We start from the raw sequence: 113,172 nt of genomic DNA, 5'->3' as shown, positions 1-113,172 counted from the left end.
GCCGAGGACGACACCCAGACCATCCCCCGGCTCGACTCACTGGAGCGCAAACTGAAGGATCTGGAGCAGCAGTTCGGCTGACCGGCACGACGGGCCGGACCGGCCGGACCCACCCCGGCGGGGCAGCCTTCGGGCGGCCCCGCCGTCGTGCGCGCGGGACCGCGCGCGGCTATCCGGCGTCCTCCAGCTCGAACCAGACCACCTTCCCCGGCCCCAGGGCCAGCGGGTCCACGCCCCAGCTGTCGGCGAGCGCCTCCACCAGGACCAGGCCCCGTCCGTGCGTACCGTCGTCGGCGGACGGTACGAACGGCCGGGGCCTGCGGGCGGCGGCGTCGCGGACCTCGACCCTCAGCCGGGCGTCCTTGAGGCGCGCGGACACCTCGGCGCCGCCCTCCGTGTGGACGAGGGCGTTGGTGACGAGTTCGGTGATCAGCAGTTCGGCCACGTGGGCCGTGTCGGCCCCGCAGCGCTGGCGGAGCAACTCCCGCAGTTCCCTGCGGACCCGGCCCACCGCCTTCAGGTCGGCCCGCCGCACGCTGCGCGTCATCTCCGCCTGGTCCTGTGACGGTTCACGCGGCACCGGCCGCCCCCTCCGCCACGGCTTCCCGGTCTTCGCCCCCACGCGCACGGTGACATACCTCCCCGTATTCCGGTGCCTGGATCTCGAACAGGCCTACGGAATGCATGCCCTCGGGGCGGGTTCACACTCCTTCCCCCTCAAGTGCCGGGCGGACCGCACCAGCTGATTCCGGCCAGCCGCAGACATCGGGCCACTCCCCCGCCCGACACGGTCCGGCTGTCCGATGGTGCGAATCCGGTCACCCCTCGGACACCGTCCCTCGGTGGATCCGACAGCCCTCCGGCCTCCCGCACCCCCTCCACCGGAGCGGCACCCGCCGCCGCCGGGCGGGGCGCGGCGGGCGGTTCCGTACGGACGGAGGCCGGAAACCGGCAGATCCCGCCCGGTCGGTACGGAGCTCCGCCGCCGAAGAGGGGCCGTTTGACGGGCGGGGCGTACTGCACGAGGGGGAGGAAAACTCCCACCGGCGGCGAGATTCCGCCATCGCCCCCGGCCGGTACGTCTTGACGGGCTCCGGTCAGGCCTCCCAGACCGCGGCGGCCGTCCGGTCGTCGGCGTAGCCCTTGAGGCGGAGCTGGGTGTCGGCGAGGAAGGCGGCCAGTCCCGGGGGCTCCCCCTGCGACCAGCGGGCGGCGAGTTCGGCCGGGAGCAGGCCCTCCTCGCGCATGGGGTCGGCGAGGCCGCCCGAGCAGAGCAGCAGGGTGTCACCCGGCCGGGCCGCGGAGGCGCGGAACCGGAAGGCACCGGCGGGGGCGTCCTCCTCCAGGTCCCGCCAGCGGCCCCCGCGCAGCCGGAAGACCCCGCCCGCGCCGGCGCCGAAGCAGACGCGGTGCGGACACTGCGGGTCCAGCGGCAGCAGCAGCCCGCGCAGTCCGGCCGTGTACGACTCCTCGTCGAGCCCGAGTTCGGCGGCCCGGGCCCGCAGCCGTCCGTAACCCCGGTCGGTGAGCCGCTGGAGCCCCGAGAGCAGGGCCTCGCGGCGGCCCGCCCGGATGTCCTCGGCGAGCCGTTCCCGGCTGCGCCCGACGGCCGCCGCGACGGAGTGCCCGAGTTCGGCGGCGGCCTCGCGGGCGCCGGGGGCGGCCCGGTCGCCGCCGGCCAGGACCACGAGGACGAGGGCGTCGTCCCCGCTGCCGAAGCGGGCGGTGAGCAGGAAGTCCCGGCGGGCGTCGCCCCGGTAGCGGGCGGAGTCCCCGCGCAGGGAGGCGGCGCGCAGGGTGTAGGTGCCGTAGCGGGCGCCCTCCAGGACGGTGTCGGGGGTGAGGAGGTCCAGCGCGGCCGGATCGGCGGCGGGGAGGGCCCCCGGCTCGGCGGCGTAGGTGGGGGCGCGGTCCCCGAGGTGGCTGACGGCCGGCCGTCCGGCCGGCTCGGGTACGGGCTCCGGCCGCGGCTCGGCCCGCGCCTCCGGCGGCGCGGGCGGCACGGCGACGTCCCCCTCCGCGTAGGCGGTGGCCCCGGTCACCCGGGGGTCATGCCGGGGCGGCGGGAGGGGCGCGGCGGTCTTGTCCAGCCGCAGCGGCCCGGCGGGCCCGGGGGGCGGCTCGGGCGCCACCGGGGGCCCGGCGGGCGTCCGGGGCGGCGCGGCGGGCGCCACCGGCGTGGCGGGCGGCCCGGACGGCGGCGCGGCGGGGCCCGCCGGCGCGGCGTCCGAGGCGCGGGGGCCGGGGAGCAGCGGGGGCGCCTGCCCGTCACCGGGCGGCGCCGGCCCGTCGTCGCCGACCAGGACCGACGCCGAGCGGAAGCGCTGCTCCAGCGTGTCCCCCGGGTCGGGTCCGGGCCCCGCTTCCGGGTCCCCGTACAGCTTCTGCCACCAGTCCTCCGCGCCCTGCTGACTCATGCCCTCATTGTCGGCCCCACCGGGCGGCGGAAAACGCGGAATGCACGAAAAGGTCCCCCGGTCCGGGGGCGCCACCTTGGCAAACGGACGGGTGGAGCGGCGAAGATGGCCCGGAACGGCTGTGAGAGTGGGGTGGACGGGTTGCTGGGGGCAATAGGCCTGGACGAGGGGCAGGAGTCGGCGTACCGCGCCCTGGTCGCACTGGGATCGGCGGAGGCGGCCGACCTCGCCCACCGGCTGGCCCTGCCGGTGCCGCAGACGGAACGGACGCTGCGGCGGCTGGAGCGCCGGGGCCTGGCGGCACGCTCCTCGGCCCGCCCCGGCCGGTGGGTCGCGGCCCCGCCGGCGGTGGCCCTGGGCGCCCTGCTCACCCAGCAGCGCCAGGAGCTGGAGCAGGCCGAGCTGGCCGCCGAGCTGCTGGCCCGCGAGTACCGGGCGGAGGCGGCGGACGGAGCGGGGCCCGACGTGGTGGAGGTGGTCACCGGGGCCAGCGCGGTCGCGCACCGCTTCCACCAGATCCAGCTCGGCGCGGTGCGGGAGGTGTGCTCGCTGTCCAGCGCGCGCCCGCTGGTCGTGTCGGGGATGGAGAACGAGCCGACCGAGGAGGAGGCCGCCGTACGGGGGGTCGCCTACCGGGTGGTCGTCGAACGGGACGTCCTGGCCCTGCCCACCGGGATCCGGGAGGCCTCGACGGCGCTGGTGCGGGGAGCGGGGGTCCGGGTGACGGGCCGGGTCCCGACGAGCCTGGTGATCGCGGACGGCACCCTGGCCATGGTCCCGCTCACGGCGCACGGCGCGGAGCCGGCGGCGCTCGTCGTCCACGCCTCGGGGCTGCTGGAGTCCCTGCTGGGGCTGTTCGAGGCGGTCTGGCGGGAGGCCGTGCCGCTGCGGCTCGGGGCCACCGGGGCGCCGGAGGAGTCGGGGGGCGTCCCGGACACCACGGACCTGGAGATCCTGACCCTGCTGCTGGCGGGGATGACGGACTCGTCCGTCGCCAAGCACCTGGAGCTGGGCCTGCGCACGGTCCAGCGCCGGGTGAAGGGGCTGATGGAGCTGGCCGGGGTGACGACCCGGCTCCAGCTGGGCTGGTACGCGTACGAGCGGGGCTGGGTGGCCCGATAGCACCGCCTCGGGCACCCTGAGCCCATGGGTCTGCCTCAGCTGTTCCTGGTGGGGCTGGTGATGCTGTTCGGGGTGCTGGGGGTGCTGGTGCCCGGTGTTCCGGGGACCTGGCTGGTCTGGGCGGGGGTGCTGTGGTGGGCGCTGCACGAGCAGACCTCCGCGGCCTGGACGCTGCTCGCGGCCTCGACGGCGCTGCTGCTGGTGGTGCAGGTGGTCAAGTGGCGGCTGCCGCCGCGCCGGCTGCGCGGGGTGGGGGTCACCCGCCGGATGGTGGCGTACGCCGGGGCCGGGGCGCTGGTCGGCTTCGTGGTGGTCCCGGTGGTGGGGGCGGTTCCGGGGTTCGTGGGCGGCGTCTACCTGTGCGAGCGGCGCCGGCTGGGGGCGCACGAGGAGGCGGTGGCCTCGGTGCGGGCGGTGATGCGGGCGGTGGGGACGAGCGTGCTGGTGGAGCTGCTGGCCTGCCTGATCGTGGTCGCGGCCTGGGCGGGTACGGTCCTGGCCGGGTGACCCCCCGCCCCGGACCCCGCGCCTCGATCACCGGCGGGGCTGGAATCAGCCCCGCCGGCGATCGGGGCGGAACCCCGGGTCAGGCCCGGCCGCCCCGCTTCGCGGCGTAGTTCGCGCGGCCCTGCGCCGACTTGAGGCGCCAGTCGCGGTGCAGCTCCGCCCTCAGACGGGCGTCCGTCTTCGCCACGATGCGCCGGTTCTCCCGCAGCAGCTTGCGGTAGCTCTCCAGCCGGCGCTCCGGGAGCGTGCCGTCGGCCAGCGCCGCCAGGACCGCGCAGCCCGGCTCCGCCTCGTGCGCGCAGTCGTGGAAGCGGCAGTCGGCGGCGAGGTCCTCGATCTCCGAGAACGCCTGGCCGACCCCGGCCTCCGCGTCGAAGAGGCCGACGCCCCGCAGCCCCGGGGTGTCGATCAGGACGCCCCCGCCCGGCAGGGCGAGCAGGTTGCGGGTGGTGGTGGTGTGGCGGCCCTTGCCGTCGACGTCCCGCGTCGCCCCGACGTCCATGACGTCCTCGCCGAGCAGGGCGTTGGCCAGCGTGGACTTGCCCGCGCCGGAGATCCCGAGCAGGACGCTCGTCCCGCCGGACACGATCGCCGCGAGGACGTCCGTGCCCTCCCCCGTGAGGGAGGAGGCGGTCAGGACCTGGACGCCGGGCGCGGCGGTCTCCACGTCCCGGACGAGGTAGGCGAGGGTGTCCGGGTCGGGGACCAGGTCCGCCTTGGTCAGGACGACCAGCGGCTGGGCGCCCGACTCCCACGCCAGCGCGAGGAAGCGTTCGATCCGGCCGAGGTCGAGCTCGACGGCCAGCGAGACCGCGATGACCGCGTGGTCGACGTTGGCGGCGAGGATCTGCCCCTCGGAGCGCTGCGAGGAGGTGGAGCGCACGAAGGCGGTGCGGCGCGGCAGGTACGCCTTCACGTAGCGCGGGTTGCCGGTCGTCTCGACGGCGGCCCAGTCGCCCGTGCAGATGACCCGGAGGGGGTCGTGCGGGGTCACGAAGGCGGTGTCGGCGCGGATGACGCCGTCCTCGGTCATGACGTCGCACTGCCCGCGGTCGACGCGGACGACCCGGCCGGGGAGGAGTCCCCCGGCCGCGTACGGGGCGAACTCGGCGGCCCAGTACTCGTCCCAGCCGTAGGCGGCGAGGGCGTGCGGGCGTACGGAAAGGGAGGAAGAGGAAGTCAAGGGGAACCCTTCACAGGGTGGCCCCGGCAGTGCGCGCACGGCGGCGCGCGGAGAGGTGTGAGGTCAGCCGGAGACCACGGGGGCGGAAACGAAGACGAACTCCTGAACGCGGGCAGCACCCGTCACCGTGACAGTCATCAACGTTCTCACCTCCTGCTGGGTCCTCGACGAGCCGACGCGGCTCTCCCGGAAGGCGGTCGGGTCCCGCGCCTCCGTACCCGGGAACCATAGCCCGGCCCCGGCCGGCCGCACCACCGAATTAATCGCGGGAAGTCCTCACCCCGGTCCGGGCGTCGCCATCCCGTGGCGGTAGGCGTAGCGGACGGCCTGGGCGCGGTCGCGGACCCCGGTCTTGGCGAAGAGGTTGTTGATGTGCGTCTTGACGGTGGACTCGCCGATGGTGAGCCGGCGGGCGATCTCCGTGTTGGAGTGCCCCTCGGCGATCAGGGCGAGCACCTCCCCCTCACGGGCCGTCAGGCCGTCGGGCAGACCTTCCCCTTGGCGCCGGGGCGGCGGTTCGGCGGCGACGGCCGCCGCGACCAGGCGTTCGCGTGCCGCGCGGCCGAGGCTGGTGGCGCCGTCGCGCACCTCGGCCAGGGCGCGGGCGATCTCCTGCGCGTCGGCGTCCTTGGTGAGGTAGCCGCGGGCACCGGCCTTGAGGGCGTCCAGGACGGAGGCGTCGTCGCTGTAGGTGGTGAGGACGACGACCCCGGTCCCGGGGTGGTTCTGGGTGATCAGCCGGGTGGCCTCCACCCCGTCCACGCGGGGCATGCGCAGGTCCATCAGGACCACGTCGGGGGCGTGTTCGGCGACGAGCCGGACGGCCTCGGCGCCGTCGGCGGCGGAGGCGACCACCTCGGTGCCGGGCAGCAGGCCGAGCAGCAGGACGAGCCCTTCCCGTACGACGGTCTGGTCGTCGACGACGATCACGCGGATCGGGGCGCCGGTGTCGGTCACGGTGCGAGGGGTCCTTCCAGGAGTACGCGGAAGCCGGTGCCGTGCGGCCCGGCGTCGAGCCGGGCGCCGATGAGTTCAGCGCGTTCGGCCATCCCGACGAGGCCGTAGCCGCCGCCGGTGGCGGCGTGCGGGGCGGGCCCGGTGCCGCCGGAGTCGGTGACGCACAGCGCGTAGCGGTCGCCCGGCCAGGAGAGGGTGATCTCCACGTCGGCCCCGGCGGCGTGCTTGCGGGCGTTGGTCAGGGCCTCCTGCGCGGTGCGGATCACGGCGAGGGCCGCGTCGGGGGGCAGCGGCCGGGGCCCGGCGTCGACGGTGAGGGCGCAGGCGGCGCCCGTGGTGCGGCGGTACTCCTCGGCGAGGGCGTCGAGGGCCTCCGCCGGGGCGGGGACGTCGCCGCGCAGGACGGCGACGGCCCGGCGGGTCTCCTCCAGTCCGCCCTTGGCGAGGGTGCGGGCCCGCTCGACCAGGACGCCGGCCTCCTCGTACCGGCCGGCCGCCAGGGTCAGCCGGGCGCTCTCCAGGTGGATGAGCTGGGCGGAGAGGGAGTGGGCGAGGATGTCGTGGACCTCCCGGGCCACGTGTGCCCGCTCGGCCAGCAGGGCGCGCTGGCGTTCGGACTCGGCCGCGGCGCGCCGGGACCGGCCGGCGCGGACGTACGCGAACAGCCCGCAGAGGCCGACGACGTTCCACAGTTCGACGGGGTCGCGGTCGCGCAGCAGGGTGACGGCGGCCACCGCGGCCGCGCCGGCGCCGAGCAGGAGGCCGGCGGCGAGCGCCCCGAGGCGGGCGGCGGCGAAGCCGCACACGGCGAAGACGAGGACCACCCAGGGGGTGGTGGGCGCCAGCAGGCCGGTCGCGCAGGCGGCGGCCAGGGCCGCGCCGAGGACGCCTGCCCCGGTGCGGGGGCGGCCGTCGAGGAGGGTGACGCCGAGGAGGGTCGCGCCGAGTCCGGCCAGTGCGCAGGCGAGGGCGGCGGCCCCGGGCGGGGGCGTCAGCAGGCCGTGGACGAACCAGACGAGCAGCGCCACCTGGACGGCGACCCTGACGTGGGTGTTCGTGAGCGTGGGCAGGGTGCGTGAAGCCATCCCGGCCCACTGTAGCCAGCCCGGCCGGCGGGGGAGGGAGCGCATCGGAACGGGCCTTCAGACCGTGGCGGGGACCCGCCGGGAGCGGGCGGCCAGGGCCAGGCCCTGGGCCAGGATCCAGCTCGCGAGGGTCACCAGCAGGGCCCCGTTGCGGACGGGGACGCCGACGGCGTACCCGAGGAGGGCGAGGGCCGCCCGGGTGGCGAGGGAGAGCCCGAAGAAGGCGAGGACCGTCCGGTTGCCCTTGGCCCAGAGGGTGCCGTCGGGCTCGCGCCACAGGGTCATGGCGCGGCCCATGAGGAGGCCGGTGGCGCAGGCGGCGGCGATCCCGGCGGCGAGGAGGACCACGCTCAGCACGGGGTGGGCGGGGGCGATCAGTCCGCCCTCGCCGACGCCGACGGCGACGAGGATCGCGGGCAGCACCCAGAGGCGGTCCTGGTCCTTGACGGGCCGGCCGCCGAACCTGCGTACGAGGACGAAGACGACGACCAGCGCGATGACGAGAACACGTGCGATATCCATGCCCTTCACGCTAGGAACGGGCCGCGTCCCTGTGATCGGCGCCGGGGTGGATCCCGGGTGGAGGTCGCGTCTCCACCCACGGGTGGAGACGGGCCGCCGGGGCCGGGCCGGTCAGTGTTTGCGCAGGCGGGAGGTGTAGTCGTCCGGGGGCAGGAAGTTCGACCAGCGCTCGGGGAACTCCGAGGGCATCCCCGCGTCCTCGTCGTCCTCGGACTCCCCCTCGGCCAGGGCCCGCCAGGCGGCGGCCCGGGCGACGAGCTGGGCGGCCTCGGCCTCGCGGAGGCGGTCGTTCGCCTCGCGCGCGGCGGCGGTGGCCACCGAGGGCCAGACCCGGTCGATGGCGGCGTTGACGGCCGCGCCGACGAGCACGGCGAAGGCGGAGATGCCGATCCACAGCAGGACCGCGACGGGGGCGGCCAGCGAGCCGTAGATGGTCGGGCCCTCCACGGTGTTGGTGAGGTAGATCCGCAGCAGGAACGAGCCGAGCACCCACATCGCGAGGGCGACCAGCGCGCCGGGCACGTCCTCGATCCAGGGCGAGCGGACGGGCACGGAGACGTGGTAGAGCGTGGTCAGGAAGGCGATGGAGAGCAGGGTGACCACCGGCCAGTAGAGGACGGCGATCACCTCCGTGCTCCAGGGCACCAGGCGGACGACGGCGTCGGGGCCGACCACCATCAGCGGCAGCACGATCGCGCCGATCACCAGGGCGACCACGTAGAGGAGGAAGGCCAGCAGCCGGGTCTTGACGATGCCGCGCTGCCCGTCGAGCCCGTACATGACGGTGATGGTGTCGATGAAGACGTTGACGGCGCGGGAGCCGGACCACAGGGCGAAGGCGAAGCCGAGGGAGATCAGGTCGGGACGGCCCTCGCGGGTGACGTCGTCGAGCATGGGTCTGGCGATGTCGTTGACGCCCCGGTCGGACAGGACGGTGCCGACCGCGCGCAGGATGTTCTCCTCGATGCTGGCCACGGACTCGGTGTTCGTCCAGCCGTCCACGTAGCCGAGCAGGCCCAGCAGGCCGAGGAAGAGCGGGGGCAGGGAGAGCAGGGTGAAGAAGGCGGCTTCGGCGGCGAGGCCGAGGATCCGGTACTCGACGCACGAGTTGACGGTGTCCTTGAGGAGCAGCCAGCCCATCTTGCGCTTGGAGACGTTGCGGTAGAGGACGCGGGCCCGGTGGAGCCGGCCCGGGCGTGCCGGGGTCCCCTCGGGTGTTTCTTTCGCTGGCTGCACGTCCTTACGGTAGCCGCATGGCAGCCACCACCCACACAGTCAGCAACCAGGCCCCGCCGCTCGTCGGGTACGAGGTCTACCTCGGCGACCGGGCCCTCACGGAGGGGGTGGAGCGGCACCTCGCCGGGGCCGCCGCGGACGTCGCGGACGAGGTGCGGCGGGAACTCGCGGACCTCGGGCGCGCCGCCGGTTCGGCGCAGGCCCTGGAGTGGGGGCGGCTGGCCAACGAGAACCCGCCGGTGCTGCGGACGCACGACCGCTACGGGAACCGGATCGACGAGGTGGAGTTCCACCCGGCGTGGCACCGGCTGCTGGGGCACGCGGTGGGGGCGGGGCTCACCGACGCCTGGGGGCGGCCGTCGGGGCACCTGCGGCGTGCGGCGGGGTTCTTCGTGTGGTCGCAGGCGGAGGCGGGGCACGGCTGCCCGGTCTCGATGACGCACGCGGCGGTGCCGGCGCTGCGGACGGATCCGGAGCTGGCCGCCGTGTGGGAGCCGCTGCTGACCTCGCACGTGTACGAGGAGGGGCTGCGGCCGCCGGCGGACAAGGCGGGGGTGCTGTTCGGGATGGCGATGACGGAGAAGCAGGGCGGCAGCGACGTGCGGGCGAGCACGACGGCGGCGGTGGCGCTGGACGCGCCCGGGGAGTACCTGCTGACGGGGCACAAGTGGTTCTGCTCGGCGCCGATGTCGGACGGCTTCCTGGTGCTGGCGCAGGCTCCCGGGGGGCTGACCTGCTTCCTGGTGCCGCGGGTGCTGCCGGACGGGACGCGCAACGCGTTCGCGGTGCAGCGGCTGAAGGACAAGCTGGGGAACCGGTCGAACGCGTCGGGTGAGATCGAGTTCGACGGGACCTGGGGGCGTCGGGTGGGCGAGGAGGGCCGGGGGGTGCGGACCATCATCGGCATGGTGGCGGCGACCCGGCTGGACTGCGTGACCGGCTCGGCCGCGCTGATGCGGCAGGCGCTGACGCAGGCCGTTCACCACGCGGAGCACCGCTCCGCCTTCGGAGCGGTGCTCAGCGAGCAGCCGCTGATGCGCAACGTCCTCGCCGACCTCGCCCTGGAGTCGGAGGCGGCGACCACCCTGGCCCTGCGCCTGGCGGCCGCCTGCGACGCGGGGACGGACCGGGAGCGGGCCTTCCTGCGGCTCGCGGTGCCCGCCGCGAAGTACTGGGTGACCAAGCGCTGTACGCCGATGGTGGCGGAGGCACTGGAGTGTCTGGGGGGCAACGGCTACGTAGAGGAGTCCGGGCTGCCGAGACTGCTGCGCGAATCCCCGGTGAACTCCGTCTGGGAGGGTGCGGGCAACGTCCAGGCGCTGGACGCGCTGCGCGCCCTGCGCAGGGAGCCGGACGCGCTGAACGCCTTCCTCCAGGAGGTGGGCCTGGCCCGGGGCGCCGACCACCGGCTGGACGCCGCGATCAGGGACCTGCTGACGGACCTCGCCGACCTGGAGGGGATCGAGGCCCGGGCCCGGCGGGTGGCGGAGCGGATCGCGCTGGTGCTCCAGGGTTCGCTGCTGGTGCGGTGGGCCCCGCCGGAGGTGGCGGACGCGTTCTGCGCGTCCCGGTTCGGCGGCGACCGGGGCTCCGCCTTCGGAACGCTGCCGCACACCCTGGACCTGGGCGGGATCGTGGCACGGGCGCGGATCGCGGGCTGAGCGCGGTCCCCTGACCGCTGCGGTGCGCGCGGTTCGCGGGTGGTCCCCAAACCACCCGGGACCGCGGGGCCGCGGCGGTCCCCAAACCACCGCGACCTCGAACCGTTCAGCGCCGGATCCGAACCCGTCCAGGTGGGACCGGGGGTGGCGCCGCGCCGACTCGGCACCACCCCTGGTCCCAAGAGCCCCGAGGAAGGAGCTGTCACGCCGCTCGGCGGCGTGCCGATAGTTTCGGTCGCGCGACCGGGGGTTGGCGAGAGTTGCATACCGTTGCAACCCTTCGGTCCACAGGTGGTCGCAGGTGCCCGCCGCACGTGCCCGGGGAAGGGTCGTGTACACCGGCCTCGGCGGCTTCCGCAGTACGTCCTGTTCAGCACGGGGAGGTTCCGGTGGCCCACACCGCAGGCAGCACGGCCGACGTGGCGCGCATCTCGGCCATGGACGCGCGGGAGGCCGCGCGTCTGCTCAAGGGGGTACGGGCGGCGGCGCTGGCCGGGGACCGCCCGCCGGCCGCCCCGCGCCCGGAGATCGCCGAGTCCTGGCGGCGGATGATGGCCGGCGGGGTGCACCCCGACCGGGACGCGCGCTCGCGGGTGCTGTCGGCCGCCGAGACGGAGGAGCGGCGGCAGGTGTCGCCGCTGCGGGAGATCCTCCCGGTGCTGCGGGAGGGGCTGCTGCCCGCGCTGGACGAGACCCTGCACATCATGGTCGTCGCCGACGCCGACGGGCGGCTGCTGTGGCGGGAGGGGCACAGCGGGATCCTGCGCAAGGCGGACCGGCTGGGTTTCGCGGTGGGGGCCGACTGGGACGAGTCCGTGGTCGGCACGAACGGGGTGGGCACCTCGCTGGTGACCCGGCGGCCGGTGCAGGTGTTCTCGGCGGAGCACTTCGTCTCCAGCCACCACGACTGGACCTGCGCCGGGGCCCCCGTGCACGACCCCCGGGACGGGCAGCTGATCGGCGTGGTCGACGTGAGCGGGCCGCTGGCCACCATGCACCCGGCGACCCTGGCCTGGGTCAGCTCGGTGGCCCGGCTCGCCGAGCGGGAGCTGCGGGTGCGCCACCTGGAGTCCCTGGAGCGGCTGCGCGCGGTGGCGGCGCCGCTGCTGGCGCGGCTGCCCGGCCGGGCCGTGGCCGTCGACCCGCACGGCTGGACGGCGGCCGTGACGGGGCTGGCCCCCGCCGACCGGGTGGCGCTGCCGAAGGCGCTCGGCCCGGGCCGGCTGTGGATCCCGCAGCTGGGCGACTGCGTGGCGGAGCCGCTGCCCGGCGGCTGGCTCCTGCGCCTGGCGGAGCCCTCGGCGGCCGCGGCGGTGAGCCGGGTGGTGCTGGACCTGAGCCGGCCCCGGTCCTGGTCGGCGACGGTGTACGGGGCCGCGGGCAGCTGGTCCCGGGAGCTGAGCCCGCGCCACGCGGAGCTGCTGTTCCTGCTGGCGCAGACCCCGCGCGGGCGGACGGCGGCGGAGCTGGCGGAGGAGCTGTTCGGGGACGCCACCCGTACGGTGACCGTCCGCGCCGAGCTGTCCCGGGTGCGCCGCCACCTGGCGGGGGTACTGAGCCACCGCCCGTACCGGTTCGCGGAGGACGTGGAGGTGGAGCTGATCCGCCCCGGGGACCCGGCCGGGCTGCTCCCCCACTCCACGGCCCCGGGGGTGGTCCGGGCCCGGCTGGGGCTCGGCCGCCCCGGCGACGGGCGTGTGGTTCCCTGAAGCGCATGAGCACCGTCACACTGACCACCTGGTCCCTCGAAATGACCTCCCCCGCCGACCTGGTCCCGGCGGCCGTACCCGGCCCGGAGATCACGATCAGCCGGGCCGAGGTGCCCTCGCCCGAGTTCAGCCGCTTCCTGTACGCCTCGGTGGGCGGGGACATCCACTGGACGGACCGGCTGTCGCTGACCCGGGCCGAGTGGGTGGCGCACCTGGACCGGCCGGGCGTGGAGACCTGGGTGGCGTACGACCGGGGCACCCCGGCGGGGTACATCGAGCTGGACCCCCAGCCGGACGGTGTGGTGGAGATCATGTACTTCGGGCTGCTGCCGGACTTCCGGGGCCGGCGCATAGGCGGGCACCTGCTGACCCTGGGCACGGCCCGCGCCTGGGACCTCGCCGAGCGCTGGCCGGGCCTGGAGCCCACCCGCCGGGTGTGGGTCCACACGTGCAGCCAGGACGGCCCCACGGCGATGGACAACTACCGGCGGCGCGGCTTCAAGGTCTTCAGGACGGAAACGGAAGAGAAGCAGGACACCCCCACCCCCGGCCCCTGGCCGGGCGCGTAAGCCCCCTCCCTTCATTTCACGAGGCCCCGCCCGCTCGTCCCGGCCCCCGCGCGGCGCGGGCGGGGCGGGAGCGGAAGACCCGTGTGACGTGACTCCCGTCACGCGGTCTCATGATCCGGGACGAGTTCGTCCGGATAGTGGACAGTAGTGGACTCCTCCAATCGGCCCGTGACACGCTTCGGCCATGAATGGAGCTGGAATCGCCTTGGTGAGTCGACGTCACGTCGACCTCGGCCGCATGTCCAGCGCCATGTGTCCGGCGAGCTGACGGAACCAGCCACCGCCGCACGTCGCCGCCGTCCCCGCCGCCGCGGACGCGTCGACCACCTGCAAGCCCCCTGAAGGCCGAACACCGCCCCCGCACGCCGGAAACCCCGGCATAAGGGCGGAAATCGACCACACCTGCTCGGAGATTCCAGCGTGACAGGGGCGCGCCGCCGCTCCCCTGCCCCGCCCGAGCCGTTGAAGAAGGACGTACCCGCCATGGCCGCCACCCCCGAAACGCCCGCAGCCGCCCCCGCAGCCGCCGCGCGCCGCAAGACCGGCCGTCACCGCGGTGAGGGCCAGTGGGCCGTCGGACACCACACGCCCCTCAACGGCAACGAGCAGTTCAAGAAGGACGACGACGGTCTCAACGTGCGGACACGCATTGAGACGATCTACTCCAAGACGGGCTTCGACTCGATCGACCCCAACGACCTGCGCGGCCGTATGCGCTGGTGGGGCCTCTACACCCAGCGCAAGCCCGGGATCGACGGCGGCAAGACCGCGATCCTGGAGCCGGAGGAGCTGGACGACAAGTACTTCATGCTGCGCGTCCGCATCGACGGCGGCCGGCTGACCACCGAGCAGCTCCGCGTCATCGGCGAGATCTCCGAGGAGTTCGCGCGCGGCACCGCCGACCTCACCGACCGCCAGAACGTGCAGTACCACTGGATCCGGATCGAGGACGTCCCGGAGATCTGGCGCCGCCTGGAGGCCGTCGGCCTGTCCACCACCGAGGCCTGCGGTGACACGCCCCGCGTCATCCTCGGCTCACCCGTCGCCGGCATCGCCGAGGACGAGATCATCGACGGCACCCCCGCCATCGAGGAGATCTACCGCCGCATCGTCGGCAACAAGGACTTCTCGAACCTGCCCCGCAAATTCAAGTCCGCGGTCTCCGGCTCGCCGCTGCTCGACGTGGCGCACGAGATCAACGACATCGCCTTCGTGGGCGTCAACCACCCCGAGCACGGCCCCGGCTTCGACGTCTGGGTCGGCGGCGGCCTCTCCACCAACCCCAAGCTGGGCGTGCGCCTGGGCACCTGGGTCTCGCTCGACGAGGTCCCGGACGTCTACGAGGGCGTCATCTCGATCTTCCGCGACTACGGCTACCGGCGCCTGCGCACCCGCGCCCGCCTGAAGTTCCTCGTCGCCGACTGGGGCCCGGCCAAGTTCCGCCAGGTCCTGGAGGACGAGTACCTGAAGCGCAAGCTGACCGACGGCCCCGCGCCCGAGCAGCCCAGCGGCCAGTGGCGCGACCACGTCGGCGTGCACCGGCAGCGGGACGGGAAGTTCTACGTCGGCTTCGCGCCCCGCGTCGGCCGTGTCGACGGCGCCACCCTGACCAAGATCGCGGACATCGCCGAGCAGCACGGCTCCGGGCGCCTGCGCACCACCGCCGAGCAGAAGATGATCGTCCTCGACGTCGAGGCCGACCGGGTCGACTCGGTCGTCGCGGCCCTGGAGGCGCTGGACCTGCGGGTCAAGCCGTCCCCGTTCCGCCGCGGCACGATGGCCTGCACCGGCATCGAGTTCTGCAAGCTGGCCATCGTCGAGACCAAGGGCCGCGGCGCCTCCCTCATCGACGAGCTGGAGCGCCGCCTGCCGGACTTCGCCGAGCCGCTCACCATCAACATCAACGGCTGCCCGAACGCCTGCGCCCGTATCCAGGTGGCGGACATCGGTCTCAAGGGCCAGCTCGTCCTGGACGACGAGGGCAACCAGGTCGAGGGCTACCAGGTCCACCTGGGCGGCGCCCTGGGCCTGGAGGCCGGCTTCGGCCGCAAGGTCCGCGGCCTGAAGGTCACTTCGGCCGGGCTCCCCGACTACGTCGAGCGGGTCGTCACGCGCTTCTCGGAGCAGCGCGAGGAAGGCGAGCGCTTCGCCGCCTGGGTCGGCCGCGCCAAGGACGAGGACCTCTCGTGAGCGAGCGCGCCGCACCGTTCTACTGCCCGTACTGCGGCGACGAGGACCTGTTTCCCCACGAGACGGGCCACGGCGCCTGGGAATGCCGGGCCTGCAACCGGGCCTTCCAGCTGAAGTACCTCGGCCTGCTGTCCCGGGGTGTTCGGTCCAACGCCGTGGGAGGGGACGAGATATGACCACCACTCAAGACGTGAATCTCAGAGAACTGGCCGAGCGGGCGGGCCGCGACCTGGAGGACGCCCCCGCGCTGGACATCCTGCGCTGGGCGGCCGACACCTTCGGGAAGAAGTTCTGCGTCACCTCCTCCATGGAGGACGCGGTCGTCGCCCACCTGGCCTCCCGCGTGGCTCCGGGTGTGGACGTGGTCTTCCTCGACACCGGCTACCACTTCGAGGAGACCATCGGCACCCGCGACGCGGTCGAGGCCGTGATGAACGTCAACGTCATCACCCTCACCCCGCGCCGGACGGTGGCCGAACAGGACGCCGAGTACGGCCCGAAGCTGCACGACCGCGACCCGGACCTGTGCTGCGCGCTGCGCAAGGTCAAGCCGCTCGAAGAGGGCCTGACCGCGTACGACGCGTGGGCGACGGGCCTGCGCCGCGACGAGTCCCCCACCCGGGCGGGCACGCCGGTGGTCGGCTGGGACGAGAAGCGGCGGAAGGTCAAGATCTCGCCGATCGCCCGCTGGACCCAGGACGACGTGGACGCGTACGTCGCCGAGCACGGCGTCCTCACCAACCCGCTGCTGATGGACGGCTACACCTCCGTCGGCTGCGCCCCCTGCACCCGCCGGGTCGCCGAGGGCGAGGACGTACGGGCCGGCCGCTGGGCCGGACGCGGCAAGACCGAGTGCGGACTGCACGGCTGATGACCACCCCCTCACCCCCACAGACCAGGCACACCAAGGAACTTACGGAGAAGCGGATGAGCGTGACCGGCCAGGGAGCCACCGTGTGGCTGACCGGTCTGCCCAGCGCGGGCAAGACCACCATCGCCTACGCGCTGGCGGAGCGGCTGCGCGCCGAGGGCCACCGGGTGGAGGTCCTCGACGGCGACGAGATCCGCGAGTTCCTCTCCGCCGGCCTGGGCTTCAGCCGCGAGGACCGGCACACCAACGTGCAGCGGATCGGCTTCGTCGCCGAACTCCTCGCGAGCCACGGCGTGAAGGCCCTCGTCCCGGTGATCGCCCCCTTCGCCGACAGCCGCGAGGCCGTCGCGAAGCGGCACGCCGCGGCCGGTACCCGCTACCTCGAAGTGCACGTCGCGACCCCGGTCGAGGTCTGCTCCGAGCGCGACGTGAAGGGCCTGTACGCCAAGCAGGCCGCGGGCGAGATCTCCGGTCTGACCGGGGTCGACGACCCGTACGAGGCCCCGCAGGCCCCCGACCTGCGCATCGAGTCGCACACGCAGACCGTGCGGGAGTCGGCCTCCGCCCTGCACGCACTGCTCACCGAGAGGGGTCTGGCATGACCACCGCCGCGCACCTGCACACCGAGTCCGGTTCGGACGCGCCCTACGCGCTGTCGCACCTCGACGCCCTCGAATCCGAGGCGGTGCACATCTTCCGCGAGGTGGCGGGCGAGTTCGAGAAGCCGGTGATCCTCTTCTCCGGCGGCAAGGACTCCATCGTCATGCTGCACCTGGCGCTCAAGGCCTTCGCCCCCGCGCCGGTGCCCTTCTCGCTGCTGCACGTGGACACCGGCCACAACTTCCCCGAGGTGCTGGCCTACCGCGACCGCGCCGTCGAGAAGCACGGCCTGCGCCTGCACGTGGCCTCCGTCCAGGAGTACATCGACGCCGGCAAGCTCCGCGAGCGCCCGGACGGCGTCCGCAACCCGCTGCAGACCGTCCCGCTGACCGAGGCGATCCAGCGGCTGAGGTTCGACGCCGTGTTCGGCGGCGGCCGCCGCGACGAGGAGAAGGCCCGCGCCAAGGAGCGCGTCTTCTCCCTGCGCGACGAGTTCTCCCAGTGGGACCCCCGCCGCCAGCGCCCCGAGCTGTGGCAGCTGTACAACGGCCGCCACGCCCCCGGCGAACACGTCCGCGTCTTCCCGCTCTCCAACTGGACCGAGCTGGACGTGTGGCAGTACATCGCCCGCGAGAACATCGAACTCCCCGAGATCTACTTCGCGCACGAGCGCGACGTCTTCCAGCGCAACGGCATGTGGCTGACCGCCGGCGAGTGGGGCGGCCCCAAGGACACCGAGCCGGTGGAGAGGCGCCTCGTGCGCTACCGCACCGTCGGTGACATGTCCTGCACCGGCGCCGTCGACTCCGACGCCGACTCGCTGGACGCCGTGATCGCCGAGATCGCCGTGTCCCGCCTCACCGAGCGGGGCGCGACCCGCGCCGACGACAAGCTGTCCGAGGCCGCGATGGAAGACCGCAAGCGCGAAGGGTACTTCTAGCCATGACCACCACCACCGAGCAGCTCAGCGCCACCACGCTGCTGCGCTTCGCCACCGCGGGTTCCGTCGACGACGGCAAGTCCACCCTGGTGGGCCGCCTGCTGCACGACTCCAAGTCGGTCCTGGAGGACCAGCTGGAGGCCGTGGAGCGGGTCTCCGCCGACCGCGGGCAGGACGCCCCCGACCTGGCGCTGCTGACCGACGGCCTGCGGGCCGAGCGCGAGCAGGGCATCACCATCGACGTGGCCTACCGCTACTTCGCCACCACCCGGCGCCGGTTCATCCTGGCCGACACCCCCGGTCACGTGCAGTACACCCGGAACATGGTCACCGGTGCCTCCACCGCCGACCTCGCCGTGGTCCTCGTCGACGCCCGCAACGGGGTCATCGAGCAGACCCGCCGGCACGCGGCCGTCGCCGCCCTGCTGCGCGTCCCGCACGTGGTCCTCGCCGTCAACAAGATGGACCTCGTCGACTACCGGGAGCCGGTCTTCGCGAAGATCGCCGAGGAGTTCACCGCCTACGCCTCGGAGCTGGGCGTCCCGGAGATCACCGCGATCCCGATCTCGGCCCTCGCCGGGGACAACGTGGTCGAGCCCTCCGCGAACATGGACTGGTACGGCGGCCCGACGGTGCTGGAGCACCTGGAGACCGTCCCGGTCAGCCACGACCTCACCGCCTGCCCGGCGCGTTTCCCGGTGCAGTACGTGATCCGCCCGCAGACCGCCGAGCACCCCGACTACCGCGGGTACGCGGGCCAGATCGCCTCCGGCGTCCTGCGCGTCGGCGAGGCCGTCACCGTCCTGCCGTCGGGGAGGACCTCGGTGATCGAGGGCATCGACGCGCTCGGCGAGTCCGTGGACATCGCCTGGTCCCCGCAGTCGGTGACCCTGCGGCTGAAGGACGACATCGACATCTCGCGCGGCGACCTGATCGCGCCGGCCGCGAGCGCCCCGGCCACCACGCAGGACGTCGTCGCGACGGTCTGCCACGTGGCCGACCAGCCGCTGGCCGTGGGCGCGCGGGTGCTGCTCAAGCACACGACGCGCACGGTCAAGGCGATCGTCAAGGAGATCCCCTCGCGGCTGACCCTCGACGACCTGTCCCAGCACCCGGCCCCCGGGCAGCTGGTGGCCAACGACATCGGCCGCGTCGTCGTCCGCACCGCCGAGCCGCTCGCGCTCGACGCGTACGCCGACTCGCGCCGCACCGGGTCCTTCCTGCTGATCGACCCGGCCGACGGCACCACCCTCGCGGCGGGCATGGCGGGCGAGTCCTTCGCCTCCAAGGCCGAGACCGTGCGGGCCGACGAGGAAGGGTGGGACTTCTAGGTCATGCGGACCGACATGTACACCACCTTCGCGAAGGAGGGCGGCCGCGTGGGCAGCGGCGCCCTCGGCAGCGGCCAGGGAGGGGTGGCGCGATGTGCGCGATGACGTACGCGCACCGCACGCGCGCCCCCCACGAGCCGTACCCGCCCTTGATCCACCGCCTGAGAACCGCGCCGTAACCGACTGACGGCGCGCCGAGAGGAAGTCCTCCCGTGCCTGCCATCCGTAAGAAGTCCCTGTTCCGCGGCGCCGTCGCCGCCACCGCCCTGCCGCTGCTGATCGGCACGCTCGCCTCCTGCGGCTACGGTTCCCAGGCGGAGAAGACGGAGAACAAGCCCGCCGGCGCGTCCGCCGAGGGCGGCAAGGCGCTCTCCGCGTCCGAGGTCCGGATCGGCTACTTCCCGAACCTGACCCACGCCACCGCCCTGGTCGGCCTCCAGGAAGGCCTGATCGAGAAGGAACTGAACGGCACCAAGATCAAGCCGCAGACCTTCAACGCCGGCCCCTCGGAGATCGAGGCCCTCAACGGCGGCTCCCTCGACATCGGCTTCATCGGCCCCTCGCCGTCCATCAACGGCTACGTCAAGTCCAAGGGCTCCAACCTGCGGATCATCTCCGGCGCGGCCTCCGGCGGCGTCAAGCTGGTTGTGAACCCGGACAAGATCAAGACGCTGGACGACCTCAAGGGCAAGAAGATCGCCACCCCGCAGAAGGGGAACACGCAGGACGTCGCGTTCCTCAACTGGATCTCGGAGAAGGGCTGGACGGTCGACCCCGAGTCCGGCAAGGGCGACGTCTCCGTGGTCCGCACCGACAACAAGGTCACCCCGGACGCCTTCAAGCAGGGCTCCATCGACGGCGCCTGGGTCCCCGAGCCCACCGCCTCCAAGCTCGTCTCCGACGGCGGCTCCGTCCTCCTCGACGAGGGCAGCCTGTGGCCCGAGAACAAGTTCGTGATCACGAACGTCATCGTGTCGCAGAAGTTCCTCAAGGAGCACGCGGACGTCGTCGAGGCCGTGCTGCGCGGCACGGTGAAGACCAACGAGTGGATCCACTCGAACCAGGACAAGGCCAAGGCCTCCGCGAACGCCCGGCTCCTCGCCGACACCGGCAAGGGACTGGACCCCAAGGTCATCGACCCGGCGTGGCCGAGCATCTCGGTCACCGACGACCCGCTGGCCGCGACGCTGAAGACGCAGTCCGAATGGGCGGTCAAGGCCAAGCTCCTGGAGAAGCCCGACCTGGCCGGCATCTACGACCTGACGCTCCTGAACAAGGTCCTCAAGGCCGCCGGCAAGCCCGCCGTCTCCGACGCCGGCCTCGGCGCCAAGTAATCCCGCCCCCTTGATCCACAGAAGCCAGCAACCCCAGGAGGTGACGACCATGGCCACCACACTCGCCAAGGCTGCCGAGGGCTCGGTAGCGGAGCAGACGCACGCCGCCCGTATCGAGCACGTCTCGAAGTCCTTCTCCGGCCCGGCCGGATCGCAGCTCGTCCTGGACGACATCAGCCTCGATGTCGCTCCCGGAGAGTTCGTCACCCTCCTGGGGGCGTCGGGGTGTGGCAAGTCCACCCTGCTCAACCTGGTCGCGGGGCTGGACAAGCCGTCGGCGGGGTCGATCGAGACCCCCGGGGGCCGTCCGGCGCTGATGTTCCAGGAGCACGCGCTGTTCCCCTGGCTGACGGCCGGAAAGAACATCGAACTGGCGCTGCGGCTGCGCGGCGTCGCCAAGGCCGACCGCAAGCCGGAGGCCGAGCGGCTGCTGGAGCTGGTCCGCCTCGGCGGCGCCTACGGCAAGCGGGTCCACGAGCTCTCCGGCGGTATGCGCCAGCGCGTCGCCCTCGCCCGGGCCCTCGCCCAGGACAGCCGTCTGCTGCTGATGGACGAGCCCTTCGCGGCGCTCGACGCCATCACGCGTGACGTCCTGCACGGCGAGCTGACCCGCATCTGGGCCGAGACCGGTCTGTCGGTCCTCTTCGTCACGCACAACGTCCGCGAGGCGGTCCGCCTCGCCCAGCGCGTCGTCCTCCTCTCCTCCCGCCCCGGGCGGGTGGCCAAGGAATGGACCGTGGGCATCCCGCAGCCGCGCCGCATCGAGGACGCGGACGTCGCGGAGCTGTCGCTTGAGATCACTGAACACCTGCGTGGGGAGATCCGCCGCCATGGCCAGCACTGACACCACCCCGAAGGCCACGGCGAAGACCGACGACCTGGCCGGCCTGGAAGCCGGCCTGGACGCCCTCGACGCGGTCCAGACCCACCGCACCCCGGTGCGCGAGGTCCTCACCAAGAAGGTCCTGCCCCCCGTCCTGGCCGTCGGCCTGGTGCTGGTGGTCTGGCAGGTCCTCGTCTCGGCGAAGGTCACCGACGAGACCAAGCTGCCCGCACTGTCCGCCGTCTGGGACAGCCTGACCGACATGTGGCTGAAGGGCACGCTCCTGGAGGTCGTCTGGACCTCGGTCTCCCGGGGCCTGCTCGGCTTCCTTCTGGCCCTGGCCATCGGCACCCCGCTCGGCCTGCTCGTCGCGCGGGTGAAGTTCGTCCGCGCCGCGATCGGCCCGATCCTCCAGGGCCTGCAGTCCCTGCCCTCGGTCGCCTGGGTGCCGCCGGCGGTGCTCTGGTTCGGCCTCAACGACGCCATGATGTACACGGTGATCCTGCTGGGCGCCGTCCCGTCCATCGCCAACGGCCTCGTCTCCGGCATCGACCAGATCCCGCCGCTGTTCCTGCGGGCCGGCCGCACCCTGGGCGCCACCGGCCTGCGCGGCGCCTGGCACGTCGTCCTGCCGGCCGCCCTGCCGGGCTACGTCGCCGGTCTCAAGCAGGGCTGGGCCTTCTCCTGGCGCTCCCTGATGGCCGCCGAGATCATCGCCAGCTCCCCCGACCTGGGCCTGGGCCTGGGCCAGCTCCTGGAGAACGGCCGGAACAACATCGACCTGCCGGGTGTTTTCCTGGCGATCGTCCTGATCCTGGTCGTGGGCATCGCCATCGACCTGCTGATCTTCAGCCCGGTCGAGCGCTGGGTGCTGCGCAGCCGCGGCCTGCTGGTCAAGAACTGAGATCCGGAACCGCCCATGTCCTCCCCCGCCCTCCTGGTCATAGCCCACGGCAGCCGCGATCCGCGGCACGCGGCGACCGTGCACGCCCTCGTCGGGCGGGTCCGGTCGCTGCGGCCGGGGCTGCGGGTGGAGACGGCCTTCCTGGACTTCAACGGCCCGGCCGTCTCCCAGGCCCTGGCCTCCCTGTACCTGTCGGGGGTCCGTGAGGTCGTGGCCCTGCCGCTGCTCCTCACCCGGGCCTTCCACGCCAAGGCCGACATCCCGGCGGTCCTCGCCGAGTCGGCCGTCCGCCTCCCCGACCTGTCGGTGCGGGTGGCGGACGTGCTGGGCCCCCACCCCCTGCTCATCTCCTCGCTGGAGCGACGCCTGGCCGAAGCCGGCGTCGGCCTCACCCCGGCGGAGCGCGCGACGACCGGAGTCGTCCTCGCGTCCGCCGGGTCCTCGGACCCGGAGGCGATCGCGGTGATCGCTGAAATCGCGCGGGAGTGGCGGCTCACCGGTTGGTGTGCCGTGCGGCCCGCGTTCGCCTCCGCCGCCCTTCCCCGCACGGAGGACGCCGTTCGCGCCCTCCGTGCGGAGGGCGTCCACCGCGTCGCGGTGGCCCCGTACGTCATCGCCCCGGGCTTCCTCCCGGACCGCATCACCACGGGCGCCGACGCCGCGGGCGCGGACGCGGTGGCGCAGGTCCTGGGCGCGGCCCCGGAACTGGCCCGCCTCCTGCTCCACCGCTACGACGCGGCGTCCGGCACCCGCGCCTCGCACACCGCCCTGACGGCCTAGACCGGACATTTCCCCACGCGTGAGGGGGGCCACGGCACGAATGCCGTGGCCCCCCTCACGTGTGTGTGGCGTCCCCTAGGAGGCGTCGACCTGCCAGACCAGGCAGTCGGCGACCTTCTGCGGCTCCTTGCCCAGCAGCCCGGTGAGCGTGCCGCGCAGCTCCTTGGCGCGCTGCTCCCGCACCGGCAGGACCAGCACGCCCGCCTTCCAGTACGCCAGGTCCGCACGGGCCTGGTCGCGCATCTGCGGGGTGATCTCGGCCGGGGGCTCGACGGTGCCCCAGCGCACGTCGTTCAGCAGGGTCGAGAGCATCCGCGGCTTGGCGCCGTAGATCCCGACGCGGTCGGGGCCGTCGGGGCCGTTGAAGTAGCCGCCGGCCAGCTTGAAGCCGAAGCCCGTGCTGCTCTGCCAGTGCAGGGCGGCCGCGGAGCCCGGGTCGGGGAGCGGCACCGGGACCAGCGAGCGGCCCTCCTTCACGTAGTCCTTGTAGCGGCCCTCGGTGATGAAGGACGGAACCGGCTCGCGGTCCTTGGTGACCAGCGGGAGCGGGATGATCGGGACCAGCGCGGCCGCGACCGCGAGGTAGCCCACCGCACGGTGGTCGCCCGAGCGGAAGCCGCGTATCCGGTCCAGCGCCAGGGCGAGCAGCATGCCGAAGACGGGGGCGCAGACCATCGCCACCCGGCTCTCGATCACGGACTCGAGCAGCGGGAGGTGGCGCAGCAGGCGCCACGGCGCGGGCACGGTGAGGCCGAACTTGTCGAGCTCCACGCGGGGGCCCAGCGACAGCACGGCGGCGGCCACGGCGGTGAGGCCCAGGGCGCGGACGAGGGGACGGCGCCACATCCACAGGGTGATGCCGATGGCCAGCGCCAGCAGGGGCCAGCCGTAGAAGGCGTTCTGCTCGGTGGTGTTCATCGACAGCTTGGCGGCGGTCTCCGCGTCGCCGAACAGCGAGCGCGCGGGGTACTCGCTGAGGGCGCGCAGCGGGTTGCCGGCGCCGTTGTCGCCGTGCAGCACCGAGTGGTAGCTCTGCGGTCCGAAGAACTGCCAGTACAGGGGGAAGGCGACCAGCGGTATGGAGACGGCCACGCCGATGCCGAGGCCCTTGGCCAGCGGCTTGACGGCGGCGCGCGCGTTGGCCCGGTCGTAGCAGGCGTGGATGAGGGCGAAGATCGCCATGCCCATCGCGGCCAGGAGGAAGGGCTCTTCGCCGAGGAAGATCTGGTAGGCGGTGAACACGCCCAGCAGGACGCCGTCACGGACCACGTTCTTGCCCGCGCACAGGCGCAGGGCCCGGTCGATGATGACCGGGATCATGAAGAGGACGACGAAGTTCGGGTGCGCGTTGGCGTGCGAGATCATCGGCGGCGCGAAGGCCGCCAGCGCGCCGCCGGCGGCGGCCGCCCAGCGGCTGTCCGTCAGACGGCGGTGGATCAGCCAGTACCAGGCCCAGGCCGTCGCGGCGATGCCGAGGGTGAAGACCGTGGCCAGGGCGAAGGTCGGGCCGAACAGCAGGGTGACCGGCGTCATCGGCACCGAGAGCCCGAGCATCACCGTGTTGGCCATCAGGTTCACGCCGTCCGGCATGTTCTGGAGGTCGGTGAACAACGGGTTCCGCAGATGCGCGATGTTGTCGGCGGTGACGCCGAAGAACCACTCCCACTGGTTCTGGTCCTGGAGCGAGTGGGCGAGGATCGCCCCGTCCAGGTCCGTCCAGAGGCCCTTGTAGAGGTAGAGCGACGCCAGCAGGTAGAGCGCGGCGACGGCGATGCCGCCCGCGTTCAGCTTCATCAGCTCGCCGAGGGTGCGCAGGTAGTCCAGCAGCTTCACCTTCGAGCCGTCCTGGTGCGCCCAGCGGACGGGTACCTCGGCGACGGGCCAGCCCTTGCGCCGGTAGTACTGGAGGATCTCCACGTCGATGGCCCAGCCGTCGAGGCGGGCGGCGCCGAACGCGGCCCGGGCCTGGTCGCCGTCGAACAGCTTGAACCCGCACTGCGTGTCGCGGATGCCGCGTACGGCCACCAGCCGGATGACCCGGTTGCCGACCCAGCCGAGGACCTCGCGCAGCACGGACTGCTGGCGTTCGATGGCGGAGTCGCGGTGCGCGCGCGAGCCGATGGCCGCGTCCATGGACGGGTCGTCGGCCAGCGCCTGCTCCAGGCGGGCGAGTTCCTCGATCGGCGTCGCCAGGTCGGCGTCCATGATCAGTACGCGGCGGCCCAGGGAGGCGCGGACGCCGAGGCGCAGGGCGCTGCCCTTGCCCCGGTTCTCCTCCGACTGCACGAGCCGGATGCGGGGCTCGTCCGCCCCGGCCTTGAGCGCTATGGCGGCGGTCCTGTCCGGGGAGCCGTCGTCGACGACGATGATCTCCCAGGCGGCCGGGCCGGCGCCTACGTGCTCGTCGAGGTAGTCGCGGACCAGTTCCAGGGTCGGGGCGAGGCGCTCTTCTTCCCGGTAGGCGGGGATGACCACGGAGAGTCCGACAGACCCAGGTCCCTGGTCGTGGGGTTCGTCCGTGATGGTGGCACCACGGGCCATGCCGTTCTGCACATTCAAGCCGTTCGTCAAGTTGTTCCGCCCATCCGCGAGGCGGCGCCGAGCCGAACGCTCCGCACGCGAAAATCGCCACCGCACGGTGGAACGATGGTGCGTGGCGTTATCGACCGCGTCTGAGCGATCATCTTCAGGCAATTGAGTTCTGTAAGCCTTTACGGTTCCAGAACAATATAGGTCAGGGCGAGCGCCGGGCTATCCCCGCCCTTCGGCTTCGTCGGCCAGTGCCGTGAGGTCGCCGATGGACATGGCTCCCGGGGGCAGGGCTTCACGGGCGAAGATGTTCGCGGCGTGGCGCAGTACGTCGTTCACGGGGGTGGGGACGCCGTGGAGGCGGCCCAGCAGGGTGATCTCGCCGTTGAGGTAGTCGGCTTCCACCGAGCCCGTCGCGCGGGCCAGGCTCTGCCACGAGGAGCCGCCGCGGACGCCGGGGGGCTGGTTGACCTTGCCGTCGCGGGCCGCGGACTGTTCGGCGTCCGAGGCGCGGGCGATGCCGGCCGCGTCGAGGGCGGCCTCGGCCTCGCGGACGGCGCGCAGCAGCAGGGCCGCCTTGGCCGGGTCGGGTTCGGGTCCGGTGGTCGCCTGGATCGCGTTGCCGAGGTTGCCGAGGAGCTTGGCGTACTTCCAGCGCATCACGTCCTCGACGACGGGGGCCTCGAAGCCGGCCGCCTCCAGGTCCGCGGCGATCGCCCGGATCCGCGCGTCGGATCCGCCGGCGGCGCGGCCGAGGTGGAGGATGCCGGTCAGCGGGGCGCAGAGCGCGGTGACCACGCCCGGTTCCAGGAAGGTGGCGGGGAGCCAGAGGCAGACGCCGTAGACGCGCGCGAAGCGGCGCAGGGCCAGGCGCTCGCTCTCCACGCCGTTCTGCGCGCACAGCAGCGGCAGCCGCTGGGCGGCCGTGCCGCCGCCGGCGACCTCGGCGGCGCCCCAGGTGTCGAGGGCGGCGACCGCGTCCTGGGTCTTCACGGTCAGGAGCAGTACGTCGTCGGGGCGCAGGGGGCCGAGCTCGTCCGGTTCCGTGGCCACGGGGAGGCGGTGGACGCGCTCCCCGTCGGCGGTGGTGAGCCGCAGGCCGTCGGCGCGCAGGGCCTCGGCGTGGGCGCCCCGTGCGACGAGGACGGCCTCGCGGCCCGCTTCCGCGAGCCGTCCGCCGATGGTCGCGCCGATCGCCCCGGCCCCGATGATGATGTAGCGCATACCCAGAGCCTGGCACACGGCCCGGCGGGGTTCGCGGTCGGCCCGTGGCGGAGCCGGTCGCGGGTGCTCAGTCCGCCGTGAGTTCGACGAGCTTGGCGACGGTGTTCCAGTTGCGGGTGGTGGCGTCGACGCCCTTGAGGAGGGACGGCTTGTGGAGGGCCGCTCCCAGGTCGGAGCTGCCGAGGCCGCCGGGGGCGTAGAGGTAGAGGACGCGGTCGCCCAGGCGGTACTCCTCGGGGAGGTAGGCGGCGGGGTCGAGGGCGGCGAAGCGTTCGGGGGCGGGCTGCTCCGAGAAGAAGGTGGCGTGCAGCTGACGGCCCTCCAGCTCGGCGGCGGGGAAGGGACAGGCCTCGGCGACGGCGCGCAGGTACGCGCCGTCGACCACGAGGCAGGTGACCGGGAAGCCGAAGCGGGCCTCGATGGCGGCCTCCAGCTCCCGGGCGAGGGCGGCGGGGTCCCGGCTCTCGCTGCTGAAGACGGCGTTCCCGCTCTGGAGGTAGGTGCGCACGTCGCCGTGGCCGAGCCCTTCCAGCAGGGAGCGGAGGTCCGCCATGGGGACCTTCTTCTTCCCGCCGACGTTGATGCCGCGCAGCAGCGCCGCGTACTTCTTCGCCGGTGCCTGTCTCTTCGTCATGCCCGCACCCTAGGCCGTCTCCGGGAGAGCGGCCTCGATGAGGTCGGCGGCCTGCCGGGTGCCGCCCTCGGTGGCCATGCCGGCGCGGATCTCCTCGGCGCGGTCGGCGACCCGCGGGTCGGCGAGCAGTCCGAGGACGGCGGCGCGCAGGGTGGCGGCGTCGGCCTCTTCCATGGGGACGTGCCGGGCCACGCCGAGGGAGGCCAGCATGCCGGCGTTGCCGAACTGGTCGACGGCCTGGGGGACCGCGACCATCGGGGTTGCGGTGGCCAGGCCCTCCTGGCTGCCGCCGGCGCCGGCGTGGGTGATGAAGGCGTCGGCCTGCCGGAGGACGTCCAGCTGGGGGACCCAGCGGTGGACCTCGACGTTGGCGGGGACGGTCCCGAGGTCGGCCTCGTCGGTGAACTTGCCGATCTGGAGGACGACGTGCCAGTCGGGGAGGTCCCCGAAGGCCTCGACGCAGGCGCGGTAGAAGGCGGGCTGGTGGGTGAAGGTGGATCCGAGGGAGACGAGGAGGACCTTCTTGCCCTCGGCGGCCGCGGGCCGCCGCCAGGTGCCCTGGGTGGCACTGCGGTCGCCCTGGCAGGAGCCGACGAAGGTGTGGACGGACCCGTCGACCCGGTCGGCGTGGGGCTGGAGGGCGCGCGGGATCAGGACGATGCTGCGGCGGGGCCGGCCGACGAACCGGTCGGGGTCCTCGTCGATGCCGTTCTCGTCGAGCCAGGCGCGGAAGCGGGCGTAGTAGGCCCGGCCGCGCTCGCTCGCGCGCAGCTCGGCGGTCATGGGGGCGGCGACCTCCTCCTCGTATCCCTCCCAGGCCACCAGGTTCGGGGAGAGGGAGATCGCGGGGACCTCCCAGCGGTGGGCGAGGACGCGGGCCGGGTAGGCGGTGATGTCGTGGAGGACGAGGTCCGGTTCGTCGCCCTCGAAGGCGGCGGCGAGCTGCGGGAGCGCCTGGACGGCGTCTTCGAGGAAGGGCTCGATGTTGTCGATGAGCTCGGTGCCCCAGGCCTCCGGCTCGTCCTCGGTGGGCAGGACGGACTTCCAGATCACCGGGGTGGCGCCGGTCCCGGCGATCTTCTCGGCGAAGGAGGCGGGGATGGCGTAGCTGACGCGGTGGCCCCTGGCGACGAGTTCCCGGATCACTTCGATGCTCGGGTTCACGTGCCCGGGGGCGGCGATGGAGAACATGGCGATGTGTGAGGCCTTGGCTGAGGTCATGTGATCGACATTAACGAGACGAGACGTCTCGTGCAACCTCATTCGACGGCACCGGGGTGCGAGACTGGGCGCGTTCACGATCACCACCAGGACCACCACCACGACCGGCGAAGGACGGGACGAGCGCATGGACGAGGCACGGGCCAGGGACGTACTGACGCGAGCCGGGCTCACCGGACCGGCCGAGCTGCTCTCCTTCGGCGAGAACGCCGTCTTCGCGCTCGGGGACCTCGTCGTCAAGGTCGGCCGGGAGGCCGCGCTGCTGGAGCGGGCCGAACGGGAGCTGGCGGTCGCCGGCTGGCTCGCCGGCGCCGGCATCCCGGCGGTCCGCGCCGCCGAACCCGCGCCCCGGCTGGCGGACGGACACCCCGTGACCCTGTGGCACCGGCTCCCCGGCGCGGTCCGCCCCGCCGGCCCGGAGGACCTCGCGGCGCTCCTGCGGCCGCTGCACGCACTGCCCGCCCCGCCCGTCCCGCTGCCCGCGCGCGACCTCCTCGGCGGCGTCGAGCGCTGGCTGCGGCTGGCCGGGGAGGCCGTCGACCCCGCCGACGCCGCCTACCTGCGGGCCCGCCGCGACGCCTACGCGGGCGAGCTGGCCGCCCTCACCCCACACCTGGCCCCCGGCCCGATCCACGGCGACGCCCTGCCCCGCAACGTCCACGTCGGCCCGGACGGGCCGGTCCTGGTCGACCTGGAGACCGTCTCGGCCGACCTGCGCGAGCACGACCTGGTGGTGATGGCCCTGTCCCGCGACCGGTACGGGCTGCCCGTGGCGGAGTACGAGGCCTTCACCGCCGCCTACGGCTGGGACGTCCGCGACTGGGAGGGCTGCGCCGTGCTGCGCGGCGCCCGCGAGACGGCCAGCTGCGCCTGGGTCGCCCAGCACGCCCCGGCCAACCCGAAGGCCCTCACCGAGTTCCGCCGCCGCGTGGCCTCCCTGCGCGAGGGCGACCCCGAAGTGCTCTGGTACCCGTTCTAGTGGACGTGAAGCTGCACCTCACCGTGCACGAGGCCCGGCGCGGGACGGAGACCTTCCGCGTCGTGCGCCCGGCCCGGCCGCCGGAGCACGCCGCGCTGTTCGACGACGCCTGGTGGCTCAACGCCCACGTCGACCGGGACGCGGCCCTGCTCATCGCGGGACTGTGGACCCTGGCGGCCGGCTCGCCCCGCTCGCTGGTCCACCTGCCCCTGCGCAGCCCCGCCCCGCCCGCGGGCTCCGGCCGGCTGGACCTCGTCCTGCTGCACCACTCCCTGCAACTGGCGCCCTCCCGCTGGAAGGAGGTGCGCGGCAGGCTCTCCCCCGGCCGCCCGCGCACCGTGGAGGTGTCACTCACCGAGCCCGCCGAGGAGGAGTACGCGTCCCCGCACCACGCGGACAACCGGGACCACTTCCACCAGAGCGTCCACGCCGAGACCCTGTTCATGACCGGCAGCGCCACGACCTTCCGGCTCGGCGCCGCGGCCTTCCTCGACGTGGCCCTGAACGGCCCCGCCCACACCGACCCCCACCCGGACCGCGCCTACGGGCACAGCCACTACTGCGCGAGCGTCCGCTGCGACGCCCGGTGGCGCGACATCCACGTCGCATACCGCGAACCCCCCGCACCCGGCGAAGGGCCTCACCGGTGAACCCCGAGAACGCGGTCAGCGTCTGCGGGGTATGAGCGGCCAGGCCGGCTCGACGACCGCCGCCGGGTCCGCGGTGCGCCGCAGGTAGGCCTGCAAGGAGACCGACTGTTCGGCCGCCGCGCGCACCTGGAGGTCGTGCAGGTCCGACAGCGGCATCAGCCCGACGGGCCGGTGCCGCTCCCCCATGCTGCGCACCACGCGCGCGGCGGCCACGGCGTCCGCCCGCGCGTCGTGCGCCTCGTCGAGCGGCACCCCGTAGTGGTCGCACAGCGCGTACAGGGCCCGCTTGCCCTTCCGGTACTTGTCCACGTGCTTGTCGATCACCAGCGGGTCGATGACGGGCGCCGGCGCGCCGCCCAGCCGCTCGCTGACCGACTCCACGCCGTGCCGCAGGCACTCCCGGTCCAGCAGGGACAGGTCGTAGCGCGCGTTCATCACCACCAGGGGCGTCCCCTGCCGCAGCCCCTCGGCGACGGCCCGCGCGATCTCCCCGACGGCCGACGCCGCCGGCGCCCCGTGCGCCCGGGCGTGCTCCGTCGATATGCCGTGGATCGCCGACGCCTGCTCCGGTATGGCCACCCCGGGGTCGAGCAGCCAGGTCCGCTCCCGGGAGACGGACCCGTCCGTCTCGATCCGGACGACCGCCGCCGTGACGATGCGGTCGGTCTCCACATCGGTCCCGGTGGTCTCCAGGTCGAAGGCCGTCAGCGGCCCGCCCAGCCAGCTCATCGCACGGCCCCCGCTCCGGCCCGTACCCCGGCCCGCACTCCCCCGTACCACGCCTCCATGACGCGCCCCTCCCCCGTGTTTCCGGTCGACGCGTTTCAGCCTGCCACGAGGCACTGACACCGCGGGCGGCCACCCCCCGCGGCCCGGCCCGGGCCGGGCGGCGCGAGACCCGCCGCCGCCGTCAGGACACCGGCCGGGAGTCCTCCCACACCGACTCGAACTCCTCGCGGTAGGTCTGGAACAGCCCGTGGTCCGCGTCCTTCGGGACCCCCCGCCCGCCCCCGCGCAGCACCAGCACCGGCGCCTCCATGCCCCGGGCCCGCCGCAGGTACGACTGGACCACCGCGATGCCCGAGGACTGCCCCTCCACCAGGTAGGCGGTGAAGCGCGGGGTCTCGTCGAACACGTGGATGTCGAACCGCGAGGGGTCCGTGAGCCCCGCCCGCACCCGGCGCACGTGCAGGATGTTCATCTCCACCGAGCGGCTCAGCTCGCCCTTGCGCAGGCCCAGCTCGCGCTCGCGCCGCTTGACCGCGCTGCTCGCCGGGTTCAGGAACAGCAGCCGCACCCGGCAGCCGGCCTCCGAAAGCCGCACCAGCCGGCGGCCCGAGAAGTTCTGCACCAGCAGGTTGAGGCCTATGCCGATCGCGTCGAGCCGCCGCGCGCCCCCGAACAGGTCCTCCGCCGGCAGCTGCCGCTGAAGCCGCACCCGGTCCGGGTGGACCGAGATGACGTCCGCGTACCGGTCCCCGACGAGGTCCTCGACGGCGTCGATCGGCAGCCGGTCCGCCGACGGGCTGCCCGAGCCCGCGCCCAGCACCTCCAGCAGCCGCGCCGAGGCACGCTCCGCCTGCTCCAGCACCGGCCGCGACAGCGCCCGGTTGCGGGAGACCACGTTGCGGGTGACCTCCAGCTCGTCGAGGGCCAGCTCGATCTCGCGCCGGTCGTCGAAGTACGGCTCGAAGCACGGCCAGTGCTGGACCATCAGCTCCCGCAGCTGGGGCAGCGTCAGGAAGCTCAGCACGTTGTCGTCGGCCGGGTCGAGGAGGTAGCCCTTGCGCCGGCTCACCTCGCGCACCGCCACCGCCCGCTGCACCCACTCCTGCCCGGCGGGACCGGCGGCCGCGACCACCCAGTCGTCCCCGCCATGCACGGGCTCGTAGACGGGCCGCAGCACCGCGCCGACCACCGACCGCAGCCGCTGCTCGACGAGGTTCAGCCAGATGTACGCACGGCCCGCGCGCTGGGCCCGGGTGCGGACCTCGCTCCACGCGTCGGCGCTCCAGTCCAGCTCCGCCCCGGGACGCACCTCCCCGGCCGCCGGCGGCGCCAGCGACACCGCCGCCCCGGCCGCGGCCGCTCCCGGCACACCGCCTGGGGCGTCCGCCGGGCCGCCCTCGTGTCCGCTGTCACCAGGGGGCAGCTCCAGACCTCCCGAGCTCACTCGTGCACCGCCTTCTGCGTCCGGACGCCCGTCTCCAGTGATCACGGAAGGGTACTCCGCGCGCGCGGCCCGATGCAGCCCGAAGCCGGCCGAGGTGACCCTGCCCACCCCGGTCCGGCTGTCCGTTGGACCATTATGTGATGCCCGGACGGTCCGGAGATCCGCATATCAGCTCTCCGGTTCACCCGGCAGGAGCATCCCAAGTCCACGCGTGCGGACCCTCTTTCGGGGAAGATTCGGCAGAGACGTGATCCGCGCCGGACCGACCGGACCAGGATGGAAAGAGCCGTTGCCGATGCAGGTCTGGCCGGGACAGGCATATCCGCTGGGCGCCACGTACGACGGCGCCGGCACCAACTTCGCGGTCTACTCGGAGGCCGCGCGCCGCATCGAGCTGTGCCTGCTGCACGACGACGGCTCCGAGACCGCCGTCGAGCTGCGCGAGACGGACGCCTTCGTCCGCCACGCCTACCTCCCCGGGGTGATGCCCGGCCAGCGGTACGGGTTCCGGGTGCACGGCCCGTACGAGCCCGAGCGCGGGCTGCGCTGCAACGCGGCGAAGCTGCTGCTGGACCCGTACGCGCGGGCCGTCAGCGGGCGGATCGACTGGGGCGAGGAGGTCTACGGCTACCACTTCGGCCGCCCCGACTCCCGCAACGACCTGGACTCCGCCCCGCACACGATGAGTTCGGTCGTGGTGAACCCGTACTTCGACTGGGCCAACGACCGCCCCCCGCGCCACGAGTACCACCACACCGTGCTCTACGAGGCCCACGTCAAGGGCCTGACCATGCGTCATCCCGAGCTCCCGGAGGAGCTGCGCGGCACCTACGGGGCCCTCGCGCACCCGGCGGTCATCGGCCACCTGGTGAAACTCGGGGTGACGGCGCTGGAGCTGATGCCCGTACACCAGTACGTCAACGACCACCGGCTCGCCAACGACGGGCTGAGCAACTACTGGGGCTACAACACCATCGGCTTCTTCGCCCCGCACAACGGCTACGCCTCCGGCGACCGGGGCCAGCAGGTGCTGGAGTTCAAGTCGGCGGTGCGGGCGCTGCACGAGGCCGGGATCGAGGTGATCCTGGACGTGGTCTACAACCACACCGCCGAGGGCAACCACCTGGGTCCCACCCTCTCCTTCCGGGGGCTGGACAACGCCTCGTACTACCGGCTCGCGGACGATCCCCGGCACTACATGGACACCACCGGGACGGGGAACTCGCTGCTGATGCGCTCCCCGCACGTGCTCCAGCTGATCATGGACTCGCTGCGGTACTGGGTGACCGAGATGCACGTGGACGGCTTCCGCTTCGACCTCGCGGCCACCCTGGCCCGGCAGTTCCACGAGGTCGACCGGCTGTCGTCGTTCTTCGACCTGGTGCAGCAGGACCCCGTGGTCAGCCAGGTGAAGCTGATCGCGGAGCCCTGGGACCTGGGCGAGGGCGGCTACCAGGTGGGCAACTTCCCGCCGCTGTGGACCGAATGGAACGGCAAGTACCGCGACACCGTACGGGACCTGTGGCGCGGGCAGCCGCGCACGCTCGCGGAGTTCGCGGGCCGCCTGACGGGCTCCTCCGACCTCTACCAGGACGACGGGCGCCGCCCGCTGGCCTCCATCAACTTCGCCACCTGCCACGACGGCTTCACCCTCAACGACCTGGTCTCCTACAACGAGAAGCACAACGAGGCCAACCGGGAGGGCAACCGGGACGGCGAGACCCACAACCGGTCCTGGAACTGCGGGGTCGAGGGCCCGACGCAGGACCCGGCGGTCCTGGAGCTGCGCGAGCGGCAGATGCGCAACTTCATCGCCACGCTCATGCTGTCCCAGGGCGTCCCGATGCTCAGCCACGGCGACGAGTTCGCCCGCACCCAGGACGGCAACAACAACGCCTACTGCCAGGACAACGAGCTGTCCTGGGTAACCTGGCCCGAGCCGGGCAAACCCCCGCCCCCGCTGCTGGAGTTCACCCGCCGGATGGTGTGGCTGCGCCGCGACCACCCGGTGTTCCGGCGGCGCCGCTTCTTCCACGGCCGTCCGGTGGAGGGCACGCACGACGAGCTCTCCGACATCGCCTGGTTCACCCCGCACGGCGAGGAGATGCGGGCCCGGGACTGGCAGGCGCAGCACGCCCGGGCGCTGACGGTCTTCCTCAACGGGGAGGCGATCTCCGAGCCCGGTTCGCGCGGGGAGCGGATCACCGACGACTCGTTCCTGCTGATGTTCAACGCGGGTGCCGACCCGCAGGAGTTCACCGTTCCGCCCGGGCACGGCGCGCGGTGGCGGCTGGTCGTGGACACGGCGCGGGCGGAGGTGCCGGCGCCCGGCACCGGCCCGCAGTACGCGGCCGGGGACCGGGTGCCTCTGGCGGGCCGGTGTCTGGCGGTGCTTCAGCGCCCGGCGTAGCCGCCGGCGCCTCCCGGGGCCCCCGATCCCTCGGGGGAGGCGGTGCGCTGGGCCGGGACGAACGCCTTGACGGGCACCTCGGCGGCGGGGAAGGGCCCGGCGGGAGACCCGGCGTCGGCCCGGGGCCGGGTCGGCGGCACCCGGGTGACCAGGGCGGTCGTCAGGCACAGCGCGGCCGCCCCCACGGCGACCGCGAAGGCCCCGGCGGGCCCGTACGCCTCGGCGAGCCGCCCGGAGACGGCCAGCGCCACGGCCTGCCCGGCCACCAGCGAACTCGCCGCGAAGGCCATCGACTCGGCGAGCCGCGAGGGCTCCACGACCCGCTCGGTGAGCGCGAAGGCGGTGATCAGGTGCGGGGCGTAGGCGGCGCCGAGGACGGTCACGACCGCGTACAGCGGCCACAGGGTCTCGGTGAACAGCAGCGGCACCGACAGCACCAGCGCCGCGCCCGTCGCCACCCGCCAGCGCAGCCGCAGCCCGAAGCGGGCGGGCAGCGCTCCGAGCGCGAGGCCGACGACCGCGCTGACCACGCCCATCGCGGCGTACACGATCCCGGCCTGGCCCGGGACACCCAAGCGGGCGGTGAGGGCGGCGATTCCGGCCTGGCAGGCGCCGAACATGGCGCCCTGGAGGGCCAGGGAGCCGCGCACGGCGTGGACCACGCGGGGGTGGCGGGGCGCCCGTACGCCCTCGGCCCGGGCGCGCGCGGGGCTCCCGGCCGTGACGGCGGCGGTGGGGTGCAGGGCGTAGGCGGTGCCGAAGACGGCGACGAGGGCGGCCGCCCCGCCGAGGGCGACGGCGGGGTGCAGGGCGAGCGCGGCGAGGCCCACGAGGGCCGGGCCGAAGACGAAGGAGACCTCGTCGAGGGTGCCTTCGAGCGAGTGCACGGCCCCCACCACGTCCTCGCCGGCCTTCGCCCGGTGCGCGAGGGCCACGGAGCGGGTCCGGGCGAGCGGCCCGATCAACGGTACGGAGGCGCCGGCGACGGCGCCGACGGCGGCCAGCGCGGGGGTGGCCAGGCCCGTGAGGGCCCCGGCGACGAGGGCGGCGGTGGCCACGGCGTTGACCGCCGCCGCGGCGAGGACCACGGGCCGCTGACCGTGCCGGTCGGCGAGCCGGCCCAGGACGGGCCCGAAGACCACCTGACCGGCGGAGAGCGTGCCGCCGACGATGCCGGCGGTGGCGAGGGAGCCGCTCGTCTCGGACACCAGCAGGACGCTCCCGAACTGGGACATCGCGACGGGCAGTCGGGCGAAGAACGAGATGACGGGGAGGAGGGGCCCGGTCAGGGCGATGACGTGTCGATAGGTGCTGCCGGTTGAGACCACTTGATCGACACTAACGCGGCGCAGTCACCCGGATGCATTGGGTAATGGCACGGAATCACGCGGGCTGGGTACGTACGTTCTCATGAGCCAGCGGTATTCAATCAGCCAATCGGAATCCGACGTTCAGACACCCGTCATCCCGGCGTCGACGTACCGCCTCCAGCTGACGCCCGCGTTCCCGTTCGCGGCCGCCGAGGCAGCCGTACCGTACCTCGCGTCACTCGGCGTGTCACACCTGCACCTGTCCCCCGTCCTGGAAGCCGTACCGGGCTCGGCGCACGGGTACGACGTCACCGACCACGGGCGGGTGCGGGAGGAGCTCGGGGGTGAGCGGGGCCTGCGCGCGCTGGCCGCCGCCGCGCGGGGGCGGGGGCTCGCCCTGGTGCTCGACATCGTCCCGAACCACATGGCGCTGCCGTCGCCGCTGCGGCTGAACCGGCCCCTGTGGGAGGTGCTGCGGGAGGGGCCGGGGTCGCCGTACGCGCGGTGGTTCGACATCGACTGGGAGGCGGGGGGCGGACAGCTCCTGCTGCCGGTGCTCGCGGATCCGGACGAGCCCTTCACGGTGGACGCCGGTGCGGGGCTGCTGCGCTGCGGGGAGCGGGAGTTCCCGCTGCGCGCCGGGACGGCCGGGCTGCCGCTGCCGGATCTGCTGGCCGCCCAGTGGTACCGGCCGGCGTGGTGGCGCGAGGCCCGCACATCCCTCAACTACCGGCGATTCTTCACCATTTCGGACCTGATCGGGGTGCGGGTGGAGGACCCCGCCGTCTTCGCCGCCACCCACGCCAAGGTGCTGGAGCTGGTCCGGGACGGGGTGGCGGCGGGGCTGCGGATCGACCACGTCGACGGACTGGCCGACCCCGGGCAGTACCTGCGGCGGCTGCGGGCGGCGGCGGGCGACGGCTGCTGGGTGGTCGTGGAGAAGATCCTGGCCCGCGACGAGCGCCTCCCGCCCGCCTGGCCGGTGGCGGGCACCACAGGGTACGACGCGCTGCACCGGGTGGACGGGGTGTTCACGGACGCGGCCGGAGCGGCCGAACTGGCGGGCGCGTACGCCGAGTCGACGGGGGCCGCCGGCTGGGAGGAGACGGCCGAGGCCGCCGCCCGGGAGGTCCTGACCGGCGATCTGGCCGCCGAGCTGGGGACCCTGGAGCGGTGGGCCGGCCCCGGACTGGGGGCGGCCGTACGGGAGTTGCTCGTCGCGACGCCGGTGTACCGGACGTACCCCGGCGGGCCGGGACCGGACGCGCGGACCCTGGAGCGGGCCGCCGCGCGGGCCGGGTCGGTCGCGGTGGACGGCGTACGGGCCCGGCTGGAGGGCGATCCGGCCTTCGCGGCCCGCTTCGCCCAGACCTCGGCGGCCCTGCGCGCCAAGTCCCTGGAGGACCGCGCCTTCTACCGCTGGGCGCCGCTGCTGTCGGCGACGGAGGTCGGCGGGGAGCCGGGGAGCCCGGCGGTGCCGGTGGCGGAGTTCCACGCGTACTGCGCGGAGCGCGAACGGTCGTGGCCCGCCTCGGGCACGGTGCTGTCCACCCACGACACGAAGCGCAGCGCGGACGTCCGCGCCCGGATCGCGGTGCTGTCGCAGGCACCGGGGGCGGCGGGGTGGGACGGCGGCGGGTCCGACCCGTGGCTGGCGTGGACGGCCCGGCAGAGCGCGCTCGGGCTGGGGGACGTCCCCGAGCGGGGCCCCCGCCTGGCGGCGGCCCTGCTCAAGGCCGCCCGGGAGGCGGGGCTGCGCACCTCGTGGACCGACCCGGACGAGGCGTACGAGGCCTCGATCGCGGACCTCGTCCCCCCGGCGGCGGTGGAACTGCCGCCGGCCCTCGCGGAGGCGGCCCGGGCCAACGTGCTGGGCATGACCCTGCTGCACCTGACCATGCCGGGGGTGCCGGAGGTCTACCAGGGCTCCGAGTACGAGTTCCGCGCCCTGGTGGACCCGGACAACCGCCGCCCGGCCGTCTTCCCCCGGGAGTCCCTGGCCGCCCTGGACGCGGGCGCCGCCCCGCTGACCCTTGCGGAGGAGAAGCTCGCCCTGACGACCGCCCTGCTCCGCCTGCGCCGCGCCCGCCCCGCCCTGTTCAGGGGCTACGCCCCCCTGGCCGCCCACGGCCCGGCGTCAGGGCACTGCCTGGCCTACACCCGCCCGGGCGGCCTGGTGGCGGTGGCCACCCGCCTGTCCCACCGGCTGGCGGAGTCGGGCGGCTGGCGGGACACCGCCCTCCGGCTGCCCGCCGGCCCCTGGTACCCGGTCCACGGCCCGGGGCGGTCGACACCGTTCGAGGGGGAGGTCCCGCTGTCGCGGCTGCTGACGGCGGGGCCGGTGGCCGCGCTGGTGCGGGCGGGGTGGCAGGGGAAGGGGAAGGGGAGCTAGACCGGCAACTTGCGGATCATCGCGGTGAGGACGGGGGCATCAGGCGACAGCCGGCAGGTTCCGATGGCCGCGTACCCCCAGGACTCGTAGACCCGGCGGACCTTTCCGTCTCCGGCCGCCGGGTTGACCATCAGGGAGGCGAACGGCTCCGACCGGCCGGCGAGCAGTGTGTCGTGGATCTCCCGGGCCAGACCCGTACCCCGGTGGGGGATCGTCACGCCGATCTCCCTGAGGGCCAGGGCCGGCGCCTGTGTGTGCCGCTCGTCCACGTCCCGCATCCGCCGCCACCAGAGGTCCCCGGCCTCCACGGTGTTCCCGTAGGCGTAGCCGACGGGCCGGTCCTCCCGGTCGAACGCCAGCACCGCCGTGAACCCCGGCGTGCGGCCGTAGCGTTCCAGGCGTTCGGCGACGGTGCTTACCGCGTAGTCCGGCAGGTGGAGCAGCGGCTCACGCACCTGTGCGTAGACCTCCAGCAGGGACGCGGCGACCTGCTCCACGTCGGCGTGGGAACGGAGTCGGGTTTTCACGGGATCTACCTCCGGCGGCGATGGAGCCCGCCCCTCCCGCAGACCGGCACAGTTGTTCGGGTGCAGTAGGGCGGGGGTGGGGCGGGCATGGCATGGGGGTGAGTCTCCTCCATGACATGCCGTATCCCCGCCCGCACGAACTCGCCCTGGCCGCCCGGGTGCTGGCGGACGAGTACCCCGCCCGGGTGCGGCTGAGGCAGGCCGGGGAGTCCCGGGGCGGCCGGCCGCTGTGGGTGCTCTCCGTCGGCGGACGCGGCGGCGGGGGCTGGGAGGTGCTGGTCGTCGCCGGGGCGCACGCCAACGAGCCCGTCGGCGGGGCGACCGTCCTGGAGCTCGCGCGGCGGGTGGCCGCGGCCCCCGACGGCGGCACGGGGTGGCACTTCCTGCTCTGCGCCGACCCCGACGGGGCGGAGCTGCACCGCACCCCCCGCCCGTCCTCCCTCCTCGACTACCACCGGCACTTCTACCGGCCGCCCGGCCCCGAGCAGCCCGAGTGGGCCCCCTCGCTGCTCCCCACGGGCGCGCTCCCGCCGGAGACCCTCGCGCTGACCGGGCTGATCGACGAGCTGCGTCCCGTCCTCCAGGTCTCCCTGCACGGTACGGATCTCGGCGGCTCCTGGGTGCAGCTCACCCGGGATCTGCCGGGACTGGCCGAGCCCTTCGGGAAGTCGGCCGCCGAGCTGCGGATCCCGGTGGAGACCGGGGCCTCCGACGCCTCCGGCTGGCCCTCCCCCGGCCCGGGGATCTTCGTGATGCCGGAGGCGGGGGTCATGGGGTCGCACTCCGAGGACACCAGGCTCAGCACCTGGTGCCACCGCGCGACCACCACCGCGATCGTCGAGGTGCCCATGTGGGCCTCCGACCTGGTGGACGATCCCGCCCCGCACCCGGACCCGGCGGGCGCCCTGCGGGCGCTCGCCGGGCGGCTGGCCGGGGAGGCGGCGCGGGTGGCCGAGCTGCGCGAGGGGGTCGGGGCGGCGGACCCGGACGCCGCCGCGCTGCTGCGGGCGGTGGACTGGACGCTGCGGCTGATCCCGGAGGTCACCGCCGGATGGGCGGGCCCCGGGGCGCCTTCCGGGGCGACCACGGCGGCCGTGGGGAGCGTCGACGCGTTCGGGCGGCGCCTGTCGCTGCGCGCCGCCGCGATGCTGCTGCGGGTGGCGCGGGCGCAGGGGCATCCGGCGGCGCCGCACCTGGACCGGCTGGTGACGGGGTGGTGCGGGGAGTTCTCGGCCCGGTTCCGGGCCCGCCGGGTGCCGGTGGCCACGCAGGTGGAGCACCAGTGCCGGACGGTCCTCGCCGCGCACCGGTGTCTTCAGACGGGCCAGGCGTAGCGGCGCTTGGGCCGGCTCGTGGCGCCCAGACGGTCGTAGAAGCGGATGGCGCCCTCGTTCCAGTCCGGGGTCTGCCACTGGACGTGGTCGAGGCCGCTCTCGCGGGCGAGGTCCGCCACGGCCTCCATCAGGGCGGCGCCCAGGCCGTGGCCCCTGGCCTCCTCCGTCAGGTAGAGGCAGTCCATGTGCAGGTAGGAGGCGGCGTCCCAGAACGCGAACTCCTCCGAGCAGGCGGCGTATCCCGCCACCGTGCCGTCGGGGGTCTCGGCGAGGAGCACCCGTAGCCGGGTGTCCTCGGCGAACAGCAGGGGGCCGAGCCGGTCCGCGAGGTCCGCGGGCCTGGGCGTCGACTTCTCGTACGCGACGTGCTCGTGGATGAGCTCGACGAGGCGGGGCATGTCCTCCGGCCGGACGAACCGGACGGGAGAGGGGGACGGGGAGTCCGGGGCGTGGTCCATGGGAGGACATCCTGCCGTCCCCGCGCCCCGGCCCGCGCGCCGCCCGCCGCGGTCCGTCAGCTCTCCGACAGGCGGAAGCTCACCTTCCCGAACCCGATCTGGTCCCCCACCCGCACCACGGCCGCGCCCGTGACCCGACGCCCGTTGACGGTGGTGCCGTTGGTGGAGCCGAGGTCCTTGAGCAGCCACGTCCCGTCCCGCATGCTCAGCTCGGCGTGCGCCCGGGAGACGGTCTCGTGGCTGAGCCGCAGCCCGTTGCCCGGGTCGCGGCCGATCCGCAGCGGGCCGGCGGCCGGATGCGGGAGCAGCAGCTTCGGCAGCCGTTCGACCTGCCAGGCCCGCCGGACCCCCAGCGACACCGCCGAGGCCCGTCCCACCCAGCCGAACAGCCGACGGGTCCACGGGCTTTCGGGGCCGAGCGGCCCCTCCCGGGTCTGGAGGTCGGCCAGCAGTACGGCCAGGTCCTCGGAACGGCGGGCGACCAGCGCGAGTTCCATGCGGCGCAGGAAGGTGTCGTGCGACAGCCTCCCGAGGGCCGCACCCTCCCTGAGCTGGCCCAGCGCCCGGTCCCGTTCCGCGTCGGACACGCGCGGGACGGGGAAGGCGGGGAACTCGAAACTCGACGTCACAGGGTGATTGTCGGCCCGTCGGGTGCGGAGTGTCCAGAACTCCCCCGGCGGGCCCTGAATGATGGGCACGATACGCGGGAGACGTCGACCGGGAGCGAGGGGACCGTCCGTGCAGTTCGAGGTGTGGGCACCGCTGACAGGCCGGGTCGCGTTGCGACTGGACGACACCGCCTACGAGATGAGCCCCGACCCGGCCCCGGACCGCCGGGGCTGGTGGACCGTCGAGGCCCCGGCCGCCGACGGCGACCGGTACGGGTTCCTGCTCGGCGACGATCCGGTGGTCCGGCCGGACCCGCGCGGCCGGCGCATGCCGGACGGCACCGACGGCCTCTCCGCCGTGGTCGACTTCGAGCCCCTCACCCCCCGCACCGCGCCCCCGCGCGTCCTCCTCCAGGACGCGGTGCTGTACGAGCTGCACGTCGGCACCTTCACCCCCGAGGGCACCTTCGACGCCGCGGCCGCCCGCCTCGGGCACCTGGTCTCGCTGGGCGTGACGCACGTGGAGCTGATGCCCGTCTGTCCCTTCCCGGGCCGGCACGGCTGGGGCTACGACGGGGTGGCCCCGTGGGCGGTGCACGAGCCGTACGGGGGTCCGGCGGGGCTGGCCCGGTTCGTGGAGGCGGCGCACGCGGCGGGGCTCGGGGTCGTCCTGGACGTGGTCCACAACCACCTGGGCCCCTCCGGCAACCACCTCCCGGCCTTCGGCCCCTACTTCACCGACTCCCACCACACCCCGTGGGGTGCGGCGGTGAACCTGGACGCGCCGGGTTCCGACGAGGTGCGGGCGTACCTGATCGGCAGCGCCCTGGCGTGGCTGCGGGACTACCGGATCGACGGGCTGCGGCTGGACGCGGTGCACGCGCTGGCCGACGGGCGGGCGCTTTCCTTCCTGGAGGAGCTGTCGGCGGCCGTGGACGCGCTGGCCGCCGAGTCGGCGCGGCCGCTGTTCCTGATCGCCGAGTCCGACCAGTGCGACCCGCGCCTCACCACGCCGCGCCCCGCGGGCGGTCTGGGGGTGCACGCGCAGTGGAACGACGACTTCCACCACGCGCTGCACTGTGCGCTGACGGGTGAATCCCAGGGCTACTACGCCGACTTCGCCGCCGCTCCGCTGGCGGCCCTGGCCAAGACCCTGACCCGGGCGTTCTTCCACGACGGCACCCGCTCCTCCTTCCGGGGCCGTACCCACGGCCGGCCGGTGGACCGCCGCCGCACCCCCGCCCACCGGTTCCTCGGTTACACGCAGACGCACGACCAGGTGGGCAACCGGGCGCTGGGCGACCGGCTGTCGGCGTCCCTGTCCCCCGGGCTGCTGGCCTGCGCGGCGACGCTGGCGCTGACGGGACCGTTCGTGCCGATGCTGTTCATGGGCGAGGAGTGGGGGGCGGGGACGCCCTGGCGGTACTTCACCGACCACGGCGATCCGGAGCTGGCCGAGGCGGTGCGCAGCGGCCGGCGGCGGGAGTTCGCGGCGCACGGCTGGAAGGCGGAAGAACTGCCGGACCCGCAGGATCCGGCGACCTGGGAGCGGTCGTGCCTGGACTGGGCGGAGCCGGAACGGGAGTCGCACGCCTGGCTGCTGGAGTGGTACCGGACCCTGATCAGGCTGCGCCGCTCGCAGCCGGACCTGCGCGACCCGGACCTGGCGGCGGTCCGGGTCGCCTTCGACGAGGAGCGGCGGTGGCTGACGTTCCGGCGCGGTGACGTGCGGGTGGTCGTCAACCTGGGGACGGAGTCGGTGACGGTGGCGCTGGGACGCAACGGGGTGCGGGTGCTGGCCTCGTGGGAGCCGGTGGAGCATCCGGGTCCCGACGGCCGTCTGCACGTCCCGGGCGAGTCGGCGGTGGTGCTGGGACCCTAGGGTCCGGCGGCGCTATTCCACGACGGCCATCTCCCGTGGCGCCCCGTTGAGCCGGCGGCCGCCGTCGTCCGTGACGGTGACGATGTCCTCGATGCGGACGCCGAAGCGGCCGGGCAGGTAGACGCCGGGCTCCACGGAGAAGCACATGCCGGGGACGAGGGGCTGCTCCTCGCCCTCGACCATGTACGGGGGTTCGTGCGTGGTGACGCCGATGCCGTGCCCGGTGCGGTGGATGAAGCGGTCGCCGTAGCCGAACTCGGTGATGACGGCGCGGGCGGCGCGGTCGACGTCCTGGCAGGCGGCGCCGGGGCGGACGGCGGCGAAGCCGGCCTGCTGGGCCTCGCGGACGACGTCGTGGACGCGCTGCTCCTCGGCGGTGGGTTCGCCGACGTGGACGGTGCGGGAGATGTCGGATCCGTAGCCGTGCTTGAGGCCGCCGAAGTCGAGGACGACCATGTCGCCGTGCCGGATGACCCGGTCGCCGGCCTCGTGGTGCGGGTTGGCGCCGTTGGGGCCGGAGCCGACGACGGTGAAGTCCACCTGGGAGTGGCCGTGGGCGCGCAGCAGCCCGGCGAGGTCGTCGGCGACGTCGCTCTCGCGGCGGCCGGCGAAGGGGACGTGGAGGATCTGCGCGTAGGCGGCGTCGGCGGCGGCTCCCGCGGCCGCGAGGCGGGCGAGTTCGCGGTCGTCCTTGACGGCGCGGAGCATCGGCAGGGCCGCGGTGAGCGGGGTGTAGGAGGTGGTGGGCAGCTCCCGCTGGAGGCCGAGGAGGTGCAGGGCCCAGGTGTTGTCGCTGACGCCGAAGCGGCCGCTGACGTCGAGGAGCGGGGCGGTGAGGGCGTACGGGTCCTTGCCGTCGGTCCAGTCCCGCAGGGTGAGGGCGCCGGCTCCGGGGGCCTTGGCGGCGTCGGGGGCCTCCAGGGCGGGGACGACGAGGACGGGGTCCTGGCCGGCGGCGAGGACGAGAAGGGTGAGCCGTTCGGTCTCGGCGGTGGGGCGGTATCCGGTGAGGTGGGTGAGGTCGGGGCCGGGTGCGATGAGCAGTCCGGCCAGTCCGGCGTCGGCCGCGCTCTCGGCGGCGGCGGCCATGCGGGCGGCGTAGTCGGCGGTGGTGAAGGGGGACGGTTCGGGGTGGGCGGGCTCAGGGCCGGGTGCGGTGGTCATACGGCGATCCTGCCGTGAGGCGGTGGGCGAACGCGGCGGCCGCGCCGGACAGGGTCGCGGGCGCGAGGAGTTCCGTACGGTGCACCAGGCGCGGGGCGTCGAGGGGGACGGCGACCCCGGCACCGGGGCCTTGAGCGGCGGCGGCTTCGGCGGCGCGGCGGGGCAGCAGGACGAGGCCGTGTCCGGCGGTGGCGAGGGCGCACAGGGCGTGCAGGTCGGTGCCCTCGTACCGCAGGGCGGTGCGGGCGGAGCCGTGGGCGGGGGTGAGGGGCAGGCCGGCGTCGGGGGCGTCGAGCCAGCGGGCGTCGGCGAGGTCGTCGAGCCGGACGGCGGCCCGCCGGGCGAAGGGGTGTCCGGCGGGGAGGAGGAGGGCCAGGCCCTCCTCGCCCACCCCGGTGGTCTTCAGCGGGGCCACGTCGGGCAGCCGCAGGGGGTCGCTGGGGGCGGCGAGCCCGTCGACGAGGCCGAGGTCGCAGTCCCCGGCGGCGACGGCCGCGGGCACCCGGTCCGGGGGCAGGACGCGCAGGGTGACCCCGGTGGCGGGGAGGGCGGCGAGCAGGCGGGGGCCGACGGCGAGGGGGGAGGCGGCGAGGGTCACGGCGCCGGGCGGGGCGGCGGCCAGGCGCAGGACGTCGGCGCGGGCGGCGTCGAGCCGCAGCAGGAGGGGGCCGGCGTGTTCGAGGAGCCGGGCCCCGGCGGGGGTGGGGGCGACGGGGCGGCGGGTGAGGAGCTCGGTGCGCAGGTCCCCTTCGAGGGCGGCGATGTGCTGGGAGACGGCGGACTGGGTGTAGCCGAGTTCCCGGGCGGCGGCGGAGAAGGAGGCGAGGCGGGCGACGGCGACGAAGGTGCGCAGGAGGTGCGGGTCCATGCGCTGATCATTCCACCCAGCTCATCAGCTCTGCTTATCGAGCCTCCAGGAACAATCGTTGGCGCTGAACCAGGACCGGCCGCCAGGATGGTTGCCATGACCACCGCACCGGCCGCACCGGCCGCCCTCCCCGCGCTCTCCCCCGTCGCCTCCGTGGCCCGGATCGCCCTGGTCGGCGACCGTTCCCCGCACGTGAAGTCGCACACCCGGATCCCGCTCCTGCTCGACGCGCTGGCCGCGCGCGAGGGGCTGGTGCTCGACGCCTACTGGATCCCGACCGGGGACGCCGGGGCGGAGGCCGCCGACGGGACCCTGGCGGGGTTCGACGCGGTGTGGGTGCTGCCGGGCAGCCCGTACGCCAGCGAGGCGGGGGCGCTGGCCGCGATCCGGGTGGCGCGGGAGGAGGGGATTCCCTTCCTCGGCACCTGCGGGGGCTTCCAGCACGCCCTGCTGGAGTACGCCCGTACGGTCTGCGGTCTGACGGAGGCCGCGCACGCGGAGACCGACCCCGGGGCCGAGGACCCGCTGATCGCGCCGCTCGCCTGCTCGCTCGTCGGGCACGAGGGCGTGGTGCGGGCGCAGCCCGGCTCGCTCGCGGAGTCCGTGCTGGGGGCCGAGCGGTCGATGGAGCGCTACCACTGCACCTACGGGCCGGCCCCGCGGCACCTTCCGGAGCTCACGGCGCACGGGCTGCGGCTGTCGGGGCACGACGAGGAGGGGCAGGTGCGGATGGCGGAACTGCCGGGGCATCCGTTCTTCCTGGCCACGCTCTTCCAGCCCGAGCTCGCCGGTGACGGGACGCGGCCGCACCCGGTGGTCCGGGCCCTGGCCGCGGCGGCCGTCGCGCACGCGGCGCGGCGCGCGGACGGGGTCGTCCCCCGGCCGGCGGCGAGCCTGGCCGGCGGCCGGGCCGCCGGATAACCCGTCGCGGAACCACCCATCTGATCGGCTATGCTGTGCTTGCACGACGAACGGGTGGTCCGCCGCCCTTCGTGGTGGGTGTAGCTCAGTTGGTAGAGCACCTGGTTGTGGTCCAGGTGGCCGCGGGTTCGAGTCCCGTCACTCACCCTTTCCGTCCCGTAGGGGGTACGAGGTCCGCCTCGTACCCCCTACGGGCGTTCGCGCGGCCGTTCAGCCGCGGAGGAAGGCCTCCACCGCCGTGACGAAGGCCACGGGGGTCTCGTGGGGCGGGTAGTGGCCGGCGCCGGGGACCGTGACGACCTTGCAGTCCGGGTACCAGGCCTGCCAGGTGGCGCGCATCACATCGGCCGTCAGGGCGAGGTCGTACTCCCCGACGAGGACCAGCACCGGCACGGTGTTCCCCTTGACGGCGGAGGACAGGTCGCGGGGCTGCCAGTCGGCGAGGTAGCCGGCGAAGGCCTCGGGACGGGAGACGTCCAGGGAGTGGGCGACCATCCGGTCCAGCCAGTGGCCGCTCGCGCGGTGGCCGGTGACGAGGTCGAGGATGGTGCGGCGCTTGGCGGGGTCCTGGGCGGCGCCGTAGAAGAGGGCGTGGGTGTCGTCGTCCATCGCATAGGGCGCGGCCGGCACCGGGCAGAGGCCGATCAGCTTCTCGACCCGCTCGGGCGCCCGGACCAGGACCTGCTGGACGGCCTTGCCGCCCATGGAGTGGCCGAGCAGGGAGAAGGTGTCCCAGCCGAGTTCGTCGGCGAGGGCGAGGACGTCGTCGGCGATCTCGGGGAGGGTGTAGCGGCCGGGGACGTCACGGCGGCGGCCGTAGCCGCGGTAGTCGAGGAAGGCGTACGAGAACCCCTTCGGATCCAGGTGGTCCAGTACGGAGCCCCAGTTGTCGGAGGTCCCGAACCAGTCGTGCAGCACGATGACGCGGACGGGTCCGGTGCCGATCCTGCGGTGGGCGATGGCCATGCGTTCTCCCTCGGTGACGGTGATGTGGATCCCGACGCCGTTCGTTCTGCCCACCGGCCCTACGATCACACCGTGCAGCCCGAACCGCTCCGAAAGCCATTGGTCATGGGGGACTTCTCGCGCGCAGACGGCGCCCGCCACCCGCACCATCCCGGAAGCTACGAGATCAGCGACCCGGCCGAGATCCGCGAGGTCCGGGCCGTCCGGCGGATCGGACGGCAGCGGGCCGCCGCCGCGGCCGCCGACGGGGTCGTCTTCTGCTGCTGCGGGGACGACGACGGGACCGCGCACCCCACCCCCGAGTCGAACCGGCTCCTCGACCCGCTGTCGCCCGACGGCATCCCGGCCCGGCACCGGACCCGGTGGGCCGCGGCGGCGCCCGAGGGACTGCGGGCGTACGCCCACGCCCTGGCCGGGGGCGAGGAAGAGCCCGCCCCGCCGCACGGGGTGGCGTACGCGGTGGTCTTCGGCTGGCTCGGCACCCCGCGCCCGGAACCCCGCGACGCGGCGTGGCTGCTCGCGGAGCGCGGCCCGACGCGGCTGCTGACCGGGGTGCCCACGGAGGAACTGGCCTGGGCGGTGCGGGAGACGGACCGGGCCGGGCTGGAGGGTGCCGTGCGCTTCTTCGCGAGCGAGGAGTTCACCACCCGCCACCCCAAGCGCCGCCGCGTCCCCGACACCGCCCGGGACCGGCTGCTCCGGCACGCGCGCAGCCACCGCCCCGCGGACCTGGCGGTCCTGGAGCGGCGGCTGCTGCGCACACCGGAGGACCGGATCAGACGGTCCTGAGCGCCGGGTCCGAGACGCCCGTCGCGCCCGTTTCGACGTGGCCCGCGAAGCGGCGCAGGAAGGTGGTGTCCGCGTCGGAGACCACCGTCACGTCGTACCAGCGGCCCGAGGCGCGCAGGTCGACCGTGAAGGGGACGGTGGCGCCCGGGTTGACCTTGAAGGTCTGGGCGGCGCCGCCGTAGGCGTTGGTGACCGTGAGGTTCACCGCGGCCGAGCCGCCGTTGGTCAGGGTCAGGGCCAGGTTGCCGGTGGCGTCCACGTGGCGGGCCGTCACCTCGGGGCCGGCCTTCTTCGCCGGGCCCTTCCAGGTGCGCAGGAAGCCGTTGGGGCCCCAGACCGTCAGGTCGATCTTGTTGCCGGTGGAGCTGCTGGTGCTCCAGGTGTCCGAGAGGGTCTTGCCCGCCTCGACCGTGTAGGGCCAGGGGCCGTCCGTGCGGTTGCCGGAGGTGCTGTGGAAGTGCGCGCCGAGCTTCGGGCCGGAGGAGAAGGTCAGCGTGAACTTGCCGGTGGAGACGGTGCGCGCGCCGTCCACGTACGGGCTGTAGCCCAGGGCGCGGGTCGGCTTGGAGCCGGACTCCTGCCTGGGCAGGGTGCCCGTGGCCGGCGGGACCGGGTGGTAGGAGGGGTGGGCGTTGTGGTCCGCCGGGACGTAGGCGCCGGTGGAGGGCAGGGACGCGGGGGTGGCGTCGGCCTGGGTGAAGTCGAACGCCGAGGTCAGGTCGCCGCAGACGGCCCGGCGCCAGGGCGAGATGTTGGGCTCCTGCACCCCGAAGCGCTTCTCCATGAAGCGGATCACCGAGGTGTGGTCGAAGGTCTCGGAGCAGACGTAACCGCCCTTGCTCCACGGGGAGACCACGATCATCGGGACGCGCGGGCCCAGGCCGTACGGGCCGGCCGTGTAGCCGTTGCCGCCGGCGTACAGGTCGCGGGTGACGTCCGCCGTGGACAGGCCCCAGGCGGAGGAGGCCGGCGGGTACGGGGGCACGACGTGGTCGAAGAAGCCGTCGTTCTCGTCGTAGGTGATGAAGAACGCCGTCTTCGCCCACACCGCCGGGTTCGCGGTCAGCGCGTCCAGGACCTGCGAGATGTACCAGGCGCCGAAGTTCACCGGCCAGTTCGGGTGCTCGCTGAAGGCCTCGGGGGCCGCGATCCAGGAGACCTGCGGCAGGGTGCCGTTCACCACGTCCGCGCGCAGCTTGTCGAAGTAGCCCTCGCCCGCCTTGGCGTTGGTGCCGGTGCGCGCCTTCTCGTACAGGGCGTCGCCGGGCTGGGCATTGCGGTAGCTGTTGAAGTAGAGGAGGGAGTTGTCGCCGTAGTTGCCGCGGAAGGCGTCGCCGATCCAGCCCCAGCCGCCGGCGGCGTTCAGGCCGTCACCGATGTCCTGGTAGATCTTCCAGGAGACCCCCGCCGCCTCCAGGCGCTCCGGGTAGGTCTTCCAGCCGTAGCCCGCCTCCTGGTTGCCGAGGACCGGGCCGCCGCCGGTGCCGTCGTTGCCCGTGTGGCCCGTCCACATGTAGTAGCGGTTGGGGTCGGTGGCGCCGATGAAGGAGCAGTGGTAGGCGTCGCACACGGTGAAGGCGTCGGCCAGGGCGTAGTGGAACGGGATGTCGTTCCGCGTCATGTACGCCATGGTGGTGGCCGTCTTCGCCGGCACCCACTTGTCGTACTTGCCGTTGTTGTAGGCCTGGTGGCCGCCCGCCCAGTCGTGGTTGAGGCCCTCGACGAACTGCATGCCGAGGTCGCTGACCTGCGGGTTGAAGGGCAGGATGTCCTTCGTCCCGTTGGACTGGTAGAAGACCGACTTCCCGTTGTCCTGGAGCACGGGCCGCGGGTCCCCGAAGCCGCGGACGCCCTTCATCGTGCCGAAGTACTGGTCGAAGGACCGGTTCTCCTGCATGAGGACGACGATGTGCTCGATGTCCTGGATGGTTCCGGTGCCGCCCTGCGCCGGTATGGAGGCGGCGCGGGCGATGCTCTCGTTCAGCATCGCGGCGGCGGCGGTGCCGCCCGCGATCTGGAGGAACCTGCGTCGGTTCAGTTCAGCCATGGTGTGACGACCTCTGGGGGTGAGGGGGGAGTCGGGCGCCCCAAGGACAGCGGGCCCGGGGTACCGGACGGAGATCCCCGTCTGACGACGGGCCGTACAGCGGGCGAACGGAAGCCGCCGGGGGCGGAACTCCCGAACGGACCGCACATCTGGTGGAATGACCTCCACACACGGCACGGGGGGCGCGGGGCATGGCGGGGAACGGGGCCGGGCATACCGTGCGCTCCGGGGGCGGAACGACTCTGGAAGCGGATCGCGGGACGGTTCACGGATCGGTTCAGGGCTCGGTTCACGGATCGGTTCGGGGAACGACGGTACGGGCAACCGGGCGCCGGGCGACAGACCCTGACGGGACGTCAGTGACCGTGACCGCCGGGACGGAGGGGGACGCGTGAGCCTTCCACAGCTCCACTACGACGGCGGGCCCGGCTTCGCCGCCGTGACGCCCGGGGTCTCCGAGGCGCTGCTGCGCGAGGCGGAGCCGCTCCTCGCGTACGAGCCGCCGCCGGGGGGCGCGGCCCACGAGGCTCTGAGCCTGAGCCTGCTCGCGGACGGCAGCCGGCTGCTGGCCCGTACGGCCGCCGCCGGCCCGGACTTCCACGCGCACGCCGTCCACCTGCCCGGCGAGGCCCGGGGCGCCCTGCCGGTCACCGCCTGGGGTTCGGCGGGGTGGCGGGAGCGGACCCCGGCGGACGGGCCGCCGCCCGCGCTGGAGCAGATACCCGCGCCGGGGCCGTACGACCGGGCCGCGATGGCGGAGTTCGTCGCGGCCCGGGGGCCCTGGCTCGCCGCGTTCTTCGACGACGTGCGCCGGGTCGCGGAGGAGCCGGGCGCGCCCCGCGTCGTGCTGGTGGAGGCCGACGGGGCGGACGTGGCCCGGTGGGTCATGCTGGCGTGCGGTGTGCTGCCGCACGCGCGGGGACAGCGGCTGACCTTCACCACGTACACGCGGCGTCCGCTGTCCGCCCCGCAGCAGCTGGTCGGGGTCCTGCCGCAGGACGCCGGCGTGCTGGCGGGCGGGGGGCGTCGCCACCGGGTGTACGAGGCCGCGCACGGGCCGGCCCCCGAGCCGCCCCGGGGGCCGGCGGCCCTGTGGGCGCGGACGGCCGCCGCCGCCTGGCTGGCGGGCCGGCCGGAGCTGTTCGCCGAGGTCCGCCGGATCCCCGGCGAGCCGTACGAGGCGGGCCCGCTGGCCGCGCTCGCGCTGGCCGCCGGGGTCCCGCTGGGGTCGGCGGCCCGGGCGGCGGCCGCCGCGTGGGCCGCCGGGCACGGCAACGCGCTGGACGGCGTACGGCTGCACGCGCTCGCCGGGGTGCTGGTCCGGCCGGGCGGGGAGCCGCGCGGGGCGGCGGAGGCGGCCGCGACGGAGCGGCTGCTGGCGTCCCTCGACGCGGGGGCCCGCAGCGCGCTCGCGGCGGAGCTGGAACCGGAGCTGCGGGCGGCGCTGGCCGACCCGGAAGGCGAACCGGCGCCGCTGGCCGGGCTGTTGCTGTCGGCGGCGGCCCTGGACGCGGACACCGCCGGACTGCTCCCGCAGGCGGCACGGAAACTGGCGTGGGCCCTGCTCACGGATCCGGAGGGGGCGTACGGGCAGGAGGTACGGGCCGCGCTGGCGGAACTGCCCGCGCTGCGGGCCCTCGTGCTCGACCGCCTCGACGCCCTCGCGGCGGGCGACCCGCCAGCCGCGGCCCGCCTGTTCGCCCGGACCGGGTTCCGGCTGGGCGCGGCGGAGGCACTGCCGCACCTGCGGATGTGCGCCCGGGGCCGCCCCGCCGGGGACCGGGTGGTCGCACTGGACGCCCTGCTGCGCGAAGCGGGCGTCTCCCCGTACGCGGAGCCGCTGGTCCTGCGGACGGGCGTGCGCCTGGTGTGGGACGGCCTGACCCCGGCCCCGGTGGAGGCCCGCCTGCTCCTGGCCACGACGGGCGCCCCGGTGCACCGCCGGGCGGGCACCTGGGAGCTCCTGGCCCGGTCGGCCACCGAAGCCCCGCCCGCCGACCCGCAGGCCCCGGAGCTGGCGGCGGAACTCCTGCGCCACTTCGCGGAGGAACTCCCGGCGGACCTGCGCGACCGCCTGCGGGAACGCGCCGCCGCACCCCCGGGGGAGACGCCCGCCTGAGCCCGGGCGGGCGCGGGCCCGCCGCGCGGATGGGGTGCCGTACCGGTTCCCTACTCAACGGCCCCGCAAGGGATCTGAGCATCCGTACTCAGGCCCGCCCGGCCCCACGGGGTCATCGTGGAGGCATGCCCATACAGCCTTGTGACCCGCGGCCGCGCGTCGGCATCACCGCCGTCGGCGCCCTCCTCCCCGAGGACGCCCTGTCCTCGGACGACCTCCAGCGGGAGGTCGCCCGCCGCAGCGGCATCGCGCTGCCGGCCCGGATCCTGACCCAGGCCACCGGGATCGTCTCGCGCCGGGTGGCGGCCGAGGGCGTGTACGCGTCCACGCTCGCGGCGGGCGCGGCCCGCCGGGCGCTGGAGGGCGCCGGGCTGGACCCCCTCGACGTGGACCTGCTGGTGTTCGCCTCCGCCTCGCGGGACCTCGTCGAGCCGGCCACCGCGCACATCGTGCAGGCGCTGCTCGGCTCGCGGGCGCACGCCGTCGACGTCACGAACGCGTGCAACAGCTTCGTCAACGGCATCGACCTCGCCCGGAGCATGATCCTCTCCGGCCGGGCCCGGCGGGCCCTCGTGGTCACCGGGGAGACCCCGAGCCGCGCGGTCCGCAAGGACCCGGCCGACTTCGCGGAGTTCCGCGCCGCCTTCGCCGGCTACACCTTCGGCGACGCGGGCGCCGCGGTCGTCCTGGAGCCGGTGGAGCGCGGCGGGATCCTGGACGTGGACGGTGAGACGCGCTCGGAGCACTGGGAGGTCGGCGGCATCCCGGGCGGCGGGTCCCGGCACCCGCGCGGGGACGCGTACACCTACTTCCAGGGTGACGGGCACGAACTGCGCGGGGTCTTCGAGAAGGCGGGCACCGCGGTCGTCGACCGGACCCTGCACCGCACCGGCATGGGCTGGGACGGGTTCTCGAAGGTCCTGGTGCACCAGGTGACGGTGCCCTACCTGGAGCGGTTCGCGGAGCTGACCGGGGTGCCGGAGGACAAGCTGGTGGTGACGGTGCCCGAGCTCGGCAACGTGGCGAGCGCGAGCATCGGCGTGCAGCTGGACCGGATCTACGGTGAACTGGAGCCGGGAGAGCGGGTGTTGTTCGTCGGACTGGGCGGCGGGATCAGCATCATGACGATGGTCTGGGAGAAGTCGTGAGCGGCGCGCGGATGTGGGTGGTGGTGCCCGCGCACCAGGAGGCGGCCCGGATCGGCGGGACGCTGCGGGCGCTGGCCGCGCAGCGGGACCGGGACTTCACCCTGCTGGTCGTCGACAACGCCTCGGCGGACGGAACCGCCGTCATCGCACGGGAGTTCGCGGCCGGCGCGCCCTTCCCTGTAGAGGTGATCGAGGAGCCGGAGAAGGGGGTCGGCTCGGCCGTGGACACCGGTTTCCGGTACGCCATCGCGCGCGGCGCCACCCTGCTCGCCCGGACGGACGCCGACTGCCTGCCCGCGCCCGGCTGGACGGGCGCGGCCCGGGCCGCGCTGCTGGCCCGGCCGGGGCTGGTGTGCGGGCGGATCACGGCGCGGCGCGACGAGCACGGGCCCCTGGGCCGGGCCGCGTTCGCGGGACTGGTGGGGCTGGCCGCGCTGTTCGGGCGGCTGCGGCCGCAGCACGCGCGGCGCCGCGGCTACCGGGCTCCGTACCGGATGCACGCGGGGAACAACATGGCGATCACCGCCGAGCTGTACCTGGCCGTGGGCGGGATGCCGCGGCGCCCGTCGCCCACGGACCGGCTGTTCCTGAACGCGGTCCGCCGCCACACCGACCGGATCTCCCGCTGCCGGGGGATGGTCGTGGAGAACTCCACCCGCCGGCTGCGGGCCTACGGGCTCGCGGGAACCGCCCGCTGGTACCTGGACCAGGGCAGCGGCACACACGGAACGGACGACCCCCGCTGATGCTGGACCGACTGGATCACGCGCTGCGCGCCCGGCCCGAGCGGCCGGCCGTGCTCACCGCCACCCGTGGGGGCGCCACCCGGGTCCGTGCCACCGGAGGTGAACTCGCGGCCCTGGCGGACGCGTTCGCGGCCGGCCTGCACGCGCGGGGGCTGCGGGCCGGGGACACCGTGGGGGTGGCCGTGCGGCCGGGGCCGCGTGCGCTGGCGGTGCTGCTGGCGCTGTGGCGGCTGGGGCTGCGGGGGGCGGTGCTGGACCCGGGGGCCGGGGCCGAGGTGCTGCGGGCCCGGCTCGCGCTGGCCCGGCCGGCGCTGGTGCTGGCCGACGCGGCCGCGCAGGCGGTGGCGGGCTGGGCGGCGCCGCTGGCCCGGCGGGCCCGGCTGGAGCTGCCGGAGCTGGCCGCGCTGGGACCGGTGGCCACCGTCGGGGCCCGGCTGCCGGGGTGCGCGCCCGCGCTGGACCTCGGGGCGCCCCGGGCGGGGGTGCCGGCGGGGTTCGAGGGGGACGGGGACGCGGTGGTGGTGTTCACCTCGGGGACCACGTCCCGGCCGCGTGCGGTGGTGCACTCCCGGGCGGGGCTGGCGGCCGGGATGGAGACGGTGTCGGCGCTGTTCGGCGGGGGCCGCGGCGCGCCCGTCCTGGGCGGGACCTTCTTCGTCCTGGTGCCCTCGCTGGCCCAGGGCTCGCCGGTCGCGCTGCCGGCCCGCTCCCCCGCCGTACTGGCCCGGCAGCTGGCGCGGCTGCGGCCCGGGGACACGTACCTGACACCGCCGCAGCTGCGGGACGCCCTCGGCGCGGGGGCCCGGTTCGGGGGCCGGGTGTGGACGGGCTCGGCTCCGGCGAGCGCGGGCCTGCTGGGCCGGGTCCGGGAGGCGGGGGCACGGGAGGCGTGGGGGGTGTACGCGCTGACGGAGCTGTTCCCGGCCGCCGCCGTGGAGTCCCGGGAGAAGGCCGCCTTCGACGCGGCCGGGGACCTGGTCGGCGCCCCGCTGCCCGGGGTGCGTACGGCGGTGGACGCGCGGGGCGAGCTGCTGCTGACCGGGCCGGCCGCCCGGGACCGCTACCTGGGCGAGGAACCCGACCCGTGGGTGCGTACCGGCGACCGGGCGCGGCTGGACGGGGCGGGGCGGATCGTGCTGGAGGGCCGCTGCAAGGACATGGTGCTGCGGCGGGCCGAGAACATCTACCCGGGGCTGTACGAGCCGGGTCTGCACGTGCCGGGCGTGGAGCTGGGCGTGCTGGTGGGGGTTCCGGCGGGCGACGGGGACGAGCGGCTGGTCGCGGTGGTGCAGCCCCGGCGCGGGGCGTCCGAACCGGCCCTGCGCGCGGCCCTGTCGGAGCCGCTGCGGGCGATGGGCACGGCCCGGCCGGACGCGCTGCTGTTCGCGGACATCCCGCTGTCGGGGCGCTCGCGCAAACCGGACCGGGCGGCGGTGTCGGCGCTGGCGGCGGCCCGGCTGGGAAGGGGCGCGGGGTGAGCCTGTGGGTGGTGGTCCCGGCGTTCGACGAGGCGGGGTCGATCGGGGCGACGCTGGCGGCGCTGGCCGCGCAGGAGGACACCGGGTTCCGGCTGGTGGTCGTCGACAACGCCTCCACGGACGGGACGGCCGCGGTCGTACGGGAGTTCGCGCGCTCGGCGCCGTTCCCCGTCGAGCTGGTCCACGAGCCCGAGCCGGGGGCGGGGACGGCGGCCGACACCGGGTTCCGGCACGCGGTGCGCGGCGGGGCGCGCCTGTTGCTGCGTACCGACGCGGACTGTCTGCCGGCCCGCGACTGGACGGCTGTGGCCCGGGCGGAGTTCGGGCGGGGCGCGCAGATGCTGTGCGGGCGGAGCGTGCCGCGCCGGGACGAGCGGCCGACGTTCGCCGAGGCCCGGCTGCTGCCGGCGCTGGTGCGGCTGACCGCGCTGTACGGGCGGTGGCGGCCTGCGCACCGGGGGCCGCGCTTCCGGTCCCCGTACGTGCTGTGCCACGGCCACAACCTCGGTGTCACCGCCGAGTTGTACGTGCGCTGCGGCGGGACTCCGCGCGAGCGGCTGGAGGAGGGGTCGGAGGACGTCACCCTGCTCAACCGGGCGCGGGAGCACAGCGCGCGGGTGGTGCGGTGCGAGCGGCTGGTGGTGGAGAACAGCCTGCGGAGGCTGCGTTCGTGGGGTGCGGGGCGCACCCTGCTCTGGTACTGGGACCGGCGATACCGGCCCGCCGACACGAGAGAGGTCCACGTCCGATGAACAGCCCCCACACCCGGGCCCGCAGGCGGGACCGCCGGGTGTACCTGCGCGGCCATCCCCTCCTCTTCGGGCTGCTGGCCCTTTCGCGCGGGCGCGGTGTGCGCAGGCTCGGCGGGACGGTGCTGGTGCACGACGCGGACGCGTACCGGGAGGCGCTGACCCGGCTGCCGCTGGACCGGACGGCGGCGGGGACGACCGGCGGGGCGGCCCGGGAGGCGCTGGGCGGCGCCGGGGGCGTGCTGTTCGACCAGGAGGGCGGCGGGCACCGGGCGGACCGGCGCGCCCTGGCCGAGGGCCTGGGCGCGGCGGGGGTGGAGCGGCTGCGGGAGGTGTGGCGGCCGCTGCTGGTACGGGGGCTCGCGCCGCTGGGGCGGGGCGGCGAGGTGGAGGTGGTGGCGCTGGCGCGGGAGCTGGCGGGGTCGGTGGTGTGCGCCCTGCTGGACCGTGCGGCCGACCCGCGCGCGCTCGCGGAGGCGGCCGCCGGGGCGGCGGCCGCCTCGGTACGGGACCACCTGCCGGGCCCGCCCCGGCCGGGCGCGGCGGCGGAGGCGGCCCGGGCGGCGGAGCGCCTGCGGGGGCTCCTGGGGGACCGGGACCCCCTCTCGGCGATGCTGGCGGTGGCGGCGGTGAACACGACGGTGGCGGCGCTGCCCCGGGCGGTGGCGTGGTGTGCGGACGCCGGTCTGTGGGAGCAGGCCGCGGACGCGGAGCTGCGGCCCCGGCTGGCCGGGGAGCTGCTGCGGGTGACGGCGGCCTCGCCGGTGCTGCCCCGGGTGGCGGCGGCGGACGGGGCGGTCGGGGGCTGCCCGGTGCGGGGCGGGGACCGGCTGCTGCTGGTGGCCCGGCACGCGGCGGGGGCGCACCGGCACGACCCGGACGGCCGGGCTCCGGCGGGGCCGGGGGTGGCGCGGCTGGTGTTCGGGGCGGGCCCGCACGCCTGCCCGGGGGCCCGGCTGGCCCGCGTCCAGCTGGCCGACGTCCTGGAGGCGCTGGCCCCGTACCGGCCGGTGGTGACGCGCTCCCGGGTGGACCGGCGGGCGGCCCTGCCGGGGTGGCGGGAGCTGACGGTGCGGGCGGGCGGCACGGCGGCGGGAGCGGGAGCATGAGGATCGCGGTGACGGGGGCGAGCGGGTTCTGCGGTGGCCGGGTCGCCCGTGCGGCGGCCGCGTCCGGCGCGTCGGTGGTGTGCCTGGGGCGCGGGCCGGGCCCGCTGGGCGTGCACCGGTACTGGGACGCGGCGTCGGCCGTGCCGGACCTGTCGGGGGTGGACGCGGTGGTCCACTGTGCGGCGGCGGTGGGCGATCCGGCGCCGGGTTCGCGGGCGGAGGCGGCGATGCGCGCCGTCAACGTGGACGGCACGGCCCGGCTGCTGCGGGCGGCGCGGGGCCGGCCGGTGGTGTGGGTGAGCAGCGCCAGCGTGTACGACCCCGGCCGTGACCGCGGCCTGGTCACGGAGGACCACCCCCGCTCGAACCACCTCAACGCCTACGGCCGCACGAAGGCGGAGGGCGAGGCGCTGGCCCTGGCGGCGGGCACGGTGGTGCTGCGCCCGAGGGCGGTCTACGGCCCGGGCGACACCCAGCTCCTGCCCCGGCTGCTGTCGCGGGTGCGGGCGGGCACCCTGTTCCTGCCGGGCCCGGACGTCCGGCTGAGCCTGACGGCCGTGGAGAACCTGGCGGCGGCGTGCCTCGCGGCGGTGGGCTGGCCCCCGGGCGCGTACAACGTGGCGGACGCCGAGCCGTACGGGCGGGACGCGGCGGTGGCCGCGGTGCTGCGCGCCCACGGGGTGCGGGCCCGCGTCCGCCACCTGCCGTTGCCGCTCGCAGCCGCGGCGGCCCGCGCGGCGGAGGCGGCGGCCCGGCTCACGGGCGCGGAGCCGGCCCTCAGCCGTTACGCGGTGGACCAGCTGGCCCACCCGGTGGTGCTGGACCTGGCCAGGGCCCGGTCCCGGGGCTGGACCCCGGGCCGGGCCCTGGAGGACTACCTGGCGGACGTCGGCGCGGTCAGCCCTCGGTGGGGGTGAGGCGCAGGGAGATGCTGTTGATGCAGTAGCGCTGGTCCGTGGGGGTCGGGTAGCCCTCGCCCTCGAAGACGTGGCCCAGGTGGGAGCCGCACTTCGCGCAGAGGACCTCCGTGCGGACCATGCCGTGCGAGGTGTCCGCCTTCAGTTCCACCGCCTCGGTGTCCTTCGGGTCGTAGAAGGACGGCCAGCCGCAGTGGGACTCGAACTTCTCCGAGGAGCGGAACAGCTCGGCGCCGCAGGCGCGGCAGGAGTAGACGCCCTCCGTCTTGGTGTCCGTGTACTCCCCGCGGAAGGCCGGCTCGGTGCCCGCGAGGCGGAGCACCTGGTACTCGGACGGGGTCAGCTCCGCCTGCCACTGCTCGTCCGTCTTCTGGACCTCGTACGCCATGACGTTAACGCTCCTTCAGTTCGACTGGCGGGCGAGACCCAGCTTTTCCAGGATGTGGGGTCCCAGGTCGGTGACGTCGCCCGCGCCCATGGTGAGAACGAGATCACCGGGCTTGGCCATTCCCGCGATCACGTCGGCGACGGCGGCCTTGTCGTGCTCGGGGGTGACGTCGGCTCCGGCGGCGCGGGCGGCGGAGATGATGATCTCGCTGGTCACGCCGGGGACCGGGTCCTCGCGGGCCGGGTAGATGTCGAGGACGACGGAGGCGTCGGCGAGGGCGAGGGACTGGCCCATCTCCTTGCCGAGCTCCTGGGTGCGGGAGAAGAGGTGCGGCTGGAAGACGACCAGGATGCGGGAGTCCCCGGCGGCGCCGCGGATGGCCTCCAGGTCGGCGCTCATCTCGGTGGGGTGGTGCGCGTAGGAGTCGATGACCTGGACGCCGGCGGCCTCGCCCTTGAGCTGGAGGCGGCGCTTGACGCCGGTGTACTTGCCGAGGGCGGAGGCCAGGTTGTGCGCCGGGATGCCCAGGGCGACCCCGGCGGCGAGGGCCGCGACGGCGTTGTGGGCGTAGTGGCGGCCGGGCACGGACACCGTGAAGGTGAGCGGGCGGCCGTCGAGCACCACGGTGACCTCGCTGGTCAGGCCGCGGGGGGTGATCTTGGTGATGCGGACGTCGGCGTCCTCGTCCTCGCCGTACGTGACGATGGTGAGGCCTTCGCGGCCGGCGACGCGGCGGGCGATCTCGGCGGCGCCGTCCTGCCCGTGGGCGACGACGAGGGTGCCGCCGGGGACGACCTTGCCGACGAAGGTCTCGAAGGACTCGTAGATCTCGTCCATCGAGGCGTAGTTCGCGTGGTGGTCGAGCTCCGCGTTGAGGATGATCGCGACCTGCGGGGCGTACTTGTGGAAGCTGCGGTCGCTCTCGTCCGCCTCGGCCACGAAGACGTCGCCCTCGCCGTGGTGGGCGTTGGAGCCGGGGGCGTCCAGGTCGCCGCCGATGGCGTAGGAGGGGTCCAGGCCGAGCGCGGAGAGGGAGACCGCCAGCATCGAGGTGGTGGTGGTCTTGCCGTGGGTGCCGGCGACCGCGATCGGGCGCAGGCCGTCCATCAGGGCGGCGAGCGCGTCGGAGCGGTGCACGACGGGGATGCCGAGTTCGGCGGCGCGGGTCAGCTCCGGGTTGTCGGCGCGGATGGCGCTGGAGACGACGACGCAGGTGGACTCGGGGGCGAGGTGGCCGGCGGCGTGCCCGATGTGGACCGTGGCGCCGTGGGCGCGCAGCGCCTCGGCGGTCTCGGAGTCACGGGCGTCGCTGCCGGCCACCTGCGCGCCGCGCTGGGCGAGGATCTTCGCGATGCCGGACATGCCGGCGCCGCCGATGCCGATGAAGTGGGGCCGTTCCATCGCGGTCGGCAGGCCGGGCTTCATTCAGGTCGCTCCAGGATCGAGTGGGTGGGGCTGTGCCCCCCAGCCTATTCGTTGTGGGCGAAGAGCTTGAGCACCGGAACCCCGACCTTGTGGCGTGCGCGGGAGGCCCAGTCGCGGTGGAAGAACTCCTCGACGAAGTGGGGGGCGGTCAGGACGATCACCTCGTCGGCGCCCGTCTCGTCGACGACGTCCTTGAGGTGGTCGAGGGGGTGGTTCTCGATGATCTGCCCGACGGCCTTGGCGCCCTTCTTGCGCAGGGCCGCCAGAGAGTGTTCGAGGGCCTGTGCGGCGGGGCCCCGGGCGGCCTCGCCCTCGGGCACGTCGGCCTCGCGGAGGGCTTCGGGAAGCTCACCGAGCGCTACGTCGTCGATGGCGCGGAGCAGTCGGTCCTGGTCGCCCCGGGGTTGCATGAGGACGACGAAGGAGACCGGGTCGTCTCCGTGCAGGGTGGTGACGAAGTCCACGTCCACCGTGGTCAGCGGCTGCTCGATCATCAATACGCTCGTGAACACGGACGCCCTCTCCTTCATGCGCCGGGGCCGGTCGGCCGGCCCCTGCGGAAACCATCCTGCCCCGCTGTGGCGCGGGGCGTGCGCAGGTATGCGTGCCCAGCTACGTACCCGTCGGAAGCTAAGCGGAACGCGAAATTCCGCTCGCTTGTCAGATCCGACGGTAGCTCGTGAAGAGGAACCCGGCCTCTTCCAGCACGGAGGCCGGTGCGAGCCGGTGCGGAACCGTGACGGAGGGCCCGCCGGCGATCCGCTGGGCGTCGCCCGCGGTGAGCGTCGGGGAGATCGTCAGGCAGAGCTCGTCCAGCACGTCGGCGGCCACGAACTGGCCCAGCAGCCGGGGCCCGCCCTCGGTGAGCTGGCGGCGCAGCCCGCGCGCGGCCAGCTCCCGTACGGCCCGCGCCGGGTCCACCGCGGCCCCCTCGCCCGCCACCACGACCTGGGCCCCCGCCGCGGTGGCCTCGGCGACCCGGTCGGAGGGGGCGCCCGCTCCGGTCAGCAGCAGGGTGGGCACCAGGGGGGAGGTGAACAGGGGCAGGGTGAAGTCGAGGTCCAGGCTGGCGGTGACCACCGCGATGACCGGGGCCGGGCCCTGGCCCGCCGCCTCGCGGCGGGCCGCGAAGGCCTCCCGGGCCCGGGCCGGGCGGTAGCCCTCCTGCCGAACCGTTTCCGCGCCCGCGATCACCACGTCCGCGAGGGCCCGGAGGGTACCGAAGATCTGCATGTCCGTCTCGCCGGAGATGGGCTGCGAGCGCCCGTCGTGCTGGGCGGCGCCGTCCAGGGTCGAGACCATGTTCGCGCGCAGCCAGTGCGCCCCGGGGGCCAGCTCGGGGTAGGCGTAGGCCTCCGCCAGCTCGTCCAGCGACCACGCGCGGCCGGCCGTGGCCCCCGTGGGGAGGGATGTCTGATCGGTCACAGGGAACAGGCGTCGCATCGGTGCAGTGTGACACGCCCCGTAGAGTTAAGAGCTGTGTCAACATCACTCTCCACCTCCGGTCCTGCCTCCGGGCAGCCCCCGATAGCCGACGCGGGTCCGCTGGCTCTGTGCGCCCGCGAGCCGCGCGTGCCCGCCGAACGGCTGGTGGCCGAGATGGTCCCGCCGCCGCGCTTCGACTCGGTGCGCTTCGACACCTACAACCCGGACCCGGCCCAGCCCAGCCAGAGCGAGGCCGTCACCGTGCTGAGCGGCTTCGCCGCCGGGCTCGGCGGCGCCCACGCCAGCGGCGCCGGCAAGCGCAGGTGGTTCCAGAAGAAGGCGCCCGCCCCGGCCGCCGGCCCGCGCGGGGTCTACCTCGACGGCGGCTACGGCGTCGGCAAGACCCACCTGCTGGCCTCCCTCTGGCACGCCACCCCGGCCGAGCCCGCGCTGAAGGCCTTCGGCACCTTCGTCGAGCTGACCAACCTGGTCGGCGCGCTCGGCTTCCAGCAGACCGTCCAGACCCTGGGCGGACACCGGCTGCTGTGCATCGACGAGTTCGAGCTGGACGACCCGGGCGACACCGTCCTCGTCTCCTCCCTGCTCAGCCGCCTGGTCGAGCAGGGCGTGGCGCTGGCCGCCACCTCCAACACCCTGCCCGGCAAGCTCGGCGAGGGCCGCTTCGCCGCCGCCGACTTCCTGCGCGAGATCCAGGGCCTGTCCGCGCACTTCCGGCCGCTGCGCATCGACGGCCAGGACTACCGTCACCGCGGTCTGCCCGAGGCCCCGGCGCCCTTCTCGGACGAGCAGGTCGCCAAGGCCGCGTACGCGACCCCCGGCGCGAGCCTCGACGACTTCCCGGGCCTGCTGGAACACCTGGCCAAGGTGCACCCGAGCCGCTACGGAGCGCTCACGGACGGGATCGCCGCCGTCTGCCTGACCGACGTCGTCCCGGTACCGGACCAGTCGACGGCGCTGCGCCTGGTGGTGCTGGCCGACCGGCTGTACGACCGGGAGGTCCCGGTGCTGGCCTCCGGGGTGCCCTTCGACAAGCTGTTCAGTGAGGAGATGCTGAACGGCGGCTATCGGAAGAAGTACTTCCGAGCCATATCGCGGCTCACCGCGCTCGCCCGCGACGCAAAACCCCTGGTGTCCCAGTAGGTTGGGCACGGCCGGGCCGCTTTCACGCCCGGCCGTATCCACTTCCATGAAGGGACCCGCCATGGCCACCACGCGTACCGCGCACACCGAGTGGGAAGGCAACCTGCTCAAGGGCGCCGGCACCGTCACCCTCGACTCCTCGGGCCGGGGCTCGTTCGAGGTCTCCTGGCCCTCGCGTGCCGAGGCCGCGAACGGCAAGACCAGCCCCGAAGAGCTGATCGCCGCCGCGCACTCCAGCTGCTACTCGATGGCGCTCTCGCACGGCCTCGACGGTGCGGGCACCCCGCCCACCCGGGTGGAGACCAAGGCCGACGTCACCTTCCAGCCCGGTGAGGGCATCACCGGCATCCACCTCACCGTGCGCGCCGAGGTCCCCGGCCTGGACGCGGAGGGCTTCGCCGCCGCCGCCGAGGACGCGAAGAAGAACTGCCCGGTCAGCCAGGCCCTGGCCGGTACGACGATCACCCTGAGCGCCGAGCTCGTCTGATCCCCTCCCCCGTCGTCACCGCCGGGCCCGCGCGCACGCCGCGCGGGTACCCGGCGGGGTGACGGGGCGGGCCGTCCGGGGCCCGGTGGGGTGACGGGCGCCCGCCCCGGCACGCGTCGGCGGGGCGGCGGGGTTCCGGCGTGGTACCACGGGCCGGTCACATCTCCAGTCGTCCACCGGGGAGTTGCCGATGTCCGTCACCCGACGCAGCCTGCTCGCAGCCGGCGCGGTCGCCTTCAGCGGCACCCTCGCCCCGCTCTTCGCCTCCGGCCGGGCCCGGGCCTCCGCCCGGGGGTACGGGCCGCTGCTGCCCGATCCCGCCGGGCTGCTCGACCTACCCGCCGGCTTCTCGTACCGGGTGCTCTCGCGCGCCGGCGACCCGCTGCGCTCCGGCGGGGGCACCGTGCCGTCCCACTGCGACGGCATGGCCGCCTTCGGCGCGGGCGCCGGGCGGGTGCGCCTGGTGCGCAACCACGAGAACCGGGCCGACGCCGTGCTCCGCGTCCCCGCCGTGGACGGGCTCACGTACGACCCCGCGGCCCTCGGCGGCTGCACCGCCCTGGAACTGGACCCCGCCGGCGGGCTCGTCTCCGAACGGGTCGCCCTGGCCGGTACCGCCGTCAACTGCGCGGGCGGCCGCACCCCCTGGAACACCTGGCTGAGCTGCGAGGAGACCGAGGACCGGGCCGGCGCCTCCGGTTACACCCGCGACCACGGGTACGTCTTCGAGGTCGACCCCGCCGACCCGCACCGCCTCGGCGCCGTCCCGCTGACCGCGATGGGCCGCTTCGCCCACGAGGCCGTCGCCGTGGACCCGTACCGGGGCGTGGTCTACGAGACCGAGGACGCCTTCGTACGGCCCTTCGGGCTGTTCTACCGCTTCCTGCCCGCGCGCCCGCTGGGCGGACCCGGGTCGCTGCGGGCCGGCGGCGCGCTGGAGGCGCTGCGCGTACCGGGGGTGCCCGACCTGTCGGCGGTGGACCGGCCGGGGGCGGAGTTCCCGGTGGAGTGGGTGCCCGTGCCCGACCCCTCGGCGGCGGGGACCCCCGTCCGCTTCCAGGACTTCGGCCGGGGCGGGATCACGCACGCGCAGAAGCTGGAGGGCTGCTACTGGGGCGGGAGGGGGGTGTACTTCGTCTCCAGCTACGCCCGGGGCACCGAGGGCGCCGCCGCCGACCACCACGGGCAGGTGTGGTTCTACGACCCGCGCCGGGCCCGGCTCCGCCTGGAGGTGCGGTTCGGCCCGGCGGCCGACGTCCGCCTTCCGGGGGACTCCCCCGACAACATCTGCCTGGCCCCTGACGGGGGACTGATGGTGTGCGAGGACGGCGGCGGGGACCAGTACGTCTTCGGGGTGACCCCGGACGGGGAGGTCTACCCGGTGGCGCGCAACGCCCAGGACGTCGGGAAGCCCGGGGCCCCCGAGTGGGGGGAGTTCGCGGGGGTCACCTTCTCCCCCGACGCGCGGACGATGTACGTCAACGCGTACACCCCCGGTACCACGTTCGCGGTGACCGGGCCGTGGAACTGACGGCATGACGCACGGGAAGGGCCGCAAGGGCGCGGCCGCCGGCGGGACCCCGCTGCGGGAGCTGCTGCGGGCGGGCGCCGGGGGCCGCAGGGGCCTTGGGGCGTACGATCCCTCGGCGCTGCCCGCCGGCCCCTCGGACAAGGCCGCCGGGCGGGCCGCCTCCGCCGCGCTGGCCGGGCCCCTCGCGGAGCTCCAGGAGCGGCTCTACGCCGCCGCCACCGCGGGCGACCGCCGCCGCCTGCTGCTCGTGCTCCAGGGCATGGACACCTCCGGCAAGGGCGGCACGGTGAAGCACGTGATCGGGCAGTTCAACCCCTCCGGCTGCCGCATCACCGCCTTCAAGGCGCCCACCCCGCAGGAGCGGGCGCACCCCTTCCTGTGGCGCGTGGAGAAGGCCCTGCCCGGGCCGGGCGAGATCGGCATCTTCGACCGTTCCCACTACGAGGACGTCCTGATCGCCCGGGTCCGCGCGCTGGCGCCGCGCGAGGTGCTGGAGCGCCGGTACGAGGAGATCAACGCGTTCGAGCGCGGCCTCGCCGAAGACGGCGTGACCGTGGTGAAGGTCTTCCTCCACATCGGCTTCGAGGAGCAGCGCGAGCGGCTGCTGCGGCGGCTCGACCGCCCCGACAAGCGCTGGAAGTTCGATCCGGGCGACATCGAGGAGCGCGGCCTGTGGCCCGCGTACCAGGAGGCGTACGAACGGGTCCTGGAGCGCTGTTCCACGGACGCCGCGCCCTGGTACGTGGTGCCGGCCGACCGCAAGTGGTACCGGAACTGGGCGGTCAGCAGGCTGCTGCTGGAGCATCTGGAGGAGCTGGACCCGAGGTACCCGCCGGCCTCGTTCGACGTCGAGGCGTGCCGTGCCCGACTGATGGCCGGATAGTCATATATTTTGCGTGGGTGACCCTTTCTGTACGCAAAGTGGCCGCCGTGGCCGCCGTGGCCGCGCTCGGTGCCGTCCTCACGGGATGCGGGGGCGGCGCCGGTGCCCCCCAGGGCGCGGGCCGGGCCCGTATGGGCACCCCCGCGGCCTCCGGCCCCGCCCCCGCCGCCCCGCCCTCCGCGTCCGGGGCCCCCTCCGCCTCTCCGCAGGCCGGCGCGCCCGCCCTGGTCCCGACGCTGGCGCCCGGGCCGAACGGTCTGACCCCGGTCTTCGAACGGGCCCGGCAGCGCACCGAGAAGACCGTGGCCCTGACCTTCGACGCCGACATGACCTCCGACCAGGGGCCGCGTGCGGCCTCGGGGGAACGGTTCGACAACCCCGAGCTGATCTCCACCCTGCGCCGGCTGAAGGTGCCGTCCACCGTCTTCATGACGGGGCGCTGGGCGGAGGAGTACCCGGACCAGGCGAAGTCCATCGGCACCGACCCGAACTTCGAGATCGCCAACCACTCCTACAGCCACCACGCCTTCAAGTCCCCCTGCTACGGACTGCCCGCGCTGGACGAGCCCGCCGCCCGGGCCGACGTGGACCGGGCCTTCGCCGCCTTCAAGAAGGCCGGGGCGGTCAACACCGTGCCGTACTTCCGCTTCCCCGGCGGCTGCTACGACGACCGGGCGCTGCGCGCCCTGGCCCCCGCCAAGGTGACCGCCGTGCAGTGGGACGTGGTCAGCGGGGACGCCTTCGCCAAGGACCCGGACGCGGTGGCCGAGCAGGTCCTGGCCGGGGTGAAGCCCGGTTCGGTGGTGGTCATGCACTGCACGCACAGCGCGGCGCCGGTCACCGAGCAGGCCGTCGAGAAGATCGTGCCGGAGCTCCGCAAGCGCGGGTTCCGGTTCGTGAAGGTGTCGGAGCTGATGGGGAAGTAACGTTCCTTCACCGGCTCCGCTGGCCTTTGGCCGTCTTTGGCCGTCATTGGCCGCCTTTGGCCGGCGGAGCCTGCCCCGGGCCGGGGCTCAGCCCCGGCGCGCGGCCGCCAGCGACACGACCGCCCCGGCCACCCCGGCCAGCAGCAGCGCCCCCGCCGAGGCGCCGGCCGGGAAGGCCGGTTCCCCGGCCCCCGCCCGCGCGGCGCCGACCAGCGCGGACACCGCGACGCGGGCCGGGGAGAACGGCGCGACCCAGGCGAGCAGGGTGCCGAGGCCCGCCCCGAGGACGGCGAGGCCGCGCCCCGCGACCAGCGGCGGCCCGCACACCGCGCCCAGGGCCGCCCCCGTCAGGGCGCACACCGCCACCGCCGCCACCCCGGCGAGGGCCACCACGGCGGGGGCGTGCCCGGCGGGGTCCCCCACCAGCAGGGTGTAGGCCACCGCGAGCAGCCCGGTGACGAGCGCGCCGCCCAGCCCGGTCAGCAGGGCCGCGGCGTGCACCCGCGCCGGTCCGGCCGCGGCGGCGGTGCAGGCACGGGCCGCCGGGGGCTCGGCGGTGACGCAGACCCGCACCAGCCAGGCCGTCAGCGGGACCAGCCCGGCGGCGGCGTAGCCGAGGGAGTCGAGCGTCCGGTCACCGGGCCGGATGCCGATGCCCATGAAGACGGCGTACACGGCGAAGGGGGCGAGCCAGCCCTGGGAGCGCAGCAGCAGCGCCCCCTGGTAGCGGAGCAGGGCGGTCACGGGAGTTCCTCCACGGCGCGGACGTGCCAGGGCGGCCGGGCGGTGAGCAGCTCGCGCAGGACGGCGTCGGAGTGCCCGGCGGCGACGGTCAGCAGGATCCCGCCGCCGGGGGCGGGCACGGCGCCCTGCGGCGGGACGCCGCCGGGCGGGCCGACGGCGTGGATCCGCACGGCGGACACGGCGGTGCCTTCGGAGCCCGCGGCGGAAGCGCCGGCCGGCCCGTCGCCGTGTACCGCGATCCCGCCGGCCGGTGCGCCGGCGGCGGCGTCGGCGGCCGCTGTGGGCGGCGCGGCTCCCCGTACCCGTACGGCGGCCGCGCGGGCTCCCGTGAGCGGGAGGACCCCCGCGTCCGCCGGCCCCCGCGCGGACGCGGGGCCGTCCGCCGTCACGGCCTCCAGGCCGCCGGCCCGCACCCGGTAGTGGGCGTCGGGCAGGCCGGCGAGGCGGGCGGGGTCGTGGTCGACGAAGACCACCGTGCCCCCGGCCGCGGTACATTCGGCGACGGCGCGGTCCAGCTCGGCGCGGGCGGACGCGTCCAGGCCGGTCCAGGCCTCGTCGAGGACGAGGAGCCCGGGCTCGGCGAGCAGGGCCTGGGCGACGGCCACCTTCTGGCTGGTCCCCTTGGACAGTTCGGACAGGGGCGTACGGGCGTAGGCGCCGGCGCCGAACCGCTCCAGCCGGTCGGCCGCCCGGCGGGCCGCACCGGCGCCGGTGAGTCCGTGCACCCGGCCCAGGTGGGTCAGGTAGGCCTCGACGGTCAGGGGCAGGGCGGCCGGGAACCGCTCGGGCACGTACGCCGTGCGGGGCGGGCGGCCGGTGATGCGTCCCTCGGTCGGGGTGTCGATGCCCGCGAGGAGGCGGAGCAGGGTGGACTTGCCGCCGCCGTTGCCGCCCTCGATCCGTACGAGGGCGCCCGGCGCCAGCTCCGCCTCGACCCCGCGCAGCACCCAGGCCCGCCGCCGGCCGTAGCGGCGGCCCACGGCGGTCAGTCTCAGTGCGCCGCCGCCGTCTCGGTGAGCTCGCTGGGCCGGACGATGACGAAGCCCTCGCCGCGCAGCATCAGCTGGACGGCCTCGCCGGAGCCGCCGCGGATCATGGAGCCGACGGACTGGGAGCGGTGCAGCCCGGTTTCGAGCTGGGCGCTCCAGCCGACGACCGCGTCCGTGTCCACGTAGACCGGCGACTGCGCGGTGACGGGGATGATGATCGGGTTGCCGTCGCAGACGACGGCGAGCTTCCCGGTGCCGGTGAAGAGGCTGTTGAAGAGTCCGCCGCCGGTCATCCCGGCGCCCTTGACCATCTTGATCTCGTACGACAGCGTCGCGTCGAAGCACAGGACGTTGCGCCCGTTGATGGTGAGGGCGTCGCCGGGCTCGAAGTCGATGATGAAGCAATTGCCGGCCTGGTGGGCGAACCATGCCTCGCCCTGCCCGCGCACGGACATCAGCGCCAGCCCCTCGCCGGTGACGGCCCGCTTGAGCATGCCGCCGATGCCCTGGCCCTTGCGCTCGAACTGGAGGTTGCCGCGGAAGGCGACCATGGAACCCTGCCGGGCCAGCATCTCGCCGTTGACGGCGTACTTGACGGACTTGGCGTTCTGCAGGGTCATCCCGGGGGCCGCGGCGGGCTGGGCCAGGTTCTCGCTCGCGAAAAGGTCGCTCTTCATGGACCTGATCCTCACCCGGCCCGGGTACCCGGGACATCCTCCTGAAGTCGGACCCTGGCATGCTTGACGGGATGAGCAGCCAGCACACGAACCAGACCTCAGAGGTACCCCCGGTGGGGTCGGACAGCCCCTTCCGGACGGAGCACGTACTGCGCGACGAGGCCCCGCAGTTCGTCCTGCCGCTGGTCGTGCGGATCGAGAAGGCCGAGCCGCCGGCCCGGACGGACGCACTGGAGACGGCGGCCCGGGCGGTGCTGGTCCTCCTCACGGACGAGCGCGCGCACGGCGAGGGCGAGTGGGCGCGGGCGGTCCGCGACTGGCAGGACGCCCGGATCCGCAAGGTGGTGCGCCGGGCGCGCGGCGCGGAGTGGCGCAAGGCGGCCGCGCTGCCGGGCGTCACGGTCCACGGCGCCGCGTCCGAGGTACGGGTCTTCCCGCCGGTCCCGCTGGACGGCTGGCCCAAGGAGCTGGCCAAGCTCCAGGTGTCGGGCACCGACCTGGACGACCCGGTTCCGGCGCCCGCGCCGGAACCGGGGGTGCCGGTGCTGTGGCTCAACCCGGACCTCGGCATGTCGGCCGGCAAGGCGATGGCCCAGGCGGGCCATGCGGCGCAGCTGGCCTGGTGGGAACTGACGGCGGCGGAGCGCGCCCTGTGGCAGGCCTCGGGCTTCCGCCTGGCCGTCCGCACGGCCCCGCGCGACCGCTGGGCGCGGCTGAGCACCAGCGGCCTCCCGGTGGTCCGCGACGCGGGCTTCACGGAGATCGCCCCCGGCAGCTGCACGGTGGTCTCGGACCACCCGGCCCTGCGGGCACGGCTGTGAGCTGGCGGGAGCTGGTCCTCGGCCTCCTGCCGGAGGCCGGACCGGCCGCGCCCGCGGACGAGGCGGACCTCGCCGAGGTGGAGCGGGTGCTCGGGCAGCCCCTGCCCGCGGACCTCGCCGGCCTGCTGCGGGAGTGCGACGGGGTGGCCGGACGGCACGGCACCGACGTCGTCTGGAGCGCCCGGCGCATCGCCCGGGACAACGCGGAACTGCGGAGCACGCCGGAGTTCGCCTCGCTCTACATGCCCTTCGAGCCGCTGATGTTCTTCGGGGACAACGGCGGAGGCGACCTGTTCGGCGCCGTCCGGATCCCGGAGCGCTCCGACGTCTTCGTCTGGGACCACGAGTCCGACGGCCGCTCCTGGGCGGCGGGCGGAGTGGAGGACTACCTGCGGCGGGCCCTGCCCGCACGGGGCGACTGGTACCGGTAGGGAGCGGCCCGGGCGGATGTCCCCGGGCCGATCAGGTCCGTATGTCCTTGACCATGACCGCGAGGACTGGGGCGTCAGCGAAGGGCTGCTGCTCGCCGAACTTCGTGTATCCCCACGACTCGTACAGGGCCTGGACCTTCGGGTGGGTGACGTCGACCAGGAGGACGGCGAGGTCCTCGGTCCGTGCCTTCAGCAGTTCGGCGTGAAGCAGGTCGGACACCCCCTGCTTCCGCCAGGCCGGACGCACCATGAGCTCCGACACCGCGTAGGTCGACGTGTAGCCGTTCTGAGGCCGGTACTCCGTGTTCCGCCACCACTCCCGGCCTGGGGTGGCGGGAGCGCCGTAGGCGAAGCCGACAGGTTCGTGCCCGTCGTATGCCACGACGCAGGTAAAGCCCTCGGCGCCCGACCAGTGGTCCACGAACCAGGGAAACCTCTGGTTGAACGGGTCGTCCATGGCATCCGCGTACGCCTCGTCATGAATCTCGATGAGCATCTGCCGGAAGCCTTCCGGAAGGCTTCCGTGCTGGAAATGCCGCAGCTCGGTCACGTCAGCTCCATTCGGTTCGCATACGGTCCGCCCAGTCACGGGCGTAGGTGGTGGATGGGGCGAGGGTGAACAAATCGCGGTGGAAGTCCCCGATAAGGCTGCGCATGCGCCCCGGAAGGGGATCACCGCCCATGATGGTGAAGACAGTGGCCGCCGTGGCGGTGGCTTGATCGATTTCGCCCTGCCGCAGCTGCGCGAGGGCGAGCTGAGCGGTGGCCAGGGCCCGGTTCCGGCGGAACGATGGTGGCGTCCTGGCGACGGAGCGGTGAGCGAAGGCCTCGGCCTGGGCATAGCGCCGACTACGGCTATAGATGATGGCGCCCAAGTGGTCCAGCTCGGCGGAGCCGTAGAACGCGGCCCATCGGGGACGCTCCAGGTCCGTCGATTTCGCGAGCATCTCCTGAGCGACTCCGAGGGAGCGCAGGGCACTGCGTCCGTCAGCGAGGGAAGAGTGAGCGAGGGCGACACGGACGCGTCCCAGGGACGCGAAGAACGGGTCTCGGCGGGCCGCCGCTGAAGCATGAGCGACCTGCGCTGCGGCGAGGGCCTCCGTCCACGCCTGGCGCTGCGTCGCAAGGAGCGATTGGGTGACCCACACCCGCATCAGCGTCGGGGCGTCCTGGGACAGTCCCGCGTAGGCCGTGGACTCGTTCAGGTATGTCTGCGCCTGGCCGAGCTGGCGCATGTCGACACAGGACCAGGCAGCGATAGCGGCGTACTCCGCCGCGAGGGCGAACAGGGCTCGGCGCACACGCTCGCTGGCGTTCCTCGACTGGAGACCGAGCACACCGTCACGGCCGGCGAGGGCATCCTTCTCCAGTGCGGCATGTCCGCCCTGGCGATCGTCGGATTCGACAAGAGCGCGTAGTGCGGCTGCGGCCCGGTCTACGTCGGACATGCCGACCGCCCGGCGTGTGGCGACCAGAGGGGAGGTAGCGGCCCCCGTTGCGGAGGTGAGAAAGGTGCGCCGCCGCATGGCGTCCTCCTGAGGGTGGTGCGTGGAGCGTGGTGCGCCGAACCCCAGTTCCTCCACGGGGCAGCCGAACACACGCTCAAGGGCTGCGCACGTACGTCCGATCGGGCGCCGTGATGTGCCGTTCAGCAAGTTGCGGATCGTTCGATCACCGATGCATCCGGGCCGTCCCGTAATGACGGCCAGCGCGTCATTCAGGCGCTCGGCTAATTCATTCTGGTTCAGGCCAAGTTCATCCATCCTGGCCTTCAGGATGACGTTTGCTCCCATGCGAAAGACCGTAGCCGCATCCCCATAGCCCGAACCAGACGTCGGTTCATGCGCGCGCAAAGTCTTCCGGTGCGGTGCGCGCAAGTGCCTGGCAATCCTTCCTGGCCGGAACCGGGCACCGCGCGTTCACTGGTCATCAGGCCGCCACGACCGGGCGGCTCCACTTCCCCAGCAACGCCGTTGGCAGTCTGACCACGGCAGCGCGGGGAGTCACCACTCGTCGAAGGAGATGCCAGATGAGCGCCAAGACGATGCCCACCCGGCCGCAGGTGCCCGGCTGGGACACCCCGATCGACGTCAGCAGCACGCACGGCGAGCCCTCGCCGGCCCTGCTGGCGCGCGCGAGGCGCGGCTGGCGAAACCTCGGCGCCCGACACGGCGTGCTCGGTGTCGACCCTCCGGGTCACCCCGTTCGCTGGGAGGCGCTCGCGAACAAGCCGAGCGCGGACCTGCTCGACCGGGCCCGTGTCGGGTGGGAGCGCTTCCTCCTCACCACGACGGAGGCCCCCGGTGAGTGAGCGCTACGAGTACCAGCCTCACCGTCTGCTCCAGCAGCGCGTCCGCGACATCCCCACCGGCACAGAGGGCGTGCTGATGGCCGTCATCACCGAGAACGTGTCGGACACCGGCATGGAGCACTGGATGGACCTGGCGTACATCCGGAACGCGTCCGGCCGCGAGTTCACCACCGCCATCGAGAACGTCGTACGGGCGTGAGCCGCTCGCCCCACAGGGCCGCCGAACTCGGCGGCTGACGGCGGAGGCCGGGGAATCCGAAGCCCACCCGCACCGGCGCGAGCACGCACGCGCCGGTGCGCTGCGCAGTCTGCGGGGAGCGCGGGAACTCCCGGCACCACAAGGGGAAGTCGTGATCTTGCGACCGGGCTGCCCCGGCACGCCAACGCCAACCGCTCACCCGCGCCGTGATGTAGAGAGTGCGAGGCACCCGTACCGACAGGAAGGAAGCGCACCATGACCGACGCCGTGACCGAGTTCGAGGTCAAGGCCCTGGAGATCGACCCGGCCGACATCGCCGACCGCATCAAGAACGCGGGCGGTGTCCACGTCGCCGACCGCCACATGCGGCGCTACGTGTACGACACCGTCCCCGTGGTGCCGGGGAAGTGGGTGCGGCTGCGGGACACCGGCAGCGGCGCCACCCTGTGCGTCAAAGAGATCACCAGCGACCGGGTCGACGGCACCCGCGAGACCGAGGTCGGCGTCTCTGACTTCGACACCGCCCACGCGGCGCTCACCGCGACCGGGCTCACCGCCCGCGCCTACCAGGAAAACCGCCGCTCCTCCTGGGAACTGGACGGGGTCCGCCTCGAACTCGACCACTGGCCACTCATCCCCCCGTACCTGGAGATCGAGGCCGACAGCGAAGACGCCGTATGGGCGATGGCGGACCGTCTGGGCCTGGACCGCGCCGAGCTGACCGGCGAGAACACCACCGCCGTGTACGCCCGATACGGCATCGACCTCGACAAGGTCACCGACCTCAGGTTCACCGCCTGAGCCGAAGCACCACCCAGCAGTCCGGCCGGAGGACAGGGACCGGCCGCACGGAAGGAAGGCCACGACATGCTTTTGCACAAAGTGCCCGTGGAGATCCGCCCCGACGACACCGGACGCGTCAAAATCGACGACGACTGCGGACTGGCCTGCGTGTTCTGCCACAACGAGGGCACGCCCGTCACCGCCGACAACCGCGACGCCCAGCCCGGCCAGTACACCGGCACCCCCGGCAAGACCGGCCGCGTCTCCATCTACCTCGCCGACAACGGCGCACGCTTCCTCGCCGCCCGCATCGAACCCGGCCCCGACTTCGCGCTCGCCCTCGCCGGCCTCCGCGGCAGCATCCGCACCCGCGAGATCCACTTCACCGGCGGCGAACCCACCCTCCACCCCCGCCTCACCGCCCTCGTCCGCCAGGTCCGCGACATGGGGTTCACCGTCGGGCTCACCTCCAACGGGGAGAACGGCGCCGCCGTCCTGGAGGAATGCGCGCAGGCCGGACTCGACCGCATCAACCTCTCCGTCTTCGGCACCACCGCAACCGAACTCGCCGCCGTGCAGGCACCGCGGTTCGCGTCCGTCAGCCTCGCCGAAAAGAAGATCGCGGCCCTGGAGGCCAGCATCGAGACCGGACTGCGCAGCGGCGTCAAGGTCTCCGCGAACCTCGTCGTCAGCGACCACACCCAGATCCCCCGCGCCCTGCGGATCGTGCAGCGGTACGGCCACGACGTGACCGTGCGGTTCCTCGTCAACCTGGAGACCGAAGACGCCTCGCGGCAGGCCATCCACGAGACCCTCGCCGCCCTCGACGCCGTGCCCGTCCGCCACATCATCACCGCCGGGACCTCCGACGAACGCACCCGCTACCGGCTCCCCGACGGCCGCACCGTCTACGCCAAGAACATCCGCCCCGTCCGACTCCCCGACACCTGCGCCGGCTGCACGTTCAACAACCCCCGCGACTGCCAGGAGGGCTACTACGGGGTCCGCATGTACCGGGCCAAGGGCGGCCCCTTCATGATCGGCGTCTGCATCCGCCGCATGGACATCTGCATGTCGGTTGGCGAGTTCGTCATGAGCCAGCGCGCACGCGAGGTCCAAGCCTTCCGCGACGACGAGACCGCACGGCTCGCCGCCCTCCACCCTCAACAGGTCACAACGTCACACCGCTGACCCACGCCCCCCGCCTCGCGCTTCGTACGGCCTGGCACAGACAGCACCCCTGGTCGAGGCCATGTGCTGTACCGACCCCTCGCCTGAAGACCACCCCGGTCGGCACCCGCCCGCCGACCCGGGGCCGCTTCTGAAGCTCAGATGCGGGAGTTGCGTACCGATTGCCACACGGCGCCGCCCAGCGCCCGCGTCGCCCGGGGGAGCGACAGGTGCTCGTGCTCGCGGTACAGCGCCCAGTTGTACCGGACGAGCGACATCTTGTTGGAGGACAGGGATCCCGCCTGCTGCGCCCGGTACACCGCGAGCGGCTCGGCCAGCCCGCGGGCGTCGGCGCCGTCCCGCATGATCGACAGCCAGAGGGCGTAGTCCTGGCGCTTGCGCATCTCCGGCATCAGCCTCGTGCCCAGGACGTTGCGGTCGTACATGGCGGTGAGGGCTCCGATGTGGTCCCGGACCAGCATCGCGCGGTAGTCCACGTGTTCCCGCGCGCGGACCACGCGACCGTTCGGGGTCCAGTCGGTGCTCTCGCCGGCGTGGTCGGCGTCCATCTTGAAGTACGAGGTGAACGTCAGCGGCGCGCTGCCGGACGCGGCGAAGGCGAGCTGCTTCTCGGTCTTCTCCGGCAGCCACATGTCGTCGCTGTCGAGGAAGGCGACGTAGTCACCCCGGGCCCGCTCGATCGCGAGGTTGCGGGCCCGGCCTGCCCCTCCCTGCTCGGGTGCCCGCTCCGGCAGGACGCGCTCGTCCTGCCGGGCGAACTCGCGGAGCAGGTCCATGGAGCCGTCGGAGGACTGGTCATCGGTGACCAGCAGCTCCAGGTCCTCGTGGGTCTGGGTGAGCACCGACCGGACGGCCGCACCGAGCGTGGCCGCCGAGTTGTACACGGGCATCACGACCGACACCAGGGGCACGGCACTTCTCCTTCGCGGGACCGAAAACGATGGGTCCATTCAACCACCGGGGCGGAGGTGTCCCCTCCGGGCCCGGCGACCAGGACGGATGTGCGCGGGGCGGGAACCTCAAATGTTGCTCTGAACGTCCCCTCCCGGTGGTTGGCCTGTTCGCGTTCGGGCCATGACATCCGCACGGAGTCCTTGAGAGGGGGCGAGGGGGACATGAAGCCCATGGCACGCCTGGGGGTGGGCATCGGCTGGCGGCCGGAGATCGCCGGGGTGGTCGAGCGGCTGGAGGGGCTGGACTGGGTCGAGGTGGTGGCCGAGAACGTGTGCCCGGGCCACCTGCCCGAGTCCCTGCTGCGGCTGCGCGAGCGCGGGGTGACGGTCGTGCCCCACGGGGTGTCGCTCGGCATCGGCGGCGCCGACCGGCCCGACGCCGGGAAGCTGGCCGCGCTCGGGGAGCGGGCGGTGGCGCTGGGGGCGCCCCTCGTCACCGAGCACATCGCCTTCGTCCGGACCTCCTCGCCCGCGCTGGAGGCCGGGCACCTGCTGCCCGTGCCCCGGACCCGGGACGCCCTGGACGTGCTGTGCGAGAACGTGCGGATCGCCCAGGACGCGCTGCCGGTGCCGCTGGCGCTGGAGAACATCGCCGCGCTGGTGTCCTGGCCCGGTGAGGAGCTGAGCGAGGGCCGGTTCCTCACCGAGCTCGTCGAGCGGACCGGCGTACGGCTGCTGATCGACGTCGCGAACCTGCACACCAACCGCGTCAACCGGGGCGAGGACCCCGCCGCCGTGCTGGACGCGATCCCGCTGGAGGCGCTGGCGTACGTGCACGTGGCCGGGGGCGTGGAGCGCGACGGCGTCTGGCACGACACGCACGCGCACCCGGTGCCGCCGGTGGTGCTCGACGTCCTCGCGCGGCTGCGCGAACGGGTGGACCCGCCCGGGGTGCTGCTGGAGCGGGACGACGCCTTCCCGGAGGGGGACGAGCTCGCCGGGGAGCTGGAGCGGATCCGCGCCGTGGCGGGAACGGGCACGGGGACGGGGACGGGGACCGGGAAGGCGGCGCGTACGCCGGCCGTCGTACGGGACGGGGACGCCGGGCCCGTCGGCGAGGCCGTGCGGACGCGGGTGGGGCTCGGACAGGCCGCGCTGCTGTCGGCGCTGGTCGCCGGGACCCCGGTGCCCGAGGGGTTCGACCGGCAGCGGGTGCGGATCCAGGCGCGGGCGCTGGCCGCCAAGCGGGCCGACGTGGTGGCGAGGATCGCGCCCGAGCTGCCCGGGATCCTGGGCGGCCCGGAGGCCTACCGCGCCGCCTTCCTCGCGTACGCGCGGCGCCGGCCGATGACGGGCGGCTACCGGCGCGACGCGCTGGCCTTCGCGGAGCACCTGCTGATCCGGGACCTGCCCGAGGACCCGGCCGCGCGCCGCCGGCTCACCGCCTGGTGGCGGGAGCGGGCCGGGGCCCGGCCGCCCGGGCGGATGGTGCGCTGGGCCCGTGCGCTGGCGGGGCTGACGGGGAGGGGCAGGTGAACGTTCTGGCCGTGGCGGTGTGGGCCGCCGTCCTCGGGTCGAGCCTCGGGCTGCTGCTGGGGCTGCGGCGCGGGCGGGTGTCCGGGACGCCGGAGGTGCACGACCTGGGCGAGGCCGCGTTCCTGGCGGGCGGGCCCGGGGCGGTCGTCGACGCCGCGCTCGTCGCCCTGCTCTCCGACGGCCGCCTCGTGGCGGGCGGCCCGGGCATCGTCCACGAGGGGCGGCGCGCGAGCGGTGCGGACCCCGCCCAGCGGGCCGTGCTCGCGGCCCTGCGGGCCGCGCCGTCCGGGTGGCTGTACCAGGTGCGGTACGCCGCCATGCTCGACCCGGCCGTGCAGGAGACCGGGGACGCCCTCGCCGCGCGCGGGATGATCGCGCCGCCCGGCGCGGGGCGGGGGCTGCGGCGCTGGGGGCTGGTGCAGACGGTGGTGTGCGCGGCGCTGATCCCGGTGTCCCTGCCGGTGACGTTCGTGGCGATGGCGCTGACGCGGGAGCCGCAGGTGCCGTTCGTCCTCAAGGTGCTGCCGGTGCTGGCGGGCGGCATCGTGGCGGGCGCGATGGGTGCCCGGCGGGCCCGGCGGCGGGTGACCCGGGCGGGCCGGGCCGCGCTGAACCGGGCCCGGGCACGGTACGCCGCCGACCAGAGCCCGGCGGTGCGGACCGCGCTGTTCGGGCTGCGCGGGCTGCGGGACCCGGGGCTGCGGGCGCAGCTGGTGCCCGCCGCGCGCGCCACCCGGCTCGCGGCGGCCCAGGCCCGGGGGCGGGCGTCGGCGGTGCGGTCCTCACACGCCTCGCACTCCTCCCACTCCTCCGGCTCCGGCGCCGACTTCGACTCCGGCTCCGGGTCCTCGTCCGTCGACCCGGTGCCCGTGCTGTGGTGCGCGGCCGGCGACCCCGGCGGGTCCTCCGGGTCCGGCGGCTGCGGCGGCGGCTCCGGCTGCGGGGGTTCCGGTTCCAGCTGTTCGGGTGGGTCGAGCTGCGCCGGGTCCTCCAGCTGTTCGAGCGGTTCGAGCTGTTCAGGGGGGTCCAGCGGCTCCAGCTGTTCCAGCGGTTCGAGTTGCAGCAGTTCGTCCGGTTCCAGCTGCTCCAGCAGTACCTGACCGTCCATCACATCCGCGTCACGAGCTGCTCACGCTTGTGCGGCGCACGCCCGGCGCGGGCGGGGGCGGGTGTAGGAATCGCCCATGCTCTGGATCTTGTTCCTGCTGCTCGCCTGGGCCGGGGTGCTCGTCTCGGCCGCGCGCCTGCTGCGCGCCGCCTCCGCGGCGGCCGGGCCGGCGCCCGCCCCGGCGGGCCGGCCGCGGGCGCCGCTCACCCTGTACGAGGCCGCGTACCTGGCCGGCGGGCCCGAGCGGGTCGCGGTGCTGACGCTGCTCTCGATGGAGCGCCGGCGCCGGCTGCTGCTCGCCCACACCGGCTGGGCCACCGTCGTGGACCCCGTCGCCCGTGACGCGTACGAGCGGTCGGTGCTGGGCGCGTTCGGCCCCGACGGGCAGTCCCCGGTGGCGGCCGTCCGGCGCGCGGCCGCCGCGCACACGGCCGTACGGGCCCTCGCGGACCGGCTGGCCGAGGCCGGCCTGGCGGTGCCCGAGCGGGTCCGGGACGCGGTGGCGGACGGGGTCCGGTCGGTCCGCCGGGCCGGGGTGCTGGTGGTGGCCATGGCGGCGGCCGCGCTGGCCGTACCGGCGGACGGGGCAACCGTGGAGGGGGTGGCGTACTGGTTCGCGCTGCCGCTGCTGCTCACCGTGTGCTGCCTGGCCGTGGCCGGCTCCGGGGGCTGCGCGCACTCCCCGTGGGCCTCCCCCGCCGGGCAGCGCCTCCTCGCCGCGCTGGACCGGGACCGGTCGCCGGCCGACCCGCTCGCGGCGGTGGCGGTCCGGGGCCCGCGCGCGGTACGGGACCCGGGGCTGCGGGCCGCCCTCACGGGGCGGACGGCGGGCTGGACGGCGGGCCGGGCGGGCGCCCCTTAGGGCAACCGGGGGTACCGGGGGCGACACCCGGCGGCGGACCTGTACAGCACCGCCCTCCTGACATCTCATCAGACAGGACGATGAGACGAAGGGGTCGCCATGCGGACGACGCTCGCACACCACGCGGTCGCCTCGGCGGCCCTCTGCCTCGCCCTGTGCGCCCCCGCCGCCCCGGCCCGCGCGAGCGACGGGCCCGGGCCCTCCTCCGGCCGGCTCGCCGCCGAGGACGCCGGGGCCGAACTGGTCGCCCGCCGGGCCGCCGCGGCCGCCGCCCGCCGGCCCGTCACCGGCGCACCCGGATCCCCCTCCCACCACACCCGCCCGACGCAGGGCAGCCGCCCGGTGACCCGCCCCATGCCCCGGCCGGGCCGCGACGCCCCCGGGGACGCGGCGCCGCTGGAGTTCCTGCCCTGCCCCGCCGCCGAGGAGCTGCCGGAGCCCGTCCGGTGCGCCACCCTGCGGGTCCCGCTCGACTACGCCCGCCCCGACGGCCCGCAGCTCTCCCTCACCGTCAGCCGGGTCCCGGCCTCCGGGCGCGGGGGCGCCGTCCGGCAGGGCGCGCTCGTGTTCAACCCCGGCGGGCCGGGGGCCTCCGGGACCTACTTCCCCCTCCTCGCCGACCGCCCCGCGTGGGCCCGGGTGGCCGCCGCCTACGACCTCGTCGGCTACGCCCCGCGCGGAGTCGGCGGCTCCGCCCCGCTGACCTGCCAGGACCCCGCCGAACGGCCGCAGGGGCCCACGCAGGTCCCCGCCCGGCCCTCCCCCGCGTACAAGCGGGAGCGGCGGGCGGCCGCCCGGGCCTACGCCGAGGGCTGCGCCCGGCACACCGGCGCCGCGCTGGCGCAGTACACCACCCTCAACAACGCCCGCGACCTCGACGTGCTGCGCGCCGCGCTCGGCGAGCGGCGGCTGAGCTTCCTCGGGGCCTCGTACGGCACCTATCTCGGCGCGGTGTACGCCACCCGCCACCCGGACCGGGTGCGCCGCATGGTGTTCGACTCGGCGGTGGATCCGGACCCGCGCCGCGTCTGGTACCTCGACAACCTCGGCCAGGCCGACGCCTTCGAGCGCCGCTGGGCCGACTTCCGCGCCTGGACGGCCCGTCACCACGCCGTGTACGGGCTGGGGTCCACCGCGCGGGCGGTGCGGGAGAGCTACGAGAAGGTCCGGGCGGCCGTGGCCCGTACCCCGGCGGGCGGGGTCGTCGGTACGGGCGAACTCCAGGCCGCCTACCTCCAGACGGCGTACTACGACGAGGTGTGGCCGGAGCGGGCCGCGGCCCTCGCCGCCTACCTGCGCGGGGATCCGGGCCCGCTGGTGCGGCAGGCGGCCCGCGATCCGGAGGCGGCCGGGACGGCGGCCAACGCGACGGCTGTCTACACGGCGGTGCTGTGCAACGACGCCCCCTGGCCCGCCGCCTGGGAGACCTGGGACCGCGACAACACGGAACTCGCCCGCAGCGCGCCCTTCGAGACCTGGGCCAACGCCTTCCTGAACCTGCCCTGCGCCGACTGGCCGGTGCGCGAGCGGCAGCGGCCGGTGGAGGTCGGGGCGCCGCCGGCGGGGACACGGCTGCCGCGGACGCTGATCGTGGCGGCGGAGCGGGACGGCGCGACCCCGTACCGGGGGGCGCTGGAACTGCAGGGGCGGCTCGGCGCCGGGGCCGCGCTGGTCACGGAGAGCGCGGCGGGTGCCCACGGGGTGGCCGGCGGACGCAACGCGTGCGTGGACCGGCATGTGGAGCGGTACCTGCTGACGGGGACCACCCCGGGGTGGCGCGTGACGTGTGCGCCGCATCCGGAGCCCGCACCGGTGACACTGGACGAGGGGGCAGCGAGCGCTCCCAGGGCGCTGCTGCCGCCGCTCGTCTGAACTTCCGGGCGGGATCTCCGGCTGCGTCGTTTCGGGGGCAGGGCCTCCCGATCCACCGGAGGCCGCTCCTCGTTGAGAGCGCGGTCGTCCTCCGGTCCTTCCCCCCAGGGGAGGTATCAGGCGAGCCCGGCCACCAGATCGGCGACGGACTTGCGGCGCCCGGTGTAGAAGGGCACCTCTTCACGAACGTGCATCCGGGCCTCGGAGGCACGCAGGTGACGCATGAGGTCGACGATGCGGTAGAGCTCGTCGGCCTCGAAGGCGAGCAGCCACTCGTAGTCGCCCAGGGAGAAGGAGGCGACGGTGTTGGCGCGCACGTCGGGGTAGCCGCGGGCCATCTTGCCGTGGTCGGCGAGCATGCGGCGGCGGTCCTCGTCGGGCAGCAGGTACCAGTCGTACGAGCGCACGAACGGGTAGACGCTGACGTAGTCGCGGGCGACCTCGTCGGCCAGGAAGGCCGGGATGTGCGACTTGTTGAACTCGGCCGGACGGTGCAGGGCCATGTTCGACCACACCGGCTCCAGCGCGCGGCCCAGCTTGGTGCGGCGGAACAGGTTGTAGGCGGTCTGCAGCTCGTCCGAGGTCTCGGCGTGCCACCAGATCATGATGTCCGCGTCGGCGCGCAGGCCGGAGACGTCGTAGGTGCCGCGGACGGTGATGTCCTTGGCGGCGAGCTGGTCGAACAGCTCCTGGACCTCGTCGGCGTAGCCGCCGCGGTCCTCCGGCAGGACGTCCTTCAGCTTGAAGACGGACCACAGGGTGTAGCGGATGACCTCGTTGAGGTCCTTCGCCTTCTTCCCCGCGTTGGGAATCTTCTCTGGTGCAGTCATGTGTCCATTGTCCCGTGTGCTGATCAGTGCTCGGTGCCAGGGGTGGCCATCGAGCCGGTGACGGCGTCCGCGGCCTTCGCGGCACTGGCGATGCAGGCCGGGACGCCGACGCCGTCGTAGAGGGCTCCGCAGACCGCGAGGCCGGGCAGAGCGGCCACGGCGGCCCGGATGCGGGCGACGCGTGCGAGGTGGCCGACGGGGTACTGGGGCAGCCCGCCGTCCCAGCGGGTGACGGTGGACGCCACCGGCCGGGCGGCCAGGCCGACGGCCTCGCCGAGGTCGGCGAGGGAGACGTCGACGAGCTCGGAGTCCTCGCGCTTCAGGTCGCCCTCGTCTCCGTGGCGGCCGACGGAGGTGCGCAGCGGGAAGAGCTCCGGGTCGGCGCCGGACCAGGCCCACTTGTTGCCGGAGAAGGTGGAGGCCTTGATCGTGCGGCCGTCCACGGGCGGGACCAGGAACCCGCTGGCGGACCCGTCGGCGATCGCGGGGGGCAGGTCGGAGCGGCGGAAGACCATGGTGACCAGGGCCATGGAGGCGTACTCGGCCTCGCGCAGTCCGGCGGCGGCCGTGGGGGCGAGGGGTGCGAGGAGTGCGGCGGCGGGCGCGGCGGGGACGGCGAGGACGACGCCGTCGGCGTCGAGGGCCTCGCCGTCGGTGGTGATCCGCCAGCCGCCGGGCGTACGGGTGATCCCGCGCGCGGGGGTGCCGGTGAGGATGCGCGCCCCGGCGGCCCGGCAGGCCTCGGCGACGGCGAGCGGCAGGCGGCCGATGCCGCCGGCGATCCCGGCGAAGAAGGCGCCGGAGGCGGCCGCGCCGGTGACGGTGGTGCGCTCGGCGGCGGCGCGCGCCGCCGCCCCGCTCTGGAGGGCACGGACGCTCTCGGTGAGCGTGGGGTGGGTGCGGACGGCGTCGAAGAGGGCGGGGACGGCGGCGCGCATCGAGATGCGGTAGGCGTCGCCGGCGTAGACCCCGCCGAGCAGCGGTTCGACCAGCCGGTCGACGACCTCGCGGCCCATGCGGGCGGCGACGTACTCGCCGACGGCGACGTCCTCGCCGACCTCGGTGGGCGGGAGCCCGGTGTCGGCGGCGACGCGGGCGAGGCCCTCGGCGGACAGGACGCCGGAGGCGGCGAGCGGGGCCGTGTCGCCGGGGACGCCCATGACGTGGCCGCGCGGCATGTCGCGCAGGGCGCCCCGGGTCCACAGCCGGGCCGTGGCGGTCGCCGGGGGCTGGAGGGCGTCGCCGAGGCCGACGGCGCGGGCGAGGTCCAGGGCTTCGGGGCGGCGGGCGAGGACGGACTCGGCGCCGAGGTCAACGGGCAGGCCGGCGAGCTCGTCGGCGCGCAGTTTGCCGCCGAGGCGCGGGCCCGCCTCCAGGAGGGTGACGCGGACGCCGTCGGCGAGGAGCCGGTGGGCGGCCGCGAGGCCCGCGATGCCGCCGCCGATGACGACGACATGACGCGCCGGCCCCGGCCCGCCCGTCCCGTTCGTACGCGTGTCCGCTTCGTCCATGGACACATGGTCTCAGACCGCCCGGCGAGGCCGGAACGTGACCGCATCGGAACCGGGCCGGGATCCCGGAGGCGAAACCCGGGACGGGGGCCCGCGCGTCGAAACGGGGACATCTGCCGATCCCCCGGGGGTACTTGACGATGCACACGCTCAGCAGACACCAGCGCGCGGCGGCGGCCCTGGCCGGCCTGTCCCTGGCCGGGGGCCTCGCGCTCACGGGCTGCGGCGCCGACGGCGAGAGGACCGCCTCCGACGGACGGGCGGCCGCGCCGGCCCCCCGGGAGGCCGCACAGGGCAAGCCGGGGGCCGGGGCGGCCGCTCCGCCGGCGGCGGACGCCAAGGGCCAGGCCCAGGTTCCCGTCCGGCCGAACGTCATCCGTACGGGGAAGCTGGGCATCGAGACGGCCGAGCCGCAGAAGGTCATCGCCGCCGCCCGTACGGCGGCCGAGGGCGCGGGCGGCTACGTGGGCGCCGAGACCACCGACCGGGGCGGCGACGGGCGGATCACCTCGACGCTGACGCTGCGGGTGCCCGGCGACCGGTTCGACGCGGTGATCGCCGCGCTGGAGGGCGGCGGGAAACTGCTGAACCGGAAGGTGGAGGCGCAGAACGTCACGGAGAGGGTCGCCGACGTCGACAGCCGGGTGAAGTCGCAGCAGGCGAGCGTGGCGCGGGTGCGGGAGATGATGGAGAAGGCCTCCGCGCTCAGTGACGTGGTCATGCTGGAGAGCGAGCTGAGCCGGCGCCAGGCCGACCTGGAGTCCCTGCTGGCCCAGCAGACCGCGCTGAAGGACCAGACCTCGATGGGCACGATCACGGTGTCGGTCTCGCAGCCCGCTCCGGCGCCGGTGGAGAAGAAGCCGGAGAAGGACGGGGAGCCGGGCCTGGGCGACGCCCTGGGCGGCGGCTGGGCGGTGTTCGTGCGGCTGGTGCGCTACCTGGCGCTGGCGGTCGCGGCGGTGCTGCCCTTCGCGGTCGCCGCCGCCCTGGTGGCCTTCGGGTTCCGGGTCTACCGGCGGTTCCGTCCGGCGAAGCCGAAGGCGGGCCTGCGGCGGACCCCGGTCCCCCGGCAGCCCTCCGCCCCGGCCCCGGCTGCGGCCCCGGCCCCGGAGGCCGATGCGGAGGATAAGCGGGCCTGACGGACCGTCCGCCCGTAGCGTGTCCCCGTAACGGAGGCGACGGCGCACGGCGCGGAGGGCGGGCAGGACGATGGCGGCGGAACGACTGGTGGTGGTCGGCGGCGACGCGGCGGGGATGTCCGCCGCGTCCCAGGCCCGGCGGCTCAAGGGGCCCGGGGAGCTGGAGATCGTCGCGTTCGAGCGCGGGCACTTCACCTCGTACTCGGCGTGCGGGATCCCGTACTGGGTCGGCGGTCAGGTCGGCGGGCGCGACGACCTCGTCGCCCGCACCCCCGAGGAGCACCGGGCCCGGGACATCGACCTGCGCACCCGCACGGAGGTCCTGGAGCTGGACCTGGCGGGGCGGCGGGTGCGCGCCCGGGACCTGGACAGCGGGGAGGAGACCTGGACGGGCTGGGACAAGCTGGTCCTGGCGACCGGCGCCCGCCCGGTCCGGCCCAAGCTGCCGGGGATCGGCGCGCACGGGGTGCACGGCGTCCAGTCCCTGGACGACGGCCAGCGCCTGATGGACACGCTGGAGCGTACGGAGGGCCGCCGGGCGGTGGTGGTCGGCGCCGGCTACATCGGCGTGGAGATGGCCGAGGCGCTGGTCCACCGGGGGTACGAGGTCACCGTCCTGCACCGGGGTCCGCAGCCGATGGCCACGCTGGACCCGGACATGGGCGGCCTGGTGCACTCGGCGATGAACGCCATGGGCATCGTGACGGTCTCCAGCGCCGAGGTGGTGAAGATCCTCGCCGACGAGGAGGGCGCCGCCCGGGCGGTGGCCACGGCGTCGGGCGAGGAGTACCCGGCGGACGTGGTGGTGCTCGGCATCGGCGTGGAGCCCCGTACGGCCCTGGCGCGCGCGGCGGGGCTGCCGCTCGGCGAGTCGGGGGGCCTGCTGACGGACCTGTCGATGCGGGTCCGGGGCCACGAGGACGTGTGGGCGGGCGGGGACTGCGTGGAGGTGCTGGACCTGGTGGCGGGCCGCACCCGGCACATCCCGCTGGGCACGCACGCCAACAAGCACGGCCAGGTGATCGGCTCGAACGCGGGCGGCGGCTACGCGACGTTCCCGGGCGTGGTCGGCACGGCGGTCAGCAAGGTCTGCGACCTGGAGATCGCCCGGACGGGGCTGCGGGAGAAGGACGCCCTGGCGGCGGGGCTGCGCTTCGTGACGGCCACCATCCGCTCGACGAACACGGCGGGGTACTACCCGGGGGCGGCGGAGATGACGGTGAAGATGCTGGCGGAACGGCGCACCGGGCGGCTGCTGGGCGTCCAGATCGTCGGCGGCGCCGGTTCCGCGAAGCGGGTGGACGTCGCGGCGGTGGCCCTGACGGCGGGCATGACGGTCGAACAGGTCGTCTCGCTGGACCTGGGCTACGCGCCGCCGTTCTCTCCCGTGTGGGACCCGGTCCTGGTGGCGGCCCGCAAGGCCGTCTCCGCGGTGCGGTCGGCGGGGGTGTAGCCCTGCGGGGCTCCTGGGGGCTCCGCCCCCGGGAGCCCAACGCCTCAAACGCCGGCGGGGCTATGGATAGCCCCGCCGACGCCTAGCGCTGCGTGCGGGTGTGGACGTAGTCCACCAGGCGGGTCAGGGCGTCGGGGTCCGTCGTCGGGAGGACGCCGTGGCCGAGGTTGAAGACGTGGCCCTCCAGCCCCGCCGCCGCGGCCAGGACCTCGTCCGTCTTGGCCTCGACGGCCTCCGGGGTGGAGAAGAGGACGGCCGGGTCCAGGTTGCCCTGGAGCGCCTTGCCGGGGCCGACCCGGCGGGCGGCCTCGTCCAGCGCGACCCGGTAGTCGACGCCCACGACGTCCGCGCCGGCCTCGCCCATCAGGCCGAGCAGCTCGCCGGTGCCCACGCCGAAGTGGATCCGCGGGACGCCGTAGGAGGCGACGGACTCCAGGACCTTCGCCGACGCCGGCATCACCGAGCGGCGGTAGTCCGCCGGGGACAGCGCGCCGACCCACGAGTCGAAGAGCTGGACCGCGGAGGCGCCGGCCTCGATCTGGACCTTGAGGAAGGCGGAGGTGATCTCCGCGAGGCGGTCGAGGAGGGCCGACCACAGCTCCGGGTCCCCGTACATCAGGGCCTTGGTGTGCTCGTGGTTCTTGGACGGACCACCCTCGACGAGGTAGCTCGCGAGGGTGAAAGGCGCCCCGGCGAAGCCGATCAACGGCGTGCCGCCGAGTTCACCCGTCAGCATGCCGATCGCCTCGGTGACGTACGCGACGTCCTCCGGGGTGAGGTCGCGCAGCTGTGCGAGGTCCTCGCGGCGGCGGATGGGCTGGGCGACGACCGGGCCGATGCCCGGCTTGATGTCGAGGTCGACGCCGATGGCCTTGAGCGGCACGACGATGTCGGAGAAGAAGATCGCCGCGTCCACGCCGTGCCGGCGCACCGGCTGCATGGTGATCTCGGTGACCAGGTCCGGACGCATGCAGGACTCCAGCATGGCCGTGCCCTCGCGGACCTTGCGGTACTCGGGCAGTGAGCGGCCGGCCTGCCGCATGAACCACACGGGGGTGTGCGGCACCGGCTCGCGCCGGCAGGCCTTCAGGAAGGCGGAATCGTACGTCTGACTCGGCTGGCCCTGCGGGCTGGTAGTGGCGCTCACGCGGCAAATCTTCGCACGTATGAAGAAGTGCCCGCCCCGGGGCGGGTGTCCCTGCGCCGCACGGGCGCCCGTTCCGCCTAGTCTTCCCGGCATGGCTGCGGCTCAGGGACGATTTTCAGATGGCGCTGACGGTGTGGACGGCGCGAAGGAGAGCTCGGTCCCGCTCCCGTTCCGACGGGCGGTCGACGGCTTGCGCAAGGCGCGGCTGCGGTCCGGGATCGAGATCGACCCCGTGAAACCGCCCCAGCGGCTGGCCCCGTACGCGTACGCGCTGGAGGCGGCGGTCGTGGACGGGGAGGAGGACCTGGCCGACGGCCGGCTGATCCTGCTCCACGATCCGTCCGGGCACGACGCCTGGCAGGGCACCTTCCGGCTGGTGACGCTGGTGCGGGCGGAGCTGGAGCCGGAGATGGCCGCGGACCCGCTGCTGCCGGAGGTGTGCTGGTCCTGGCTGACCGGGGCGCTGGAGGCGCGCGGGCTGGGGTACGGGGAGCCGAGCGGGACCGTGACGATGGCGAGCTCGCACTACTTCGGGGGGCTCGGGGAGCGGCGTCCGGCGACGCAGATCGAGATCCGGGCCTCGTGGACCCCCCGGGAGGGGGCGGGCGGGGTGCCGGACGCCTCCGCGCACCTGGCGGCCTGGTGCGAGCTGCTGTGCCAGATCGCGGGGCTGCCGCCGGCGACGCCGGCGGAGGGGGCCCCGGGCGTGGTGTCCCTGCCACAGCGGCGGGGTCCGCACCACCCGTAGCGGGCGGCTCCGGCGGAGCCGTCCGGAGGGGGCGGGGGCGGCCGGACGGGGGTGTCCGGCGGCGGGGGGCGATCGTTCAGTGGCGTGACGGAGCGTCAAAGCCGTGCGGTCATGGCGGGCTTCTGATCATCCCGTGATCGATCGTGCGTCCGAATTGCCCGAATTGTTACTCACCAAATCGTGATCATTCCCTAAAGCCGGGCGGGTGACGTGCCGAAGGAGTCAGTGACCATCCGTACGGTGCGCACCGGCTTCCTTCCCCGAGCCGGCCCGTCCCGCCACTCCCCCAGGAGGCCTAGGTGTCCGTTCTTCTCGAGCAGCCCGCAAGCCTGGTCGCCTACCGCCCGAACAAGCCGACGGCCATGGTCGTCGTGGCCGACCCGCGCGTCCGTTCCACGGTGACCCGCCATCTGTGGGCCCTCGGAGTCCGTGACGTGATCGAGGCGTCGTCCATCGCGGAGGCCCGCCCCCGCGTCGGCAGCCCGCGCGACATCTGCGTGGCCGACGTCCACCTGCCCGACGGCTCCGGTCTCACCCTGCTCTCCGAGACCCGTGCCGCCGGCTGGCCGAACGGCCTGGCCCTGTCCGCCGCCGACGACATCGGCGCCGTCCGCAACGCCCTCGCCGGCGGTGTGAAGGGCTACGTCGTCACCGGTACGCGGACCAACATCGGGCTCCCCAGCCGGCCCGGCGCCGCCCCCATCGGTGCCGCCGCCGCCCGTATGCACCGCCGCCCCCCGGGTGCCCCGAGCCACCCGGGCGGCTACCGCGAGCTGTCCGGCCGCGAGGTCGAGGTCCTGCGCCTCGTCGCGGAGGGGCAGTCCAACAAGGCCATCGGCGTCTCGATGGGCCTGTCCGCCCTGACCGTCAAGTCCCACCTCGCCCGGATCGCCCGCAAGCTGGGCACCGGCGACCGGGCCGGGATGGTCGCCGTCGCCCTGCGGACGGGGATCATCCACTGACCCCTCCCTGAGGCTCCCGGGCCGCCCGCCGGCCGACCCCGGCGGCGCCCGTACCTTCCCCTTCGCGCCCGTCGACGGAACGTTCCGGCGACGGGCGCGTCACATACCCGGATACCCTTGACCGGTGACCGACGCCCAAGAGACCGCAGCACACCTGCGCACCACCACCGGGGGCGGCCCCCCGGACGAAGAGGTTTCGTCCGATGGGCTGCCGATTCCCCTGCTGGAGCCCCGCGAGGGCATCCCGCCCGTCGTGGCCGACGCCGACGCGCTCGCCGCGGTGGTCGCCGCCTTCGCCTCGGGCACCGGACCCGTCGCCGTCGACGCCGAACGCGCCTCCGGTTACCGCTACGGCCAGCGCGCCTACCTGGTGCAGCTGCGCCGCGAGGGCGCGGGCTCGGCGCTGATCGACCCGGTCGGCTGCCCGGACCTCTCCGCCCTGGGCGAGGCCTTGTCCTCCGCCGAGTGGATCCTGCACGCCGCCACCCAGGACCTGCCGTGCCTGCGCGAAATAGGCATGGCCCCCACCACCCTGTTCGACACCGAGCTGGCGGGCCGGCTGGCCGGGTTCCCCCGGGTCGGGCTCGGCGCGATGGTCGAGAGCGTGCTCGGCTACCAGCTGGAGAAGGGGCACTCCGCCGTCGACTGGTCCACCCGTCCGCTGCCCGAGCCCTGGCTGCGCTACGCCGCGCTGGACGTGGAGCTGCTGGTCGACCTGCGCGACGCCCTGGAGAAGGAGCTGGACCGGCAGGGCAAGCTGGAGTGGGCCCGCCAGGAGTTCGACGCCATCGCCTCCGCCCCGCCCGCCCCGCCGCGCAAGGACCCCTGGCGCCGTACCTCCGGCATGCACAAGGTGCGCCGCCGCCGGCAGATGGCCGTGGTCCGCGAGCTGTGGGAGGCCCGCGACCGGATCGCCCAGCGCCGTGACGTGTCCCCCGGCAAGGTGCTCGGCGACGCGGCGATCGTGGAGGCGGCCCTGGCCGTCCCCGCGAACGTGCACGCCCTGTCGGCCCTGCCCGGGTACGGGCAGCGGATGGGCCGGCGCCAGCTGGACCAGTGGATGGCCGCCGTGGAGCGGGCGAAGGCCCTGCCCGAGAGCGAGCTGCCGCAGCCCGGGGCGGCCCCGTCGGGCCCGCCGCCGCCGCGCTCCTGGGCGGACAAGGACCCGGCCGCCGCCGCGCGGCTGTCCGCGGCCCGTGCCGCCGTGTCGGAGCTGGCCGAGGGGCTGAACCTGCCCCAGGAGAACCTGATCACCCCGGACACCGTGCGCCGCCTGTGCTGGGAGCCGCCCCGCCACGCCGACGCGGACACGGTGGCCGAGGCCCTGACGGGCTACGGCGCCCGCCCGTGGCAGGTCGAGCAGGTCACCGCGGCCCTGGTCGCGGCCCTGGCGTCGGCCGCCTCCTGACCCGAACGCGCACCGAGAGCCCCCGCCCCCTCAGGGACGGGGGCTCTCGGCGTTCCCGGGGCCGCCGCCCCGGTGTGACGTTCGCCGCTGTTCGGGGAGGGGGTGTGCACACGAGTTACCCGCAAGTAGCATGGGCCGGGTGAGCGGGCGCTCAGTCCAGAAGGAGCGCTCCGCCGCGCAGCAGTGCACACCCGCACCTGGAGGAGAGCCAACGTGCCTCGTACCGTCAGGGACGTCGTCTTCGTCGACGGCGTCCGCACCCCGTTCGGCAAGGCGGGCCCGAAGGGCATCTACCACGAGACCCGCGCCGACGACCTCGTCGTGAAGGCGATCCGGGAGCTGCTGCGCCGCAACCCGGACCTGGACCCCAAGAAGATCGACGAGGTCGCCATCGCCGCGACCACGCAGATCGGCGACCAGGGCCTGACGCTGGGCCGCACGGCCGGCATCCTCGCGGGCCTCCCGCAGTCCGTCCCGGGCTACTCCATCGACCGCATGTGCGCCGGCGCGCTGACCGCCGTGACCGCCGTCGCGGGCGGTGTGGCCTTCGGTGCGTACGACGTCGCCCTCGCCGGCGGTGTCGAGCACATGGGCCGCCACCCCATGGGCGAGGGCGTGGACCCGAACCCGCGCTTCGTCTCCGAGAAGCTGGTCGACGAGTCCGCCCTGTTCATGGGCATGACCGCCGAGAACCTGCACGACCGGTACCCGACGATCACCAAGCTCCGCGCCGACGAGTACGCCGTGCGCTCGCAGGAGAAGGCCGCCAAGGCGTACGCCGACGGCAAGATCCAGCAGGACCTGGTCCCGATCTCGGTGCGCAACACCAACGAGGCGGTCGGTGAGACGGGCTGGGGCCTGGTCACCTCCGACGAGCCGATGCGCCCGGGCACCACGCTGGAGAACCTGGCCGGCCTGAAGACCCCGTTCCGTACGCACGGCCGGGTCACCGCGGGCAACGCCGCCGGTCTCAACGACGGCGCCACCGCCGCGATCATCGCGTCCGAGGACTTCGCCCGGGAGAACAACCTCCCGGTCAAGATGCGCCTCGTCTCCTACGCCTTCGCCGGCGTGGAGCCGGAGGTCATGGGCTACGGCCCGATCCCGGCCACCGAGAAGGCCCTCGCCCAGGCCGGCCTGTCCATCGAGGACATAGGCCTGTTCGAGATCAACGAGGCCTTCGCCGTCCAGGTGCTGGCCTTCCTGGAGCACTACGGCATCGCCGACGACGACGCCCGCGTGAACCAGTACGGCGGCGCGATCGCCTTCGGCCACCCGCTGGCCTCCTCGGGCGTCCGCCTGATGACGCAGCTGGCCCGCCAGTTCGAGGAGCAGCCGCACGTCCGCTACGGCCTGACCACGATGTGCGTCGGCTTCGGCATGGGCGCCACGGTCATCTGGGAGAACCCGAACTTCGACGCCGAGGGAGACTCCAAGTGAGCACCACCGCTGAGCTCCTGAAGGGCGCGGCCGAGCTGTTCCCGGACGAGGTCGTCACGTCCGCGCACGTCCGCCACCTGGACCTGCCGTTCGGCGCCGGGCGCTTCGCGCTCATCACGCTGGACAACGGCTTCGACCACACCAAGCCGACCACCTTCGGCCCGCAGTCGCTGGCCAACCTGAACGCGGCGATCGACCAGGTCGAGCAGGAGGCCCTCGCGGGCTCCGTCGTCGGCGTGGGCATCACCGGCAAGCCGTTCATCTTCGCCGTCGGCGCCGACCTCAAGGGCGTCGAGCTGCTGAAGAAGCACGACGAGGCGCTCGCCATCGGCAAGGGCGGCCACGACGTCTTCAAGCGCCTCTCCGCGCTGGCCGTCCCCACCTTCGCGTACTACAACGGCGCGGCGATGGGCGGCGGTGTCGAGGTCGGCCTGCACTGCTCGTACCGCACCGTCTCGAAGGCCATCCCGGCCTTCTCGCTGCCCGAGGTCTTCCTCGGCCTGGTTCCGGGCTGGGGCGGCTGCGCCATCCTCCCGAACCTGATCGGCGCGGAGCGCGCGGTCTCGGTCATCATCGAGAACTCGCTGAACCAGAACCGCCAGCTCAAGGGCAAGCAGGTCTTCGAGCTCGGGATCGCCGACGCGATCTTCGAGGGTGCGGACTTCCTGGAGCAGTCCCTGATCTGGACCGCGAAGGTCCTGAAGGGCGAGACCGAGGTCGTACGTGCCGAGGTCGAGCGCGGCGAGGCCTGGGACGCGGCCGTCGCCAAGGGCCGCGCCATCGCGGACTCCAAGGTGCACGGCGCCGCTCCGGCCGCCTACCGCGCGCTGGACATCATCGCCGCGGCCAAGGACGGCGACCTCCAGGCCGGCTTCGACGCCGAGGACAAGGCCCTGGCCGACCTCATCATGGGCGGCGAGCTGCGTTCGGGCATCTACGCCTTCAACCTGGTCCAGAAGCGCGGCAAGCGCCCGGCCGGTGCCCCGGACAAGTCCCTGGCCCGTCCGGTCACCAAGGTCGGCGTGGTCGGCGCGGGCCTGATGGCCTCGCAGCTGGCGCTGCTGTTCCTGCGCCGCCTGGAGGTGCCGGTGGTCCTCACCGACATCGACCAGGAGCGCGTGGACAAGGGTGTGGGCTACGTCCACGCCGAGATCCAGAAGCTGCTCGGCAAGGGCCGGATCAACCAGGACAAGGCCAACCGCCTGACCGCCCTGGTCACCGGTGTCCTGGACAAGGCCGAGGGCTTCGCGGACGCGGACTTCATCATCGAGGCCGTGTTCGAGGAGATGTCCGTCAAGCAGAAGGTGTTCGCGGAGGTCGAGGCGGTCGCCCCGGCGCACGCGATCCTCGCCACCAACACCTCCTCGCTGTCGGTGTCGGAGATGGCCTCCAAGCTCCAGCACCCGGAGCGCGTGGTCGGCTTCCACTTCTTCAACCCGGTCGCGATCCTCCCGCTGCTGGAGATCGTCCGCGGTGAGCAGACCGACGACGCCTCGCTGGCCACGGCCTTCGGTGTCGCCAAGAAGCTGAAGAAGACCGCCGTGCTGACGAAGGACGCCCCGGCGTTCGTCGTGAACCGCATCCTGACCCGCTTCATGGGCGAGATCCAGAACGTCATCGACGAGGGCACCCCGGTGGCCACGGCGGAGAAGGCCATCGAGCCGCTCGGCCTGCCGATGTCCCCGCTGGTGCTGCTGGAGCTCGTCGGTCCGGCGATCGGCCTGCACGTGTCCGAGACGCTGAACCGTTCCTTCCCGGAGCGCTTCACCGTGTCGCCGAACCTCAAGCGCGTGGTCGAGGCCGGCAAGCGCGGCTTCTACGTCTACTCCGCGGAGAACGGCTTCAAGCCGGAGCTGGACCCCGAGGTCGCCGCCCTCCTGGTGCAGGGCGACTCCGTCCTGACGGAGGAGCAGGTCCGCGACCGCGTCCTGGATGCGGTGGCGCAGGAGATCGGCCTGATGCTGGAGGAGGGTGTCGTGGCCGAGGCCCAGGACATCGACCTCTGCCTCATCACCGGTGCGGGCTGGCCCTTCCACCTGGGCGGCATCACCCCGTACCTGGACCGTGAGGGCGTCTCGGAGCGGGTGAACGGCAAGAAGTTCCTCGCCCCGGGTGTCGCGAGCGTCCCGGCGTAACGCGACACGGAACGAAAGGAAGGCCCCGTCCGCACCCGGTGCGGACGGGGCCTTCCCCTTTTCCGGGGTTCACCTGCGGCCGAGCCTGCCGCTCTTGACCAGGCGCTGCGCGGCCGGCGAGGCCGGGTTGAGGGTGAGCGCCTGCCGGGCGGCCCGGCGGCGCAGGTCGTCACCCTGCTTGCCGAGCTTCGCCGCGGTCTCGGCGATCCGCAGCCAGACCAGGGCGCGGCCGCTGTCCGCGGAGATCCGGGCGGCCCGCTCGATCGCCCGTACGGCCTGGTCGTTCTCCTTGCGGCGGATGTGGGCCTGGGCCATGCCGAGGAGCAGGTCGAGGTTCTCGTGCTCGGTGAGCAGCCGGGCGCCGACCTCCAGGATGCCCTGGTCGTCCTTGGCCTCGACGAGCGAGGCGAACCCGCTCAGCGAGATGTCGGTGACGGGGCCCTCGTCCGGCTCACCGCGCTCCCCGGTGCCGCGCAGGGTCCAGCCCAGGCCGCGCCGCCACTTCCAGGTGCGCGGGCCCGGCAGTTCCAGGCGGGTGCGGGTGCGCTCGTTGAAGTGCATGGACAGCTCGGGGCGGGCGTCCCATCCGTCGACGGCGGCCGCGACGTACTCCTCGGCGACCGGGCGCAGGAAGGCGTACCGCTTGGGCTGCATGCAGTAGCCGACGGCCTGGACGTACGGGGTGACCTCCGCCCGGATGTGCCCGGCGTCCAGGATCCGGTCGGCGGGGGCGGCCGTCGCCGCGTCGAGGTCGGGGACCAGGGCGTGGGTGAGGGTGGCGGGGATGCGGTTGCTGTTGGCGTAGGGCCGCATCCGCCGGATCACCTCCAGCGCGCCGATCTGGGCGACGGGGATCCCGTACAGGGCGCGGGCGGTGAACAGGCCGGTGGAGAAGCAGCCGATCACCCGGTGGGGGCGCAGGTACGCGAAGACGGTCTCGGCGAGGACCGGGACGTCCAGGACGAGGAAGGGGACCCCGGACTCCCGGGCCGCTTCGGCGAGCGTGTCGGCGAGGCTGGAGGGGGCGCTGGGGTGCGGTTTGAAGACGACGGAGGTGTGGCCGAGCCGTACGGCGTGCTCGAACATGCGCCGGTGCAGCTCCTCTTCCTCCTCCTCGGTGAGGATGCCGAGGGGGGAGAGGTACTGGCCGAGGAGGAGCGCGGTCCCGGAGCCGTTCCCGGTCATCTGCGGCGGGATCACCCGGTCCAGGATCGGACGGCACTCCTCGGTGAGCTCCGCCATCAGCGCGAGGACGGCCTCGGTGCGCACGGGTTCGGAGGGGATCCCGTACTCCGTGAGGAGCATGGGCAGCAGGGTGGGGATCAGGTCGAGGTAGAGGACCTTCCCGATCCGGCCGTGGATGGGGCGGGGCAGGTCGTTGCGGGTGGGGCCGTAGCTCATCACCCCGTCGGCGTACACGGCGAGGCTGGCGTCGGAGAAGATCTTGCAGAGCGTCTGGGCGGGCTTGACCTGGATGGACTCGACGACGAGGTCCAGGGGGCCGGGCCGGATGCCCATCTTCTCCCCCATGACGGTGCGCCAGAGGGGGGCGTCCTCGTCGCGGGGGCCCCACAGCGAGGGGTGGAACGGGTAGATGAGGTCGTTCCAGTAGACGACGCGGTGGAAGCGCGCGAGGACGGCGGCCGAGCCGGGCATGCGGTGCAGCGGGGTGGCGACCTCGGGGATGTCGACGTTGTTGCAGACGAGCAGGATCCGCTCGCGGTCGTCCCGGCCGAACTGGCCGGCGTCGATGGCGGCGGCCACCGTCATGGCGCCGTAGAGGGTGGAGGCGGCGAATATCCGGGTCATCGGGCGGCGGCGCCCTGGTGCTGGGACATCAGTGCCCTGAGCTTGTTCACGCGTGCGGAGTCCATTCCTGCCAGGGTGCCTTCCAGGATGTCCTGGGGAAGGGCGAGGAGCATCTGCGCGCTGCGTTCCAGGAGCAGGCCCCGGGTGAGTTCGTCGTAGTCCCCGGCGCGGTTCAGGTGAATGACGATGAGCGCGCACAGAGTTCGCATGGCCTTGAACGACAGTTCATATCCGCGCGGGTGGCGGCCGAGCTCGTCGAAAACAAGCCGGAAGGCCGGAAGGAAGTCGAGCTGGCGTTCGTCCGGGATCCTGGTGAGGGAAGTGGACACATCACGGCGGTAGAAGACGCCGTGGAGGTCGACCACTCCGAAGGAGCGCGTCCGCAGGTGCAGCTGGTAGAACCAGTGCCGGTCCTCGGCGGTCCGCAGGCTCTCCTCGAAGAACAGCGCTCCCGCCGCGCGCAGCCGCTCGCGGTCGTAGATGCCGGCCCATACCGAGGGGTAGTCGATGAAGGTGGAGGCGTCCACCGGGCCCATGTAGTCCAGGGGATCGAGCGGAAGGGCCCTCGGGGCGAGCGGGGGCATATGGATCTTGCGTTTCCTCCCGTAGACCCGGACATGGCCGGTGCGCAGGAAATCGACGCCCGACTGGCTCATCCAGCCGACCAGTTCCGCGAGATATCCGGGGGCATACCAGTCATCCCCGTCGAGAAACGTGAAAAAACGCCCCCGGGCCGCCGCGAGACCGATGTTGCGGGTGGCGGATATCCCCATGTTCCGCTCATTGCGGATGAGTACGGCGCCGGGAATCCCGGGGACCGCCTCGCGCAGGATCTCTGATGTCCCGTCAACGGACGCGTCGTCCACGACGATGAACTCGAAGTCCTCCCGGGCATTCAGGGCCAGGGACTTCAGCGTCGTCCGGCAGAAGTCGCGGACGTCACACATCGCGACGATTACCGAAAGGGTCACCATGGTCGGCTCTCACCTTCTCCCCATTCACCGACACCGCGCCATCATGTCAGAGCCTCCCGGAGAACCCGAACGGCGCTTGGGGTGTGACGTACAACTCCCCGGGCGGTCGAGGCCTATTCGTGACACGTAAGGCTCGGGTAAGGATGTAAGGTCTAACGGGCCGCGCGGCCATCCCGCCCGTGTCCGCCCCCAGCCGCGGCCCCGCCGACAGCAGTTGGGCTTCGCCGACCGACCGGGAATCCACCAGTGCGCATCCACGTGCTCGCAGACTCCGACACCCGCTGGAAATGGGGTGCGGGGCTGGCGGTGGGCCTGGCGCCGGGCAGCGAGGTCCACGCGCACATGCTGCGCGGCCGGAGCACGCCGACCGCGCGCCAGCTGGCGGAGGTCGGCATCACCCCCTCCTCGATCACCGAGTCCACGCTCGCCGAGTTCGCGGCCACCCCCGCGCTCGACACGGCGGACCTGATCATCCTGGGCACCGTCGGCGGCGCCACCCACGCCGCCCTGCACGCGCTGGCCCGCCGCTTCGCCGGGGCCCCGCGCCGGCCGATCCTGATGACCGGCTACGTCGGCGTGGTCTACGAGAAGATGGCCGACGGGCTCCTGCTGCGCGCCGGCGCCGATATCGTCCTCGCCAACAGCCCTTTCGACCGGCGCCGTTTCACCGACGTGTACGAACCGCTCGGAATTCCCGCCTCCAGCATCGTCCAGACCGCGCTCCCCTTTCTCGACCAGCGGCCCTACGACCCCACCCGGACTTTCGCCGAGCATCCTTATACGGTGTGCTTCGCCGTCCAGCCCTCGGTACCCGCCGACCGGGCCGGCCGGCTCTACATGCTGCGCCGCGCGATATCCCACGCCCGGCTGCGCCCGGGGCGCGACGTCCTCATCAAACTCCGCAGCAGGCCGGGAGAGGCGACCACCCATGTCGAGGCGTTCCACTACCAGGTCCTCGCGGAACAGCTGGACGAACCGCTGCCGCCCAATCTGCATTTCGTCTACGGCAACATGTCACAGACCCTCGACCGCACCGATCTCCTGGTGACGGTCAGTTCCACGGCCGCCCTCGAATCGATGCACCGGGGAATGCCGACCGTCATCCTGAGCGATCTCGGGGTGCGGGAGATCCACGGGAACCACTACTTCACCGGCTCCGGCTGCGTCACCGACTGGACCGCCATAGACGAGGGCGCCGCCCCGATCGCGCACGAATCGTGGACGGTCGACCAGGGAATCCGCGCCACCGACCCGTATCGCGAACTCCGGGACCGGATCGTCGCATTGCGCGGCCGCCCGCTGCCGCCCGTCTCCCCCTATTACACGGCGGAGAGCGCGCCCGAATACGTCGGTACGCTGTTGCGCCGCCGGGGCCTCGATCCCGACGGCTCCCCCGGCGCGGGCGCCGTCGCGGCCCGCTCCCGCGGCCCGATGCGGCGCACCTCGCGGCGCATGCTGAAGGTCGCCTACCAGTTCGGGGTCCAGCGCGTGGCCCCGAAGATCCAGCAGTGGGGCGGCGTGTGAACACCCCCCGTACGAGCACCCCCGCCCCCGCACCCTTCCAGGAGAGCAGCCCCGTGAACGTCACCGCCGTCATACCCGCCCGGGGCGGCTCCAAGGGCATCCCCGGCAAGAACACCGCCGAGGTCGGCGGGGTCCCGCTCGTGGCCCGCGCCGTCCGCGCCTGCCTGGGCGCCGCGCAGGTGACCCGGGTCGCCGTCTCCACCGACGACGCGGCGATCGCCCGCGCCGCCCGGGAGGCCGGGGCCGAGGTCGTGGACCGGCCGGCCGAGCTGGGCTCGGACCGGGCCTCCAGCGAGTCCGCGCTGCTGCACGCGCTGGACGCGCTGGAGGAACGTCACGCCGCGCCCGTGGACGTCCTGGTCTTCGTCCAGTGCACCAGCCCCTTCATCACCTCCGAGGAGGTGGACGAGGCCGTCCTGGCCATCGTCCGCGACGGCGCCGACTCCGCCTTCACCGCCGTGCCCTTCCACGGCTTCCTGTGGACCGCCGACCCCGACGGCGGACCCGGCCACCGGGCGCACGGCGTCAACCACGACAGCGCGGTCCGGCTGCGCCGCCAGGACCGTACGCCCGAATACCTGGAGTCGGGCGCCGTCTACGCGATGCGCGCCGAGGGCTTCCGCCGCAGCGGCCACCGCTTCTTCGGCCGCACCCAGCTCGTCCCCACGGCCCCCGAGCGGGCCATCGAGCTCGACGAACCCGGCGACCTCGACCGGGCCCGGGCCCTGGCCCCCCTCCTGGACCCCCCGCAGACTTCGGCGAACCCCTCGCCGCGACCCCCGCAGTACCCCGGAAAGGAACTCTGAACAGTGGTGCACAGCAACCGGATCCGCCGCATCGGAAACAGGGAGGTCGGCGCCGGCCGGCCCACCTATGTGATCGGCGAGATCGGGATCAACCACAACGGTGAGCTCGACAACGCCATCGCGCTCATCGACGCGGCCGCCGACGCGGGCTGTGACGCGGTGAAGTTCCAGAAGCGCACCCCCGAGATATGCACCCCCCGCGACCAGTGGGACATCGAACGGGACACCCCCTGGGGGCGGATGACGTACATCGACTACCGCCACCGGGTCGAGTTCGGCGAGGACGAGTACCGGGCCATCGACGAGCACTGCGCCGAGCGCGGCATCGACTGGTTCGCCTCCCCGTGGGACACCGAGGCCGTCACCTTCCTGGAGAAGTTCGGCGTGCCCGCGCACAAGGTGGCCTCCGCCTCCCTGACCGACGACGAACTGCTCCTGGCGCTGCGCGCCACGGGCAAGACGGTCATCCTGTCCACCGGCATGTCCACCCCGCAGCAGATCCGGCACGCCGTGGAGGTGCTGGGCAGCGAGAACATCGTCCTGCTGCACGCCACCTCCACCTACCCGGCCAAGGCCGAGGAGCTGAACCTGCGGGTGATCAACAGCCTGGAGGCGGCCTACCCCAACGTGCCCGTGGGCTACTCGGGCCACGAGACGGGCCTGCAGACCACCGTGGCCGCCGTCGCCATGGGCGCCTGCGCCGTCGAGCGGCACATCACCCTCGACCGCGCGATGTGGGGCTCCGACCAGGCCGCCTCCGTCGAGCCGGGCGGCCTCGCCCGTCTGGTCCGCGACATCCGCACCATCGAGACCGCCCTCGGCGACGGGGTCAAGAAGGTCTACGAGTCCGAGCTCGGCCCGATGAAGAAGCTCCGCCGCGTCCCGGGCACCCTCGCCGCCGAGGGCGTGACGACCTCGGCATGAGCGACACCCTCGCCCTGGTGGAGAGCCCGGCTCAACTACTGAATGTCCTGGAGTGGGCGCACGTCCACCCGGGCGAGGCAGCGTCCCTCACCATCGCCGTGCTCCAGCCGGTGGACCCGCGCTCGCGCGCCCAGGTCCGCCGGCTGTGCCGGTACGCCTCGCAGGCCAAGGTGGTGTGGCGGCGCTACGAGGTGCGCGCGGGCTACCTCGGGCGGGCCGGTGAGCTCGTACGCCTGGGCCGTGCGGTCGCGGCGGCCCGCAGGCTGGTGATCGGGGACCTGTTCTCCCGGACCATCCAGCTGCTGCTGCCGCGCTCGCGGGCCCGCGAGGTGGTCGTCGTCGACGACGGCACCGCCACCACCGAGCTGGTGGCGCTGCTGACGAGCGGACGGCAGCTGACCCGCTGGCACCAGGGGGACGCCAAGTCCGCCAAGGGCGGCCCGGTGAACCGGTGGCTGGCCCGCGAGGAGCTGGAGCGGTCCGTCTTCTTCACCTGCATGCCGGTGTCCGCGCCGCCGGGTGCCGAGGTGCGGCCCAACGAGTACGCCTGGAGCCGGGCCACCTTCGGCCCGGCGCGGCCCCGTCCCGGGGCGGACCTGGCGGGCAGTTCCCTGGTGGAGACCGGGGTCATCGACGAGGACCGGTACATCGAGGCCGTCGGCTGGATCGCCCGCACCCGGGCGGCCGGCCGCTACCTGGCGCACCGCCGGGAGAGCACGGCCAAGCTGGAGCGGATCGCCGGGCTGACGGGCATGGAGATCGTCCACCCCGAACTGCCGCTGGAGCTGACCGCGCTGACCGAGCCCATAGGCCTGTCCCTGCTGACCTTCGCGTCCACCATCGCCTACACCCTGCCGATCGTGCTGCGCGGTGCGCCGGTGCGGGTGGAGCTGTGCGAGATCGACGACGCCTGGATCACCCCCGACACGGCGGCCCGCTCGGTGGACTTCCTGCGGCGCATCTCCAGCCTGGCGATCGCCCGCCACGGCCTGTCCAGCATCCCCCCGCAGGGGCGGCGCCGGGCCGGCGGCCTCTCAGAAGCGCTGCCAGCGTCCCAGTGAGAGGCCGGAGGCGTCCTTCTGCCGGCTGACCAGCAGCTCACCACGGGCGCTGATCGAGGCGATGACGACGAGCCCGTGGGCGTCGACGGCCAGGGCCGGCGAGTCCAGGCCCTCCTCGCCGATCTCGGTCCACCACAGCCCGGCCGCCTCGTTCTCCGTCGGGTACGCGGCCAGGGCGGTCCGGCCGCCGACGGCGCGGTGGGCCAGCACCGTGCAGTCGTACCCCTCGACCCACGCGCGGACGGCGGCCACCGCCCCGTACGCCGGACCGCCGCCCAGGGCCATCACCCCGGCGCCCTCCCGGTAGGCGAACACCCCGCTGCCGTCGGCCGCGTGCCAGAAGTGGGTGACGCGGCCCGGGGCGGTCTCCAGGGTGCCCACCGACCCGTCGCAGGCCAGGTACGGGACGTTCTCGCCCTTCTCCATCGGGCCGCCCGGGCCCCTCTGGGCCCAGAAGGTGAGCCCCTTCTCGCCCGGGGCGGCGAACCGGACGCGGCCGTCGGCACCGGAGGAGGCGCAGCCGGCCTCGAAGGTCATGCTGCCCCGCAGGTCCTGCCACCGGCCCCAGTCGCCCTTCGCGTCCTGGCGTTTGACGTGGATGCCGCGCCCGTTGTTGCGGACGAAGACGTGGGGTGCGCCGTGGGCGTCCACCGCCACGGCCGGCGGGCCGCCGCGCAGCGACATCTCGACGTTGTGGTAAAGGGTGCCGAGGGATTCCCAGGGGCTGATCGGCCGGCCGGTCTGGTACTGCACGGCGTGGTGGTAGGTGAGGGTCTCGGCGCCGTCGGGGCCCTCAGCGCGGTGGCGGCGCCGGGCCGCGAAGTGGGCGTACCCGTCGGGTCCCTGACCCACCGACACGTCGCTCAGCCCGTCGGCGGGGAAGAGGTCGGGGCCGCTCCAGCCGGGGCCGCCGGGGAACTCCTCGGTCCAGCGCAGCAGTCCGCTCCCGGTGCGCGCGTACGCCGTGAGCCGGCCGTCCTTGCCGGCGAGGACCCAGCGTCCGGCCACGGGGCCCAGGGCCACGGAGTCGCGGTCACGGGCGGGGGCCCGGCCGGCTTCGGCGGAGCGCCGGGGCGATTTGTTCGGACTGCGTCTGGATCGCGTCGCCATGGACCGAAAGCAACCCTTCCGCTTCACCGTTCGAACAGAAGCAGGATACCCCGGGGGTCATCTGACGGGGTCCTGCGTCTATGTTGGAGCCCGCGCGCTCCCCCGCCGCGCTCCCCCGCCACCCGTTCGGAAGGACCGGTCCCCGGGCATGACTTCAGACGCCGCTGCCACCGACACCGACACCGACACCGCCCCGGCCACGCCGGAGCCCGTCGCGGCCCCGGCCCGTTCGCGCGCGAGCCGGATCCGGCGGGGGCTGGCCTGGACGGCGGCCGTGCTGGTCCTCGGCTCGGCCGGAGCCGGCTGGTGGGTCTACAGCCACCTCGAGGGGAACATCGACAGCGTCGACCTGGACCGGGCGATCGGCACGGACAACCGGCCGCCGAAGGTGGTGGAGAAGGCCCAGAACGTCCTGGTGCTCGGCTCCGACTCGCGGGCCGGGGCCAACGCCGAGCTCGACCACGGCAAGGTCAGCGGAGCCCGTTCCGACACGGCGATGCTGGTGCACATACCCGAGGGCCGGTCCCGGGCCACCGCGGTGAGCATCCCCCGCGACACCCTGATCACCCGGCCCGAGTGCAAGGACGGGGACGGAAAGACCGTGCCCGGGGCGGAGCGGGTCATGTTCAACTCGGTCTACTCGGTGGCCGGCCCGGCCTGCGTGGTCAAGACCGTCGAGCAGCTCTCCGGGATCCGCGTGGACCACTTCGTGGAGGTGGACTTCGCCGGCTTCAAGGGCCTGGTGGACGCCCTCGGCGGGGTCACCGTCACCCTCGACGAGCCGATGACGGGCGCGAAGGGCGGCCTCAAGCTCGACGCGGGCACGCACCGGCTCAACGGCACGGACTCGCTGAAGTTCGTCCGCACCCGCTACGGCTACGGCGACGGCAGCGACCTCGGACGCATAGGCCTCCAGCAGCAGTTCATGCTCGCCCTGCTCTCCGAGATCAAGAAGCAGGACGCCCTCGGCAACCCGGCCCGGCTCTACAAGCTGGCCGACGCCGGGACCAAGTCCCTGACCACCGACTCCGACCTGGCCTCGCTCAGCGCGCTGGCCGACTTCGCGCAGAGCATGAAGGGCGTGGACCCGTCCACGATGGAGACCATCATGCTGCCGGTGGCCTACGACAAGGTGGACCCGAACCGGGTCGTCATCGCGCAGGAGCAGGCCTCCCAGCTGTGGGAGGCCCTGCGGACCGACCAGAAGGTGCCCGCCTCGGCGAAGGACTCCCCCGCCAAGGGCGGCGGCGGCAAGGGCGCCAAGTCCAAGTCCCCGGCGCCCTCGCCGTCCCCGTCGGCCTAGCCTTCCGCGCTCCTCAGAACTCGGCGTCCCGTCCCGCCTGGGCGAGGCGGCTCTTACGGATGCCGTACAGGAAGTAGACGACGAAGCCGATCACCATCCAGGCCCCGAAGCGGACCCAGGTCTCGGCGGGCAGGTTGAGCATCAGCCAGAGCGAGGCCCCCATCGACAGGATCGGGATCACCGGCACCCACGGGGTGCGGAAGGACCGGTGCAGGTCGGGGCGGGTCTTGCGGAGGATGATGACACCAAGGGCGACGATGACGAAGGCGAACAGGGTGCCGATGTTGACCAGTTCCGCCAGCTTCTCCAGCGGGATGAACCCTGCGATGACGGCGATGATCACGCCGAGGAGCATCGTGGCCCGGTAGGGGGTACGGAACTTCGGGTGGGTGACGGAGAACAGGCGCGGCAGCAGCCCGTCACGGCTCATCGCGAAGAACACGCGGGTCTGTCCCAGCAGCAGGATCATGGACACCGTGATGAGGCCGACGGCGGCACCGAGGCTGATGGCACCGGAGAAGAAGGGCTGGTCCACGGCCCGGAAGGCCTCGGCCAGCGGAGCGGACGGCGACATCTCCTTGTAGTACTGCATGCCGGTGACGATGATCGTGACGGCGACGTACAGCAGGGTGCAGATGAACAGCGAGCCCAGGATGCCGCGCGGCATGTCCCGTTGGGGGTTCTTGGTCTCCTCCGCCGCGGTGGCCACCACGTCGAAGCCGATGAAGGCGAAGAAGACGAGGGAGGCCGCGGTGAAGATGCCCATGACGCCGAAGTTGGTGGGCGTGTAGCCGAACATCAGCTGCACCAGCGGCGCCGTCGCCCAGCCCCCTCCGCCGGTCTGTGGCTCGGCGTGCGGGATGAACGGCGAGTAGTTGTCGGCCTTGATGAAGAACGCGCCCGCGACGATGACCAGCAGCACCACGGTCACCTTGACCGCGACGACGATCGCGGTGATCCGGGCCGACAGTTTGGTCCCGACGACGAGGATCGCGGTCAGCACCAGGACCAGCAGGAACGCCAGGAGGTCGAAGCTGCCGCCCTCGTCGCGCCCGGTGAGGGCGACGGGCATGTCCCAGCCGAGGTTGGTGTGCATGAGGTGGCGTACGTACCCGGACCAGCCCACGGCCACCACCGCGGTGCCCAGGGCGAATTCGAGGACCAGGTCCCAGCCGATGATCCAGGCGGGCAGCTCCCCGATGGAGGCGTACGCGAAGGTGTAGGCCGAGCCCGCCACCGGGACGGTGGACGCGAACTCGGCGTAGCAGAGGGCCGCGAGGGCACAGACGACGCCCGCGACCACGAAGGAGAGGGCGGTGGCGGGTCCGGCGTTGTTGCGGGCGGCGATGCCCGTGAGGACGAAGATGCCGGTACCGATGATGACGCCCACGCCGAAGACGGTCAGGTCCCAGGCGGAGAGGGATTTGCGGAGCGCGTGCTCCGGCTCCTCCGTGTCACGGATGGACTGTTCCACCGTCTTGGTACGGAAAGGGCTGTTGAGATCCGAGCTCACCGACGCACCTCCCAAGAAGTACGCGAACGGGCCGGGAGGCCCACCCTTCAAGGGTGATCTCCCGGCCCGTGTGGTGCAACCGCGCGATCCGGCCGCCGTGCGGCTAGTCGACGGTGGCGGCCGGCTCGCTCTCGAAACGCCCGTCCAGCTTGGCCACCAGGCCGGTGACCTGACGGGCGATGTCCGGGGCGGTCAGACCGATCTCGGCCATGATCTCCTTGCGGAGCGCGTGGTCGAGGAACCGCTGCGGGATTCCGAAGTCACGCAGCGGTACGTCCACTCCCGCGTCCCGCAGGGCCTGCGCGACGGCGGCGCCGACACCGCCGGTGCGGCCGTTGTCCTCGACGGTGACGACGACCCGGTGCCGGTCGGCCAGCGGGGCCATGGCCTCGTCGACCGGCTTGACCCAGCGGGGGTCGACCACGGTGGTGGAGATGCCCTGCTTGTCGAGCAGGTCGGCGATCTCCAGGCACATCGGGGCGAGCGCGCCGACCGAGACGAGCAGGACGTCCGGACGGGTGACCTCGGGGGCCGGCAGGCGCAGCACGTCCATGCCGCCGACCTTGCCGACGGCCGGGACGGCCGGGCCGACGACGCCCTTGGAGTAGCGCACGACGGTCGGGGCGTCCTTGACCTCGACGGCCTCACGGAGCTGGGCGCGCAGCTGCTCGGCGTCGCGCGGGGCCGCCAGGCGCAGGCCGGGGACGACCTGGAGGATGGACATGTCCCACATGCCGTTGTGGGAGGCGCCGTCGTCGCCGGTGACACCGGCGCGGTCCAGGACGAAGGTGACCCCGCACTTGTGCAGGGCGACGTCCATGAGGACCTGGTCGAAGGCGCGGTTGAGGAAGGTCGCGTAGACGGCGAAAACCGGGTGGACGCCGCCGGTGGCCAGGCCCGCGGCCGAGGTGGCGCCGTGCTGCTCAGCGATGCCGACGTCGTAGATCCGGTCCGGGAAGGCCTCGGCGAACTTGTTGAGGCCGACCGGGTGGAGCATGGCGGCGGTGATGCCGACGATGTCCGGGCGCTCGTGGCCGAGCTTGACCATCTCGTCGGCGAAGACGGAGGTCCAGCTGGCGGCAGCGGTCTTGACCGGCAGGCCGGTGTCCGGGTGGATCACGCCGACCGCGTGGAAGCGGTCTGCCTCGTGCTCCAGGGCCGGGGTGTAGCCGCGGCCCTTCTGGGTGAGGCAGTGCACGATGACCGGCCCGCTGAAGCGCTTGGCGCGCGTCAGGGCGGACTCCAGGGCCTCGATGTCGTGGCCGTCGATGGGGCCGATGTACTTCAGGCCGAGGTCCTCGAACATGCCCTGCGGGGCGATGAAGTCCTTGAGGCCCTTCTTGGCGCCGTGCAGGGTCTCGAAGAGCGGCTTCCCGACGACGGGGGTGCGCTCCAGGATCTCCTTGCCGCGGGCCAGGAAGCGCTCGTAGCCGTCCGTGGTGCGCAGGGTGGCCAGGTGGTTCGCGAGGCCGCCGATGGTGGGGCCGTAGGAGCGCTCGTTGTCGTTGACGACGATGACGAGCGGACGGTCCTTGGCGGCGGCGATGTTGTTCAGCGCCTCCCAGGCCATACCGCCGGTCAGAGCGCCGTCGCCGATGACGGCGGCGACGTGGTGGTCCTCGCGGCCGAGGACCTCGTTGGCCTTGGCGAGGCCGTCGGCCCAGCCGAGGACCGTCGAGGCGTGCGAGTTCTCGATCACGTCGTGGTCGGACTCGGCGCGCGAGGGGTAGCCGGAGAGGCCGCCCTTCGAGCGCAGGCCGGCGAAGTCCTGGCGGCCGGTGAGCAGCTTGTGGACGTAGGCCTGGTGCCCGGTGTCGAAGAGGACCTTGTCCTTCGGCGATTCGAAGACCCGGTGCAGGGCGATCGTCAGTTCGACCACGCCGAGGTTGGGGCCGAGGTGCCCGCCGGTCTTGGAGACGGCATCGACCAGGAAGGACCTGATCTCGGCGGCGAGCTGGATCAGCTCCTCCTGGCTGAGCCGGTCCAGATCGCGCGGTCCCTTGATGCGGGTCAGCAGCACCCGTGCCTCCTTGCAGTTGCTGGCTGGTCTGTCGAGTCTAATGTTCCGCTCGCGCGCGGAATCATCGGGCGGTGCCGGGAGGGGTACACCCTTTGTCATACCTGTACACCTCACGGCGCGGTCACACCTCCCAAACGGACGTATGACCGCACATCCGTACGTACATATGTACGCACAGGTGCCCGGTGCCACACGGAGTGGCACCGGGCACTGTGACGGGTCTTACCGTCCGGGTGACGCCCCGGGCGCGCGGTCAGGCGCGTCCGGCCGTCTTCTGGGTCTTGCGGGTGACCGAGTCGATGACCACGGTGGCGAGCAGGACGGCACCGGTGATCATGTACTGGATCGGGGTCGCGATCCCCTCCAGGGCCAGACCGTACTGGATGGAGGTGATGACCATGACGCCGAGGAGGGCGTTCCAGGTCCGGCCGCGGCCGCCGAAGAGGCTGGTGCCGCCGATGACGGCCGCCGCGATGACGTTCATCAGCAGGTCGCCGGCGCCGGCGCTCTGGTTGGCCGCCGCGATCTTGGAGGCCCAGAAGAGCCCGCCGATGGCGGCGAAGGTGCCGGCGATGGCGAAGACGGCGATGCGGATGCCGTTGACGTTGATGCCGGCGCGGCGGGAGGCCTCGACGCTGCCGCCGAGGGCGAAGACGTTGCGGCCGAAGGTGGTGCGGCGCAGCACGAAGTCCGTGCCGACCAGCGCCAGGACGAAGAGGACCACCGCGAGGGGCAGGCCCTTGTACTGGTTGAACACGACGGCGGGGCCGAAGGTGAAGACGGCCAGCAGGCCCGTGCGCAGCAGGACCTCGCTCAGCGGCCGCGAGGGGACCCCGGCGGCCTCCCGGCGGCGGTTGTCGGTGTAGGAGGCGAGGAAGTACGCCACCACGGCGACCGCGGCGAGGCCGTAGCCGGCGGCCACGTCCGAGAAGTAGTACGTGGTGAGCTTGCCGACCACGCCGTCGGGGTCGAGGTTGATGGTGCCGTTGCTGCCGAGGATCTGGAGCATGGCGCCGGACCAGAAGAGCAGGCCCGAGAGGGTGACCGCGAAGGCGGGGGCGCCGATCTTGGCGAAGAAGAAGCCGTGCAGTGCGCCGATCAGGGCGCCGCCGGCGACGGCGGCGAGGATCGCGAGCCATTCGTTGACGCCGTGGGTGACGGCGAGGACGGCGACGATCGCGCCCGAGACGCCGCTGACGGAGCCGACCGAGAGGTCGATCTCGCCGAGCAGCAGGACGAAGATGATGCCGACGGCCATCATGCCGGTGGCGACCATCGTGATCGCGATGTTGGAGAGGTTCTCCGGGGAGAGGAAGTTCGAATTCAGTCCCTGGAAGATGCCCCAGATGATGATCAGGCCGAGGACGACCGGGATCGAGCCCAGGTCGCCAGCCTTCATCTTGCGGCCGAACTCGCTCAGGTAGCCGGACAGGCCCTGCTCGCGCACGAGCAGGCGCGGGTCCACCGCGGGTATGGCGTCCGCCGGGGCGGCCGGGTTGGCCAGTCTGGCCACTTCCTCCGCCGCGGTGTGGTGTTCGGTGCTCACTTGCGGGCCTCCCCGGTGCGGGCCGCCCGGCGGGTCACGGCGTTGTCCGTGGCCCCGGTGATGGCGGAGATGATCTCTTCCTGCGAGGTGTCGGCGACGTTGAAGACGCCGTTGTTGCGGCCCAGGCGCAGCACCGCCACCTTGTCGGCGACGGCCTTCACGTCGGCCATGTTGTGGCTGATGAGGATGACCGCGTGGCCACGCTCGCGCAGCCGTTCGACCAGGTCGAGGACCTGGGCGGTCTGCTCGACGCCGAGGGCGGCGGTGGGCTCGTCGAGGATGACGAGCTTGGGCTCGCCCAGCATCGAGCGGGCGATCGCCACCGTCTGGCGCTGGCCGCCCGAGAGCGAGGCGATGGGGATCCGGACGCTGGGGATCCGGATGGACAGGGTGGTGAGGAGCTCGCGGGCGCGGCGCTCCATCTCCACCTCGTCGAGCACGCCGTAGCGCTTGAGCTCGCGGCCCAGGAAGAGGTTGCCGACGACGTCGATGTTGTCGCACAGCGCGAGGTCCTGGTAGACGGTCGCGATGCCGAGGTTCTGGGCGTCGTGGGGCTTGCCGATGGAGACCGGGCGGCCCTCCCACTCGATGACTCCGTCATCGATGGGGTGCACGCCGGCGATCGTCTTGACCAGCGTGGACTTGCCGGCGCCGTTGTCGCCGACCAGGGCGACGACCTCACCGGAGTGGATCTCGAGTTCTACGTCGGTCAGGGCCTGGACGGCACCGAACCGCTTCGAGACCCCTCGCAACGCCAGCACGGGCGCAGCGGACACATGAACCATCTCCTTCGCCGCCTGACCGGCGGGGATGTCGTGCAAAAGAGCAGGAGCGGGGCGGATGGGGATACGGGATACGGGATACGCAATTCCGCGGGTACGCGGATACGTGGAGCGAAAGGTGAAACGTTCCTGCCCGGCGCCCCGCGGGTGGCGGGGGTATGAGGAGCGGGGCGCCGGGCAGGGCGGGGGGCCGGGTCGCCGCGGAGGGGGCGAGGGGCCGGGGGCCTTACTTGAGGCCGAGGGTGGCGCAGGCGGCCGCGTACTTGTCGGTGCAGATCTCGTCGACCGTGTAGACCCCGTCCTTGACGACGGTGTCCTTGATGTTGGCCTTGGTCAGCGAGACGACCGGGATCAGCACGGAGGGGACACCCTTGGTGGTCGGGCTGTCGACCTTGTTGTTGATGATGTCGTCGGCCTTCTTGCCCTGGGCGAGGGCCACGGCCATCTCGGCGGCGGCCGCGGCCTCGGGGGCGTACGGCTTGTAGACGCTCATGAACTGCTCGCCCGCGACGATGCGCTGGACTCCGGCGAGTTCGGCGTCCTGGCCGGTGACCGGGGGAAGGGGGTTCAGGCCGGCCGCCTTGAGGGCGGTGATGATGCCGCCGGCCATGCCGTCGTTGGCGGAGTAGACGCCGATCACCTTGTCCTTGCCGAGCGCGGAGAGGGCGCCCGCCATGTTGGTGTTGGCGTTCTCCGGCTTCCACTCCTTGGTGTCGTACTCCTTGCCGATGGTCACCTTGCCGTCGAGGACGGAGTGCGCGCCCTTCTTGAACAGCGCGGCGTTCGGGTCGGTGACGGAGCCGTTCATCATGACGATCTGGCCGTCCTTGGCCTTGTCGCCCAGGGCCTCCAGCAGGGCCTTGCCCTGCACCTTGCCGACCTCTTCGTTGTCGAAGGAGGTGTAGGCGTCGATCGGGCCCTCCGCCAGGCGGTCGTAGGCGACGACCGGGATGCCGGCGTCCTTGGCCTTCTTGACCGAGCCCGCGATGGCCTTGGCGTCCACGGCGTCGATGATGAGGACGTTCACCTTGTTGGTGATCATCGTGTCGACCTGGGAGTTCTGCGTGGTCGCGTCCTGCTTGGCGTTCGCGTAGACCACCTGGGCCTTGCCGCCCGTGAGATCCGAGATCTTCTTCTCGATCAGCGGCTTGTCGAACTTCTCGTAGCGCGCGGTCTGGTTCTCCGGCAGGAGCAGCCCGACCTTGATCGCGTCACCGGCGGCGGCGCCGGAGGGCTTCTTCTCGCCGCCCCCAGCCTCCTTGGCACTGCCACAGGCGGCCAGCGAGACGGCCATGGCGCCGGCGGCTACGGCAACGGCGGCTCTACGCATACGCGTGTTCATGAAGTGAACCTCCCTGACGAGGCCGCAACGCTGCGGCCGAGGTGGATGTGAGTCAACCCCGGCCGCGAGTTTGCCGTCAAGGAGTGAATCCTTAACGAGATGACAACGGAGTCATCCGTTATCTAAATGAAGACACGGCGGCGGGGGCTCGCATCCCAATCCCATTTTCCGCCAAAACCGTCGAATCGCCCATTTCACTGAGTACGAGGGCGAGTGCGCCGAGTACTTCCGCACGAGCGCCCAGGGAGCCCGTCAGTACGGACAGCTGCCGGGCCGCGCTGGGGATGGCGTACCGCCCCACGGATTCCCGGATCGGCGATAGGACCAGCTCACCGGCCTCCGCCAGCGAGCCGCCGAGCACGATCCGGCTCGGGTTCAGGAGGTTGCAGAGGCTGGCCACGCCGCTGCCCACGTGCCGGCCCACGTCGGCGATGACCCGGCGGCAGCCCGGGTCGCCCTCCCGGGCCAGCTCCACCACCTTCTCCATCGTCAGCTCCGGGCCGTGGCTGCCCTGGAGCAGGGGCAGCACGTAGCGGGCGGCGGCGAAGGTCTCCAGGCAGCCGCGGTTGCCGCAGCGGCAGACCGGGCCCGACTCGTCCAGGGTGATGTGCCCGATCTCCCCGGCGGTGCCGCCGGGACCCCGGTAGATCTGCCCGTTGATCACCAGGCCGGCGCCCACACCGCTCGCCACCTTGATGTACGCCAGGTCCCTGACCCCGCGCCCGCTCCCCCACACCAGCTCGCCCAGCGCGCCGAGGTTCGCGTCGTTGTCCACGTAGACGGGCACGCCCAGGCGCCGGGAGAGCTCCTGGCGCGGATTGATCCCCGCCCAGCCCGGCAGGATCGCGGTGGAGCCGAGCGTTCCGGACTCCACGTCGATGGGGCCGGGGACGCCGAGCCCGACGCCGATGACCTTGTCACGGGCCACGTCGACCTGCTGGACCAGCCGTCCGACCAGCGCTTCCGCCCGGTCGAAGCCGTCCACCCAGGAGGCGTCCACGTCCAGCGGCTCGGATTCCTCGGCCAGCACCTGGTGCGCGAGGTTGCCGACGGCCACCCGCAGGTGGGTGTGGCCGAAATCCACGCCGATCACGATGCCCGCGTCCCCGCTGAGCGAGACGCTGCGCGCCCGCCGGCCGCCCGCCGAGGTGTCGGTGACCTCGACGGTCCCGCCCTCCTTGAGCTCCCGGACGATGTTGGAGACCGTGGCCGCCGACAGTCCGGTGGTGCGGGCGATCTCCGCCTGGGTCAGCGAACCCGCGAGGCGCACCGCCCGCACGACCCGCTCCAGATTCGCGCGATGCAGTGAGGACTGCGATCCGGGAGTCTGCACGACTCATCCACTCCTGCCCATAAGCGACGGCCATCCGTCGCCCCCCGGCCGGTCGTCACGGCTGCGTACTCCGAGACCCCGGCGTCTCTCCAACTTGTGAACCTTAAGTCGAGCCTTTGGCCCCCTCTGGCGTCAAGGGCCGGACACATGCCGAAACGGACACGACCGGCCAAAAGGATGAACACCGCCCTCCGGGATCCGTGTTACGGTCGCTGAGGCGCCGGTCCTCTGCGGCCTTCAGGCCGGACCTGGCGCCGCGTACTGACGGCGCGACGCGAGGAGGTGTTCGGGATGAGTCCCGATCGAAGTCTTCGCCGCGCTCTCGTCGGCTGACCGTTCCGTTCAGGAACGCTCCGTTTTCCCTTCTTTTCTCTCTTTTCGCATGCCCTGACTCTCCTGTCAGGCATACGTCATCCATGTCCACGGCGCACCCCGTGGCGGCTTCCGCCACCCCGCGCCGCACCATGACCACTCCACGTGACCGCGCGGCCGCGCGCTGCCCGGACGCGGTGGAGGGAGGTATTCGTCATGACCATGCTCACCCCCCGTACCCCGGCGAAGCTCGCACCGCCGGGCCGGACCCGCCGCGAGCGCAAGGCCGCCGAGCTGGAGTCCGCCACCCGCCTCGCCGGCGAGCGCCTCGCCGCCGTCAGCGCCCGCCCGGCCGCCCTGGTCCTCCAGGACGTGGACACCTCCCGCGGCGGCCTCACCCACGGCGAGGCCGTGCGCCGCCTGGGTCTGCACGGCGCCAACGTCGTCGCGCGGGAACGCGCCCCGCACTGGACGGCGCAGCTCGCGAAGGCGTTCTGGAACCCCTTCATCGGCGTCCTGGTCTTCCTGGCCGCCGTCATGTTCTGGCAGGACCCGGGCGACCCCGGCGTCCTCATCCTCTCGGTGATGGTGGCGGTCAGCGGGCTGCTGCGGTTCTGGCAGGAGTACCGTTCCGGCCGCGCCGCCGACGCCCTGAAGAAGCTCGTCACCACCACCTGCGCGGTGCGGCGCCGGGCCGGCGGCGGCTCGGTCCCGACCACGCTCGAACTCCCGATGGACCAGGTGGTCCCCGGCGACCTCGTCCGGCTGGCGGCCGGCGACCTGATCCCGGCCGACCTGCGGCTGCTCACCTCCAAGGACCTGATGGTCAGCCAGGCGGCCCTGTCCGGCGAGTCGTTGCCGGTGGCCAAGGCCGACAGCGGCGGCGCGGAGGACCTCGGCCAGCACGCGACCACCGACCCGGTGGAGGCGGACAACCTCTGCCTGATGGGGACGTCGGTCACCTCCGGCACCGCCACCGGCGTGGTCGTCGCGACCGGCACGGACACCTACTTCGGCTCCATGGCCGGCACCCTCGTCGGTGAGCGCCCGCAGACCAACTTCGACCACGGCGTGCGCAGGGTCAGCTTCCTGCTGATCCGCTTCATGCTGGTGATGGTCCCCGTCGTCTTCGTGATCAACGGCCTCACCAAGGGCGACTGGAGCGAGGCCTTCCTGTTCGGTGTCGCCGTCGCGGTGGGCCTGACGCCCGAGATGCTGCCGATGGTCGTCTCCGCCAACCTGGCGCGCGGCGCGGTGGCCATGTCCCGGCGCAAGGTCGTCGTCAAGCGGCTGGGCGCCATCCA

103 protein-coding genes and 1 tRNA gene (2 of these 104 running past the window's edge) are annotated in these 113,172 nt (G+C 73.7%); 61 read left to right on the top strand and 43 right to left on the bottom strand.

Annotated elements, in window-relative coordinates:
* Positions 1-81, top strand: partial view of a DUF2637 domain-containing protein gene (locus tag ABT403_RS10550; protein WP_344166276.1) — the final stretch only. 1,005 nt of this gene lie to the left of the window's left edge; only the last 81 of its 1,086 coding nucleotides appear in the window; its start codon lies beyond the left edge, outside the window; it ends in the stop codon at positions 79-81.
* A gap of 88 nt (positions 82-169) precedes the next feature.
* On the opposite strand, the gene ABT403_RS10545 is transcribed toward ABT403_RS10550, so the two are convergent.
* The gene (locus tag ABT403_RS10545) at positions 170-547 is read right to left on the bottom strand and encodes an ATP-binding protein (protein ID WP_344166275.1); all 378 of its coding nucleotides are present in this window, start codon (positions 545-547) and stop codon (positions 170-172) included.
* A gap of 550 nt (positions 548-1,097) precedes the next feature.
* Positions 1,098-2,417: a protein phosphatase 2C domain-containing protein gene (locus ABT403_RS10540; protein WP_344166274.1), complete on the bottom strand. Its 1,320-nt coding sequence runs from the start codon at positions 2,415-2,417 to the stop codon at positions 1,098-1,100.
* Between the two features lie 141 nt (positions 2,418-2,558).
* On the opposite strand from ABT403_RS10540, the gene ABT403_RS10535 reads away from it, so the two are divergent.
* Both ABT403_RS10535 and ABT403_RS10530 read left to right on the top strand, forming a co-directional pair.
* A complete protein-coding gene (locus ABT403_RS10535) occupies positions 2,559-3,539 on the top strand; it encodes a helix-turn-helix domain-containing protein (RefSeq protein ID WP_344166273.1) in 981 nt (326 codons plus the stop codon).
* A gap of 24 nt (positions 3,540-3,563) precedes the next feature.
* Positions 3,564-4,046, top strand: a complete 483-nt coding sequence (locus ABT403_RS10530; RefSeq protein WP_344166272.1) for a DUF456 domain-containing protein — start codon at positions 3,564-3,566, stop codon at positions 4,044-4,046.
* 79 nt (positions 4,047-4,125) lie between these two features.
* Here the strand turns inward: ABT403_RS10530 and rsgA are convergent, their stop codons facing one another.
* The 5 genes from rsgA to ABT403_RS10505 form a co-directional block, all read right to left on the bottom strand.
* Positions 4,126-5,229, bottom strand: a complete 1,104-nt coding sequence (gene rsgA, locus ABT403_RS10525; RefSeq protein ID WP_344166271.1) for a ribosome small subunit-dependent GTPase A — start codon at positions 5,227-5,229, stop codon at positions 4,126-4,128.
* Positions 5,230-5,505: 276 nt separating this feature from the next.
* On the bottom strand, positions 5,506-6,186 hold the full coding sequence (locus ABT403_RS10520; protein ID WP_344166270.1) for a response regulator: 681 nt from the start codon (positions 6,184-6,186) through the stop codon (positions 5,506-5,508).
* Positions 6,183-7,271 carry a sensor histidine kinase gene (locus tag ABT403_RS10515; protein WP_344166269.1) on the bottom strand — a complete coding sequence of 363 codons (1,089 nt, stop codon included), beginning with the start codon at positions 7,269-7,271 and terminating at the stop codon, positions 6,183-6,185. Before ABT403_RS10515 ends, ABT403_RS10520 begins: the two co-directional genes overlap by 4 nt.
* Positions 7,272-7,328: 57 nt before the next feature.
* Positions 7,329-7,793 carry a CcdC protein domain-containing protein gene (locus ABT403_RS10510; RefSeq protein ID WP_344166268.1) on the bottom strand — a complete coding sequence of 155 codons (465 nt, stop codon included), beginning with the start codon at positions 7,791-7,793 and terminating at the stop codon, positions 7,329-7,331.
* Positions 7,794-7,904: 111 nt separating this feature from the next.
* Positions 7,905-9,029: a YihY/virulence factor BrkB family protein gene (locus tag ABT403_RS10505; RefSeq protein ID WP_344166267.1), complete on the bottom strand. Its 1,125-nt coding sequence runs from the start codon at positions 9,027-9,029 to the stop codon at positions 7,905-7,907.
* Positions 9,030-9,046: 17 nt separating this feature from the next.
* Here ABT403_RS10505 and ABT403_RS10500 point away from each other — a divergent pair, with 17 nt between their 5' ends.
* From ABT403_RS10500 to ABT403_RS10435, 14 genes are all read left to right on the top strand, one after another.
* Positions 9,047-10,690 carry an acyl-CoA dehydrogenase family protein gene (locus tag ABT403_RS10500; protein ID WP_344166266.1) on the top strand — a complete coding sequence of 548 codons (1,644 nt, stop codon included), beginning with the start codon at positions 9,047-9,049 and terminating at the stop codon, positions 10,688-10,690.
* A gap of 437 nt (positions 10,691-11,127) precedes the next feature.
* A complete protein-coding gene (locus ABT403_RS10495) occupies positions 11,128-12,399 on the top strand; it encodes a GAF domain-containing protein (RefSeq protein WP_344166753.1) in 1,272 nt (423 codons plus the stop codon).
* A gap of 5 nt (positions 12,400-12,404) precedes the next feature.
* Positions 12,405-12,968 carry a GNAT family N-acetyltransferase gene (locus ABT403_RS10490; RefSeq protein ID WP_344166265.1) on the top strand — a complete coding sequence of 188 codons (564 nt, stop codon included), beginning with the start codon at positions 12,405-12,407 and terminating at the stop codon, positions 12,966-12,968.
* Between the two features lie 184 nt (positions 12,969-13,152).
* Complete coding sequence (locus tag ABT403_RS10485; protein WP_344166751.1) at positions 13,153-13,236, top strand: putative leader peptide; 84 nt, start codon at positions 13,153-13,155, stop codon at positions 13,234-13,236.
* Between the two features lie 215 nt (positions 13,237-13,451).
* A complete protein-coding gene (locus ABT403_RS10480) occupies positions 13,452-15,158 on the top strand; it encodes a nitrite/sulfite reductase (RefSeq protein WP_344166264.1) in 1,707 nt (568 codons plus the stop codon).
* Positions 15,155-15,334, top strand: coding sequence for a hypothetical protein (locus ABT403_RS10475; protein WP_344166263.1), 180 nt, complete (start codon positions 15,155-15,157; stop codon positions 15,332-15,334). The genes ABT403_RS10480 and ABT403_RS10475 overlap by 4 nt, the downstream gene beginning before the upstream one ends.
* Positions 15,331-16,029, top strand: a complete 699-nt coding sequence (locus ABT403_RS10470; RefSeq protein WP_344166262.1) for a phosphoadenylyl-sulfate reductase — start codon at positions 15,331-15,333, stop codon at positions 16,027-16,029. The genes ABT403_RS10475 and ABT403_RS10470 overlap by 4 nt, the downstream gene beginning before the upstream one ends.
* On the top strand, positions 16,029-16,631 hold the full coding sequence (cysC, locus tag ABT403_RS10465) for an adenylyl-sulfate kinase (protein ID WP_344166261.1): 603 nt from the start codon (positions 16,029-16,031) through the stop codon (positions 16,629-16,631). The genes ABT403_RS10470 and cysC overlap by 1 nt, the downstream gene beginning before the upstream one ends.
* Positions 16,628-17,569 (top strand): sulfate adenylyltransferase subunit CysD, encoded by a 942-nt coding sequence (gene cysD / locus ABT403_RS10460; protein ID WP_344166260.1) that lies wholly within the window; start codon positions 16,628-16,630, stop codon positions 17,567-17,569. The genes cysC and cysD overlap by 4 nt, the downstream gene beginning before the upstream one ends.
* 2 nt (positions 17,570-17,571) lie before the next feature.
* Positions 17,572-18,900, top strand: a complete 1,329-nt coding sequence (locus tag ABT403_RS10455) for a sulfate adenylyltransferase subunit 1 (protein WP_344166259.1) — start codon at positions 17,572-17,574, stop codon at positions 18,898-18,900.
* Between the two features lie 212 nt (positions 18,901-19,112).
* Entirely contained in the window at positions 19,113-20,234 is a 1,122-nt protein-coding gene (locus ABT403_RS10450; protein WP_344166258.1) for an aliphatic sulfonate ABC transporter substrate-binding protein, read from the top strand.
* A 49-nt stretch (positions 20,235-20,283) separates the two neighbouring features.
* On the top strand, positions 20,284-21,078 hold the full coding sequence (locus ABT403_RS10445; protein ID WP_344166257.1) for an ABC transporter ATP-binding protein: 795 nt from the start codon (positions 20,284-20,286) through the stop codon (positions 21,076-21,078).
* A complete protein-coding gene (locus ABT403_RS10440) occupies positions 21,065-21,961 on the top strand; it encodes an ABC transporter permease (RefSeq protein ID WP_344166256.1) in 897 nt (298 codons plus the stop codon). The genes ABT403_RS10445 and ABT403_RS10440 overlap by 14 nt, the downstream gene beginning before the upstream one ends.
* A 15-nt stretch (positions 21,962-21,976) precedes the next feature.
* Entirely contained in the window at positions 21,977-22,741 is a 765-nt protein-coding gene (locus ABT403_RS10435; RefSeq protein WP_344166255.1) for a sirohydrochlorin chelatase, read from the top strand.
* Between the two features lie 75 nt (positions 22,742-22,816).
* Here ABT403_RS10435 and ABT403_RS10430 read toward each other — a convergent pair whose 3' ends face one another.
* The 4 genes from ABT403_RS10430 to mgt all read right to left on the bottom strand — a co-directional run bounded on the left by ABT403_RS10430 (position 22,817) and on the right by mgt (position 28,391).
* Positions 22,817-25,282: a dolichyl-phosphate beta-glucosyltransferase gene (locus tag ABT403_RS10430; RefSeq protein ID WP_344166749.1), complete on the bottom strand. Its 2,466-nt coding sequence runs from the start codon at positions 25,280-25,282 to the stop codon at positions 22,817-22,819.
* A gap of 210 nt (positions 25,283-25,492) precedes the next feature.
* Positions 25,493-26,494: a ketopantoate reductase family protein gene (locus ABT403_RS10425; RefSeq protein ID WP_344166254.1), complete on the bottom strand. Its 1,002-nt coding sequence runs from the start codon at positions 26,492-26,494 to the stop codon at positions 25,493-25,495.
* Between the two features lie 67 nt (positions 26,495-26,561).
* Positions 26,562-27,128: a DUF1697 domain-containing protein gene (locus tag ABT403_RS10420; protein ID WP_344166253.1), complete on the bottom strand. Its 567-nt coding sequence runs from the start codon at positions 27,126-27,128 to the stop codon at positions 26,562-26,564.
* 9 nt (positions 27,129-27,137) lie between these two features.
* Positions 27,138-28,391, bottom strand: a complete 1,254-nt coding sequence (mgt, locus tag ABT403_RS10415; RefSeq protein WP_344166252.1) for a macrolide-inactivating glycosyltransferase — start codon at positions 28,389-28,391, stop codon at positions 27,138-27,140.
* A gap of 85 nt (positions 28,392-28,476) precedes the next feature.
* On the opposite strand from mgt, the gene ABT403_RS10410 reads away from it, so the two are divergent.
* Positions 28,477-29,328, top strand: a complete 852-nt coding sequence (locus ABT403_RS10410) for a phosphotransferase enzyme family protein (protein WP_344166251.1) — start codon at positions 28,477-28,479, stop codon at positions 29,326-29,328.
* A 5-nt stretch (positions 29,329-29,333) separates the two neighbouring features.
* Positions 29,334-29,978: a hypothetical protein gene (locus ABT403_RS10405; RefSeq protein ID WP_344166250.1), complete on the top strand. Its 645-nt coding sequence runs from the start codon at positions 29,334-29,336 to the stop codon at positions 29,976-29,978.
* Between the two features lie 15 nt (positions 29,979-29,993).
* Here ABT403_RS10405 and ABT403_RS10400 read toward each other — a convergent pair whose 3' ends face one another.
* The gene (locus ABT403_RS10400; RefSeq protein WP_344166249.1) at positions 29,994-30,707 is read right to left on the bottom strand and encodes a 3'-5' exonuclease; all 714 of its coding nucleotides are present in this window, start codon (positions 30,705-30,707) and stop codon (positions 29,994-29,996) included.
* A 181-nt stretch (positions 30,708-30,888) separates the two neighbouring features.
* Entirely contained in the window at positions 30,889-32,151 is a 1,263-nt protein-coding gene (locus tag ABT403_RS10395; protein ID WP_344166248.1) for a DUF5919 domain-containing protein, read from the bottom strand.
* Between the two features lie 295 nt (positions 32,152-32,446).
* On the opposite strand from ABT403_RS10395, the gene glgX reads away from it, so the two are divergent.
* Positions 32,447-34,561: a glycogen debranching protein GlgX gene (gene glgX / locus ABT403_RS10390; RefSeq protein WP_344166747.1), complete on the top strand. Its 2,115-nt coding sequence runs from the start codon at positions 32,447-32,449 to the stop codon at positions 34,559-34,561.
* On the opposite strand, the gene ABT403_RS10385 is transcribed toward glgX, so the two are convergent.
* Positions 34,546-35,889: an MFS transporter gene (locus ABT403_RS10385; RefSeq protein WP_344166247.1), complete on the bottom strand. Its 1,344-nt coding sequence runs from the start codon at positions 35,887-35,889 to the stop codon at positions 34,546-34,548. The genes glgX and ABT403_RS10385 overlap by 16 nt on opposite strands.
* Before the next feature lie 82 nt (positions 35,890-35,971).
* Between ABT403_RS10385 and treY the strand changes: the two genes are divergently transcribed.
* The gene (gene treY / locus ABT403_RS10380; RefSeq protein ID WP_344166246.1) at positions 35,972-38,263 is read left to right on the top strand and encodes a malto-oligosyltrehalose synthase; all 2,292 of its coding nucleotides are present in this window, start codon (positions 35,972-35,974) and stop codon (positions 38,261-38,263) included.
* Here treY and ABT403_RS10375 read toward each other — a convergent pair.
* Complete coding sequence (locus ABT403_RS10375) at positions 38,260-38,790, bottom strand: GNAT family N-acetyltransferase (protein WP_344166245.1); 531 nt, start codon at positions 38,788-38,790, stop codon at positions 38,260-38,262. The genes treY and ABT403_RS10375 overlap by 4 nt on opposite strands.
* Before the next feature lie 98 nt (positions 38,791-38,888).
* Here ABT403_RS10375 and ABT403_RS10370 point away from each other — a divergent pair, with 98 nt between their 5' ends.
* Positions 38,889-40,124, top strand: coding sequence for a M14 family zinc carboxypeptidase (locus ABT403_RS10370; RefSeq protein ID WP_425580292.1), 1,236 nt, complete (start codon positions 38,889-38,891; stop codon positions 40,122-40,124).
* Here ABT403_RS10370 and ABT403_RS10365 read toward each other — a convergent pair.
* Both ABT403_RS10365 and ABT403_RS10360 read right to left on the bottom strand, forming a co-directional pair.
* On the bottom strand, positions 40,106-40,582 hold the full coding sequence (locus tag ABT403_RS10365; RefSeq protein ID WP_344166243.1) for a GNAT family N-acetyltransferase: 477 nt from the start codon (positions 40,580-40,582) through the stop codon (positions 40,106-40,108). The genes ABT403_RS10370 and ABT403_RS10365 overlap by 19 nt on opposite strands.
* A gap of 56 nt (positions 40,583-40,638) precedes the next feature.
* Complete coding sequence (locus tag ABT403_RS10360) at positions 40,639-41,211, bottom strand: FHA domain-containing protein (protein WP_344166242.1); 573 nt, start codon at positions 41,209-41,211, stop codon at positions 40,639-40,641.
* Positions 41,212-41,320: 109 nt separating this feature from the next.
* On the opposite strand from ABT403_RS10360, the gene treZ reads away from it, so the two are divergent.
* Complete coding sequence (gene treZ, locus ABT403_RS10355; RefSeq protein WP_425580291.1) at positions 41,321-43,072, top strand: malto-oligosyltrehalose trehalohydrolase; 1,752 nt, start codon at positions 41,321-41,323, stop codon at positions 43,070-43,072.
* Positions 43,073-43,084: 12 nt separating this feature from the next.
* Here treZ and ABT403_RS10350 read toward each other — a convergent pair whose 3' ends face one another.
* Together ABT403_RS10350 and ABT403_RS10345 are read right to left on the bottom strand one after the other, a co-directional pair.
* Positions 43,085-44,236 (bottom strand): aminopeptidase P family protein, encoded by a 1,152-nt coding sequence (locus tag ABT403_RS10350; RefSeq protein WP_344166241.1) that lies wholly within the window; start codon positions 44,234-44,236, stop codon positions 43,085-43,087.
* Positions 44,214-45,104, bottom strand: coding sequence for a LysR family transcriptional regulator (locus ABT403_RS10345; RefSeq protein WP_344166240.1), 891 nt, complete (start codon positions 45,102-45,104; stop codon positions 44,214-44,216). Before ABT403_RS10345 ends, ABT403_RS10350 begins: the two co-directional genes overlap by 23 nt.
* 96 nt (positions 45,105-45,200) lie before the next feature.
* Here ABT403_RS10345 and ABT403_RS10340 point away from each other — a divergent pair, with 96 nt between their 5' ends.
* Together ABT403_RS10340 and ABT403_RS10335 are read left to right on the top strand one after the other, a co-directional pair.
* The gene (locus tag ABT403_RS10340; protein ID WP_344166239.1) at positions 45,201-46,025 is read left to right on the top strand and encodes a CTP synthase C-terminal region-related (seleno)protein; all 825 of its coding nucleotides are present in this window, start codon (positions 45,201-45,203) and stop codon (positions 46,023-46,025) included.
* A 74-nt stretch (positions 46,026-46,099) separates the two neighbouring features.
* Positions 46,100-46,172 (top strand) — tRNA-His (locus ABT403_RS10335).
* A 63-nt stretch (positions 46,173-46,235) separates the two neighbouring features.
* On the opposite strand, the gene ABT403_RS10330 is transcribed toward ABT403_RS10335, so the two are convergent.
* Positions 46,236-47,045, bottom strand: coding sequence for an alpha/beta fold hydrolase (locus ABT403_RS10330; protein WP_425580290.1), 810 nt, complete (start codon positions 47,043-47,045; stop codon positions 46,236-46,238).
* 18 nt (positions 47,046-47,063) lie between these two features.
* Here ABT403_RS10330 and ABT403_RS10325 point away from each other — a divergent pair, with 18 nt between their 5' ends.
* A complete protein-coding gene (locus ABT403_RS10325) occupies positions 47,064-47,780 on the top strand; it encodes a hypothetical protein (RefSeq protein ID WP_344166238.1) in 717 nt (238 codons plus the stop codon).
* On the opposite strand, the gene ABT403_RS10320 is transcribed toward ABT403_RS10325, so the two are convergent.
* Positions 47,767-49,827, bottom strand: coding sequence for a phosphocholine-specific phospholipase C (locus tag ABT403_RS10320; RefSeq protein ID WP_344166237.1), 2,061 nt, complete (start codon positions 49,825-49,827; stop codon positions 47,767-47,769). The genes ABT403_RS10325 and ABT403_RS10320 overlap by 14 nt on opposite strands.
* A 391-nt stretch (positions 49,828-50,218) precedes the next feature.
* On the opposite strand from ABT403_RS10320, the gene ABT403_RS10315 reads away from it, so the two are divergent.
* From ABT403_RS10315 to ABT403_RS10285, 7 genes are all read left to right on the top strand, one after another.
* Positions 50,219-51,946 (top strand): GTPase-associated protein 1-related protein, encoded by a 1,728-nt coding sequence (locus tag ABT403_RS10315; protein WP_344166236.1) that lies wholly within the window; start codon positions 50,219-50,221, stop codon positions 51,944-51,946.
* Positions 51,947-52,071: 125 nt separating this feature from the next.
* Positions 52,072-53,094, top strand: a complete 1,023-nt coding sequence (locus ABT403_RS10310; RefSeq protein WP_344166235.1) for a 3-oxoacyl-ACP synthase III family protein — start codon at positions 52,072-52,074, stop codon at positions 53,092-53,094.
* The gene (locus ABT403_RS10305; protein WP_425580289.1) at positions 53,091-53,840 is read left to right on the top strand and encodes a glycosyltransferase family A protein; all 750 of its coding nucleotides are present in this window, start codon (positions 53,091-53,093) and stop codon (positions 53,838-53,840) included. Before ABT403_RS10310 ends, ABT403_RS10305 begins: the two co-directional genes overlap by 4 nt.
* The gene (locus ABT403_RS10300) at positions 53,840-55,318 is read left to right on the top strand and encodes an AMP-binding protein (protein ID WP_344166234.1); all 1,479 of its coding nucleotides are present in this window, start codon (positions 53,840-53,842) and stop codon (positions 55,316-55,318) included. The genes ABT403_RS10305 and ABT403_RS10300 overlap by 1 nt, the downstream gene beginning before the upstream one ends.
* Complete coding sequence (locus tag ABT403_RS10295; RefSeq protein WP_344166233.1) at positions 55,315-56,070, top strand: glycosyltransferase family 2 protein; 756 nt, start codon at positions 55,315-55,317, stop codon at positions 56,068-56,070. Before ABT403_RS10300 ends, ABT403_RS10295 begins: the two co-directional genes overlap by 4 nt.
* Positions 56,067-57,176 carry a cytochrome P450 gene (locus ABT403_RS10290; RefSeq protein ID WP_344166232.1) on the top strand — a complete coding sequence of 370 codons (1,110 nt, stop codon included), beginning with the start codon at positions 56,067-56,069 and terminating at the stop codon, positions 57,174-57,176. Before ABT403_RS10295 ends, ABT403_RS10290 begins: the two co-directional genes overlap by 4 nt.
* Positions 57,173-58,093 (top strand): NAD-dependent epimerase/dehydratase family protein, encoded by a 921-nt coding sequence (locus tag ABT403_RS10285; protein WP_344166231.1) that lies wholly within the window; start codon positions 57,173-57,175, stop codon positions 58,091-58,093. The genes ABT403_RS10290 and ABT403_RS10285 overlap by 4 nt, the downstream gene beginning before the upstream one ends.
* Here ABT403_RS10285 and msrB read toward each other — a convergent pair.
* The 4 genes from msrB to ABT403_RS10265 form a co-directional block, all read right to left on the bottom strand.
* Positions 58,074-58,481, bottom strand: a complete 408-nt coding sequence (gene msrB / locus ABT403_RS10280) for a peptide-methionine (R)-S-oxide reductase MsrB (protein WP_344166230.1) — start codon at positions 58,479-58,481, stop codon at positions 58,074-58,076. The genes ABT403_RS10285 and msrB overlap by 20 nt on opposite strands.
* Positions 58,482-58,496: 15 nt before the next feature.
* Complete coding sequence (gene murC, locus ABT403_RS10275) at positions 58,497-59,906, bottom strand: UDP-N-acetylmuramate--L-alanine ligase (RefSeq protein WP_344166229.1); 1,410 nt, start codon at positions 59,904-59,906, stop codon at positions 58,497-58,499.
* Positions 59,907-59,950: 44 nt separating this feature from the next.
* On the bottom strand, positions 59,951-60,418 hold the full coding sequence (locus ABT403_RS10270; protein WP_344166228.1) for an indole-3-glycerol phosphate synthase: 468 nt from the start codon (positions 60,416-60,418) through the stop codon (positions 59,951-59,953).
* Between the two features lie 148 nt (positions 60,419-60,566).
* Entirely contained in the window at positions 60,567-61,349 is a 783-nt protein-coding gene (locus ABT403_RS10265) for a pyrimidine reductase family protein (RefSeq protein ID WP_344166227.1), read from the bottom strand.
* Positions 61,350-61,385: 36 nt separating this feature from the next.
* Between ABT403_RS10265 and zapE the strand changes: the two genes are divergently transcribed.
* From zapE to ABT403_RS10240, 5 genes are all read left to right on the top strand, one after another.
* Positions 61,386-62,492 (top strand): cell division protein ZapE, encoded by a 1,107-nt coding sequence (zapE, locus tag ABT403_RS10260; RefSeq protein ID WP_344166226.1) that lies wholly within the window; start codon positions 61,386-61,388, stop codon positions 62,490-62,492.
* A 61-nt stretch (positions 62,493-62,553) separates the two neighbouring features.
* Positions 62,554-62,979 carry an OsmC family protein gene (locus ABT403_RS10255; RefSeq protein WP_042812939.1) on the top strand — a complete coding sequence of 142 codons (426 nt, stop codon included), beginning with the start codon at positions 62,554-62,556 and terminating at the stop codon, positions 62,977-62,979.
* Between the two features lie 190 nt (positions 62,980-63,169).
* Positions 63,170-64,510: an alkaline phosphatase PhoX gene (locus ABT403_RS10250; protein WP_344166225.1), complete on the top strand. Its 1,341-nt coding sequence runs from the start codon at positions 63,170-63,172 to the stop codon at positions 64,508-64,510.
* A gap of 4 nt (positions 64,511-64,514) precedes the next feature.
* The gene (locus ABT403_RS10245; protein WP_344166224.1) at positions 64,515-65,393 is read left to right on the top strand and encodes a PPK2 family polyphosphate kinase; all 879 of its coding nucleotides are present in this window, start codon (positions 64,515-64,517) and stop codon (positions 65,391-65,393) included.
* A gap of 17 nt (positions 65,394-65,410) precedes the next feature.
* The gene (locus tag ABT403_RS10240; protein ID WP_344166223.1) at positions 65,411-66,319 is read left to right on the top strand and encodes a polysaccharide deacetylase family protein; all 909 of its coding nucleotides are present in this window, start codon (positions 65,411-65,413) and stop codon (positions 66,317-66,319) included.
* 87 nt (positions 66,320-66,406) lie between these two features.
* Here ABT403_RS10240 and ABT403_RS10235 read toward each other — a convergent pair whose 3' ends face one another.
* From ABT403_RS10235 to ABT403_RS10225, 3 genes are read right to left on the bottom strand one after another with little or no spacing between them, the layout of a single operon-like run.
* Positions 66,407-67,063, bottom strand: a complete 657-nt coding sequence (locus ABT403_RS10235; protein ID WP_344166222.1) for an ABC transporter — start codon at positions 67,061-67,063, stop codon at positions 66,407-66,409.
* The gene (locus ABT403_RS10230) at positions 67,060-68,043 is read right to left on the bottom strand and encodes an ABC transporter ATP-binding protein (protein ID WP_425580288.1); all 984 of its coding nucleotides are present in this window, start codon (positions 68,041-68,043) and stop codon (positions 67,060-67,062) included. Before ABT403_RS10230 ends, ABT403_RS10235 begins: the two co-directional genes overlap by 4 nt.
* 11 nt (positions 68,044-68,054) lie before the next feature.
* Positions 68,055-68,729 carry an AIM24 family protein gene (locus ABT403_RS10225; protein WP_344166221.1) on the bottom strand — a complete coding sequence of 225 codons (675 nt, stop codon included), beginning with the start codon at positions 68,727-68,729 and terminating at the stop codon, positions 68,055-68,057.
* Positions 68,730-68,800: 71 nt separating this feature from the next.
* On the opposite strand from ABT403_RS10225, the gene ABT403_RS10220 reads away from it, so the two are divergent.
* Entirely contained in the window at positions 68,801-69,550 is a 750-nt protein-coding gene (locus ABT403_RS10220; protein WP_344166220.1) for an aminoacyl-tRNA hydrolase, read from the top strand.
* On the top strand, positions 69,547-69,981 hold the full coding sequence (locus ABT403_RS10215) for an SMI1/KNR4 family protein (protein WP_344166219.1): 435 nt from the start codon (positions 69,547-69,549) through the stop codon (positions 69,979-69,981). The genes ABT403_RS10220 and ABT403_RS10215 overlap by 4 nt, the downstream gene beginning before the upstream one ends.
* Positions 69,982-70,012: 31 nt before the next feature.
* Here the strand turns inward: ABT403_RS10215 and ABT403_RS10210 are convergent, their stop codons facing one another.
* Positions 70,013-70,477, bottom strand: coding sequence for a GNAT family N-acetyltransferase (locus ABT403_RS10210; RefSeq protein ID WP_344166737.1), 465 nt, complete (start codon positions 70,475-70,477; stop codon positions 70,013-70,015).
* Between the two features lie 55 nt (positions 70,478-70,532).
* On the bottom strand, positions 70,533-71,774 hold the full coding sequence (locus tag ABT403_RS10205) for a helix-turn-helix domain-containing protein (protein WP_344166218.1): 1,242 nt from the start codon (positions 71,772-71,774) through the stop codon (positions 70,533-70,535).
* 236 nt (positions 71,775-72,010) lie between these two features.
* On the opposite strand from ABT403_RS10205, the gene ABT403_RS10200 reads away from it, so the two are divergent.
* From ABT403_RS10200 to ABT403_RS10185, 4 genes are all read left to right on the top strand, one after another.
* Positions 72,011-72,292 (top strand): hypothetical protein, encoded by a 282-nt coding sequence (locus tag ABT403_RS10200; RefSeq protein ID WP_344166217.1) that lies wholly within the window; start codon positions 72,011-72,013, stop codon positions 72,290-72,292.
* Positions 72,285-72,491, top strand: coding sequence for a hypothetical protein (locus ABT403_RS10195; protein WP_344166216.1), 207 nt, complete (start codon positions 72,285-72,287; stop codon positions 72,489-72,491). The genes ABT403_RS10200 and ABT403_RS10195 overlap by 8 nt, the downstream gene beginning before the upstream one ends.
* 255 nt (positions 72,492-72,746) lie before the next feature.
* Positions 72,747-73,292: a class IV adenylate cyclase gene (locus ABT403_RS10190; RefSeq protein WP_344166215.1), complete on the top strand. Its 546-nt coding sequence runs from the start codon at positions 72,747-72,749 to the stop codon at positions 73,290-73,292.
* A 66-nt stretch (positions 73,293-73,358) separates the two neighbouring features.
* On the top strand, positions 73,359-74,465 hold the full coding sequence (locus ABT403_RS10185; RefSeq protein WP_344166214.1) for a radical SAM protein: 1,107 nt from the start codon (positions 73,359-73,361) through the stop codon (positions 74,463-74,465).
* Between the two features lie 137 nt (positions 74,466-74,602).
* Here the strand turns inward: ABT403_RS10185 and ABT403_RS10180 are convergent, their stop codons facing one another.
* On the bottom strand, positions 74,603-75,376 hold the full coding sequence (locus ABT403_RS10180) for a glycosyltransferase family 2 protein (protein WP_344166213.1): 774 nt from the start codon (positions 75,374-75,376) through the stop codon (positions 74,603-74,605).
* A 204-nt stretch (positions 75,377-75,580) separates the two neighbouring features.
* On the opposite strand from ABT403_RS10180, the gene ABT403_RS10175 reads away from it, so the two are divergent.
* From ABT403_RS10175 to ABT403_RS10160, 4 genes are all read left to right on the top strand, one after another.
* Positions 75,581-76,894 (top strand): MbnB/TglH/ChrH family RiPP precursor modification enzyme, encoded by a 1,314-nt coding sequence (locus ABT403_RS10175; RefSeq protein WP_425580287.1) that lies wholly within the window; start codon positions 75,581-75,583, stop codon positions 76,892-76,894.
* Complete coding sequence (locus ABT403_RS10170) at positions 76,891-77,994, top strand: TIGR04222 domain-containing membrane protein (RefSeq protein WP_344166212.1); 1,104 nt, start codon at positions 76,891-76,893, stop codon at positions 77,992-77,994. Before ABT403_RS10175 ends, ABT403_RS10170 begins: the two co-directional genes overlap by 4 nt.
* A gap of 84 nt (positions 77,995-78,078) precedes the next feature.
* Positions 78,079-78,864: a TIGR04222 domain-containing membrane protein gene (locus tag ABT403_RS10165; RefSeq protein WP_344166211.1), complete on the top strand. Its 786-nt coding sequence runs from the start codon at positions 78,079-78,081 to the stop codon at positions 78,862-78,864.
* Positions 78,865-78,963: 99 nt separating this feature from the next.
* Entirely contained in the window at positions 78,964-80,736 is a 1,773-nt protein-coding gene (locus ABT403_RS10160) for an alpha/beta fold hydrolase (protein ID WP_344166210.1), read from the top strand.
* Between the two features lie 116 nt (positions 80,737-80,852).
* On the opposite strand, the gene hemQ is transcribed toward ABT403_RS10160, so the two are convergent.
* Entirely contained in the window at positions 80,853-81,566 is a 714-nt protein-coding gene (hemQ, locus tag ABT403_RS10155; RefSeq protein ID WP_344166209.1) for a hydrogen peroxide-dependent heme synthase, read from the bottom strand.
* Between the two features lie 23 nt (positions 81,567-81,589).
* A complete protein-coding gene (hemG, locus tag ABT403_RS10150; RefSeq protein ID WP_344166208.1) occupies positions 81,590-83,077 on the bottom strand; it encodes a protoporphyrinogen oxidase in 1,488 nt (495 codons plus the stop codon).
* A gap of 140 nt (positions 83,078-83,217) precedes the next feature.
* Between hemG and ABT403_RS10145 the strand changes: the two genes are divergently transcribed.
* Positions 83,218-84,216 carry a DUF4349 domain-containing protein gene (locus tag ABT403_RS10145; RefSeq protein ID WP_344166207.1) on the top strand — a complete coding sequence of 333 codons (999 nt, stop codon included), beginning with the start codon at positions 83,218-83,220 and terminating at the stop codon, positions 84,214-84,216.
* 70 nt (positions 84,217-84,286) lie between these two features.
* Positions 84,287-85,669 carry an FAD-dependent oxidoreductase gene (locus ABT403_RS10140; protein ID WP_344166206.1) on the top strand — a complete coding sequence of 461 codons (1,383 nt, stop codon included), beginning with the start codon at positions 84,287-84,289 and terminating at the stop codon, positions 85,667-85,669.
* Between the two features lie 82 nt (positions 85,670-85,751).
* Here ABT403_RS10140 and hemE read toward each other — a convergent pair whose 3' ends face one another.
* Complete coding sequence (hemE, locus tag ABT403_RS10135) at positions 85,752-86,816, bottom strand: uroporphyrinogen decarboxylase (RefSeq protein ID WP_344166205.1); 1,065 nt, start codon at positions 86,814-86,816, stop codon at positions 85,752-85,754.
* Between the two features lie 91 nt (positions 86,817-86,907).
* Between hemE and ABT403_RS10130 the strand changes: the two genes are divergently transcribed.
* The 5 genes from ABT403_RS10130 to ABT403_RS10110 all read left to right on the top strand — a co-directional run bounded on the left by ABT403_RS10130 (position 86,908) and on the right by ABT403_RS10110 (position 93,509).
* A complete protein-coding gene (locus tag ABT403_RS10130) occupies positions 86,908-87,564 on the top strand; it encodes a DUF3000 domain-containing protein (RefSeq protein WP_344166204.1) in 657 nt (218 codons plus the stop codon).
* Between the two features lie 299 nt (positions 87,565-87,863).
* Entirely contained in the window at positions 87,864-88,526 is a 663-nt protein-coding gene (locus tag ABT403_RS10125; RefSeq protein ID WP_069922445.1) for a helix-turn-helix transcriptional regulator, read from the top strand.
* 124 nt (positions 88,527-88,650) lie between these two features.
* Positions 88,651-89,934, top strand: coding sequence for an HRDC domain-containing protein (locus tag ABT403_RS10120; protein ID WP_344166203.1), 1,284 nt, complete (start codon positions 88,651-88,653; stop codon positions 89,932-89,934).
* A gap of 213 nt (positions 89,935-90,147) precedes the next feature.
* The gene (locus ABT403_RS10115; RefSeq protein ID WP_344166202.1) at positions 90,148-91,374 is read left to right on the top strand and encodes a thiolase family protein; all 1,227 of its coding nucleotides are present in this window, start codon (positions 90,148-90,150) and stop codon (positions 91,372-91,374) included.
* Positions 91,371-93,509, top strand: a complete 2,139-nt coding sequence (locus tag ABT403_RS10110) for a 3-hydroxyacyl-CoA dehydrogenase NAD-binding domain-containing protein (RefSeq protein ID WP_344166201.1) — start codon at positions 91,371-91,373, stop codon at positions 93,507-93,509. The genes ABT403_RS10115 and ABT403_RS10110 overlap by 4 nt, the downstream gene beginning before the upstream one ends.
* A 69-nt stretch (positions 93,510-93,578) precedes the next feature.
* On the opposite strand, the gene ABT403_RS10105 is transcribed toward ABT403_RS10110, so the two are convergent.
* Together ABT403_RS10105 and ABT403_RS10100 are read right to left on the bottom strand one after the other, a co-directional pair.
* Positions 93,579-95,318, bottom strand: a complete 1,740-nt coding sequence (locus ABT403_RS10105; RefSeq protein ID WP_344166200.1) for a polysialyltransferase family glycosyltransferase — start codon at positions 95,316-95,318, stop codon at positions 93,579-93,581.
* Positions 95,315-96,292 (bottom strand): glycosyltransferase family 2 protein, encoded by a 978-nt coding sequence (locus ABT403_RS10100; protein WP_344166199.1) that lies wholly within the window; start codon positions 96,290-96,292, stop codon positions 95,315-95,317. Before ABT403_RS10100 ends, ABT403_RS10105 begins: the two co-directional genes overlap by 4 nt.
* A gap of 246 nt (positions 96,293-96,538) precedes the next feature.
* On the opposite strand from ABT403_RS10100, the gene ABT403_RS10095 reads away from it, so the two are divergent.
* The 4 genes from ABT403_RS10095 to ABT403_RS10080 are packed head-to-tail and all read left to right on the top strand — an operon-like array spanning position 96,539 to position 100,607.
* Positions 96,539-97,816, top strand: coding sequence for a DUF6716 putative glycosyltransferase (locus tag ABT403_RS10095; RefSeq protein WP_344166198.1), 1,278 nt, complete (start codon positions 96,539-96,541; stop codon positions 97,814-97,816).
* Positions 97,813-98,622 carry an acylneuraminate cytidylyltransferase family protein gene (locus ABT403_RS10090; RefSeq protein ID WP_344166197.1) on the top strand — a complete coding sequence of 270 codons (810 nt, stop codon included), beginning with the start codon at positions 97,813-97,815 and terminating at the stop codon, positions 98,620-98,622. Before ABT403_RS10095 ends, ABT403_RS10090 begins: the two co-directional genes overlap by 4 nt.
* Positions 98,623-98,625: 3 nt before the next feature.
* Positions 98,626-99,546 (top strand): N-acetylneuraminate synthase family protein, encoded by a 921-nt coding sequence (locus ABT403_RS10085; RefSeq protein WP_425580286.1) that lies wholly within the window; start codon positions 98,626-98,628, stop codon positions 99,544-99,546.
* Positions 99,543-100,607 (top strand): hypothetical protein, encoded by a 1,065-nt coding sequence (locus tag ABT403_RS10080; RefSeq protein ID WP_344166196.1) that lies wholly within the window; start codon positions 99,543-99,545, stop codon positions 100,605-100,607. The genes ABT403_RS10085 and ABT403_RS10080 overlap by 4 nt, the downstream gene beginning before the upstream one ends.
* Here the strand turns inward: ABT403_RS10080 and ABT403_RS10075 are convergent.
* A complete protein-coding gene (locus ABT403_RS10075; protein WP_344166195.1) occupies positions 100,581-101,717 on the bottom strand; it encodes a PLL family lectin in 1,137 nt (378 codons plus the stop codon). The genes ABT403_RS10080 and ABT403_RS10075 overlap by 27 nt on opposite strands.
* A gap of 148 nt (positions 101,718-101,865) precedes the next feature.
* Between ABT403_RS10075 and ABT403_RS10070 the strand changes: the two genes are divergently transcribed.
* Positions 101,866-103,020, top strand: a complete 1,155-nt coding sequence (locus ABT403_RS10070; protein ID WP_344166194.1) for an LCP family protein — start codon at positions 101,866-101,868, stop codon at positions 103,018-103,020.
* Positions 103,021-103,033: 13 nt separating this feature from the next.
* On the opposite strand, the gene ABT403_RS10065 is transcribed toward ABT403_RS10070, so the two are convergent.
* The 6 genes from ABT403_RS10065 to ABT403_RS10040 form a co-directional block, all read right to left on the bottom strand.
* Positions 103,034-104,533, bottom strand: a complete 1,500-nt coding sequence (locus ABT403_RS10065) for an amino acid permease (protein ID WP_344166193.1) — start codon at positions 104,531-104,533, stop codon at positions 103,034-103,036.
* Between the two features lie 103 nt (positions 104,534-104,636).
* The gene (dxs, locus tag ABT403_RS10060) at positions 104,637-106,553 is read right to left on the bottom strand and encodes a 1-deoxy-D-xylulose-5-phosphate synthase (protein WP_344166192.1); all 1,917 of its coding nucleotides are present in this window, start codon (positions 106,551-106,553) and stop codon (positions 104,637-104,639) included.
* Positions 106,554-106,806: 253 nt separating this feature from the next.
* The gene (locus ABT403_RS10055; protein ID WP_425580285.1) at positions 106,807-108,099 is read right to left on the bottom strand and encodes a sugar ABC transporter permease; all 1,293 of its coding nucleotides are present in this window, start codon (positions 108,097-108,099) and stop codon (positions 106,807-106,809) included.
* The gene (locus ABT403_RS10050) at positions 108,096-108,884 is read right to left on the bottom strand and encodes an ATP-binding cassette domain-containing protein (RefSeq protein WP_042818391.1); all 789 of its coding nucleotides are present in this window, start codon (positions 108,882-108,884) and stop codon (positions 108,096-108,098) included. The genes ABT403_RS10055 and ABT403_RS10050 overlap by 4 nt, the downstream gene beginning before the upstream one ends.
* A 223-nt stretch (positions 108,885-109,107) precedes the next feature.
* Positions 109,108-110,223 carry a sugar ABC transporter substrate-binding protein gene (locus tag ABT403_RS10045; RefSeq protein WP_344166191.1) on the bottom strand — a complete coding sequence of 372 codons (1,116 nt, stop codon included), beginning with the start codon at positions 110,221-110,223 and terminating at the stop codon, positions 109,108-109,110.
* A gap of 118 nt (positions 110,224-110,341) precedes the next feature.
* Positions 110,342-111,556: an ROK family transcriptional regulator gene (locus tag ABT403_RS10040; RefSeq protein WP_344166190.1), complete on the bottom strand. Its 1,215-nt coding sequence runs from the start codon at positions 111,554-111,556 to the stop codon at positions 110,342-110,344.
* Positions 111,557-112,084: 528 nt separating this feature from the next.
* On the opposite strand from ABT403_RS10040, the gene mgtA reads away from it, so the two are divergent.
* Positions 112,085-113,172, top strand: partial view of a magnesium-translocating P-type ATPase gene (mgtA, locus tag ABT403_RS10035; RefSeq protein ID WP_344166189.1) — the beginning only. Its footprint extends 1,636 nt past the window's final position; only the first 1,088 of its 2,724 coding nucleotides appear in the window; its start codon is at positions 112,085-112,087; the stop codon falls past the right edge of the window.

The organism is Streptomyces sp. NPDC000075, assembly GCF_040301925.1.
In the GTDB taxonomy this organism is placed as follows: domain Bacteria; phylum Actinomycetota; class Actinomycetes; order Streptomycetales; family Streptomycetaceae; genus Streptomyces; species Streptomyces polychromogenes.
This window is presented reverse-complemented; position numbering and strand designations above follow the sequence as displayed.

Excerpts from the sequence above, each read along its gene's own strand:
- ABT403_RS10545 (WP_344166275.1), bottom strand. The coding sequence starts at position 547 with ATGACGCGCAGCGTGCGGCGGGCCGACCTGAAGGCGGTGGGCCGGGTC.
- ABT403_RS10540 (WP_344166274.1), bottom strand. The coding sequence starts at position 2,417 with ATGAGTCAGCAGGGCGCGGAGGACTGGTGGCAGAAGCTGTACGGGGAC.
- ABT403_RS10530 (WP_344166272.1), top strand. The coding sequence starts at position 3,564 with ATGGGTCTGCCTCAGCTGTTCCTGGTGGGGCTGGTGATGCTGTTCGGG.
- ABT403_RS10515 (WP_344166269.1), bottom strand. The coding sequence starts at position 7,271 with ATGGCTTCACGCACCCTGCCCACGCTCACGAACACCCACGTCAGGGTC.
- ABT403_RS10510 (WP_344166268.1), bottom strand. The coding sequence starts at position 7,793 with ATGGATATCGCACGTGTTCTCGTCATCGCGCTGGTCGTCGTCTTCGTC.
- ABT403_RS10500 (WP_344166266.1), top strand. The coding sequence starts at position 9,047 with ATGGCAGCCACCACCCACACAGTCAGCAACCAGGCCCCGCCGCTCGTC.
- ABT403_RS10495 (WP_344166753.1), top strand. The coding sequence starts at position 11,128 with ATGGACGCGCGGGAGGCCGCGCGTCTGCTCAAGGGGGTACGGGCGGCG.
- ABT403_RS10490 (WP_344166265.1), top strand. The coding sequence starts at position 12,405 with ATGAGCACCGTCACACTGACCACCTGGTCCCTCGAAATGACCTCCCCC.
- ABT403_RS10485 (WP_344166751.1), top strand. The coding sequence starts at position 13,153 with ATGAATGGAGCTGGAATCGCCTTGGTGAGTCGACGTCACGTCGACCTC.
- ABT403_RS10480 (WP_344166264.1), top strand. The coding sequence starts at position 13,452 with ATGGCCGCCACCCCCGAAACGCCCGCAGCCGCCCCCGCAGCCGCCGCG.
- ABT403_RS10470 (WP_344166262.1), top strand. The coding sequence starts at position 15,331 with ATGACCACCACTCAAGACGTGAATCTCAGAGAACTGGCCGAGCGGGCG.
- cysC (WP_344166261.1), top strand. The coding sequence starts at position 16,029 with ATGACCACCCCCTCACCCCCACAGACCAGGCACACCAAGGAACTTACG.
- cysD (WP_344166260.1), top strand. The coding sequence starts at position 16,628 with ATGACCACCGCCGCGCACCTGCACACCGAGTCCGGTTCGGACGCGCCC.
- ABT403_RS10455 (WP_344166259.1), top strand. The coding sequence starts at position 17,572 with ATGACCACCACCACCGAGCAGCTCAGCGCCACCACGCTGCTGCGCTTC.
- ABT403_RS10445 (WP_344166257.1), top strand. The coding sequence starts at position 20,284 with ATGGCCACCACACTCGCCAAGGCTGCCGAGGGCTCGGTAGCGGAGCAG.
- ABT403_RS10440 (WP_344166256.1), top strand. The coding sequence starts at position 21,065 with ATGGCCAGCACTGACACCACCCCGAAGGCCACGGCGAAGACCGACGAC.
- ABT403_RS10435 (WP_344166255.1), top strand. The coding sequence starts at position 21,977 with ATGTCCTCCCCCGCCCTCCTGGTCATAGCCCACGGCAGCCGCGATCCG.
- ABT403_RS10430 (WP_344166749.1), bottom strand. The coding sequence starts at position 25,282 with ATGGCCCGTGGTGCCACCATCACGGACGAACCCCACGACCAGGGACCT.
- ABT403_RS10425 (WP_344166254.1), bottom strand. The coding sequence starts at position 26,494 with ATGCGCTACATCATCATCGGGGCCGGGGCGATCGGCGCGACCATCGGC.
- ABT403_RS10420 (WP_344166253.1), bottom strand. The coding sequence starts at position 27,128 with ATGACGAAGAGACAGGCACCGGCGAAGAAGTACGCGGCGCTGCTGCGC.
- mgt (WP_344166252.1), bottom strand. The coding sequence starts at position 28,391 with ATGAGGTTGCACGAGACGTCTCGTCTCGTTAATGTCGATCACATGACC.
- ABT403_RS10410 (WP_344166251.1), top strand. The coding sequence starts at position 28,477 with ATGGACGAGGCACGGGCCAGGGACGTACTGACGCGAGCCGGGCTCACC.
- ABT403_RS10400 (WP_344166249.1), bottom strand. The coding sequence starts at position 30,707 with ATGAGCTGGCTGGGCGGGCCGCTGACGGCCTTCGACCTGGAGACCACC.
- glgX (WP_344166747.1), top strand. The coding sequence starts at position 32,447 with ATGCAGGTCTGGCCGGGACAGGCATATCCGCTGGGCGCCACGTACGAC.
- treY (WP_344166246.1), top strand. The coding sequence starts at position 35,972 with ATGAGCCAGCGGTATTCAATCAGCCAATCGGAATCCGACGTTCAGACA.
- ABT403_RS10365 (WP_344166243.1), bottom strand. The coding sequence starts at position 40,582 with ATGGACCACGCCCCGGACTCCCCGTCCCCCTCTCCCGTCCGGTTCGTC.
- ABT403_RS10350 (WP_344166241.1), bottom strand. The coding sequence starts at position 44,236 with ATGACCACCGCACCCGGCCCTGAGCCCGCCCACCCCGAACCGTCCCCC.
- ABT403_RS10345 (WP_344166240.1), bottom strand. The coding sequence starts at position 45,104 with ATGGACCCGCACCTCCTGCGCACCTTCGTCGCCGTCGCCCGCCTCGCC.
- ABT403_RS10340 (WP_344166239.1), top strand. The coding sequence starts at position 45,201 with ATGACCACCGCACCGGCCGCACCGGCCGCCCTCCCCGCGCTCTCCCCC.
- ABT403_RS10320 (WP_344166237.1), bottom strand. The coding sequence starts at position 49,827 with ATGGCTGAACTGAACCGACGCAGGTTCCTCCAGATCGCGGGCGGCACC.
- ABT403_RS10310 (WP_344166235.1), top strand. The coding sequence starts at position 52,072 with ATGCCCATACAGCCTTGTGACCCGCGGCCGCGCGTCGGCATCACCGCC.
- ABT403_RS10300 (WP_344166234.1), top strand. The coding sequence starts at position 53,840 with ATGCTGGACCGACTGGATCACGCGCTGCGCGCCCGGCCCGAGCGGCCG.
- ABT403_RS10290 (WP_344166232.1), top strand. The coding sequence starts at position 56,067 with ATGAACAGCCCCCACACCCGGGCCCGCAGGCGGGACCGCCGGGTGTAC.
- ABT403_RS10285 (WP_344166231.1), top strand. The coding sequence starts at position 57,173 with ATGAGGATCGCGGTGACGGGGGCGAGCGGGTTCTGCGGTGGCCGGGTC.
- msrB (WP_344166230.1), bottom strand. The coding sequence starts at position 58,481 with ATGGCGTACGAGGTCCAGAAGACGGACGAGCAGTGGCAGGCGGAGCTG.
- murC (WP_344166229.1), bottom strand. The coding sequence starts at position 59,906 with ATGAAGCCCGGCCTGCCGACCGCGATGGAACGGCCCCACTTCATCGGC.
- ABT403_RS10265 (WP_344166227.1), bottom strand. The coding sequence starts at position 61,349 with ATGCGACGCCTGTTCCCTGTGACCGATCAGACATCCCTCCCCACGGGG.
- ABT403_RS10255 (WP_042812939.1), top strand. The coding sequence starts at position 62,554 with ATGGCCACCACGCGTACCGCGCACACCGAGTGGGAAGGCAACCTGCTC.
- ABT403_RS10250 (WP_344166225.1), top strand. The coding sequence starts at position 63,170 with ATGTCCGTCACCCGACGCAGCCTGCTCGCAGCCGGCGCGGTCGCCTTC.
- ABT403_RS10245 (WP_344166224.1), top strand. The coding sequence starts at position 64,515 with ATGACGCACGGGAAGGGCCGCAAGGGCGCGGCCGCCGGCGGGACCCCG.
- ABT403_RS10225 (WP_344166221.1), bottom strand. The coding sequence starts at position 68,729 with ATGAAGAGCGACCTTTTCGCGAGCGAGAACCTGGCCCAGCCCGCCGCG.
- ABT403_RS10220 (WP_344166220.1), top strand. The coding sequence starts at position 68,801 with ATGAGCAGCCAGCACACGAACCAGACCTCAGAGGTACCCCCGGTGGGG.
- ABT403_RS10210 (WP_344166737.1), bottom strand. The coding sequence starts at position 70,477 with ATGCTCATCGAGATTCATGACGAGGCGTACGCGGATGCCATGGACGAC.
- ABT403_RS10205 (WP_344166218.1), bottom strand. The coding sequence starts at position 71,774 with ATGGGAGCAAACGTCATCCTGAAGGCCAGGATGGATGAACTTGGCCTG.
- ABT403_RS10200 (WP_344166217.1), top strand. The coding sequence starts at position 72,011 with ATGAGCGCCAAGACGATGCCCACCCGGCCGCAGGTGCCCGGCTGGGAC.
- ABT403_RS10190 (WP_344166215.1), top strand. The coding sequence starts at position 72,747 with ATGACCGACGCCGTGACCGAGTTCGAGGTCAAGGCCCTGGAGATCGAC.
- ABT403_RS10185 (WP_344166214.1), top strand. The coding sequence starts at position 73,359 with ATGCTTTTGCACAAAGTGCCCGTGGAGATCCGCCCCGACGACACCGGA.
- ABT403_RS10175 (WP_425580287.1), top strand. The coding sequence starts at position 75,581 with ATGAAGCCCATGGCACGCCTGGGGGTGGGCATCGGCTGGCGGCCGGAG.
- ABT403_RS10165 (WP_344166211.1), top strand. The coding sequence starts at position 78,079 with ATGCTCTGGATCTTGTTCCTGCTGCTCGCCTGGGCCGGGGTGCTCGTC.
- ABT403_RS10160 (WP_344166210.1), top strand. The coding sequence starts at position 78,964 with ATGCGGACGACGCTCGCACACCACGCGGTCGCCTCGGCGGCCCTCTGC.
- hemQ (WP_344166209.1), bottom strand. The coding sequence starts at position 81,566 with ATGACTGCACCAGAGAAGATTCCCAACGCGGGGAAGAAGGCGAAGGAC.
- hemG (WP_344166208.1), bottom strand. The coding sequence starts at position 83,077 with ATGGACGAAGCGGACACGCGTACGAACGGGACGGGCGGGCCGGGGCCG.
- ABT403_RS10145 (WP_344166207.1), top strand. The coding sequence starts at position 83,218 with ATGCACACGCTCAGCAGACACCAGCGCGCGGCGGCGGCCCTGGCCGGC.
- ABT403_RS10140 (WP_344166206.1), top strand. The coding sequence starts at position 84,287 with ATGGCGGCGGAACGACTGGTGGTGGTCGGCGGCGACGCGGCGGGGATG.
- ABT403_RS10130 (WP_344166204.1), top strand. The coding sequence starts at position 86,908 with ATGGCTGCGGCTCAGGGACGATTTTCAGATGGCGCTGACGGTGTGGAC.
- ABT403_RS10105 (WP_344166200.1), bottom strand. The coding sequence starts at position 95,318 with ATGACCCGGATATTCGCCGCCTCCACCCTCTACGGCGCCATGACGGTG.
- ABT403_RS10100 (WP_344166199.1), bottom strand. The coding sequence starts at position 96,292 with ATGGTGACCCTTTCGGTAATCGTCGCGATGTGTGACGTCCGCGACTTC.
- ABT403_RS10080 (WP_344166196.1), top strand. The coding sequence starts at position 99,543 with ATGAGCGACACCCTCGCCCTGGTGGAGAGCCCGGCTCAACTACTGAAT.
- ABT403_RS10075 (WP_344166195.1), bottom strand. The coding sequence starts at position 101,717 with ATGGCGACGCGATCCAGACGCAGTCCGAACAAATCGCCCCGGCGCTCC.
- ABT403_RS10070 (WP_344166194.1), top strand. The coding sequence starts at position 101,866 with ATGACTTCAGACGCCGCTGCCACCGACACCGACACCGACACCGCCCCG.
- ABT403_RS10050 (WP_042818391.1), bottom strand. The coding sequence starts at position 108,884 with ATGGTTCATGTGTCCGCTGCGCCCGTGCTGGCGTTGCGAGGGGTCTCG.
- ABT403_RS10045 (WP_344166191.1), bottom strand. The coding sequence starts at position 110,223 with ATGAACACGCGTATGCGTAGAGCCGCCGTTGCCGTAGCCGCCGGCGCC.